At 49.4% G+C, this 88,210-nt stretch carries 96 protein-coding genes (1 of these 96 running past the window's edge); 77 read left to right on the top strand and 19 right to left on the bottom strand.

Annotated elements, in window-relative coordinates:
- Positions 1 to 320 precede the first annotated feature (320 nt).
- Positions 321 to 707 (top strand): HD-GYP domain-containing protein, encoded by a 387-nt coding sequence (locus tag LX24_RS09545; protein WP_341473570.1) that lies wholly within the window; start codon positions 321 to 323, stop codon positions 705 to 707.
- A gap of 11 nt (positions 708 to 718) precedes the next feature.
- Here LX24_RS09545 and LX24_RS15155 read toward each other — a convergent pair whose 3' ends face one another.
- From LX24_RS15155 to LX24_RS09535, 3 genes are all read right to left on the bottom strand, one after another.
- Positions 719 to 853 (bottom strand): hypothetical protein, encoded by a 135-nt coding sequence (locus tag LX24_RS15155; RefSeq protein ID WP_279233201.1) that lies wholly within the window; start codon positions 851 to 853, stop codon positions 719 to 721.
- A 112-nt stretch (positions 854 to 965) separates the two neighbouring features.
- Positions 966 to 2,879 (bottom strand): anaerobic carbon-monoxide dehydrogenase catalytic subunit, encoded by a 1,914-nt coding sequence (gene cooS, locus LX24_RS09540; protein ID WP_166511925.1) that lies wholly within the window; start codon positions 2,877 to 2,879, stop codon positions 966 to 968.
- A 167-nt stretch (positions 2,880 to 3,046) separates the two neighbouring features.
- Positions 3,047 to 4,462, bottom strand: a complete 1,416-nt coding sequence (locus tag LX24_RS09535) for an aspartate aminotransferase family protein (protein WP_166511924.1) — start codon at positions 4,460 to 4,462, stop codon at positions 3,047 to 3,049.
- Between the two features lie 167 nt (positions 4,463 to 4,629).
- Here LX24_RS09535 and ylxM point away from each other — a divergent pair, with 167 nt between their 5' ends.
- The 6 genes from ylxM (at position 4,630) to trmD (ending at position 8,324) form a co-directional block, all read left to right on the top strand.
- A complete protein-coding gene (gene ylxM / locus LX24_RS09530; protein ID WP_166511923.1) occupies positions 4,630 to 4,977 on the top strand; it encodes a YlxM family DNA-binding protein in 348 nt (115 codons plus the stop codon).
- Between the two features lie 5 nt (positions 4,978 to 4,982).
- Complete coding sequence (gene ffh, locus LX24_RS09525) at positions 4,983 to 6,344, top strand: signal recognition particle protein (protein ID WP_166511922.1); 1,362 nt, start codon at positions 4,983 to 4,985, stop codon at positions 6,342 to 6,344.
- Positions 6,345 to 6,386: 42 nt separating this feature from the next.
- A complete protein-coding gene (rpsP, locus tag LX24_RS09520) occupies positions 6,387 to 6,656 on the top strand; it encodes a 30S ribosomal protein S16 (protein ID WP_166511921.1) in 270 nt (89 codons plus the stop codon).
- 13 nt (positions 6,657 to 6,669) lie between these two features.
- Positions 6,670 to 6,897: a KH domain-containing protein gene (locus LX24_RS09515; RefSeq protein ID WP_166511920.1), complete on the top strand. Its 228-nt coding sequence runs from the start codon at positions 6,670 to 6,672 to the stop codon at positions 6,895 to 6,897.
- 147 nt (positions 6,898 to 7,044) lie between these two features.
- On the top strand, positions 7,045 to 7,578 hold the full coding sequence (rimM, locus tag LX24_RS09510) for a ribosome maturation factor RimM (protein ID WP_243131695.1): 534 nt from the start codon (positions 7,045 to 7,047) through the stop codon (positions 7,576 to 7,578).
- Positions 7,575 to 8,324: a tRNA (guanosine(37)-N1)-methyltransferase TrmD gene (trmD, locus tag LX24_RS09505; RefSeq protein ID WP_166511918.1), complete on the top strand. Its 750-nt coding sequence runs from the start codon at positions 7,575 to 7,577 to the stop codon at positions 8,322 to 8,324. The genes rimM and trmD overlap by 4 nt, the downstream gene beginning before the upstream one ends.
- A gap of 36 nt (positions 8,325 to 8,360) precedes the next feature.
- On the opposite strand, the gene LX24_RS09500 is transcribed toward trmD, so the two are convergent.
- Positions 8,361 to 8,708, bottom strand: coding sequence for a LysM peptidoglycan-binding domain-containing protein (locus LX24_RS09500; protein WP_166511917.1), 348 nt, complete (start codon positions 8,706 to 8,708; stop codon positions 8,361 to 8,363).
- Positions 8,709 to 8,898: 190 nt separating this feature from the next.
- On the opposite strand from LX24_RS09500, the gene spoIIP reads away from it, so the two are divergent.
- The 19 genes from spoIIP (at position 8,899) to LX24_RS09405 (ending at position 25,632) form a co-directional block, all read left to right on the top strand.
- Positions 8,899 to 10,053: a stage II sporulation protein P gene (gene spoIIP / locus LX24_RS09495; RefSeq protein WP_166511916.1), complete on the top strand. Its 1,155-nt coding sequence runs from the start codon at positions 8,899 to 8,901 to the stop codon at positions 10,051 to 10,053.
- 178 nt (positions 10,054 to 10,231) lie between these two features.
- The gene (rplS, locus tag LX24_RS09490; RefSeq protein ID WP_166511915.1) at positions 10,232 to 10,576 is read left to right on the top strand and encodes a 50S ribosomal protein L19; all 345 of its coding nucleotides are present in this window, start codon (positions 10,232 to 10,234) and stop codon (positions 10,574 to 10,576) included.
- Positions 10,577 to 10,650: 74 nt separating this feature from the next.
- Positions 10,651 to 11,202, top strand: a complete 552-nt coding sequence (gene lepB / locus LX24_RS09485; protein WP_166511914.1) for a signal peptidase I — start codon at positions 10,651 to 10,653, stop codon at positions 11,200 to 11,202.
- A 171-nt stretch (positions 11,203 to 11,373) separates the two neighbouring features.
- Positions 11,374 to 12,225: a ribosome biogenesis GTPase YlqF gene (gene ylqF / locus LX24_RS09480; protein ID WP_207706582.1), complete on the top strand. Its 852-nt coding sequence runs from the start codon at positions 11,374 to 11,376 to the stop codon at positions 12,223 to 12,225.
- Between the two features lie 473 nt (positions 12,226 to 12,698).
- On the top strand, positions 12,699 to 13,052 hold the full coding sequence (locus LX24_RS09475) for an NADH-quinone oxidoreductase subunit A (RefSeq protein WP_166511912.1): 354 nt from the start codon (positions 12,699 to 12,701) through the stop codon (positions 13,050 to 13,052).
- Complete coding sequence (locus tag LX24_RS09470) at positions 13,043 to 13,636, top strand: NADH-quinone oxidoreductase subunit B (protein ID WP_166511911.1); 594 nt, start codon at positions 13,043 to 13,045, stop codon at positions 13,634 to 13,636. The genes LX24_RS09475 and LX24_RS09470 overlap by 10 nt, the downstream gene beginning before the upstream one ends.
- A 1-nt stretch (position 13,637) precedes the next feature.
- Positions 13,638 to 14,081, top strand: a complete 444-nt coding sequence (locus LX24_RS09465) for an NADH-quinone oxidoreductase subunit C (RefSeq protein WP_166511910.1) — start codon at positions 13,638 to 13,640, stop codon at positions 14,079 to 14,081.
- A gap of 3 nt (positions 14,082 to 14,084) precedes the next feature.
- On the top strand, positions 14,085 to 15,188 hold the full coding sequence (locus LX24_RS09460; protein ID WP_166511909.1) for an NADH-quinone oxidoreductase subunit D: 1,104 nt from the start codon (positions 14,085 to 14,087) through the stop codon (positions 15,186 to 15,188).
- A gap of 29 nt (positions 15,189 to 15,217) precedes the next feature.
- Positions 15,218 to 16,270, top strand: a complete 1,053-nt coding sequence (gene nuoH / locus LX24_RS09455) for an NADH-quinone oxidoreductase subunit NuoH (RefSeq protein ID WP_207706581.1) — start codon at positions 15,218 to 15,220, stop codon at positions 16,268 to 16,270.
- 4 nt (positions 16,271 to 16,274) lie between these two features.
- Positions 16,275 to 16,799 (top strand): 4Fe-4S binding protein, encoded by a 525-nt coding sequence (locus LX24_RS09450; RefSeq protein ID WP_166511908.1) that lies wholly within the window; start codon positions 16,275 to 16,277, stop codon positions 16,797 to 16,799.
- A gap of 3 nt (positions 16,800 to 16,802) precedes the next feature.
- The gene (locus LX24_RS09445; protein ID WP_166511907.1) at positions 16,803 to 17,333 is read left to right on the top strand and encodes an NADH-quinone oxidoreductase subunit J family protein; all 531 of its coding nucleotides are present in this window, start codon (positions 16,803 to 16,805) and stop codon (positions 17,331 to 17,333) included.
- Positions 17,320 to 17,634, top strand: coding sequence for an NADH-quinone oxidoreductase subunit NuoK (gene nuoK, locus LX24_RS09440; RefSeq protein WP_166511906.1), 315 nt, complete (start codon positions 17,320 to 17,322; stop codon positions 17,632 to 17,634). Before LX24_RS09445 ends, nuoK begins: the two co-directional genes overlap by 14 nt.
- Positions 17,635 to 17,667: 33 nt before the next feature.
- Entirely contained in the window at positions 17,668 to 19,602 is a 1,935-nt protein-coding gene (nuoL, locus tag LX24_RS09435) for an NADH-quinone oxidoreductase subunit L (protein ID WP_166511905.1), read from the top strand.
- Positions 19,602 to 21,122: a complex I subunit 4 family protein gene (locus LX24_RS09430; protein ID WP_166511904.1), complete on the top strand. Its 1,521-nt coding sequence runs from the start codon at positions 19,602 to 19,604 to the stop codon at positions 21,120 to 21,122. The genes nuoL and LX24_RS09430 overlap by 1 nt, the downstream gene beginning before the upstream one ends.
- Entirely contained in the window at positions 21,123 to 22,580 is a 1,458-nt protein-coding gene (locus tag LX24_RS09425; protein ID WP_166511903.1) for an NADH-quinone oxidoreductase subunit N, read from the top strand.
- Between the two features lie 113 nt (positions 22,581 to 22,693).
- Positions 22,694 to 23,575: an AAA family ATPase gene (locus tag LX24_RS09420; protein WP_166511902.1), complete on the top strand. Its 882-nt coding sequence runs from the start codon at positions 22,694 to 22,696 to the stop codon at positions 23,573 to 23,575.
- Between the two features lie 4 nt (positions 23,576 to 23,579).
- A complete protein-coding gene (locus LX24_RS09415; RefSeq protein ID WP_166511901.1) occupies positions 23,580 to 24,776 on the top strand; it encodes a vWA domain-containing protein in 1,197 nt (398 codons plus the stop codon).
- A 39-nt stretch (positions 24,777 to 24,815) separates the two neighbouring features.
- A complete protein-coding gene (locus tag LX24_RS09410; protein ID WP_166511900.1) occupies positions 24,816 to 25,268 on the top strand; it encodes a C-GCAxxG-C-C family protein in 453 nt (150 codons plus the stop codon).
- Between the two features lie 10 nt (positions 25,269 to 25,278).
- Entirely contained in the window at positions 25,279 to 25,632 is a 354-nt protein-coding gene (locus tag LX24_RS09405) for a YraN family protein (protein WP_207706580.1), read from the top strand.
- A gap of 282 nt (positions 25,633 to 25,914) precedes the next feature.
- Here LX24_RS09405 and LX24_RS09400 read toward each other — a convergent pair whose 3' ends face one another.
- The 4 genes from LX24_RS09400 to LX24_RS09385 all read right to left on the bottom strand — a co-directional run bounded on the left by LX24_RS09400 (position 25,915) and on the right by LX24_RS09385 (position 29,788).
- Positions 25,915 to 26,697 carry an acyl-CoA dehydratase activase gene (locus LX24_RS09400; protein ID WP_166511898.1) on the bottom strand — a complete coding sequence of 261 codons (783 nt, stop codon included), beginning with the start codon at positions 26,695 to 26,697 and terminating at the stop codon, positions 25,915 to 25,917.
- 96 nt (positions 26,698 to 26,793) lie between these two features.
- Positions 26,794 to 28,023: a 2-hydroxyacyl-CoA dehydratase subunit D gene (locus tag LX24_RS09395; protein ID WP_166511897.1), complete on the bottom strand. Its 1,230-nt coding sequence runs from the start codon at positions 28,021 to 28,023 to the stop codon at positions 26,794 to 26,796.
- A gap of 43 nt (positions 28,024 to 28,066) precedes the next feature.
- A complete protein-coding gene (locus LX24_RS09390; protein ID WP_166511896.1) occupies positions 28,067 to 29,188 on the bottom strand; it encodes a 2-hydroxyacyl-CoA dehydratase subunit D in 1,122 nt (373 codons plus the stop codon).
- Positions 29,189 to 29,380: 192 nt separating this feature from the next.
- Positions 29,381 to 29,788: a hypothetical protein gene (locus LX24_RS09385; protein ID WP_166511895.1), complete on the bottom strand. Its 408-nt coding sequence runs from the start codon at positions 29,786 to 29,788 to the stop codon at positions 29,381 to 29,383.
- 298 nt (positions 29,789 to 30,086) lie between these two features.
- Here LX24_RS09385 and LX24_RS15150 point away from each other — a divergent pair, with 298 nt between their 5' ends.
- The gene (locus tag LX24_RS15150; RefSeq protein WP_279233200.1) at positions 30,087 to 30,215 is read left to right on the top strand and encodes a hypothetical protein; all 129 of its coding nucleotides are present in this window, start codon (positions 30,087 to 30,089) and stop codon (positions 30,213 to 30,215) included.
- Positions 30,216 to 30,217: 2 nt separating this feature from the next.
- On the opposite strand, the gene LX24_RS09380 is transcribed toward LX24_RS15150, so the two are convergent.
- From LX24_RS09380 to LX24_RS15145, 4 genes are all read right to left on the bottom strand, one after another.
- A complete protein-coding gene (locus tag LX24_RS09380; protein ID WP_166511894.1) occupies positions 30,218 to 31,714 on the bottom strand; it encodes a recombinase family protein in 1,497 nt (498 codons plus the stop codon).
- A gap of 106 nt (positions 31,715 to 31,820) precedes the next feature.
- Positions 31,821 to 32,162 carry a copper amine oxidase N-terminal domain-containing protein gene (locus tag LX24_RS09375; protein WP_423244334.1) on the bottom strand — a complete coding sequence of 114 codons (342 nt, stop codon included), beginning with the start codon at positions 32,160 to 32,162 and terminating at the stop codon, positions 31,821 to 31,823.
- 274 nt (positions 32,163 to 32,436) lie between these two features.
- Positions 32,437 to 32,898, bottom strand: a complete 462-nt coding sequence (locus LX24_RS09370; protein ID WP_166511892.1) for a hypothetical protein — start codon at positions 32,896 to 32,898, stop codon at positions 32,437 to 32,439.
- Positions 32,899 to 33,065: 167 nt separating this feature from the next.
- The gene (locus LX24_RS15145; protein ID WP_166511891.1) at positions 33,066 to 34,058 is read right to left on the bottom strand and encodes a helix-turn-helix domain-containing protein; all 993 of its coding nucleotides are present in this window, start codon (positions 34,056 to 34,058) and stop codon (positions 33,066 to 33,068) included.
- 56 nt (positions 34,059 to 34,114) lie between these two features.
- Here LX24_RS15145 and LX24_RS09360 point away from each other — a divergent pair, with 56 nt between their 5' ends.
- The 36 genes from LX24_RS09360 to LX24_RS09190 all read left to right on the top strand — a co-directional run bounded on the left by LX24_RS09360 (position 34,115) and on the right by LX24_RS09190 (position 60,632).
- Positions 34,115 to 34,375: a helix-turn-helix domain-containing protein gene (locus LX24_RS09360; RefSeq protein WP_166511890.1), complete on the top strand. Its 261-nt coding sequence runs from the start codon at positions 34,115 to 34,117 to the stop codon at positions 34,373 to 34,375.
- A 16-nt stretch (positions 34,376 to 34,391) separates the two neighbouring features.
- Positions 34,392 to 34,598, top strand: a complete 207-nt coding sequence (locus tag LX24_RS09355; protein WP_166511889.1) for a hypothetical protein — start codon at positions 34,392 to 34,394, stop codon at positions 34,596 to 34,598.
- 479 nt (positions 34,599 to 35,077) lie between these two features.
- Complete coding sequence (locus tag LX24_RS09350) at positions 35,078 to 35,296, top strand: hypothetical protein (RefSeq protein WP_166511888.1); 219 nt, start codon at positions 35,078 to 35,080, stop codon at positions 35,294 to 35,296.
- A gap of 100 nt (positions 35,297 to 35,396) precedes the next feature.
- Positions 35,397 to 35,690: a helix-turn-helix domain-containing protein gene (locus tag LX24_RS09345; RefSeq protein WP_166511887.1), complete on the top strand. Its 294-nt coding sequence runs from the start codon at positions 35,397 to 35,399 to the stop codon at positions 35,688 to 35,690.
- 341 nt (positions 35,691 to 36,031) lie between these two features.
- Entirely contained in the window at positions 36,032 to 36,631 is a 600-nt protein-coding gene (locus LX24_RS09340) for a host-nuclease inhibitor Gam family protein (RefSeq protein WP_166511886.1), read from the top strand.
- Positions 36,632 to 36,635: 4 nt separating this feature from the next.
- Positions 36,636 to 37,670, top strand: coding sequence for a phage recombination protein Bet (gene bet / locus LX24_RS09335; RefSeq protein ID WP_166511885.1), 1,035 nt, complete (start codon positions 36,636 to 36,638; stop codon positions 37,668 to 37,670).
- Positions 37,670 to 37,963, top strand: a complete 294-nt coding sequence (locus LX24_RS09330; protein ID WP_166511884.1) for a hypothetical protein — start codon at positions 37,670 to 37,672, stop codon at positions 37,961 to 37,963. The genes bet and LX24_RS09330 overlap by 1 nt, the downstream gene beginning before the upstream one ends.
- A 45-nt stretch (positions 37,964 to 38,008) precedes the next feature.
- The gene (locus LX24_RS09325; protein ID WP_166511883.1) at positions 38,009 to 38,197 is read left to right on the top strand and encodes a hypothetical protein; all 189 of its coding nucleotides are present in this window, start codon (positions 38,009 to 38,011) and stop codon (positions 38,195 to 38,197) included.
- An 89-nt stretch (positions 38,198 to 38,286) separates the two neighbouring features.
- Positions 38,287 to 39,243 carry a phage replisome organizer N-terminal domain-containing protein gene (locus LX24_RS09320; protein ID WP_166511882.1) on the top strand — a complete coding sequence of 319 codons (957 nt, stop codon included), beginning with the start codon at positions 38,287 to 38,289 and terminating at the stop codon, positions 39,241 to 39,243.
- A complete protein-coding gene (locus LX24_RS09315; protein WP_166511881.1) occupies positions 39,240 to 39,746 on the top strand; it encodes a replicative helicase loader/inhibitor in 507 nt (168 codons plus the stop codon). Before LX24_RS09320 ends, LX24_RS09315 begins: the two co-directional genes overlap by 4 nt.
- Positions 39,747 to 39,760: 14 nt before the next feature.
- On the top strand, positions 39,761 to 40,075 hold the full coding sequence (locus LX24_RS09310) for a hypothetical protein (RefSeq protein ID WP_166511880.1): 315 nt from the start codon (positions 39,761 to 39,763) through the stop codon (positions 40,073 to 40,075).
- A 113-nt stretch (positions 40,076 to 40,188) separates the two neighbouring features.
- Positions 40,189 to 40,332: a hypothetical protein gene (locus LX24_RS14820; RefSeq protein WP_207706579.1), complete on the top strand. Its 144-nt coding sequence runs from the start codon at positions 40,189 to 40,191 to the stop codon at positions 40,330 to 40,332.
- Positions 40,333 to 40,374: 42 nt separating this feature from the next.
- Positions 40,375 to 41,148: a hypothetical protein gene (locus LX24_RS09300; RefSeq protein ID WP_166511878.1), complete on the top strand. Its 774-nt coding sequence runs from the start codon at positions 40,375 to 40,377 to the stop codon at positions 41,146 to 41,148.
- Between the two features lie 3 nt (positions 41,149 to 41,151).
- Positions 41,152 to 41,394 (top strand): hypothetical protein, encoded by a 243-nt coding sequence (locus tag LX24_RS09295; RefSeq protein ID WP_207706578.1) that lies wholly within the window; start codon positions 41,152 to 41,154, stop codon positions 41,392 to 41,394.
- A 3-nt stretch (positions 41,395 to 41,397) separates the two neighbouring features.
- Complete coding sequence (locus tag LX24_RS09290) at positions 41,398 to 43,050, top strand: ParB/RepB/Spo0J family partition protein (RefSeq protein ID WP_166511876.1); 1,653 nt, start codon at positions 41,398 to 41,400, stop codon at positions 43,048 to 43,050.
- An 18-nt stretch (positions 43,051 to 43,068) separates the two neighbouring features.
- Positions 43,069 to 43,290, top strand: coding sequence for a hypothetical protein (locus LX24_RS09285; protein ID WP_166511875.1), 222 nt, complete (start codon positions 43,069 to 43,071; stop codon positions 43,288 to 43,290).
- Positions 43,232 to 43,702, top strand: a complete 471-nt coding sequence (locus tag LX24_RS09280; RefSeq protein WP_166511874.1) for a RusA family crossover junction endodeoxyribonuclease — start codon at positions 43,232 to 43,234, stop codon at positions 43,700 to 43,702. The genes LX24_RS09285 and LX24_RS09280 overlap by 59 nt, the downstream gene beginning before the upstream one ends.
- Positions 43,703 to 43,716: 14 nt before the next feature.
- Entirely contained in the window at positions 43,717 to 43,905 is a 189-nt protein-coding gene (locus LX24_RS09275) for a hypothetical protein (RefSeq protein ID WP_166511873.1), read from the top strand.
- Complete coding sequence (locus tag LX24_RS09270; RefSeq protein WP_166511872.1) at positions 43,902 to 44,075, top strand: AAA family ATPase; 174 nt, start codon at positions 43,902 to 43,904, stop codon at positions 44,073 to 44,075. Before LX24_RS09275 ends, LX24_RS09270 begins: the two co-directional genes overlap by 4 nt.
- Before the next feature lie 55 nt (positions 44,076 to 44,130).
- The gene (locus tag LX24_RS09265) at positions 44,131 to 44,331 is read left to right on the top strand and encodes a DUF2292 domain-containing protein (protein ID WP_207706577.1); all 201 of its coding nucleotides are present in this window, start codon (positions 44,131 to 44,133) and stop codon (positions 44,329 to 44,331) included.
- 141 nt (positions 44,332 to 44,472) lie between these two features.
- Positions 44,473 to 44,943 (top strand): hypothetical protein, encoded by a 471-nt coding sequence (locus LX24_RS09260; protein ID WP_207706576.1) that lies wholly within the window; start codon positions 44,473 to 44,475, stop codon positions 44,941 to 44,943.
- Positions 44,867 to 46,555 (top strand): phage terminase large subunit family protein, encoded by a 1,689-nt coding sequence (locus tag LX24_RS09255; protein ID WP_166511870.1) that lies wholly within the window; start codon positions 44,867 to 44,869, stop codon positions 46,553 to 46,555. The genes LX24_RS09260 and LX24_RS09255 overlap by 77 nt, the downstream gene beginning before the upstream one ends.
- Before the next feature lie 9 nt (positions 46,556 to 46,564).
- Positions 46,565 to 48,472: a portal protein gene (locus LX24_RS09250; protein ID WP_166511869.1), complete on the top strand. Its 1,908-nt coding sequence runs from the start codon at positions 46,565 to 46,567 to the stop codon at positions 48,470 to 48,472.
- Positions 48,447 to 48,569 carry a hypothetical protein gene (locus LX24_RS15140; RefSeq protein WP_279233198.1) on the top strand — a complete coding sequence of 41 codons (123 nt, stop codon included), beginning with the start codon at positions 48,447 to 48,449 and terminating at the stop codon, positions 48,567 to 48,569. Before LX24_RS09250 ends, LX24_RS15140 begins: the two co-directional genes overlap by 26 nt.
- Positions 48,566 to 48,811, top strand: coding sequence for a hypothetical protein (locus LX24_RS09245; protein ID WP_166511868.1), 246 nt, complete (start codon positions 48,566 to 48,568; stop codon positions 48,809 to 48,811). The genes LX24_RS15140 and LX24_RS09245 overlap by 4 nt, the downstream gene beginning before the upstream one ends.
- A gap of 2 nt (positions 48,812 to 48,813) precedes the next feature.
- A complete protein-coding gene (locus LX24_RS09240) occupies positions 48,814 to 49,602 on the top strand; it encodes a hypothetical protein (protein WP_166511867.1) in 789 nt (262 codons plus the stop codon).
- Positions 49,603 to 49,615: 13 nt separating this feature from the next.
- On the top strand, positions 49,616 to 50,737 hold the full coding sequence (locus tag LX24_RS09235) for an SU10 major capsid protein (protein ID WP_166511866.1): 1,122 nt from the start codon (positions 49,616 to 49,618) through the stop codon (positions 50,735 to 50,737).
- Between the two features lie 67 nt (positions 50,738 to 50,804).
- Positions 50,805 to 51,122, top strand: a complete 318-nt coding sequence (locus LX24_RS09230; protein ID WP_166511865.1) for a C2H2-type zinc finger protein — start codon at positions 50,805 to 50,807, stop codon at positions 51,120 to 51,122.
- A complete protein-coding gene (locus LX24_RS09225; RefSeq protein WP_166511864.1) occupies positions 51,115 to 51,528 on the top strand; it encodes a phage holin family protein in 414 nt (137 codons plus the stop codon). Before LX24_RS09230 ends, LX24_RS09225 begins: the two co-directional genes overlap by 8 nt.
- Positions 51,525 to 52,712, top strand: coding sequence for a trypsin-like peptidase domain-containing protein (locus LX24_RS09220; RefSeq protein ID WP_166511863.1), 1,188 nt, complete (start codon positions 51,525 to 51,527; stop codon positions 52,710 to 52,712). Before LX24_RS09225 ends, LX24_RS09220 begins: the two co-directional genes overlap by 4 nt.
- A gap of 1 nt (position 52,713) precedes the next feature.
- Positions 52,714 to 53,229 (top strand): phage adaptor protein, encoded by a 516-nt coding sequence (locus tag LX24_RS09215; protein ID WP_166511862.1) that lies wholly within the window; start codon positions 52,714 to 52,716, stop codon positions 53,227 to 53,229.
- Between the two features lie 6 nt (positions 53,230 to 53,235).
- The gene (locus LX24_RS09210) at positions 53,236 to 54,648 is read left to right on the top strand and encodes a hypothetical protein (protein ID WP_166511861.1); all 1,413 of its coding nucleotides are present in this window, start codon (positions 53,236 to 53,238) and stop codon (positions 54,646 to 54,648) included.
- 12 nt (positions 54,649 to 54,660) lie between these two features.
- Positions 54,661 to 55,086: a hypothetical protein gene (locus LX24_RS09205; RefSeq protein ID WP_166511860.1), complete on the top strand. Its 426-nt coding sequence runs from the start codon at positions 54,661 to 54,663 to the stop codon at positions 55,084 to 55,086.
- Between the two features lie 13 nt (positions 55,087 to 55,099).
- Positions 55,100 to 56,050 (top strand): hypothetical protein, encoded by a 951-nt coding sequence (locus tag LX24_RS09200; protein WP_166511859.1) that lies wholly within the window; start codon positions 55,100 to 55,102, stop codon positions 56,048 to 56,050.
- 14 nt (positions 56,051 to 56,064) lie between these two features.
- The gene (locus tag LX24_RS09195) at positions 56,065 to 60,372 is read left to right on the top strand and encodes a LamG domain-containing protein (RefSeq protein ID WP_166511858.1); all 4,308 of its coding nucleotides are present in this window, start codon (positions 56,065 to 56,067) and stop codon (positions 60,370 to 60,372) included.
- Positions 60,369 to 60,632, top strand: coding sequence for a hypothetical protein (locus LX24_RS09190; RefSeq protein ID WP_166511857.1), 264 nt, complete (start codon positions 60,369 to 60,371; stop codon positions 60,630 to 60,632). Before LX24_RS09195 ends, LX24_RS09190 begins: the two co-directional genes overlap by 4 nt.
- On the opposite strand, the gene LX24_RS09185 is transcribed toward LX24_RS09190, so the two are convergent.
- Positions 60,598 to 61,539 (bottom strand): copper amine oxidase N-terminal domain-containing protein, encoded by a 942-nt coding sequence (locus LX24_RS09185; protein WP_166511856.1) that lies wholly within the window; start codon positions 61,537 to 61,539, stop codon positions 60,598 to 60,600. The two genes, LX24_RS09190 and LX24_RS09185, sit on opposite strands and share 35 nt — an antisense overlap.
- A 51-nt stretch (positions 61,540 to 61,590) precedes the next feature.
- Between LX24_RS09185 and LX24_RS09180 the strand changes: the two genes are divergently transcribed.
- The 5 genes from LX24_RS09180 (at position 61,591) to LX24_RS09160 (ending at position 70,780) form a co-directional block, all read left to right on the top strand.
- The gene (locus LX24_RS09180) at positions 61,591 to 62,820 is read left to right on the top strand and encodes a hypothetical protein (RefSeq protein ID WP_166511855.1); all 1,230 of its coding nucleotides are present in this window, start codon (positions 61,591 to 61,593) and stop codon (positions 62,818 to 62,820) included.
- A gap of 16 nt (positions 62,821 to 62,836) precedes the next feature.
- Positions 62,837 to 63,460 (top strand): hypothetical protein, encoded by a 624-nt coding sequence (locus tag LX24_RS09175; protein ID WP_166511854.1) that lies wholly within the window; start codon positions 62,837 to 62,839, stop codon positions 63,458 to 63,460.
- A 1-nt stretch (position 63,461) separates the two neighbouring features.
- Complete coding sequence (locus LX24_RS15135) at positions 63,462 to 68,762, top strand: LPD38 domain-containing protein (protein WP_166511853.1); 5,301 nt, start codon at positions 63,462 to 63,464, stop codon at positions 68,760 to 68,762.
- 233 nt (positions 68,763 to 68,995) lie between these two features.
- Positions 68,996 to 69,316, top strand: a complete 321-nt coding sequence (locus tag LX24_RS09165; RefSeq protein ID WP_166511852.1) for a hypothetical protein — start codon at positions 68,996 to 68,998, stop codon at positions 69,314 to 69,316.
- 12 nt (positions 69,317 to 69,328) lie between these two features.
- Entirely contained in the window at positions 69,329 to 70,780 is a 1,452-nt protein-coding gene (locus LX24_RS09160; protein ID WP_166511933.1) for a YifB family Mg chelatase-like AAA ATPase, read from the top strand.
- A 236-nt stretch (positions 70,781 to 71,016) separates the two neighbouring features.
- Here LX24_RS09160 and LX24_RS09155 read toward each other — a convergent pair whose 3' ends face one another.
- Together LX24_RS09155 and LX24_RS09150 are read right to left on the bottom strand one after the other, a co-directional pair.
- Positions 71,017 to 71,439 carry a YaaR family protein gene (locus tag LX24_RS09155; protein ID WP_166511851.1) on the bottom strand — a complete coding sequence of 141 codons (423 nt, stop codon included), beginning with the start codon at positions 71,437 to 71,439 and terminating at the stop codon, positions 71,017 to 71,019.
- The gene (locus LX24_RS09150; RefSeq protein ID WP_166511850.1) at positions 71,436 to 71,624 is read right to left on the bottom strand and encodes a hypothetical protein; all 189 of its coding nucleotides are present in this window, start codon (positions 71,622 to 71,624) and stop codon (positions 71,436 to 71,438) included. The genes LX24_RS09155 and LX24_RS09150 overlap by 4 nt, the downstream gene beginning before the upstream one ends.
- A 333-nt stretch (positions 71,625 to 71,957) precedes the next feature.
- On the opposite strand from LX24_RS09150, the gene LX24_RS09145 reads away from it, so the two are divergent.
- On the top strand, positions 71,958 to 73,145 hold the full coding sequence (locus LX24_RS09145; protein ID WP_207706575.1) for a methyl-accepting chemotaxis protein: 1,188 nt from the start codon (positions 71,958 to 71,960) through the stop codon (positions 73,143 to 73,145).
- A gap of 14 nt (positions 73,146 to 73,159) precedes the next feature.
- Here LX24_RS09145 and LX24_RS09140 read toward each other — a convergent pair whose 3' ends face one another.
- Positions 73,160 to 73,798: a TetR/AcrR family transcriptional regulator gene (locus LX24_RS09140; protein ID WP_166511848.1), complete on the bottom strand. Its 639-nt coding sequence runs from the start codon at positions 73,796 to 73,798 to the stop codon at positions 73,160 to 73,162.
- 67 nt (positions 73,799 to 73,865) lie between these two features.
- The gene (locus LX24_RS09135; RefSeq protein WP_166511847.1) at positions 73,866 to 74,168 is read right to left on the bottom strand and encodes a hypothetical protein; all 303 of its coding nucleotides are present in this window, start codon (positions 74,166 to 74,168) and stop codon (positions 73,866 to 73,868) included.
- 258 nt (positions 74,169 to 74,426) lie between these two features.
- On the opposite strand from LX24_RS09135, the gene LX24_RS09130 reads away from it, so the two are divergent.
- From LX24_RS09130 to LX24_RS09115, 4 genes are all read left to right on the top strand, one after another.
- Entirely contained in the window at positions 74,427 to 74,723 is a 297-nt protein-coding gene (locus tag LX24_RS09130) for a zinc-ribbon domain containing protein (RefSeq protein WP_166511846.1), read from the top strand.
- 93 nt (positions 74,724 to 74,816) lie between these two features.
- Positions 74,817 to 75,245, top strand: coding sequence for a PaaI family thioesterase (locus LX24_RS09125; RefSeq protein ID WP_166511845.1), 429 nt, complete (start codon positions 74,817 to 74,819; stop codon positions 75,243 to 75,245).
- Positions 75,246 to 75,321: 76 nt separating this feature from the next.
- A complete protein-coding gene (locus LX24_RS09120; RefSeq protein WP_166511844.1) occupies positions 75,322 to 77,346 on the top strand; it encodes an FAD-dependent oxidoreductase in 2,025 nt (674 codons plus the stop codon).
- 269 nt (positions 77,347 to 77,615) lie between these two features.
- On the top strand, positions 77,616 to 79,115 hold the full coding sequence (locus LX24_RS09115) for a potassium/proton antiporter (RefSeq protein ID WP_166511843.1): 1,500 nt from the start codon (positions 77,616 to 77,618) through the stop codon (positions 79,113 to 79,115).
- Positions 79,116 to 79,163: 48 nt separating this feature from the next.
- Here the strand turns inward: LX24_RS09115 and LX24_RS09110 are convergent, their stop codons facing one another.
- Entirely contained in the window at positions 79,164 to 80,270 is a 1,107-nt protein-coding gene (locus tag LX24_RS09110) for an MFS transporter (RefSeq protein WP_166511842.1), read from the bottom strand.
- Between the two features lie 91 nt (positions 80,271 to 80,361).
- On the bottom strand, positions 80,362 to 80,655 hold the full coding sequence (locus LX24_RS09105) for a hypothetical protein (protein ID WP_166511841.1): 294 nt from the start codon (positions 80,653 to 80,655) through the stop codon (positions 80,362 to 80,364).
- 318 nt (positions 80,656 to 80,973) lie between these two features.
- Between LX24_RS09105 and LX24_RS09100 the strand changes: the two genes are divergently transcribed.
- From LX24_RS09100 to LX24_RS09085, 4 genes are all read left to right on the top strand, one after another.
- Positions 80,974 to 82,179, top strand: coding sequence for an exonuclease SbcCD subunit D (locus LX24_RS09100; protein ID WP_166511840.1), 1,206 nt, complete (start codon positions 80,974 to 80,976; stop codon positions 82,177 to 82,179).
- Positions 82,176 to 85,244, top strand: a complete 3,069-nt coding sequence (locus tag LX24_RS09095) for an AAA family ATPase (RefSeq protein ID WP_166511839.1) — start codon at positions 82,176 to 82,178, stop codon at positions 85,242 to 85,244. Before LX24_RS09100 ends, LX24_RS09095 begins: the two co-directional genes overlap by 4 nt.
- A gap of 220 nt (positions 85,245 to 85,464) precedes the next feature.
- A complete protein-coding gene (gene recJ, locus LX24_RS09090) occupies positions 85,465 to 88,173 on the top strand; it encodes a single-stranded-DNA-specific exonuclease RecJ (protein WP_166511838.1) in 2,709 nt (902 codons plus the stop codon).
- Between the two features lie 3 nt (positions 88,174 to 88,176).
- A protein-coding gene (locus tag LX24_RS09085) for a RelA/SpoT family protein (RefSeq protein WP_207706574.1) crosses the window boundary here: on the top strand, positions 88,177 to 88,210 show its start. Its footprint extends 2,144 nt past the window's final position; the window shows 34 of its 2,178 coding nt (coding positions 1-34); the start codon lies at positions 88,177 to 88,179; its stop codon lies beyond the right edge, outside the window.

Here is an 88,210-nt window from a genome sequence, read left to right as displayed (position 1 = left end):
GTAAAAACCATATTTTTGTGGTGGTACTTTGACAAGACATTCCGGGTTGAGACATGAACCGGGTACAGGGAAGGGAAAGTTTTCCCCTAGACGGTGATATTCTTCGGGTGTTGCTGTTGTATAGAATATTTGTTGCATTTATGATCACTTCCAACAAATATTCTACCTTTGCTGGAATGAGTTTTGAAGGTAATATTTGGCAACAGACTGACGGACTGACTAATATTAATCCCAATGTAATTTAAGAATTTTTTGCAGTTTATTTTAGTATTGACACCGGGTGCAGATTGTTCAATGTGATAAAATAGCGGGGGTTTTGGATAATTGAAAATGAGAATCTACAACCAGATGAATTTGCCGAGATGCAGCGGCACTGTGAAATCGGTTATCGCATAGCAAAATCCGCCCCAGATCTTAATCACGTTGCGGACTGGATTTTAAAGCATCATGAATGGTGGAACGGTCAGGGTTATCCCCTTGGCCTTAAGGGGGAAGACATACCCCTGGAATGCCGCATTTTGTCCATCGCCGATGCCTATGATGCCATGACCAGTCACAGGCCATACCGAAAGGCCATGTCACACGATAAAGCTGTACGAGAGCTCAAAAGATGCGCTGCCACGCAGTTTGATCCTCAACTGGTACAAGCATTCATTAAGGTGGTTGAAAAAAACAGGCTTATGGTGGATATCCGGAACCAACAATAATGAATGGAAGCCTAGGAAAGGGAAAGGGAATAATCACAGGCTAAACGCTTGAGCAATGTGTTTATTCTAAAGGAGTAGGAATATTCAGATTTGTTTTTATTGTGGTAGAAGTAGCCATCTGTTACCGTGGAAGTTCTTAAACGCAAAATACTATAACCTCTATGCAGCGCATTAAGACGGGTACAATAAAGCCGCCTCCTACGGGCGGCTTTATTGTGCATATTTTACGTGGATATATAAAATAAAAATAGTTTTATCTTAAATTCCTAATTGGGACCTCTTTTTCATGATATGGGCTTCAATCCCTTCAGCTGCACTTTCCGGTGTATCCGCCAGGGCCACTTTGCCGCCGGTGAGGCCTTCCAAATCTTCGGTTAACAGTTTCACCAGTTCCGGGCCACCCGTTACCGGCGGGGTGGGAGCTAGGTGTGTATACAGCCCGAAGGCCAGGGCAAAAAGGGCGTCGATGGTGGCTTTTTGCTCCAGGTACTGGGGTGCGGTAACCGCCACCGGCAGGTCGGAGGTATCAACTCCCAGAGCGTTGGCGATTTCCGTCACCAGCATGGACATGCGCCCCGTGTCCGTGCAGGTGCCGAAGCTGAGCACCGGGGGGATGCCCAGTGCTTTGCATATTTCCTGCAGCCCGCTACCCGCCATGGCCACTGCGCCGGTGTTGCACAAACCGGCCACTTCCAGAGCGTGGTTGCCGCATCCGCCGCTGATCACCAGTATATCCCGCTTGATCAACTCTTTAGCCACGTTCACAGTCATGTAGTCATGGAGGCCTGTAGCCGGGGTGGTGCAGTTGACCAGTGCCGTCACACCTTTGATTTTGCCCGCTTTAATTACGTCCAGCAGCGGGTCCAGTTTGCCGCCCAGCGCGTTTAAAACAGCTTCGGTGGAAAAACCGGCAATGGCTTTTTGTACCCGCCCGGGCACTTTAGCGGTAATGTTGCGTTCTTTACGCTTTTTAAAGTTTTCTATACCCCAATCGATAAGCTGCCGGGCTATGTTGGCGGCTTCGGGAGGTTTGTAGTCAAAATTCTTTTCCACTCCCGGTATACGCACCAGGTCGTTCACCGACACCATGGTAATCTGGTATTTCTCGGCATAAGGCGCGATATAAGGGGGAGAACAGTTTTCATCCATGGCGAACACGTCCACAGTTCCGGTGGCCAGCAGCGGTTCAATGGTCATCCAGTTGCCCGTTAGACCGTTAAACACTTCGTCCATGGTAAAGCGTTGCAGCACTTCCTGGCCGCATTCAATGGAGCCTGTTACCTTGATGCCCTTTGCCCCGGCCTGCCGGGCTTTCTCCTGGTTGGCCGGGTCCCTGGCGGCTAAAATACAGGCCACACCAATCCAGGGTTCGTGTCCGTTAAAAACAATGTTAACATAATCAGGATCCATGATTCCCAGATCTACCTGTACCTCATGGGGGGATGGGGTACCGAATAAAATATCCTGCACCATTTCCAACCCGATTTGGGAACCGTAAATAGTAGCAATTCCCAGCCGCATGGCCTTTTTGGCCATGGATACAAAATCACCGTCCACATTGGTCAGGCAACTGGCCGCGGCATCCTTTATTTCATGCATTACCCCGGCCGGGTAAATGGCCAGTTCCCGCCACAGTTTTTTCCGGGGCTCGGGGGCAAAAACCTCCACCATTTTTGGCGGCTCATCGTAACCGCTGCTGAGCTGGTACATTAGAAAGTCAGCCAGGCGAATGGCAGCTTGTTCAGGACCACCGCTTTTGTCTATTCCCAGCTTGTCACACATCCAGTAAAGCTTGTCGGTATCGGTAATCTGGTAAGGTGTTTTACCCTCCGCCGTGGACTTTAAAGTGCGAAAGGCATTGTAGGCGTGATGAGTGTAAGTGGAAGTACCCATCATATTGCGGAGCAGCATGTCCCGCATGGCCATGGCATTGCGGTCGATACCACAGGTGCCGTGGGTGGCCCCCACCTTGTCGGAGATGCGGCACGGTCCGCCGGTACAAAGCTGGCAGCTTACACCTTCCACACAAAACCCGCAGCGAATTTTAGTCTGGGGATCATAGCGGTCAAATACATTGCTAAGACCGTCGTTATGGATTCGTTCATACATTTCCTGCACCGAATCGTGGATGCTGATCCGGCCGTCCATACGGTGCGTTGCTTCCCTTGGCATAGCTTACCTCCAGTTGTAAAATTTTTATTATTTTTTATAACCGGGAGATATTTTATGCACGCCCGCCAAAGAAAAAGGAGCAAGAGAACCGTCCCCTTGCTTTCTTTTATCCTCGAGATAGAAAAAAGGCTCCGGTTGCTAGTCCGGGGCCTTCATACCTAATCCCTTTATTTTTTCCTTATCGTTTTCAGTACTGTTTTGGCGCTGGTGGCCGCGAAGCTGAAAAAGCCTTTGTGGCGTTTTAATACGTCCTCCAAAGCATTCAGTACATAATCAATTTCCTCCTTGCTGACTATCAGAGGCGGTTCCAGCCTGATTACATTGGGGTTGTTTAATGTATAAGCGGTGACGATGCGGTGTTTGTTGAGCAATTCCCCTGCCACCATGCTGCCCAGGTATTCATTGGACAGTTTCGAGGCCATGCCCATGGTGGCCTTGTCGACCAGACCGCCGGGTTGGGCCAGCTCAATGCCGATGAGCAAACCCCGGCCCCGCACCTCTTTTATCAGAGGGTATTTTTTTTGTAGATTTTTGAGGCCTGAAATAAAGTAACGACCCTTTTCTTCGGCTGCTCGGGCCAGGTTTTCTTTAACCAGTATCTCCACAGCAGCTACGCCGGCCGCTGCAGCCCACGTGTTGCCGCCGAATGTGGAGGTGTGCAGGGTGGCCTTTTCCACGCTGCCATATGCCTTGTTCCATATTTCACCGGTGGTGATGAAGGCACCGATGGGCATTATTCCGCCCCCCAGGGATTTGGCTAGGCACATTATATCGGGTTCCACGTTCTCATGCTGGCAGGCAAACATAGCCCCGGTGCGTCCGAAACCGGTTTGGATTTCATCCGCAATGAGCAAAGTGCCGGCTTCCCGGCAGGCCCGGGCCGCCTCGTTGAGATAGCCCGGGGGAGGCACGTTGACGCCGCCTTCTCCCTGGATGGGTTCCACTATGAAGGCGGCGGCCTGATGCTTCTTTAAAGCCTGGCGAAGCGAAACAATATCGCCGAAGGGCACTTCAATGCATTCCTCCAGCAGTGGGGCAAAGGGTTTGCGATATTTTTCCCGCCCCGTTACCGACAGGGCGCCGAAGGATTTGCCATGGAAGGAATTCTGGCAGTAAATGAATGCTTTTCTCCCTGTGGCGGCCCGGGCTAATTTTAGAGCCCCTTCCACTGCTTCGGCTCCGCTGTTGCATAAAAACGATCTTTTCAATTTACCCGGTGTAATTACGGCTAGGTTGTGCAATAGCGCTGCCGCCATAGTGGGCACGCCGGCCTGCATTAAATTTGGCATTTCTTTGACTTGCTCCACCGCTGCAATAACCAGGGGATGATTGTGCCCCAGGTTAAGGGAGCCGTACCCGCCAAGAAAATCAAGATAATCATGGCCTTCGCTGTCCCAGAGCTTGGTGCCCTGGGCCCGGACGAATTGCCGGTCAAAATTCAGCATCCCCAGCATGGTCACTAGGCTGGCATTGCCATAATTTTTATGCAGTGTTCTGATTTCTTCCCTTTGCAGAGATTGGGCACGGGAAACGGAGATGATCAAGTCGGGTGATATTATCGATGCTTCTTTATTTATATTCATAATAGTCCCTCCCAGATTGTGCATAAAATTGTGCACAATATCAATGTATCATGCTGGCAAGGGAGGTGTCAATTTAACATTTAGCACACATTGCTTGACACCACTGCTTAATTTAAGTAAAATTAGCTGTAAAGTATTTTTGCTTTATATAGAAAGGTTATTTATTCATGGATAAGGTTATCATGATGACTTTGTTGTACGATTTTTACGGCCCGCTATTAACGGAAAGGCAGCAAAGGTTTATTGAGCTATATTACGGAAATGATTATTCGCTGGGGGAAATTGCCGAAAACTATGGCGTAAGCCGGCAGGCGGTGCATGATACCCTTAAAAGGGCGGAGCATATCCTTACCAATTATGAGAATAAGCTGGGACTGATAGATAAATTTCTAGCACAGCGCAACAAATTAGCTGAAGTGGCCCGTTTGTTGGAAGAGACCCGGAAACCTTCGCCCCAACAGCTGGCCCGGGCTAGAAAGGTATTGCAGGAACTACTGGAGATGGACAGGGGGTAAAAAATATGGTTTTTTCCGGTTTAGCTGAAAAGCTCCAGGAGACCTTCAAAAAGTTAAGGGGCAAGGGCCGGCTCACCGAAGAGGATGTCGACCAGGCGCTGAAAGAAGTGCGGCGGGCGCTTATCGGTGCTGATGTTAACTTCAAGGTGGTCAAGGATTTTATCGCCCGGGTCAGGGAAAGGGCCGTGGGTATTGATGTTCTGCAAAGCCTCACCCCCGCCCAACAGGTAATAAAAATTGTCCATGATGAATTAACTTCGCTCATGGGTGGCTCCCGGAGCAAAATTGAACTGGCTTCGGCACCGCCCACGGTGGTGATGATGGTGGGCCTGCACGGGGCCGGTAAAACCACCACCACGGCCAAGCTGGCCAACCACATGCGCCGCCAGGGTCGCAGGCCTTTACTGGTGGCCTGCGATATCTACCGCCCGGCGGCCATTAAGCAATTGCAGGTGCTGGGCGGGCAATTGGATATACCCGTGTTTAATATGGGTGATGGCGTGGCTCCGCCGGATATTGCCCGGGCGGCGGTGGAAAAGGCTCGCCGGGAGGGTAATGACCTGGTTATCATTGACACTGCCGGCCGGCTGCACATCGATGAAGAGCTGATGGCCGAACTGCAGAACATTGTAGAGGCTGTAAAGCCCAATGAGATATTGCTGGTGGTTGATGCTATGACCGGGCAGGATGCCGTTAACGTTGCTAAAACCTTTAACGAGCGTTTGACTTTAACCGGTGTGGTGCTTACTAAACTGGACGGTGACACCCGGGGGGGGGCGGCACTTTCGGTTAAAGCAGTTACCGGTTGTCCGATTAAATTCGTCGGTGTGGGCGAAAAACTGGACGCCCTGGAAGACTTTCATCCCAACCGGATGGCTGACCGCATTTTAGGTATGGGCGATATGCTTACTTTAATTGAAAAAGCCCAGGCCAACTTTGATCAAGAACAGGTTGAGAAACTTAATAAACGTATCCGCAATATGGAATTTACCCTGGATGACTTTGTTCAGCAGTTAAACCAGGTTAAAAAAATGGGACCCATAGACCAAATCCTGGGCATGATCCCCGGTCTTGGGGGTATGAAAAAACTCAAGGACTTGGAAGTGGATGAAAAGGATCTGGTTCTTGTGGAGGCCATCATAAAATCTATGACTCCCTGGGAAAGACAGCATCCCCAGGAAATAAACGGCAGCCGCCGCAGGCGCATTGCCCGGGGCAGCGGTACCAGCGTCCAGGAGGTTAACCGCCTGCTCAAGCAGTTTGAGCAAACCAGGAAAATGATGCGCCAGTTAATGGAGATGGAAAAAAGCGTGAAAAAGGGTAAAAAGGGATTTTTAGGTTTCGGTAAAAAAGGATCGCCTTTCTAAACGCTAAAGGCATTTTTATACCAGCAAAAGGAGGTGACATTAGTGGCAGTTAAGATCAGGCTCAAGAGAATGGGGGCCAAGAAAAAGCCGTTTTACCGGATAGTGGTGGCCGATTCCCGCTCTCCCCGGGACGGTCGTTTTATAGAGGAAATTGGCTATTACGACCCGCTAAAGAATCCCGCCGTGATTAACATCAACGAAGCCAAGGCGGCGGAGTGGTTGCGCAAGGGAGCACAGCTTACCGATACCACCAAAGCGCTGTTTAACAAGGCTGGCATCAATAAAAATGTTGCCGGTGGCGAAGGCCAGTGAGGAGGTTTAACCGATGAAGGAACTGGTGGAAACATTGGCCAAGGCCCTCGTCGACCATCCTGATATGGTGACCGTGGATATGATTGAGAAAGACAAATCCTGTGTGATTGAATTACGGGTTGCCCGGGATGATATGGGCAAGGTTATCGGTAAACAAGGTCGTATTGCCAGGGCCATTCGGGCCGTTGTAAAAGCAGCAGCCACTAAAGAGCACAAAAAGGTCACCGTAGAGATTATTTAAATTCATAACATAATGACCAAAAGGGGGCATACCGCCCTCTTTCGCATTATAACCGGTTTACCATTACATACCGGCGGGCCTTGGGGCGGTGTTTGCTTTACAGAATTACCAGGCATAATGATGATAACTTGTTTAAGTTTTGAGGTGATGGTTTTGCCGGGTGCAGATGAGCAATATATAACCATAGGTAAAATAGTTAATACCCAGGGGCACCGGGGCGAAGTCAGGGTTTTGCCGTTAACGGATTTCCCCCGGCGCTTTGACGATATGAAAAGGGTTCATGTGAGCCTGCCGGAAAAAACGACACTAATGGATATCGAAAGAACTTATCATCATAAAAAGTTTATTATTATTAAATTTGCCGGTATTGAGGATATGAATGCCGCGGAAACCCTTAAAGGAGCATCCCTGCTGGTTCCCAGAGATGAGTTGATGCCTCTGCCCGAGGATACCTTTTATATCTTTGACATAGTGGGCATGGAGGTGTACACCGTTGATGGTCGCTTGCTGGGGCAAGTGCGGGAAGTGCTGCAAACCGGTGCCAATGATGTGTTTATTGTCGAGGGGACGACCCGGCGCCCGTTACTGGTACCGGCGCTAAAAAAAGTGGTGCGCAGTGTTGATATGGAACAGCGGAAAATGACCGTTTGTTTGCCGGAGGGGTTGGAAGAGTTGTCATGAAAATAGATATGCTGACATTATTTCCGGAGATGTTTTCCGGTCCCTTTGACAGTAGTATTATTAAACGGGCCAGAGACAAAGGACTTTTGGAAATAAACTTTGTTGATATTCGCGATTTTGCCGGTAACAAGCACAATACCGTAGACGATACCCCCTATGGTGGTGGGGCCGGTATGGTGTTGCAGGCACCGCCCATCATGCGGGCACTGGAGCATGTGCGCAGCCAGAGGGGCGGGTTGCTGGCCAGGGTGGTATTGATGTGCCCCACCGGCCTGCCCTTTAACCAAAACTGGGCCCGGGATTTGGCCCGGGAAGAACACCTGGTGATTATCTGCGGCCATTACGAGGGTATTGATGAGCGGGTGCGGGAGTTGGCCGTGACCGACGAGTTATCCATCGGTGATTACGTACTCACCGGTGGTGAACTGCCGGCCATGGTGGTGGTGGATGCGGTTTCCCGGATGATACCCGGTGTGTTGGGCGAGCAGGCATCCGCCGAAGATGATTCCTTTTACCAGGGTTTATTGGAATACCCGCAGTATACAAGGCCTCGCCTTTACGGTGACTTGCCGGTGCCGGAAATTTTAATGAGCGGGCATCACGAAAAAATCAGGCGCTGGCGCCGTCGCCAGGCACTGTTGAAAACTTTGGAGCGCCGCCCTGATCTGTTGCGGGAAGAGGTTTTAAACAGCGAAGACCGGGATATTTTACTTGAAATAATAGAAAAAATACAAAGTGTAATATAGCCCGCCGCGGGGAAATACTTTTACGGCCACCGCGATTTACCCGGGCAGACAGATGGTTTGTCCGGGTAAAAGTTTTAACGGGTCGACATATGGATTAAGCTCCAGCAGTTGGTCCAGGGTGGTTCCGGTGGCCAGGGCGATGGTGTACAGGGTATCCCCCGGTGCCACCTCCCAAAACACCCCCGAGGGACAGATTCTTTCAGGAGGCAGACATATTTTTTGGCCGGTTTGCAGGTTGGCGGGGTCACAGCCGGGATTAAGGCGCTTTAATTCAGCAACCGTAGTGCCCACAAAGGAAGCTATTAAATAAAAAGTATCCCCGGGCTGGACGGTCCAAAAACGACCGGAGGGACATGGTGGCTTTTGGGTTTTAGCTCTGGGCATGATAAATGTCACCGTCCGGTTATAATTAACATGTGAATTGTTGATACCGGTATCGACATGAATCTTCAACACCCCTTGCAGGTCTGGCGTTTCTCTTTTATAGCTTATGAGCGGGCATTGAAAAAAGTACTAATAAATTTATCAGATCAGGCCATTATAAAACTACTATGTTTATATGGAGGCCATGGTCATGATAGTATTGCGTGCAGCATTAGTGTTAGCCGTTATATGTTGGGGTCTTGTAATATCTCCCCTGACGGCGCTGGCTGAGGATCAGGCCGACCATGTGGCCGGGGTATGCTATAAATACATTGACCGGTATGGTAGTTTAATCACCCAAACATCCCGCGTGCCTGCCCGGGGAGATCAAATAATCAATGCCCGGGGTTATCATTACCGGGTGGATAGCGTGCATGGTAGCACAGCCCGGGTCAGCCTTTTGGGTCAAGATAAAACCCTGCTTTCGTATATGGATTATTATGATCAATTTAAAGATGTAGTTGTTGTATCAAGCCAACAGCGGTATAAACGTCCTGTAGGAATTTATCACACCCACTCGGATGAATCTTATTTGCCCACTGACGGGGCTGCTTCAATACCCTTTAACGGGGGTATTTTTCAAGTGGGGGATAATTTCAACAAGGAACTCCAAAAGCACGATGTGAAAGTGCTTTATGACCGGACCCCCCATGATCCCCATGATGCCAATGCCTATTACCGTTCCCGCCGCACAGCTGTAAAATTGTTAGAGGATAACCCGGTGGCGATTTTTGACGTGCACAGGGATGGCATTGATGATCCCGAGTTTTACCGGCATGTTGTGTCCGATCGTGAAGTCACCCAAATTCGTTTGGTGGTGGGCAGGCAGAATCCTAAAATGTCAGCCAATTTGGACTTTGCCAAACGTTTAATGGCCTATGTAAACAAAAAAAATCCCGGATTGATTAAGGAAATATATATGGCCCGGGGCAATTACAATCAGGACTTGATTTCCACTGCACTGTTGATTGAAGCCGGCACCTATACCAATCAAAAACCCGAGGCTGAAAGCGGGGTTGCCCTTCTGGCCAATGCCGTGCCCGAAATGCTTGGCATAACACCGCCGCCACAGTCAGAGGATACTGTCCAATCCCCGGATGCCGGTGGTGAGGGATGGCGAACCGCATTTTTTATTGCTGTCATAGTTGTGCTAGTTGGAATAGCCTTTATATTCATTAATAATCCGTCCAATAAAATCTGGGAGTATGTGGTCAATAAGGCAGGTCAATTATACGGGGATAACCTGGCCGGTAAAATGAAGGAGTACATGGTTAATAAAGTGGGCAGGGTTATCAAGCGCAAGTAATAAATTAGTAATTGAGCTGTAAAATATCCATAAGCCCGGGTCGGGAGCAAAACCGGGTAAGCTTGCGGTTGTTGCACTGCAAGGCGGATTATGGTATAATCTTTCTTGTTCATTACGGTGGTCCGCTATCCCGAAAGGTTGTCGGGGTATGAACATCTGGGGGGAAGGAGGTACAAACATGGATTTGATAAAAGCTGTTGAACAAGGACAATTTAAAAGTGATATTCCTGATTTCAGCCCTGGAGACACAGTTAAAGTGCACGTCAAAGTGGTGGAAGGCAACCGGGAACGCATCCAGGTGTTTGAAGGTGTAGTGATCAGACGCCGCGGCGGCGGGCTTGGTGAGACATTCACCGTGCGCCGTGTATCTTACGGAGTTGGTGTGGAAAGAACTTTTCCTCTGCATTCGCCAAGGATTGATAAAATAGAAGTTACCAAGCGCGGGCGTGTCCGCAGAGCCAGGCTTTACTACCTGCGCAAGCTGCGCGGCAAAGCTGCCCGTATTAAGGAAATTCGTCGCTAGTGATACAGGGACTGCTGATAAAGACAGTCCCTTTTTAAATGATATTATAATTGATTCTTATCGAGGAGATAATGATGCCAAATTCTGATCAGGAGCAACTGGCAGGAAAAAAAGCAAAGGGTAAACCGGCAATAATGGAAATATTTGAATCGGTGGCCATAGCGATATTATTGGCTGTTGTCATAAGAATGTTTCTGTTTCAGCCCTTTTATATTCCTTCTGAGTCCATGGTTCCCAGCCTGCAGGTGGGGGATAGAATTATTGTCAGCAAATTTAGTTATTATTTTAAAGAACCCCAGCGGGGTGACATCGTTGTATTCAAGTTTCCCCTTGACCCCAGCCGGGACTTTGTGAAGCGAACCATTGGTGTCGGCGGCGAAAATCTGGCTATTCGTGATAGTCAATTATATGTCAATGGCCAGCAGGTAGAGGAGGGTTATTTACCCCCGGGGCTGAAATTTGCCGATTACGGGCCGGTGGATGTGCCGCCCGGCAGTTATTTCATGATGGGAGATAACCGCAACAACAGTGACGACAGCAGGGTTTGGGGGCCGCTGCCCGAGCAGAATATCGTCGGCAAAGCAGTGTTGATATACTGGCCTTTAAACCGGATTAAACTGTTATAGTAGTACAAAATCAAACCATAATAATCATTATGTGGTCCATCACAATGGCCTGACGAAAGAGGGTCGGGCCTAACAACAAACTGACCGGAGCAATCTTTTCCATCAAGCACCTGGCACCATGCATAAGTGCCGTGAAAAGGAATAATCTAGGTTATATAAAGGAACGTGAATATGGATATCCAATGGTACCCGGGGCACATGGCCAAAGCCCGCAGGCAGGTTCAGCAAAACTTGCAAATGGTGGATGTGGCCATTGAATTGCTGGATGCCCGTATACCGGCCAGCAGCAGAAACCCCGATATAAATGTAATTTTAAAAGGTAAGCCCAGATTGGTGGTGCTGAACAAGTCGGACCTGGCCGATGCGAGTATTACGGCAGCATGGCTGAATTATTTTGCCCGTGCCGGTTATCCGGCGGTGGCTGTAGATGCTCACCACGGCGCGGGTATAAAAAAAATGATTGCCCTGGCGGAACAGTTGGCCCGCCCGGCAATAAAAAAATACATGGCCAGGGGACGCCTTGCCCGGTTAGCCCGCTGCATGGTGGTGGGGGTGCCCAATGTGGGAAAGTCTATGCTGATCAACAGGCTGGCCGGTAAAAAAGCGGCCCGCACCGGCAATCGCCCCGGGGTAACCAGAGGGGAACAGTGGATTAAACTGGGGGGAAAGTTGGAGTTGCTGGACACACCCGGCATACTCTGGCCCAAATTTGAAGATCCCGAAACCGCGTATAAATTGGCGGTAACCGGGGCTATTAAAGAACAGATATATAATCCGGAGGAAGTATGTGAAAAACTGGTGCAGTGGCTGGTGGGTAAAGCACCCGATACGCTGGCCAAACGTTACAAACTAAGCGCGCTACCGGAAGAAACATGGGAAGTGATTGAAAGAATCGGTGTGCACAGGGGCTTTTACCTGTCCGGAGGTAAAATAGACAGTTATAAAACAGCGACCTTCATAATCAAAGAATTTCGGGAGGGCAAACTGGGCAGGTGTAGCCTTGAAACGCCCGGCAACCAGTAAAAAGACATAAAAAAATTTTATGAAGGCAGGGATTTTAAGCTCAATCGCGAAAAAATAATATAAGCTTAGCCTTTTCTGTCGGAGCAATTAAATTATAAATCGTGACCAACCAAATGGAATGTATACAGTGGACAACGTATACATTGTGTTTTTGCACTGGACATTGCCGCGGGCATTAACAAATCAAACACGCATATATCCCGTGGCTTTGTTTTATGACGAGGTAAATTTCATTTTAGTACCAGGTATCAACTATATGAATTGTTGTTAGCTTGGCAATGGGTATGGTTATTTAAAAAATATTAACTAATGTTCCATAATATTTCCGTCAGGTACGCGACACATTGTTAAAAAATGTAGAAACACGTTGTGTGCCGGGGAACTGCGTAAAAATTATGATAAACTCGTTTGCTCTCCGGTCATGTAATTAATTATTTTTTAAATAAAATTTGCCAAAGAAAGGGGGGAGAAAAATGTCGGACTGGGCGGGAGTATTTATATTTCTTGTAGTCGCAGTTATTTTTGGTGCAGGTGGCATTGTGACCAGTTTTCTTATTCAGCCGAGACGGAATACGCCGTTAAAGCTGGAAGTGTATGAATGCGGTATGCCGACCCAGGGACCCACATGGGTACAGTTTAGAACCAGTTACTTCCTTTATGCTTTACTTTTTGTCATATTTGATGTGGAAACTATTTATCTTTATGCCTGGGCGGTCAAATTCCAAAGCCTGGGGTTGTTTGCGTTCATTGAAATGATCATATTTGTATTTATTTTAGTCGTTGGTCTGTGGTACGCCTGGAAGGAAGGTGCGTTGGAATGGAAGTAAACAAGGGGAAAACACAAATAGAAGCCGTCCAAAAGGACATTTGGGCCCCGGAATATTTCGGTGATAACCCGGATCTCTATAACGTGCATGAGGTAAAAAGATTAGTTCACCTGGCTCCGGTGGAAAAAGTGTTAAACATGGCCCGGGCTCACTCCATTTGGCCGCTTGGCTTTGGCTTGGCCTGCTGCGCCATTGAGGGCCTGATGGCCGCCCAGGGTCCCCGTTATGACTTGTCCCGCTTTGGGTACGAGGTCTTGCGTAACACCGCCCGCCAGGCTGATGTTATGCTGGTGGCCGGTACTGTAACCACCAAAGCAGCGGATTTCGTAGTGCGCCTGTGGGAACAGATGTCTGAACCCAAGTGGTGTATGGCCATTGGCGGTTGTGCCATTTCCGGCGGGCCTTTTGTGGATTCCTATCATGTGGTACCCGGTGTCAATAAACTGGTGCCTGTGGATGTTTATGTGCCCGGTTGTCCGCCCAGGCCGGATGCGGTGCTGGATGCATTCCTTATGTTGAGGGCCAAGATTCTTGACAAACGGGAGTACCTTCAAAGGTCAAAAGGCAAGGTGGTGACGGGTTAAAATGATAGATAATGCTGCACTGGTGGAGGAGCTTAGGCAAAAATTTAATTATATTGAGGTTAATGAACAGTCGACCGTCATCGTTCCCAAAGACAAGCTGCTGGAATTTATGCAGGCACTGAAAGACGATTACGCGCTGGACTTTTTGACCAACCTGACAGCCGTGGATTATATCGATGAAAACAAATTCGAAGTTATATATAATATCAATTCCACTGCAAAGGGCTATACGTTGATGGTTAAGACCTCTGTGGATAGGGACAATCCGGAGCTGCCTTCGGTATTTCCCATCTGGGGCGGGGCAAACTGGCAGGAGCGGGAAGTATACGACTTACTGGGTATCGTATTTACCGGCCATCCCAACCTCAAGCGCATTTTACTGGACTACGATTATGAAGGACACCCGCTGCGCAAGGATTTCCAATGGAAAGGTGGCAGGGAGTAACTCATGTTGAGGACGCAAGAATTTAATATAAACTTTGGCCCGCAACACCCCAGTACCCACGGTGTATTCCGGGTTGTTCTTACTATGGACGGGGAAAGAATCGTCCGAGCCGAGCCAATTTGCGGTTACCTGCACCGTGGTATGGAAAAATTAGCTGAATCGCGGACTTACCCTCAGTTTATCCCCTATACCGATCGCATGGATTACCTTGCGGCTATGCTGCAAAACTGGGGTTATGTGATGGCCGTAGAAAAGCTGATGGGTATTGAGGTGCCGGAAAGGGCCGAGTACCTGCGGGTTATTTCCGGGGAGCTTTCCCGTCTGACCAGTCACGTACTGGCCACAGGTGTATACGCGCTGGATATGGGAGGTTTCACAGGATTTCTCCTTTGCTTCCGCGAGCGGGAGAAAATGATGGATCTTCTGGAGGAACTCACTGGTTCCAGAATGACTCTGAGCTACGCCCGCATTGGTGGTGTGGCTGCCGATGTTCCGGAGGGCTGGCTGGATAAGCTTAAGAAGCTGATGGATGAAATGCCGGGTTATATCGACGAGTATGACGGTCTGATTACCGGCAATGAAATATTCCAGGCCAGGACCAAGGCTGTGGGTGTGCTTAAACCGGAGACAGCCATAAATTACAGCCTCAGCGGCCCGGTCTTAAGGGGCAGCGGGGTGAATTACGATTTGCGCAAAGTTAAGTCATACAGCATTTATGACCGTTTTGATTTTGATGTGCCGCTGGGTGAAAACGGTGACTGTTTTGACCGCTTTTTCTGCCGGGTGCGGGAAATGCGCCAGTCCGTAAGGATTATCCAGCAAGCCATCGAACAAATTAAAGAAATTGACGGTCCCATTATCGCCAAGGTGCCTAAAGTGCTCAAACCTCCCAAGGGTGAAGCTTACGAGGAAATAGAGAGCTCCAAGGGTATCATCGGCTATTATGTGGTCAGCGACGGCAGTAACAAGCCGTATCGTGTTCATGTACGCAGGCCATCCTTTATTAACCTGGGTTATTTGGATGAAATGCTGCGTGGTTACCTGATAGCCGACGTTGTGGCCATACTGGGTAGTATTGACATTGTTTTGGGTGAAGTGGATTGTTAGCAAATACGGGATCATAGGGGAGAAGAGGCATGTTGGAAAATTTATTTGTAGGCATAGCCGGTGGGCTGAGATCTTTCCTCGGTGGCCTGGGCGTACCCCTGGAAATAAATGAGGCCATCGTGATGCTGGTCAAGCTTTTGGCTATCCTCGTATTTATTTTAGTTAATGCTCTGTGGCTGGTTTACATGGAGCGTAAAGTTGCCGCCTATATGCAGGCCCGTATTGGCCCCAACCGGGTCGGCCCCAAGGGACTTTTGCAAACCACGTGCGATATCGGCAAACTAATTAGCAAGGAAATCATTATCAACAAGGAAGCGGATCTAATACCTTTTTTACTTGCTCCCGTGCTGATTTTCGTACCCACATTAATGGTGTTTGCAGTAATACCCTTTGGTCAAAATATGGCGGCCATTGATATGAATATAGGATTGTTATACCTTCTAGCCATTGCCTCGCTGTCCACCATCATTTTTTGGATGGCCAGCTGGGCGTCCAACAATAAATATTCTTTGCTCGGCGGCATGCGTGTGGTGGCTCAGATGGTTAGTTACGAATTACCGATGGTGCTGGCTATCCTGGGTGTGGTCATGATTGTGGGAAGTTTGAAAATGTCCGATATTATTGCGGCCCAAGAACACACCTGGTTTATTTTTACCCAACCCATTGCATTCCTAATTTATTTTATCGCCGCTGTGGCGGAATGTAACCGTACTCCCTTTGACCTGATGGAAGGTGAATCCGAACTGGTCAACGGGTTTAACACTGAATATGGCGGCATGGCCTTTGCTATGTTCTACCTGGCTGAGTACGCCAATATGCTGGTGGTTTGTGCTTTAACCACGATTTTGTTTTTGGGCGGGTGGCATGCACCCTTTGGTTTGACCATCATTCCTTCCTGGGTGTGGTTTTTCCTCAAAGTGTATGTCGTAATGTTCATTATTATGCAGCTTCGCTGGACTTATCCCAGGATACGGGTGGACCAGCTCATGGGCTTTGGCTGGAAAGTATTAGTACCACTTTCTTTGGCCAACATCTTTGTAACCGGTATAGGGATGTACATTTACCGGGCGATAGGGTGGTGATTGCATGTTTGGTAAAGGGTTAGTGAAAGGTTTGCAAATTACCTGGAAAGAGTTTTGGGCCCCCAAGCTGACAGTTCAGTACCCGGAAGTGCAGCATACAATACCGGAGCGCTTTCACGGCAAGTTCGTTTTGGATGTGGATAAATGCATTGCCTGCGGGTTGTGTGCCAATGCCTGTCCAAACAGGGTTATCGACCTGAAAAAACAGAAGGTGGGCAAAAAACAATTTCTAACTGATTATGTAATGAATATTCAGTACTGCATGTACTGTGGTATGTGCGTTGAATCCTGTAATAAAGATGCACTGCATTTTTCCAAGGATTTTAATATGAATCAATATTTTTACAGGGACATCCCTCTTGTTTTGGTGCGGCGAGAAGCACCTGCCGAACCAGTGGAGGAGGAAGCACCGGCAGCAAAGGCTGCGCCCAAACCCAAACCCAAGCCCAAGGCTAAGGCCGAAAAATCCGCTGCACCTGCTGCAGCAGAGGTTGCCGCCGGCAAGGCTCCCGGTAAGGAGGGTCAGTAACCGATGGAAACCAGTATATACAGCGTAATTGCTTTTTACGGGTTAGCGATAACTATTTTGGGTAACGCTACTTTGGTAATATTTGCACGCAATATTGTACACGCGGTTCTGTTTTTGGCCGTTACCTTCGTATCCATGGCCGGATTGTTTCTACTGTTGGATGCCGACTTTATAGCCGCTATACAGGTTCTGGTATATGCCGGGGCTGTCTGTATCATGGTGGTTTTCGGTGTCATGCTGATTCAACGGCCGGACATGAAAAGTACCAACCTGTTCAATAATCAACTATTAGCTGGCGCCGGTCTGACGGCCCTGGTGGTGGCCATGTGTGCTGTATTCGCCGGTCGTACCGCCTGGACCGAACTGGTGACGACACAGGCGGTGCCCGAAAACACCATTCACGCCATCGGTGCATTGCTGCTTAGTAAATATGTAATTCCCTTTGAAGTAGTGGCCATTCTTTTATTGGTGGCCCTGATCGGTGCCCTTGTAATCGCCAGGGATGAGGGGGTGAAGGCCAATGCTGACGATTAGTTTAACCCATTATGTGGTGCTTTCGGCCCTGCTGTTCAGTATCGGTCTGTTTGGTGTTATGACCAAGCGCAATGCTGTGGCCGTGCTCATTTGCATTGAGCTGATGTTAAATGCGGTGAATATTAACCTGTTGGCCTTCAGCAAGTATATTACCCCAACCGATTTTATCGGACAAATATTCGCTGTTTTTGTCATTACCGTGGCCGCCGCCGAAGTGGGTATAGGGCTGGCCATTATCATAGCCATCTACCGCAATAAGCTGTCTGTAAATCTGGACGATTTTGACTGGCTGAAATGGTAGGATTTTAAAAGTGAAGGTAGGTGCTTTTAGATAATGCTTGTTGAATATGCAATGCAGCATGCATGGTTGGTGCCGCTCCTTCCCGCCCTTGCCTTTGTGGTAATAGTATTCCTCACCCGGCCATGGCAAAAGCTCAGTGCCATCGTGACGGTGGCATCGATGGCCTTGTCCTGTGTCATTGCCACTCTGGCGGCGTACGGGATTTTCACCAATCATGAATATGCGGAAAAACCGCTGGTTTATGCCATTCGCTGGTTCTCCCTGGGATTGCCGGGGATGCCTGATTTGCAAATAGACGTGGGGATACAGTTGGATCCTGTATCGGCCATGATGATGGTCATGGTTTCGTTTATTGCAACCTTTATCTATCTGTACTCCATTGGTTATATGGATGGAGAAGATGGTTTTTCGGTATTTTTCTCATACCTGTCGCTGTTCGGTGCTTCCATGCTGCTGCTGGTCATTTCCAGCAACCTGCTGCAAATGTTTATTGCATGGGAACTGGTGGGACTATGTTCATACCTGTTGATTGGATTTTACACGCATAAGATATCGGCCCGGGAGGCGGCCAAGAAAGCATTCGTCACCTGCCGTGTGGCGGATTTCGGCCTCTTGCTGGGCATCCTGGCGCTGCAGATTGTATTTGGCACACTTAACCTCACCGAATTGGCCGAGCGAATTGCCCATTTTGAGGCATACACCACCTATGGCATACTTACACTGATTGCCGTGCTGGTGTTCATCGGGCCCATCGGTAAATCCGGTCAGTTTCCATTGCATGTTTGGTTGCCGGATGCCATGGAAGGCCCCACTCCGGTCAGCGCGCTGATCCACGCCGCCACCATGGTCGTGGCCGGTGTATACCTGGTGGGTCGTACCATGTTCCTGTTCCATGAAGTGGAATCGGCCATGCAGTTGGTGGCAGTCACCGGTGCTTTTACAGCACTTTTTGCCGCCACCATTGCCATTACGCAACGTGAAATTAAGAAAATACTGGCGTATTCCACCGTCAGCCAGCTGGGTTATATGATGCTGGCCCTGGGGGTGGGTAGTCTGACCGCCAGTATGTTCCATATGTGGACCCACGCTTTCTTTAAGGCCCTGATGTTCCTGGGTGCCGGTAGTGTGCTGGTGGCCCTGCACCACAAGGCCGATGTGTGGGAAATGGGTGGACTGGTCAAGAAAATGCCCATCACTGCCTGGACATTTGTCATTGGCGGCCTGGCTATTGCCGGTATTCCACCTTTTTCCGGATTTTGGAGCAAGGACGAAATTTTAGTTTCCACACTGGCCGAAGGACATTATGTACTTTTTGCCATGGCGGCATTTACCGCCTTTTTAACCGCATTTTATATGTGGCGGATGATCTTTCTGGCTTTCTTTGGCAAAGAAAATCCCGCCAATCATCCCAAGGAGTCCCCGTGGACCATGACAGTTCCCCTGATTGTTCTGTCGGCAGGGGCCATAGGGGCCGGCTGGATGGGTACTCCCTGGAACAATATATGGGCAGAATGGATTTATTTTGGACACCCGCATCATGCCGCGGCTAATTATGGAGCCATGTTGCTTTCCGTTGTACTGGCCTGTGCAGGTATTTATCTGGCCTACACATTATATCTGAAAGATACGGAAAAGAAACGGGCCAAAGCCATGGCCAAATGGTTCGGTCCCGTATACCGGATGCTCTATCATAAATACTACATTGACGAGCTATACCTGTGGTTCAACCACGCACTGGTGGACGGTACCGCCAAACTGTTCTACCTGTTTGATATTTACGTGGTGGACAACATCGTTAACGGTATCGGTGCCTTTGCCAGGCTGTCCGGCGATGGTTTGCGCGTATTCCAATCCGGCCGGTTGCAGAACTATGTATTAATTTTCTTCCTTGGCGTGCTGGCTGTGGCTGTGCTAATGGCCTTTACCGGTCCGTCCGCCGCCGGCTTGGTTCTGGGAGGTGTTAAGTAATGGATTTTCCGGTGCTTTTAGCCATTTTGCTGGCGCCGCTGGTTGCATCATTAATCCTGATGTTTATACCAAAGGAAGAAAACATACTGATTAAGAGTGTAGCCGCTGTGGGTATGTTTATATCTCTGGCTCTTAGTATGTATGCTTACTTTGCTTATAACCAGGATCTCGGCGGTCTGCAGTTTGTTTTCGGGCGCGACATACCATGGATTCGAGATTTGGGCGTAACCTTTTTCCTGGCCGTGGACGGCATCAGTTTGCCCATGCTGCTGTTAACCAACTTGATTGGATTTTCGGCGATATTCGCCTCCTGGAATGTCAATAACCGGCCCAAGGAATTTTTCATTCTGCTGCTGCTGTTGATTGCCGGTGTTATGGGTACCTTTATCGCTCACGACCTGTTTATCTTCCTGCTGTTCTATGAAGTAGTGGTTATTCCCATTTATGTCATGGTGGTTATCTGGGGTAGTTCCAAACGGGTTACCAAGGAATACGCCGGTATGAAACTGACCATGTACTTGCTGATCGGAAGCGGGTTCCTGCTGGTGGGTGTAATTGCCCTGTTCGTAAAAACAACGGCCCTGGCCGGGGTTCCGGACATGAGTTTCACCGGGTTGGCCGTGGTGGCCCAACAGCTGGAACGATTTGATCAAATCTGGCTGTTTGCGCTGATGCTGCTTGGTTTTGGTTCACTTATATCCATGTGGCCATTCCACTCCTGGTCACCCGACGGTTATGCCGGGGCTCCCACTGCGGTGAGTATGATCCACGCCGGTGTATTGAAAAAAATCGGCGGTTACGGTTTAATTAAAATTGCGGTTTACATGCTACCTCTGGGTGCTACCTTCTGGGCCCCGTATATGGCCGTGCTGGGTGTTATCGGCGTCGCTTACGCCGCCATGGGCGCCCTGGCCCAGAAAGACCTCAAATATGTCGTTGGTTATTCCAGTGTCAGCCACATGGGCTATGTCATTTTAGCAGTGGCCTGTTTGGATGTCATTGGCTTAAATGGTGCCGTGGCCAACATGTTCGCCCACGGTGTAATGGCCGCGTTATTCTTCTCCATGATCGGCTTTATTTACGAAAAAACCCATACCCGCTGGATTCCGGATATGGGCGGTTTGGCTCGCCAAACACCGCGACTGGCTGTGGGATTTATGCTGGCGGCTATGGCTTCCCTGGGATTGCCGGGCTTGGTTAGCTTTATTCCCGAGTTCACCATCTTTATTGCCAGCTTTAAAGCCTATGGCGGCCTGGCGGTTATCGGTATTGCGGGTATCATTATTACCGCTCTGTATGTACTACGTGCCGGTGCCAACACCCTTTTCGGCCCGCCACGTGCGGAATATGATCACCTGGAAGATATCAGGGGACCGGAAATGGTGCCTTTGGTAGTACTGGGCACCGTACTGGTGGTTGGAGGTTTCCTCCCCTCCCTGTTGTTTGACATGATTAACAGCGGCGTCGTGCCCCTGCATGCTGCGATAAGCGACGCGCTCCAGTTAGGGGGGAAGTTTTAAATGCCAGCTGATAATATGTTTGTTTTCACGTTACCATTTGACCCTTCCGCATTGACGCTGGAAATGCTTACTGCCGTACTGGCACTGGGAGTGCTCATCATGGGCATTGTTGTACCCAGAGGATCCAAGCACGGCCTTGGCTGGGTCAGCTTGCTGGGTATATTGGGTATCATGGCTGTGGCGGTTTCCCTGTGGGGCGATAACCGGGAACTGCTAAGCGGTATGTACCTGCTGGACAATTACGCGCTGTTCTGGAAAATCACATTCCTGACGGCGGCTGCGCTGGTAATACTTGGCTGCATGCGTTATGTGGATGACACGGGTTTCCAGACCGAGTATTACAGTCTTACGGTATTTGCGACGCTGGGTATGATGGTCATGGCCTCAGCGGGTGACTTTATAACTTTTTACCTGGGTCTGGAGTTGATGACCTTATCCTTTGTCATTCTGGTTTGCTTCCGCAAATCAGATAGCAAATCAGTGGAAGCCGGCATTAAATATTTGCTGCTGGCTGGAATGAGCTCGGCAGTGCTTCTGTATGGTTTAAGCCTGATTTACGGCCTTACCGGCAGCATAACCATACTTGAAGTGAGCAGGATCATTGCAATGCAGCCTCTGTCACCTGCCCTGATGCTGGCTGTTGTGATGGTTATCGCCGGCCTCGGGTTCAAAATATCCGCTGTGCCGTTCCATATGTGGTCACCTGACGTTTACGAAGGTGCTCCCACTCCGGTGACGGCATTTCTAGCAGTGGGTTCCAAGGCGGCTTCGCTGGCCATTATTGTGCGGTTGTTCATTGCCGGTTTACCGGGAATTTGGGAACACTGGGCTATGGTGATAGCCATTTTGGCCGCTGTGACCATAATTGTCGGCAACCTGGTGGCCATACCCCAGACCAACATCAAAAGGATGCTGGCTTACTCCAGTATCGCCCAGGCAGGTTATATTATGGTGGGTTTGGTGACCGCAACAGAAGCCGGAATCAAAGGTGTCATGTTCTACGCTTTCCTGTATGTCTTTGCCACTATGGCGGCCTTTACAGTGGTGGCTTATTACTACAACGTGACCGGTAGTGACGAGTTAAAGGATTATGCCGGTTTGGCCCAGCGCTCTCCTTTAATGGCAGCGGTGATGCTGGTGGCACTCCTAAGTATGGCCGGTATTCCTCCGCTGGCTGGTTTTGCAGGCAAATTCTACCTATTCAAAACCATTGTGGACGGTTATCTATGGCTGGTGTTTATCGGTTTGATCATGAGTATGGTGTCAGTGTACTACTACCTGCGGGTGGCACTGGTCATGTATCGCGATGATCCCGTTGACGCAACACCAATCAAGGTATCCAGTCCGGTGGCTGTGACGTTGATTGTGGCTACCATAGCAACGCTGGTTATTGGTGTTTATCCGGGACCGCTTTCCGAAGTGGTTAATAACGCAGCTCATACATTCTTCTTACATTAATATGTTATGTAAATGTGAAAGCCTCTCATTTTAAGATGGGAGGCTTTTTTTGTGCTGTAAGCTCATAATTCGTGGTATAATTAGGTCAAATTTAACCTTGACGAGGTGCATGAATGAAGAACAACATGGTGTATCATGGCTCGGCAAAGTACATTGCCTCTGAAGAGTTAATTAGTGCCGTTAATGTGGCGGCAGCCCTTAACCGGCCACTTTTAATCAAAGGCGAACCGGGTACCGGTAAAACCATGCTGGCCCTTAGTATTGCCGACAATTTAAAAATGCCCTTGCTGATCTGGAACATCAAATCCACCACCAAAGCCCAGGATGGCCTGTATATTTATGATACCGTGCAGCGTTTGTACGATAGCCAGTTTGGCGAAGGGGATGTTGGTAATATCAAGCAGTATATCAGGTTGGGTAAACTTGGCGAAGCGTTCATGTCGCCGGAACGGGTTGTATTGCTGATTGATGAAATTGATAAGGCTGATATAGAATTTCCCAATGATTTACTATGGGAATTGGATCAAATGAGCTTTTACATTCCCGAGACCGGCGAAACAATTACGGCCAAACACCGTCCTATCGTAATTATTACCAGCAATGCTGAAAAGGAACTGCCGGATGCATTCCTGCGCAGGTGTATATTCCATTACATTGCCTTTCCGGATGAAGAGATGATGCGCCAAATTATCAATGTGCATTACCCGGACCTGCCCCAAGAGTTGGTGCGGGCTGCTGTAAATGCTTTTTACGGTATCCGAAACCTGCCCGGGTTGCAAAAAAAGCCTAGCACCAGCGAGCTTTTGGATTGGGTACAGGCCCTGGCGGTTGGTGGCATTGACCCGCGTACTATAGAAAAGGAGATACCCCTGCCCGGGGTGCTGCTTAAAAAAGACAACGATATGGCCTTATGGCGGCGCAGGCACGGCGGTGGTGCCGGTAATAACGCCCGGGTAGCGGGAAATAAACATATAACGGGTTACTGGCGGAGTTGATCTAATGTTTACCGGGCTTTTTTATGGTTTACGCCGGGAAGGAGTTAATGTTTCCCTTACCGAATGGTTGACATTGATGGAGGCGTTGCAGTATGGATTAGCCAATAGCAGTTTGATAAGTTTTTACTATTTGGCCCGCTCAGTATTGGTAAAAAGTGAAACCCAGTACGACGCCTTTGACCGTGCCTTTTTAAAGTGTTTCGAAGGTATTGAAACGCCACCGGAAATAACGGCAGAAGTGCTCAAATGGCTGGAAAATGCGCTGCCACCCCTTAAGGTAAACCCGGCGAATAAAAAACCGGAACTGCAGTGGAACCTAGAAGAGTTGAAAAGAAAACTAGCCGAGCGTTTAATGCAGCAGACGGAGCAGCACCACGGGGGTTCTCATTGGATTGGTACTGGAGGTACTTCACCCTTCGGTCATTCCGGTTACCACCCGGCCGGTGTGCGCATTGGGGGAGAATCTGTTAACCGTTCAGCGGTCAAAGTGGCCGCCCAGCGTGCCTACCGTGATTTCCGCTCGGATGAAACATTGAGCACCCGGCAGTTTGAGCTGGCCCTGCGTAAATTACGCCTGCTCAGTACAGCGGTGGATGGAGAGCGGGATGTGCTCGACCTGGATGCCACTGTGGATGCCACCGGACGCAACGCCGGTCGCTTGGAACTGGTGTGGACCAGGGGGCGCAAAAATAAAATTAGGCTGCTTATTTTGATGGATTCCGGTGGTTCCATGAATCCTTACCAAAGGCTTTGCAGCCGGTTGTTTAACGCTGCCAACAAATCCACACATTTTCGTGATCTGCAGTTTTTTTATTTTCATAACTGTGTATATGAGATTATTTTTAAGGATCCCTTTTGCATGAGACGTAATTCCATTAATACTTTTGACTTTTTGCGCCGGTTTGGCTCGGATTACCGGCTTATCATGGTGGGTGATGCCAGCATGGGTGCCGGGGAATTGCTGATGCCTTACGGGGCGTTGGAATGGGGGGCTGATAACGAGGAACCGGGCATGGTGTGGTTGCAAAGACTGGCCGGCCACTTTGAACACAGTGTATGGCTAAATCCTGTACCCGGACAGTACTGGGATACGGTGGAGGGTAGCTATACCATTGGATTGATTCGCAAGGTATTTCCTATGTATGAATTGACCCTGGATGGCTTAAATGCTGCTATTAAAAAGCTCAGGGTAAAAAAATAATATATAGATCCCAAATTAAAAAAAGGAGTGGTTGACAACATGGAAAAAGATCTGGCCATTGAAATGAGAAACAAAGCCGGAGACAATTTTAAGATCGGGCACAACTGCGCAGAAGCAATTTTTCTTGCCTTCCGGGAATTGGTGGCACCGGATGTTGACCCGGGCCTGGTTAAAATGTTTACCGCATTCGGGGGGGGATTGGGACATGCCGGCTGTATGTGCGGTGCACTGACAGCATCGGCGGCCATGGTTAGTTTAATTAAAGGCCGAGTTGGTACCGATATGGGGGACCGGGACGTTTGCTACCGCCTGTCCAAGGAGTTGCATGATCGCTTTGAACAAAAATTCGGGGCTACTTGCTGCCGGGTGTTAAACCCCCACGAAATAGACAGTCGCGAGCATATGGTTAATTGCCTCAAAATAACCGGTAATACCGCCAAGTTGTTGACTGAATATTTAATGGACAAGGATTTGCTGCCCCGGGGAAAGTAGGTTAGAAGCGGTGACTTTGTGGAGACGCAATCTGGGTATCACCGGCGAAAACATGGCCGCTGAATACCTGCAAAGAAAAGGGTTACAAATTGTTGAACGTAATTTTCGGTGCCGCCTGGGGGAAATTGATATCATTGCCCGGCAGGGGAATTGCCTGGTTTTTGTGGAGGTGCGCACCAGAAGCAGCGGAGCGTGCGGTTTACCCCAGGAAAGTATAACTGCCGCCAAAATTAATAAACTGCGGCGGTTGTCCCAGGTATACCTGTTGAAAAGGTCGATATATAACGTGGATGTGCGTTTTGATGTATTGGCTGTACACTGTGCCGGGGAGACTACTATTAATCATATCGAAAATGCGTTTTAAAGGTTATAGTTTTTTAATTCTTGGAATATTTTAAATTTTAAAGCATTTAATTTGAAACATATTCATTCTTTTGTACCAACTGAATCTCATATCTACAAAGCCACCATGTTGATGGTGCCAGGTGTTGAAAGTCTGAAAGAAATTCTTTCATGACGTTTTGTGCCCGGGAAAGGCATGAATATAAGGTTGAAAGTCTACTGACTTTCAACCTTACAACACCTGCCACTAAAGTACCTCCGGGTGCTTTTTTTGTACGGTGCTGCTAACCGGTATATATCGTGCTCAATCACCTATTATGCCCCGAGCGAATAGAGCGGCTCCCAAAGCCGCGGTAATTTCCGGCTCACCCGGCACTTGCAAGGGGCAGCCCAGTTGTTTGGCCAGGGCATTTACAACACCGGAGTTGCGGGCAACTCCACCGGTGAATACCACTTCCGGTTCCAAGCCGGTACGGGAAGTCATGGTAGCCACCCGTGCGGCCACAGCATCACAAACCCCGGCCACGATATCTGCCTTTGGTGCACCGGCGGACACGTGGGAAATTACTTCAGATTCTGCAAAAACCGTGCAGAATGATGAAATATTACAGTGCTTCCGGGCTACTGCGGCCAGTTCGCCCAAGTCCTCCACCCTTAATTCCAGGGCTTGGGCCATGACCTCCAAGAACCGCCCCGTACCAGCCGCGCATTTGTCATTCATGGCAAAGTCAATCACCTTGCCACCGGGCAGCAGTCTGATTACTTTACTGTCCTGGCCGCCTATGTCAATTACTGTCCTGGCGTCACCGAACAGGTGAGCAATGCCCCGGGCCTGGCAGGTGATTTCGGATACTTCACGATCCGCGGGAAAGGTAACCCGGCCATAGCCGGTAGCCACCGTTGCCGCTATTTCATTTTTGTTCATACCCCTTTCACGCAGTAGTTCAGTCACCAGCCGTTCGGCCACAGTGCGACCGCTGTAACCTGAACGCCCGGTGGCCCTGGCTACCATTTCGCTCCCGGTGTTCACCAGCACCACCTTGGTGGTAAGGGAGCCTATATCTACTCCCAAGAAGTATTGTCCCATTTTAATGGACCTCCATTTTTCTAAAAATATAAACATTACGGTTTATAGTTAAAAAAGCTGTGCCTTTAAGGGGTCACAGGTAGCCGGGCAGGGTTATTATAAGCCGCCCACAGTTTCCAGAAAGGCCTGCACCCGGTTGCGGATTGGTTCTTCCGCATAAACCCTTTGGTCGGTCATATCCGCTTCCACCACCAGCCCCGGAACGCCGGTCTGCTGCATTACCCGGCGGCGGATAACCTCCTGCACCAGCGAATAAGGTTTGCAGGATCTATTGGAGTGCATGACAAAACCGTCGGCTTTGTAATCCTGTATCAATTCAATCATTTGCCGGGCCCGAAATTCCGGGGAGCGGTTTAAAAAAATCTCTGTATATGTGGCCGCCATGCTCTCCAGCGGGTCGCCCGGTGATAATTCCATAACCCATCCACCGCTGTAAGTATCGGTAACGAAGCAAGCGCCTTGCTGGGAAAACATTTTAAAAAACCCGAATATTTGGTACCAAATGGCAATATTGTCCCAAACAAGGCGTATTTTTTCTCCCTCCACCGCACCCTGGCCCTGCTGTACCCTTTGTTTAACCTCATCCTTTAATCTACGGTAATAATCAACCGCCTGCCGGGTTCCCCGCAAGGTTACTATGGGGGCCATATGAATGAACAAGTCCGGTGCGTTCAGCGGCGACGGCGTGGCACGGCATAATTGACGTATTTCCTTCCAAAGCCGGATGGTTTCGCTGCTCCGGGCCAGTTGCCGGTTTAATTCATCTCTATTTAAAGGGCGACCGGTTAGACGTTCCAGCGCGGTTACCATTTCCTTTAGCTGTTCAAGCACATATTGCCGGGCATGAGCGGTCAAGTCACCGGGGAGAAAGGGAGTGTCCAGCACCAGCAGCGGCACGTTGAATATTCGGGCCAGTGCTTCGTACCATTTAAGCACGGTGCCGCAAATGTTAGTGCAGCATACCAGCATATCAGGCGGTTTGGGCAGGCCGCCCATGGGGGCCAGGTCGGGACGCAGAATCGAGCCGATATGGGATCTGGCATAGGAGCAGAGGTCCTGGGAATATCCCGCAGCTTCGGCCACCTGGCAGAGATCGGTGGATACCCGTCTCGTACCACATATTGCCCCGTAGTTTTCCGGGTAAACAGGATGTATATTAAATGCCCGCAATAGCTCCACCGGGGCACCGCTGGTTATCCAGGCCAGCGGTCGCTTTAAAGGTTTACCCCAAAGCCTGTGATAGCGGGATAAGGCATAATATTTAGTCATCATTTTTTCCAGGTGCCGCGTACTGGCCAGTGGTAGATAACGACGCTTTGTAGCCATTTTTATCTCTCCTTATGTCTGGCGTTTATGTGGCGCCAAAAAATTACAGACTTTCCAAAAAAGCTTGCAGCCTGGTGCGCTCTTGCCCCCCGGGAACCGCCCCCTCCAATTCCAGTACCAGCGTGTTTATACCTGCTGAACGCAATCCACTGGTCAGGGGCACGCAATCCCAGGCATGGGGTTCACAGTATTTTCTAATCACCAGTACAGCACCGGTGGCTTGCCTATCCCGGGCCAGTTTTATCAAATAGTTTATTCTCTCTTCCAGTCCACGATGGCGGCATGGGCAGGGGGGCATGTTGGCATAACGCTGCACCAGCGCTTTTAGCGGGTCGGTATAGTCCCATTTATTGCCGGCTTCATAGTGACGAAATCCGGTACAGGTGTCATCGGCCACTACCCGTCCGCCCAATTCCTCAACCATTTGAAACAAGCTGTCATTTTCAAAAACAGCCCCGCTGATCATAACCCGCAGGCGTTTCTGGCCACGGCTGGTTTTTTCCCTAACGGCGGGCAATGCGGCTTCCAAAGCCCGGGCATAATCAGTGCGGGGCATTACCTGCCCGGCACGCATTAATGCCGATACCAGTGGCGAAGGCAGGTCATGGCGCATATGGTCAAGTTCAGCCACCAGTTGGCGGATGCTATGGCATAGCTCCATTGCTGGCCTTAATCTCGTATCACTTATCTGGCAGTCCGCCAGGCTGCTCATTTGGGCGAGCAAGGATTTCAATTCGCCCTCATAATACCGGTGGGCTCCCGGGGCGTTCGGGAGTACCGGTGGAACCATTGACAGGATGGTTCCACTTTGGGTGGTCTGGTTCCATACACCTCCCAGGCACTGCATGGTATCGCAGGTATGCGCAAAACCGACCCCGGCCAGGTCCCGGTAACCACCGGATATGGCTGTGGCCAGACTAATCCTGGCCAGTGAGCAGCAGTAAGCCGGCAATTCCGCCGGGGTACCCCGGGTGCTGGTGGGCAGGATGCGCAAGGGCTCAAAGCCCGCAGCCAGAATAAATTCCTCAGGCCAATAGCTGCAAAAATACCCGAAAAAATGCCGCCCGGGGTAACGCTCCCTGCGCTTTGTGCCGTTAAGGGCGGCTTCTTCCAGAAGCAATTCTAAATAATCAATTGGTGTATACGATCGGCTTTTTTTATGCATATAATTGTAACCTCCACCGGGAATGAACTTGAGAACGATTCCGCTTACTTCAGACCGGTTCATTAAATAGTCGTTTTTGTTAATCTTTAAAAAATATTTAGAAAATTATCCGGGTTTTATACTGAACCATTATTCATTTCAGGCCAATAAATTCCCCTTTAAGTTACGCTATTTAATCCAGAGTAAATTATTTTACGCCAGAGCCATCAATTCTGCATACTGGTCAGTGTTAAATTCACGGTCATATTCAATATCCTTAAAAATATCCGGGAAATTTTGTTGCATGTACAACAACATGGGGATCATCAGCTGTTTTAAAGCGGCCGGGGAGGCCGGCATTGTGGTGGTTTCCAGTAATTCGCGCCACTGCGCCAGCGTGTAGCGGTAGACAATTCTGCACTTGGCGGTCCCCCGGGTAATTTCAGTGGGGAAACGGAAAGGAACTTCTCCTTCAAATATTCGTTGAGTTGTTACCTGCACAGGTACATCAATATTTTTTCCATAGATGGCAATAGCGATAATTTCACTATCGGCGGTTGTTTCAGATCGAGCAATATCCGGAGAGGTTTTCTGTACCAGCAGCAATGGATGACTGTTCACTTGCTATCACCTCAATTTAGTGTTTCACTTTTAAATATTAAATAGATTATATAATGTAAGTCTTTTTTCTTCAATTAAGAAAAACAGTTATTGGCAAGAAATCAGGGAAGGCTGGTATAGTCTTCCTTAATTTCTTGCCAATAACTACAATACATTTATTCTTTTTTTTATAATTTTTCCCTGGTATTATTTACTTTAATTTGGCGATTGAATAGTTTGTAAACCAGGCGTTCTTTTATACAATTAGCAGGGTTTGGTAACCTTTTTGCCGAAAAATGTGGGCGGAGGTATTTATACTATGCTAACCATTGTGAAAAGTCTGGCTTTAAACGGGTTGGAAGCTTATATTGTACGGGTCGAAGTAGATGTTTCCAGGGGTTTACCCGGGTTTGAAATTGTCGGTCCGTATTCCAGACACAGTAGTTAACTTTACCCCCCAAAAATGGGGGGTATTATTCTTTCGATGAACAGCACCCCGTTTTTAGATATTTCAACCCTGGGGAGAAACGAAGCTATAGTTATCTTCTTATCCCTGTTCGGTATGTGTTCCCAATCGTCCAGGGTGGCCCTCAGTTTCTGCAGGACCAATTCCGGGCTTTCAACCTTAATAGTAGCCTTTTCCAATTTTCGCTTGATTGTTTTTATCTCCGCTTTTAGTACATCAATTTCTTTAATAGTATCTTCGTAAAACTCAGAGTACAGAGCTGCTGCCAGCTCCCCCTTTTTATAATCCTCTTTGCACTTTAACAGGAAGGCTTCTTTTTGTTTAATCTGATTGTTTTTACTGTCTATCTTATCCTGGAGACCGCCGGTATCAAATTCAAGCCGCTGCTGCCTATCACGGATAAGCTCCTTGATTATCGCCTTGTCGTATGCCATCTTAGACAGCTCCTGCCTTACAGCATCATGTACAAGCTCCGCCCTTACCCGGTGGACGCATTTATTCTCCTTGTTTTTCCTACCGACACAAACATATATTCCGTATTCGTTATACCGCACATACTGGCCATTGGCTAATACCCTGTCTATAGTAGCCCTTTCGCCGTACATCCGGCTGCCGCAATCGTGGCAGTAGAGCTCAACTAGGTAAGGATTATCCAGCCTGGATAGTTTTTTTCGTACCGTCCTATTGGGATTTACCTCCCGGTGTACCTGGTTCCATAGCTCCAAGGGCACAATAGCCGGGGCCTGGCTGTCATAGTATTGCCCACGCCATTTTGATTTACCTATATAGCGCTGGTTCTTAATTATCTTTTGGATAGTTGAACTATAATATTGCGTTCCCCGCTTAGTGATTAGCCCGCGCTGGTTCAGTACATCAGCTATCTCCTGGTAGGACATATTGTCTGCCCGCATCTCAAATATTTCTCTGACTAGCTCCGCTTCCTCCGGTACGACAAAAACCTTCCCCCGGGATTGCTCATAACCAAGGGTAACAATGTAGTTTGCAGCAAATCCTTGCTTTGCCCGCTGGTCCCTCGCCGACCATAATCGTTCTTTAATTAGTTCGTATTCTTCCCGGGAGAGAAACAGTTCAAACCGGATTTGCCGGAGGTCGGCAGGGTTCTGTGGGTTATAGTCTTTGTGGGGGGTAATTACCCATATGTTGTACCTAATGAGGGCCTTGTAGATGCGACCGGCATCCTCCATGTCGCCCCGGCCCAGGCGGGATATTTCGGTTACACAGATGGCTTGGTATTGGCCGGAGGGTATATCCTCTTTTAACACCTTTTGAAACACTGGCCGGGCCTTTATGGTATCGCCGCTTTTCACTTCGGCACGTTCCGCCCACTTAATACCCCGGCCGGTGAGAAACTCAGATAAGCGGGTACGGTGTAATTGTAGTACATCCTCTCCGGTGCGCTGTTCGCGTTCTATATCGTCTCTACTTTTTCGCAAATACATGATGGCTTCGTTGATTGTCACCTTTTTCACTCCTGTTATGGATAATAAAAGTGAAACAGGGGGACCTTTTTATTGTGAGGATGAAAATATACCGGCCAGAGGGCCGGGTATTTCATGTGAAATAATTTTACTTTATATACACTGTTCTGGAATTGTTGTCCCATTGAACCGTTGAACCAAAAGATTCAGAAACAAACCTTGCGGGAACCATTGTCCTACCGTTCTTTATTTTTGCTGGTGTATCAAGCGATACTGGTTTGTTATTGCAGTAACCAGTTTTGCTGCTGATTTTTAAGGATATAACCAGGCCTTGTTTTTGCGCTGTGATGGTTTCCGTCCCAGCGTCCCATTGAACGCTAGCCCCCAAAGCTTCCATAATCGACCGCAGCGGCACTAAAACCCTGCCATCATCTATTGTGGCTTCTTCAGGGAGCCTTTGACTGTTTACATAGACCTGTACCGGTGGCAGGGACGGTGCGGGTGTGTATGTTGAGCTTGTCCTACTGCTACTACTTGAGCTACTACCGCCATTGTGGTAATGATACTCCCCGTATGAGAGGCCCCACCTCTCGCAGTTTGTCCGTCAATAGTGCCCGCCATTTGCATCAGTGCGTCCTGGGTGGGCGATAGCAAACTGACTAATAGATAAAAGAAACAAAAGGGCCACTGTAGTAACAAATAACTTGCAGCGCTTCATCTATTCACCCCATTTTATAAAGAGTTATAAGCTAAAGCTTTAACGATTATTGAGATACCTTTTCAAGTATTATTACTAATTCAAGCTTTTGCAACACATCAAATGCTTGTTCATCATTTATGGCACCGGTTTGTAATAAATTTGCAATGGTTTGGAAGTACTGCCCATTGGTAGTCAAGATACTATTGGGTGAATATTTTATCGTCTCTATGCTGGATTTAAAATCATTATCAGGTAAATTTCCATTATGATGCATAAGTATTAATGTTTTTAGCTGCTTTATACGTGCATCAAGTGTGGGTGTTCCTGCGGGGTAAGGAATATATAAAGGATTATTTGCTCGGTGTGACTGTATTAAATTGATAATGTCGCTTAATTTGGGCACTTCGTCTCCGTAAGGTACCCGCTGTGCTTGAACCTTATCATAACCAGGATCTGCATATGCGGATGAGCAAGCGCCAAAGATAATCAAGAATGTTATTACTAAAACTAGCGTACATTTTTTCACCTTTTCACCCCCTCTCCTATGTGAATTTAAAATGTTTAACAATAGGTTTATTTCATAGCATACGCTGCCGCAATTTCCTGGACCGACACATCATTATAGCCCTATTTTTTTGTTGGTTCTTGTCGAACCGTATATTTATCACAAAACCCGCCACCTTCCGGTGCGGGTTATTTCTCACCTTTAGCAATCCTATTCAGATACTCCAACTGCGGCACCAAAATCTGTTTTACCGCGGAAGGCTCCATGCCATACTTGGCCAACTCTTCAATCACGTCATTCCACTTCTTCAAGTGATAATCGCGTATCGCTATGTACTCCCTGTAATAACTAAGCGGCGTAGAGCCCATCCTAATTAGGCCAATCATTATGCCGGTAATCCGGTGGTTACCACCCAGGGGGATATCCTCATAGCTGGGGTTTGCTGCCCTGAGCACATCCCGGCCATTTTCCTGTATGTAATATTTAAGGGTTCCTCGCGAATACTCTGGGCCTACATCTTCCAATGCAACGACAATATCGCCCGAGTTTGCCCCGTATGCCTCCCGGCAGATGGCGTAATCTCCGTCATGGATACCGGCCCCAATCATGCTGTCGCCTCTAACTTGCAGGGCGAAGTCAGCTTCAATGTCGGAGGGGATCTCCAGTTCACCGTCCCATTCGTCAATGGCCATGATGGGTATGCCGGCTGGGACTTTGCCAAGGATGGGGATGGTGTTTTTCTTGAACATAGAGGGGTTATCCAGGGCGCGAGCAATAGCAAGTCGCTGGTCCGGGGTTAATAACTGACCACCAGCGAGAACCTCAGTGTCTTCATTGGCAAGGGCGTCAATTATATCTACTTGTTTCTTATTAATTAAATGACCTGCGGCTTCCATTAATTTATCAAGATTACCTAATGCCTTGGCTAACTTTTTTATAGTTTTAGGCTTTGGTACAGACCTGCGTTCATTTTCAAGTCTAGATATATGAGCAGCGCTAACCCCTGACTTTATTGCCAGTTGATTAACTGTAAATCCCTTGCTTTCTCTTAACTCCCTAAGTGTTTCTCCAAAATTGTTATCCATGGCAATCACCGCCTGTATCAATTGTAACGCAGTATTGCCAATTGGCAAGATGATATCAAAAAAATGTATTGCCAAATGGTAAATTGATGTTGACAAAAGGTAATACTTCCTGTTATTCTATTACCAAAAGGTAATAAGGTGGTGAAAATGATATGCCAGTAATTAACCTAGATAATGTTGTAGTATTTATGAAAGAACATGATTACAATGAACAAACACTTTCTGAGGCAATGGGTATTAGCTATAGCTACCTATTTAGGGTTCTTCGGGGCGATAGGCAACCTGGAAGAAAATTTATAGAAGGGTTAATAAAGATAGGAATGTCACCTGGGGATATTTTTTTTCGCAAGGCATTACCTTTTGGTAATACCAATAGCACAAATATAGAACCCACCGGCACCGATGGCGAATGAAAGGAGGTGAGGGAAGATGGGGGAAAAGCAATGCGCCGTTGGTATGAATGAACATTCTGCAATCAAAAACATGCTGTTTAAGCAGATTGAGTTACTGCATGAGCAGATTGCAAAACGTTGTAGTTGGGGTCCAGAGGATATAAATACTACCGCAACCTACATTGATGCAGAAGCAAGGTTAATCGGCGCTTATATGCGATTAACTTTTCCTAACGTCTATTAATTCGCTCAATTTCACGTTGAATTAGGGGGTGCCACAGGTACAGAAAACCAAGCAGCGGAAGGCCCAAAAGCCGGTCACATACAAAGTGCACTACCTGCCCTGCAGCCTGCCGGTTGAGGAGCAACGCCGGAGATTCAAGCAGGGTATACGGGCCTTAAATAATATGATCGACGAGCACGAGATGCTGGTAAGAAAGGGAGTGATAAGCAAATGAGCCGGTGGCGCTGGAATCATGAGCGCTGCCGGCCACTGCAAGCATTATGGCTAGCGCTGGGGGCGCTGTGCTTGACGCCAATATGGCTGTTATTTCTTCGATAGGAGGTTTAACAATGGAGGTTTGTTTAGAGCGTTTTTCCGTACCGGGGCCGTATGAGTTAACACGGCCCGTGCCTCAAGTAACCTGTCCGCGTTGCGGTACTCCATCAACCGGGCTATGCCGTGACTGCCGGTTAGATCACCTGGCATATGAGGTACAGTACATGAGCACGAAGGAGTTCCTGGATCGCCTTGACGATACCATGGATGGCTGCCAGAAGAACTTTTTCGCAGAGGCCAGGAACACCATCGCGCTGGAATACTATGAGACTGAAACGTGGCAGTTGGAAAAGGCGTGTGAATTACTAGAAGCCAAGGGATGCACGTACAACAGCACAAAAGAGGGCGTGATTATTTATTTGCAAGTGGCAGATTTTCTATAAGGAGGGAGTAGACCCGACCAACTGGTACCAGCCGGCCGGGTATGGGGAGGTATGCAGGGAGGTTATGCATCTATTACACCACGGGAGGAGGTGGATGTAAATGTCAGCGCAGGCTAAGAGTATGTCAATTAGTCGGCCAAGTGTGTATATGCTGGCTAGAATTGGTGCTGGTTACCGGAGCAGAGAAGCTGCGGTGGAGGACCTGCCAATGAGCGAAAGTACACTGACGCGTATCGAACTGGGTAAGAAAAAGCCTTCCGCAGAGGAAATTGCCGCAATGGCCGCAGTTTATGGCCGCCGGGATTTACTTTACTTGTATTGTAGGATTTGCCCGATCTGTGAAGAGATAGAAAGGCAAAAAAATAAAACCCCTTGCAGGGGCCAGATAAGCTGATAACTCAGTATACCACGGAAGTGGTGTGCTGGGCAAGGAAGGGGAACTATGTGAATTACAAAAACATAAACAGAGACTTCCGGCCTTATGTGCTAATTGGCGCAATAACCGGAATAATTGAGCATATGAACGACACTGGCATGAGCGCGGAAAAGGCTATTGAGAAAATACGCGCTGAGTTGAAATCCTTTGAGACAGCCGAAACAGCGAAGCAAAATTAACCACACCGGCAGCCCAGCCGGAACATTGGCCGGATGAGATTAAACAAAGGCAGGTGAGAATCACCGCCTTGGATATCAGCTATTCCGGCTGGGGTGTCTTTTTGGAAAAGGAGGGTAAATATGGATAAAGCGTTAGCACGTTTGGATGATTACCTTATACAGATGATTGATACCTTTGAACAGCAAGGTCAAACGGTGGAAACAATCATTATTGGCGGTAAACCCAGGTTCCAGATTGAAACCAAGGAGCATGCCATTTGGGCGCTAAGGAAAATAGCGGCTATCGAACGAGCCAGGAAGGAGGCCCAGGAAGCCGCACAGGCGGAGATTTACCGTATTCAAGACTGGCTGGCAGGGGAGGAAAAACGGGCCGACCAGGCACGGGAATACCTGGACATGTTGTTGGAGGATTATCACCGGCGGGTACTGGCAGAAAGTCCGAAGATGAAAACCATCAAACTCCCCCACGGGGAGCTGCAAATAAGAAAACAGCAGCCGGAGTATGTCAAAAGCGACGATGCCGTGAAGGTGTGGGCGAAGGAAAACAGGCCGGAATTGTTAGTGCCGCAAGAACCAAAGCTCGATTGGGCCACCTTGAAAAAATCACTGCAGGCCACCGGCGATGGCCGGGCTGTTGATGTGGAAACGGGCACCGTGGTGCCGAGCGTGGCCATAACCGAGCGACCGCCGAAATTCACCATTAAGTTGACGGGGGTGTAAGGCAATGACGCAAGCTTTAACACTGGCCGGGCAGGGGGTACAGGCCCCCGCAGTCCCGGCGGGGCAGCTTACCAGAGAACAAATAGAGTTGGTAAAGCGCACAGTGGCCTATGGTGCCAGCGACAGCGAGTTGCAGTTGTTTTTATACACCGCTAAACGGCTGGGCCTGGACCCGCTTTCCCGTCAGATACACTTTGTAAAGCGGCGGCGCAAGAACCCGGACACGGGTCAATATGAGAACACGGCCACCATCCAAGTAGGCATTGACGGCTTTCGTATTATTGCTGACCGTACCGGTAAGCTGGCCGGGATTAAGCGGGGCGTAATAAAGGACAGCAAGGGCAATATAACCCACGGGTGGGCGGAAGTGTACCGCAAAGATTGGTCAGAGCCGGCCCGGGAAGAAGCCCCGTTTAAAGAATATTGCCAACTAACCAGGGATGGTAGGCCCGCTGGCCTGTGGGCTAAAATGCCGGAAACCATGATAAAAAAGTGTGCTGAAGCGGCTGCGTTAAGGATGGCGTTCCCTGCTGACTTGTGCGGAGTATATAGCGATGAGGAGATGGGACAGGCAGATAATGAGCATCAAGTGCCTCCACCACAGACAAAACAAACATCACGCCGGGAGCTGTCACAGCAGCCGGCCAAAATATTCTGCCAGGAGTGCGGGCAAGAGGTACTAGCCACACCCAAGGCCACCGCTGCCCAGGTAGCGGAGTTCGGTAAGAAGCAGTTCGACAAAGTGCTGTGCCAGGAGTGCGCACAGCCTAAAATTGAGGCTCTGCGCAACAAGAGCAACGGTAATCAAAACAGCCAGGCCGAGGACGGCGGCCCAAACTGGCCGGTGTTTTGGGCAGCAGTGAAAGACTGGGGCTATACCAATGAATCTGTCCATGATGAGGCCAGACGATACTTAAACATGCCTGACTTGGTAAGCCTTACGGAAGGCATTAAGATGCAGGATGATCTGGACAGTTTTATGGATTACTTACGGTCGCTAGCTGAGATACCCTTCAGGGAAGCGGAGCTTCCAGCGTAATGAGCAGGCCAGCACCGAAGATTAACCCCAAGGTGGCCGCCCGGATCCGGGCCAGGGAAGCCGAAGCCCTGGCCGCCGGGTGGGCCTTCGGGGATTTGTGGGAAAGCCGGTTTTGGCATCTGGTGAACAGGCGAAACCGGCCCGGCTTGGCTGCGCTGATGCGCCCGGGGGACAAGCTGGGGGCTATAACAAAAGATTATATAGAAATCGTTCACCGGTCCGGGGCGGTAAACAAGTTCTATCACCCAGACCGGGACAAGCCTGGAGAGAAAAGAGTTGTAGCGGGTGCCTAATCCGCATGGTACCCGCTATTTGTATACCTATCGGAGGTGGAATATTTGGGCAGAAAGAACAGACGTTACCTAACTAGCGAGCAAATGGCCAGACATCACCAAGAAATGCGGCAGGCCCAAAAGAAACTGCAAGCGTGGCAGAGGGCCAGGGGACACTTGAAGCCGGTGCTACGGGGGTTTACCGAGCGGCAAACGAAAGACAAGAAAGTAGGGGCCTTACTCCTCTTCAAGTAATCTTTTTAAAAGACTTTTAAATTCATCAACATTCTTGTCGCAAACATGTCGCAAGTAATTGATCAATAATTTCGCAAAGGGGAATTCAAATGCCAAGTGGCCGCGATTGGTTTCGCCTTTATAACAGAATGACACAGGACCCTAAAATACAACATCTCTCAGACTATGAATTTAGGCTAATCATACATATCTGGTGCCTGGCTTCAGAATCAAGCGAACGGGGAGTTGTCTATGTGGCACCAGGGGTTGGGTATGAGCCTGAAATATTAGCACGTGGGGCAGGATGTCGTGAAGGCGATCCTGTCGCTGCGCTTGGTGTTATGGAAAAGTTGCAGCTAATTAAGGTTGATGATAATGGCGTTATCCATATTAACAACTGGGACAAGCTGCAGTATGAATTTAAATCCTGGACACCAGAAGCACGAAGAAAACAAAAGGCCAAAGAACGAAGTCGCAAGAAGCTGGAAAGTCAACAGCCACAAGGTGTTAACGGTGATACAAACAGCAGTAATGCAAACATGTCGCAAGTAAGTCGCAACACAGATACAGATACAGATACAGATACAGATACAGATACAGATACAGATACAGATACAGATACAGATACAGATACAGATAGTAATAAAAACATATGTGTGTTTGACGGCCCGAACCCGGATGAAAATGCCCCGGCTGAGAAACCCGAAAAGGGTGGAGCGCAGCGCAAGGCTGGCAAAGGCAATTATTCACCTGAGTTTGAGGAGTTCTGGTCCTTCTATCCACGCAGGGTTGAAAAGCAGGGTGCATACAAGGCATGGAATACCAGGCTTAAAGAGGGTGTATCGCCTGATTTGCTAATAACTGCGTCCAAAAACTACGCCATTAGTTGCAGAGAAAACGGCACCGAGGACCGGTTTATTAAGCACGCCAAGACGTTCCTGGGACCGAGTAAACCGTATGAGGATTATTTACACGGGCCAATTTTAAACAACCACAGAGCGCCACCGGCAGAACCCAAGGGGTTTAAGGCGCTGCGTGAGTACATCTCCGAGGAGGGTATACATTGACTGAAAAAGAGGCTATCACCTTGGTGGGAATGCTATTTGCCGCATACCCGAAGTTTGAAGCGCCTAAGGCCACAATAAAGCTGTATCAGCAGTTTTTGCAGGACCTTGATTTTAACCTGGCCAGGGCTGCAGTGACTAAGCATATTGCTGTAAGTCAATATTTCCCCACAATTGCCGAATTGCGTGATGCTGCTTTATCACTCACCAACAAAACGCCAAGCGCATCAGATGCCTGGTGTGAAGTTATGGAGCAAATCTCCAAGATTGGATCTTACGGAGCGCCTAAGTTCAGCCACCCGGCGATTAAAAAGGCGGTTAATGCTATCGGGTGGACAAACCTGTGCTGGTCGGAGGAAATAGGAGTTGAGAGAGCCCACTTTTTGAAAATTTATGAAGTCTATCGCAAGCGCGAAGTTGAAAACGCTAAAATACTGCCGTTGTTTAAAAAGTTAGGACTTAAAATGCCAGAAATGCCGGCGTTGCCGGAGGAAACAGTTAGTTAACTGGAGGGTGAAAAATGATTGCATTGCAAAGCGGCTTAGAAGGTCAGATATGGCAAATAATTCTTGATTCATACCGCTATGACGAGGATACGTATTTGTTCTTGAATGACTTTAGGAATCAAGGGGCTGCCCGCTGGGCGTTGCAAAGAGCCCGGAACATAGAAAGTGACTTGGTGTTTATGAAATACCGTCAGGGTATAAATATTCCGAATGGGACAATCAGGGATGCCAATATTGTACGCCGTGTGTTGGAGCTGGCCGCTTATGGTGCTGATAGTGGCAAATACTTAGGGCCAAGTGATGATCGGTTGGTAAGGGGTGTGGTATGAGGGAGATTAAGTTTAGGGGAAAGTCCTCAAAAACAAGACAATGGTTTTATGGCGACATATGCCACCATGACGGAGTGGTATCACATATAAGCCAGCATCCTGCCGATGGTTCAATGGTAATACATGACTTAATCCCTGAAACCATTGGCCGGTACACCGGACTTAGCGATGTAGTGGAGTATGACGAAGAAGGTTTCTGGATACCGAATAGCAAGGTTATCGGCAACATCCACGATAACCCAGAGCTAATGCTCTAACCATCAATACGCAACACCACGCGAATAAAAAGGGGTGGTACGATGGGCCTTGACAACTACACCCGCTGCCAGCTTGGCGAGCCGCACACGGACGAAGACCTGGAGTCTGCCAACGGGCCGGTGGTCACGTACCACCTCAGCCCGGAGGAGATAGCTAAGCGGTACGGGCCACCGCAAAAAATGCAGCGCAAGTCCCGCAAGCCTAAGCTGGACAAGAAAAGCCTAGCTGATATGTTGCGGCGCGAAACCGTGGGGATTGTAGCGAGAAAAAACATGATACCCAAGCGGCAGCTGCTAATTATGTGTGAAAAATACGGCCTTAAACTGGACAAAAAAGGCCGGCTAAAGGAGGATAAAAACGTGGATATTCAAAGCAACGACAATACCCAAACTACTAACGGTGGGTTTAAGACTTACCCCGAGGATGCAGGGCGGAAAAAGACCAGGCTTGAAGTTGCACGGGAGAAGCTCAGCAAAGAAAAATACCTGAAGCTAAAGGGTGAGGACCTAAAAGACAAGGAGATCATGGAACAGTTTGATATTCCCAATGATGTGTTTTACGTGCTGAAAAAAGAGTGGGGATTGACGGGCGATAAGGCCGGAGAAACCACCGTTACCAAGATGACCATTGCTAAAGCAATTAAGCTACGTGAAGAAACGCAAAATGAGGTTTCCTACGCCGAGAAAGTTATAAGCCCTGATATTAAGCAAGTGGCCCCGAAGCTGGCGAAGCTATTATTTGACCACCTGGAAGAACATAGCGCCAAACTGAGCCACATTGACAAGGTATTCGATACCGTGGAAATCGAGGTGTAGGACATGGCCCAGGCTGCGAAAAAGGCGAAGGTGCAAGAATCCATTCTGGCCGTGCTGGGCCGCAAACCCCACAAATCCCGAAAGAAGCCACAGAATCCGTTTGAGCCGGCGCCGCTGACGGCACCGCCCAGGCCAAAGCCGCTGAGCCTGGCAAAGCGCATGGAGAATCCCATTGTGCGGGTGGATGTGCAGACGGGTGAGGTGCTAGTAAGCAGGATAAGGGAGCACTGGGCGAAGGAGGAATAACCGGTGGGAAAGTTGATGTATATACCCGTGGATATGATATACCCGAACCCGCGCAACCCCAGGAAAAACTTTGACCCGGAGGCTATGGCGGAGCTGGTTTCCAGCGTCCGCCAGGTCGGGATTTTGCAGCCGGTGGTGCTGGTCCGGGACGAGGACGAAACCGTAACCCGTTACCGCCTGGTTGCCGGCGAACGCCGGTACCGCGCTGCCCGGGAAGCGGGTATGACGGAACTGCCGGCAGTGGTCAGGGAACTTACCCCGGAGCAGGAACTGGAAGTGATGATCATAGAGAACCTGCAGCGCCGGGATATTGACCCCATCGAAGAAGCCCAGGGGATGAAAGCCCTCCTGGAGGAAGGTGGGTACACCCAGGAGGCCCTGGCCGAAAAGCTGGGGTGTAGCCAGGGACACATTGCGAACCGGTTGCGACTGTTACGGCTACCCGAGGAAGTGAAGGAGAATATTTCACGTAAAATAATTTCCGCCGGCCATGCCCATGCCCTGCTGAAACTGGAGAAGGCGCCGGCGATGATGAAAAAGGCGGCCGAAGTGATGGCTGAAGAAAAGGTGTCGGTGGCCAAGGCTCAGGAGGCAATAGCAAAGGTTATTGCCGATCAGGGCAAGCCGCTGTTTAATGATTATGACAGTAAGCCGGAGTTTAAGACCAAGGGCTGTGAGAAGTGCGAATATCGTGTTATGGGTAACCAGTGGGGATACGGGGAGGATAAACCATACTGCATAAAACCTAGCTGCTGGGAAAAAAAACAGCAGGAAGTCAGGCAGGCCCGGGAACAGGCCCTTTTGGACCGGGTGAAAAAGGCAGAAAAGAAAGGCCAGGGCGTGCTTGAACTGGACAAGTTCGACTGGAACCAGTATGAAGTATTCATGGATTACAAAACCGAAGGCATGGACTTGTCCGAATGTGAGAGTTGCGAACATAAAAAAGTGGCCAAGCGGTCATTTTGGGATGAACTGACCGAGGCGTGTTTTCAGCCATCATGTTTCAAGAAAAAACAGATGGCCGCAACCCGGGAGAGGAACAAGGAGGCCCGGGAAGCCTTCAAAAAAGAGGCTAACCAGATCGGCATTATGGCCGGGCTAAAAGCGGCGCGGGTGGTTAAAAAGTTTAGTGTTAACCTACCCGCTGCCGTGCTGGATAAACCTGAACTGGTTTACATCGCGGCCATGATCTTAGCATGTGTTAAACCGTGGGAAGATCGGAAAATCACCTTATATCGGTATCTGCAGAATAAATACGGTTGGGAACATGACGTGCTAAAGCGCGGGGATTACGGGCTAACACAGAATGATTGGGACACTTTTCACCAACTGCTTGATACGCTGACAGATGAACAACTGTTGGAACTTATATTTGAATGGCCGGCTGTGGCCCACGGCCTGGACGGTGCCCCGGGGTGGATACTGCAGCGGGAAACGAAACCGAAAGAGGAATCAAAATCTGAGGAACGCTCGGAAATTGAGGAATCCGAATTTGACACGATATCCGCAGCAACGGGCAAGCTTAAACGCTGCGGGGACTGTGCGAACATTGATGAAGAAAATATTTGCGCTTATTACGGCTTTGAAAGACCTTCGCTACCCCAACACTGCCCACATTATCGCTTGCGCTCTGGTTTGGATAAGCAAGCTATTTAGTGAAATGGGGATTGAGCTGTGCTTAAGCCAGGCGATCGGGTCCGCATTCGCTGGGGGCAGAACAGGGGAAAAACCGGTGTGTATCTACATGACTACCGTGGCAGAGCCGTGGTGCAGTATGGGCCGTCATATTACCACATAACTAAATTGCAGTATGCCAATATTGAGAAGGTGGATGAAAATGACAAGGATCGGCGAGGCCCGGGCGCGGGAGTTGGGGTTGCTTCCCGGCCAGGCTAAGAAAAAGAAGACGGTACGTGTATCGCAAGTTCAGTGGGATGCACGTCACATTCCCGGAGGCGTATGGATACAGGTGCCACATGTACCGCCAAGTCTGAACGTATGGAAGAACTGGCACTGGGCGAAGCAGCAGCGGTACAAGCAGGATTTGACCGAGGCAATCCGCGGTCTGGTATTGGCCATGAAGTTGCCCAGGTACCGCCGGGCTACAGTGCAGGTGATAATCTATTTCCCGGTGCGGCGTATCAGGGACCCCGCGGACAATTACAACCAGAAGTTTCTCATGGATGCGCTGGTACGGGGCGGGATTTTGGAGGACGACCGTGGGGATTGGGTACGGGTGATGGTGCCGAAGTTGGACATTGACCGGGACAGGCCGAGGATGGAGGTATTCGTGTGGGGTTTTGATTGAGGGGGGTGGTTAGGTTGGCATGTCAACATAAACGTCCTGGCCGAACGGCGCGACTAGAGCGCCAGCGCCGGGCAAGGGAACGGGCGAAGCGCCGCTTGGCGATAGTAGTGCATTTTCCGCAGCGCTGGGACCCGGAGCGGTACGATGGCATTAGCCCCGGGATGTGCGTGGCCTGGGCGGATGGAAGGGAGGCCACCGGATGAAAATCGGGTTATGCGGTGCGCAGGGTACAGGGAAAACCACCCTGGCCCGGGCACTTGCCCGCGAGCTAGGCTTACCGCTAATTGAAGAGCAGGTCCGGTTGGTGGCCCGAGAAATGGGCATTGAAAATCCCCGGGCGTTAAAGGGGAATCCGGAGCTGGGGGGACAATAACACAATGTCCAGTTTGCAAAACCAGCCATGAAACGACAGCAGCGGGGGTGATAAATTGGCCGGGGAGGTTATAGCCATGAAGAAAACCGGGGGCAGCAAAACTGAATACCAGGCGGTAATGCTGCACCCGGTGGAGAGGCGGTTTGTGGAGTACCTGCGGAAGCTTCGGTATGCCAACCTGGAGGTGAAGGTGCAGGATGGGCTGCCGGTGATGGCTGAGAAGGTGACCGAGAAGGTGAAGTTTACGGATAATTAACCATTGACATAAAACACTTATTCCTGGTATTATTATGCAAATAAATACTTGGCTGACCAGAAAACTGGAGGCCGACATTGTTTCGTTTAGACGCGAGCAGTGTCGGCCTTTTTGCGTTTATGGATGGAGGTGGTGGTGAGATTGGCTAAATACAGAACTCTACAACAAAAAAAGAGGGCTTTTCTTGCCGCCTTTGCGGAAGTTGGAAACATTACACGGGCGGCTGAAATAGCCGGAATCGACAGAAAAAATCATTACGATTGGATGAAAAACGACCCGGATTACCCGGAACTTTTCTATGAGGCAGACCAACAGGCATGTGATCGACTGGAACAGGAGGCCAGACGCAGAGCTGTAGAAGGTGTGCAAAAGCCAGTATTTCAAGGTGGGAAACAAGTTGGGGTGGTGCAAGAATACAGCGACACTCTGCTCATATTTCTCCTTAAAGGGGCAATGCCCGAGAAGTACAAGGAGCGTGTACACCAGGAGCACACCGGCAAGGGAGGCGGGCCGATACAGCACGAGGTGGATTTAAGTGGCTTATCCGATGCAGAACTTGACGCGCTTATCAGTGAGGCAGCGAAAGGAATTACTGGCCAAGGCGCTGATTGAGAAACGGGCCCGGACTGACATTATCTCCTGGATATTACACCGGGGGATTAAAAACGAAAAGGGCCTGCCGATGGAGTTTGGCCAGCACGCATTTTTACTGCAGCCATACCGTGATTGGAGTCCGCGCCTGGTGTGTATAAAAGCTGCTCAAATTGGCTTTTCCACGATGGCCATACTAAAAACAATATGGGCAGCGGGAAAGCAAGCACGTAACTGCATCTACACCCTGCCCACTGACGACGATGTGAGGGCCTTCGCGAAATCCAAGGTGCTGCCGATGATTCGGAACAATCCGGCACTGGAAGGCATGATTAGCTCCGAGGTGGACAGTATTTACCAAAAGCAAGTTGGAGACGCGCATATATTCTGGCAGGGCACCAAGGGCCAGAGCAAGGGCATTATGATTACCTCTGACCTGAACGTGCATGACGAGCTGGACCGCAGCGACCTTGCCACAGTAGAAACCTACGAAAGCCGTGTTGCCCACAGCGATTATAAAGGGCGCTGGATATTCTCTAACCCCAGCCGGCCAAAGGTGGGGGTAGACATCTACTGGCAGCGGTCAGACAAAAAACAATGGCATATCAAGTGCCCGCGCTGTAACGAGTGGCAGCCGCTGGATTATTTCGTGAACGTGTGCAAGGAGCGCCGGAAGTTCATATGTCGCAAGTGCCATGAGGTATTACCGGATGAGGTCAGGCTTACCGGCGAGTGGGTACCGGAGCATCCCGGCCGGGATTGGTCGGGGTACCATATCAGCCAGCTCATGGCACCGTGGATTACTGCCAAGGAGATCATTGAGGCCGAAGAAACCAAGACCCAGGAGTATTTCTACAACTTCGTGCTAGGCCTGCCGGTGATCGGCGGTGCTAACCAGGTGAGCCGGTCGATTATCCTGCAGTGCTGCACAGAGCAGGCACCAGCGGGCCGATGGAAACTACTGGGCGTGGATGTGGGGAAAGTCCTGCACTGTGTGCAAGGCACCGAAAACGGGATTACACGGGTTTTCACACTGCCGGGCTGGGATGACCTACACGCTTATATCCGGTCGCAGGGTATCAACCTTACGGTGGTGGATAACGCGCCGGAAACCGAAGAGGCGGCGAAGTTCTGCCGGCACTTCCGGGGCAGGGCGTTCCGCTGTATTTACGACTACGACAATGAGCGGGAGGAAATGATCGAATGGTCGGATATTATGCAGGCCAAAACAGTGCGCCAGGACAAAGAGGGCGTTGTTTGGGCGCACCGGACCCGGTTGATTGACCACACCATCAGCGTGTTTGATACCGGCGAGATTTACGTTTACATCCACCCGAATGACCCGCAGTTGGTTGGTAAAGGTAAACCGGGTGTGATCGAAAATTGCCTGTGTGACCACTGGGAGACGCTGTACACCGTGGGTGCGGATGGGCAGGATGTGAACATCGTAAAGAAGGACCGCATGGGGAATGTAATTCGTACGTGGGAAAACAGCGGGCCGGACCACTTTGCACATGCCACTGTTTACTATGAGATCGCAAGGCAAAGGAAAATGCCCACCAGGAGAATGACGGAGAATATTAAGCGAGGGCAGCCGCAGGTTGTGGCTGCAAGTAGTATTACTGGATATTAGGAGGCCGCCATGCCGGACATTTATGATTCCCGGGAGACAACTGCAGAACTAATCCAGCGTTTCTACTATGCTGAATCCTGGAGGCAACAATACGATACCCGCGCATTGGAGTGGTATAAGCTATACGTTGGCTGGCGTGATGCGCTGCCGAAGGCATTGCAGGGCCGGTCAAACCTGCACATACCGCGTACCTATGAGGAAATAGACACACTCCGGAGCCGGTTCTTAAAAGCACTGTTCAGTAGCAGGCCATACATTGACTTCCTGCCCAGGCCCAGGGCGGCGGTATCACCGGAACAACTGCAGGAGATGGAGGCCAAAGCAAAGATTGCCGGCGCTATCCTGGATGACCAGCTAGCGGCCATTATCCCGGCGTTCTACGATTTCATTACCTGTTTCCTAGTGTACCCGGCGGCCATTGCCTCCATTGGCTGGCGCTACGAGGTACGCAAAGTTAAGACCAAGCAGCAAAAGCTTATCCCCCCTACGTTCATGGACCAGGTGCGGGCAGCACTGCAGGGTGCGCAGGCCCAGCCGACTATAGTCATGGAGGAAGTGGAGCAAGAGGTTGCGGAGTATGACGACAATGATTTCCAACCGGTGGACTTCTTCGACTTCTGGCCGGACCCCCGGGGGCGGGATATAGATTCCTGCCGGTTCTGCTTTCAACGTGAATGGCTGACGGTGCCGGAACTGCAAGCAAAATTAGCTTTACTCAAGCGGGCAGGTGGCGGCAAAGTATACGAGCCGCAGGACTGGAACGCCCTGGCCGGTGCTGCCGGTGAGCTGCAGGATGGCCGGGAGGATCGGCTTGCTGCTATTGGCCTTGGCAGCGATAGTACGCAAGGGTACTGGCGGGAGCCCAAGAAGGGGTATCTCATGGAGGTGCTGCACTATTGGGAGGATGACCGGCACGCTTTGCTGGTGAACCGCACAGAAACCCTTTATGATGGGCGGAACCCTTACCACCGGCACGGCAAGAAACCGTTTATTGCGACCAGCTTTGACCCGTTGCCGGGCGAGTTTTACGGACTGAGTGCGGTGCAGCTTATTGAACACCTGCAGCACGAGCTTAACACCACGCGGAACCAGCGCATTGACAACGTGAGCCTGGTGCTAAACCGCATGTGGAAGGTGCGCCGGTCAGCGGATATAAACCCGAACGAGCTTATTTCCAGGCCCCATGGCGTTGTATGGGTGGATAGCCCGGATGACGTAACCGAGCTGAGCATGAATGACGTAACCTCTAGCAGCTATAACGAGGAGCGAATCATCAAGGAGGACATGGAGAACGTGATTGGCGTTCCGGCGGTGGTGCGGGGTGCTGAACCACCCGGAAAGCAGACGGCCACGGAAGTGGTTACCAAGAACACCAGTGCCGGATTCAGGTTCGACGTAAAGGTGATGCTGTACGAGGCCCTTTGTCTGAAGCGTATGGCCTACCTCATGGATTGCAACAACCAGCAGTTCATCGACCAGGCCCGGCTGGTGCGGGTGTATGGTGACCAGGGCATGGAGTGGAAGCGGATCGAGCCGTGGGAAATCCTTGGTGAGCATGATTACGCACCGGCGGGCAGCAGCGTTGACCCGATGGCCAATAAGGAAATTCGCCGGCAACAGCTTAACGAGCTACTTATGATTGTATCTCAAAACCAGCTTGTTGCGCAGCATGTTAAGATACCCGAATTGATTAGGCTACTCATTCAGAGCTATGATATCCGGTCGGTAGATAAGCTCCTGCTAACACCCGAGGAGCTTGCTCAGCAGCAGTTAGCGGCAATGGTACCGCCGGGAGTTCCACCGGGCGCACCTCCGGAGCAGCCAGGGGCAGCGCCACCGATGGGGCCGGATCAGTTGGCAGCACTACTGCAAATGATTGGAGGTGGGCAGGGTGGCCCGCAAGGTAACCAAGGGTAAGAAAGCACCCCCGAAAGGCAAACAAAAGGTGCAAGACCAGCAGATGGCCGGGTTTGCGGTAGCCGCGCTAAAGAAAGCGGGGCGTAAGAAGAAATGAGCCAAGATATGCAAATTGGCCAGGCCCTGGAGGATATGGCCCGGTCTGCTGGATGGGGATATGTGGAGCAGTACATCCAAGACCAGATTGGGGCACGCTTGAAGGACCTGGAGCGCAAGGAATTTGTGGATTTAGCCCGGGTGGCTCGGCTGCAAGGAGAGATAGCCGGGTTTAGGGCAATCAATACATACCTGCAAGACCGTCTACGTAGATACCGCGAGGCGCTGCAGAAAGGAGACTAAATATGCCAACTGATGATCAAATGATTAAGGATATTTTTGGTGGGGATACCGGAGATCCCGCCCCCAACAACGATAATGACCCGGAACTGAAGAAGGCCCCGGAGCAAGACCCGGACACGCCGCCGGAAGAACCGGAGCAAGACCCGGAACCGGAAAAACTTTACGCCGGTAAATATAAGACCGTTGAGGAACTGGAAGCTGCCTACAAGGAAGCTGAACGAGGATTCCACAACGACCGCCAAGAGAAGGCGGAGCTAAAGCGCCAGCTTGATGAGCTAAAGGCAATGCTGACACCCAAGCCGAAGGAGCAAGACCCGAAGGAATACCGGGAAAAGCTAATTGAGCGATTGATGGAAGCCCCGGACGAGGTTGTAACCGAGCTGGCTGAACAAATAGCTGATCGGAAACTTCAAGAGCGCCTTGGGCCGGTTATGCCGGTTATACAGCAGCAGATAGTTAATAACCAAGTGCAGCAGTTTATGTCGGCAGTGCCGGATGCAGTTGAGTATGCCAATGACATGGCGGCCATTCTGCAAGCTAAGCCCGACCTCATTAACCAGCCCGGCTGGTTGGAAAAGGCTTATATGCAGGCAAAGATAGCCCGATTGGAGGCAAAAGTAAGTAAAGCCACCGGTGATGATAAAGCTGCCCAGGCAGCGGCAGCTAAGCAGGCGGCGGCCATGCCGAAGGGCGGCAAAGGCGAGCCGCCGAAGCCGGAAACCGAGGAAGAAAAGATGCGTAAAGCGATTTTTGGCGATTTTAACGGAAAGAGGAAAATGTTTGATTTCTAAAGGAGTGGTTTAAATGCCGCCTGTATTGACCTTTGATTTAGATACACAACGGCGGGACCTTGACGTTGCCCGTGATATTGCCCGGTATATGCCGGACGAAACCCCCTGGACTGTTATGTTACTGCAAAGCCGGAAGAAAGGCACCCAAACCGCGCAGTTCTTCTGGTGGGAAGAGGACGTATATGGCTACTGGACCCAGGTGAATAGTGGGGCAGGCTATGATGACACCGCCACTGATATTGTGGTGGACGATGCTTCAATTTTTGCTCCCAAGGATATCCTAAAAATCCCGCGCACCGGTGAGGTTATGTTTGTCAGCGCTGTCAACACTGGCACCAACACTATTACTGTTATGCGCGGGTACGGTGAAACGGCAGCTGCGGCCATTAACGACGATGATTACGTATTGTGCTTGGGTAACGCGATGGAGGAACGGTCCAGCGCGCCGCAAGAAAAAATTCTGCAACCTGTCAAGATGTATAACTACTGCGGTATTACACGTACAACTTTTGGAGGTTCCGGCACGGTGCTGGCGGAGCAACAGGTGACCAACGAGCAGGAGCGGGCGCGGCTGACCAGGGACAAGGGTGTGGATCACCGGTTGTCCCTGGAGCGAATGTTGCTGTTCGGTGAGCGGAAAGAGGACGCTACGAACAAACGGCGCATGAGCCGCGGCATTGAAAAGTTCATTACCACAAACGTTTACGATGCCGGCGGGGAAATGACCGAAGCTGACTTTGACCAGAACGTATGTGAACCCGTGTTTAAGTACGGCACCAAACGTAAAGTGCTGGTAGCCTCTCCCCGTATGGTGTCCATTATCAACGGCTTTGCCAAAGATAAGCTTCAGGTTTCCCAGGGCGCCAAGGAGTACGGTCTGGATCTGCAAGAGTATATCTCGCCGCATGGCCGCTTGGTGATTGCACCTTCGCGCATACTGGAGCAGTATTACGCCTACCACAGCTTTGTCATTGACATGAAATACGTGTCCTTCCGTGCACTGCGGGATACCAAGTTGCGGCGTAATATTCAGGCCCCGGACGTAGACGGCTTCCTGGACGAGTATTTAACCGAGGCCGGGTTGGAGTTCCGGGTGGAAAAAGCCCATATGACGATTAAAAACGCTACTGGCTAAAAGGTGGGGCGGGTAATCGCCCGCCCTATATTTATTTCACGTGAAATATCCTAAAGGAGTGGTTTAGATGGCACAGTTTATTAGCACATACCAGGGGATTAGATACAAGATACCGGAAAGCGACAAGGTAGCAAAGTTTGAGCGGGGTAGGCTGTCTACTAAAGACGAGCAGGTTATTTCATACCTGCGGGAGCATCAGGATTACGGGTGCACGCTGACCGAGGTGGAGAGCCCTTCCGGAGCTATGACTGTAGATGTGCATTTTTGCCCGGTGGAGGGGTGTGACAAGGTGTTCAAAAGTCAACAGGCGCTGGCAGCGCACATGAGGACGCATAAGCAGGACGACAACTACGATAAGGATAACGGAGGCAATGCCGATGGATAGTCTGGCCAGTTACCTGACCGCCGCTAAGCGGGTAATAATTGCGGTCGGTACCGCAATTACCACTTTTCTAGGAGGCTGGGACATGGCATTAAAAGTGCTGGTCATATTCGTTGTATGCGATTATTTGACCGGCCTGGTGGCGGCATGGTACCAGGGAGAGTTAAACAGCAACACTGGATTCAAGGGCATTGCAAAGAAAATCCTTTTATTTGTACCCATTGCTGTTGCTTACTGGTTGGACCAAGTTACCGGGCAGGATATACTTCGCAGCCTGGCCATATGGTTTTACATAGCAAATGAGGGCTTAAGTATACTTGAAAACTTGGGCCGAGCGGGGGTGTCTATCCCGGTACCGTTACACGAAGCACTTGAACAGCTCAAAAATAAAGGCAGTGGTGCGAAATGAGTATAAGACTATTTCAATGGCCAAAGGGTACCAAGTTTAATAAGCGTAAGTCAACTGATTATATAGTCGTGCACCACAGTGCCAGCGGTGATGTCCCGGCCGCGGAAATACACCGCTGGCATTTGGCTAAAGGATGGCTTGGTATTGGCTATCATTACATTATCCGTGCTGACGGTACAGCTGAGGAAGGCCGCCCACATTGGGCCGAAGGTGCCCATGTGCTAGGCAAAAACGGCGTTTCGCTGGGCATTTGTCTTACCGGGAGCTTTGAGCATCACAGGCCAACCACAGCACAGGTTGATTCGCTGGTGCGATTAGTTAAGAGTTTGCAGCAGCTTTACCCGGATGCAAATATAGTGGGGCACAAGCATTTAATAGCCACGGCTTGTCCGGGCCGCCTGTTTCCCTGGGATGTATTGCAAAAACGTTTACAGGAGAGTGAAGGAATGAGTTTTAAGGATTTAGATAAATGCTGGTACCCTGACCTTGCCAAAAAAGCTGTTGAACTCGGCTTGGTGGCCGGTATTCAGCGTGAAGATGGCTTATATCTGGCCCCCAAGGAACCGCTGACCCGTGAGCAGGGCTGGATTATGGACCTGCGGCAACATGCTATGTTAGACAATGTGTGGAAGATACCGGATATGGTGAAAAAGTATTTGCCTTCGGTGGTGCGAATTTGGGCTAAGGGCGGGCAATATCAAACAGTTGGCAGTGGTAGTTTTGTGTCACCATCTATAATTTTAACCAACGCTCATGTGGTGGGCAACAATGCCACCGTTTCCGTGGATACTCATGATAACCACTCGGATACTGGCAAGATGCAGGGCAAGGTAATCAAGAGGGACGAATACATTGACCTCGCCTTGGTGCAAATTGACCGCCAGTATACGCCCTTAAAACTGGCTGACGGGGCGATACACGGTGAGTTTTGCCTTGTACTGGGCAATCCCGGCGGTGAATGGCAAAGCGTTACTGCTGGGATTGTGAGCCATAATGACCGTGGCGATTATATTGAAACAGATGCGCGGATTAATCCGGGCAATAGCGGTGGGGCTATGCTGAATGCCAAGGGTGAGCTTATTGGTGTACCGTCACACAAAATAGCACTTGACCATTCGTGGGATAACCAAAACTATGCCATTCGGATAAGTAGGGTTAAGGAGTTTATTAAAGGGGTGGTTTAGAATGACTGCCCAGGAGATTATCACATATACGGCCGAACGGCTGCTAAAAAAAGCAATGGATACAGCGGACGGTCTTGGCTGGTTAAACGATGCCTTGGAGGATATGGGCGTTGATGCTGGGCTGTTTAAAGAACAGGCTATCGTTTCTGTAGCAGGAGTATGGAACGATTTGCCCGCCGATTGCCTGAAAGTATATGAGGTACGGGACAGTACCGGATGCGATTATTACGGTTGGGAGGCGGACAGGAAGCGGATCCGGTTGGCAGATGATGGAACGTTTACTTTGCGCTATTACCGCCCGCCTATTGCCCTTGCTGATGGGGAGCAGGTGCCGGAGTGCCCGGAGGTATTCCACCGGGCACTGGCTTATTATATAGCTTACCGGTTCGAGGCCCGGGACTTCCCCGGGGAAAATGCTACCCTGGCTTGGCTTTCAGAGTACCAGACTAGGCTGGAACGGGTCAGGACACAGTTGCAGAAAAATGCCAAGCTTGTTAATGTGCGTGTTTGGAGGTAGTTGAAATTGGCAGTGCAGGAATGGGAGATCATGGACTTTTCCGCAGGGCTTATTGACCGGGTTGATGATAACCTGTTGCCGGATAATGCAGCTAAGGACTGCCAGAATTTCATAAGCAGGAAAGTGGGCAGCATGAAACCACGCCCCGGCCAGGCCCGGCTTAACACTGCCGCACTGCCAGGGCCTGTGCAGGGTTTACATGCTTATTACTACGGTGATTTTTTCGGCGAAAACCGCAAATTGGTGGTGGCTGCCGGTGGAGTGGTAGCCTATTGGGATCCGGACACGCAGTCTTTTGTAAACCTTAAAACGGGCCTTGATGTCGGCGCTTTGACTTGTTTTGAAACCTGTGCAAACTACATGGTAGCATTTAACGGTGTGAATGCACCTTGGAAATATGACGGCGCTGATGTTTCTACACTTGCCGGCGCGCCCGAGGACGGCCAGTTTTGCGTACTACACAAGGAGAAACTGTTTACTGTGCCAACATCTGAGCCGTCAACTTTGAGGTGGTCAAATAGCTTTGCCCCTGAAACATGGGAGGCAGTGAATTATTGGGACATACGCAAAGGTGATGGCGATAAAATTACCTGCTTGCGCAGCCACTTGGGGGAATTGGTGATTTTTAAACGCCGGTCACTGAGCGTGCTGAGGGGAACGAGCTTGGATGATTTCCGCCTGGATGAAGTAGACGCCCGGGTGGGTTGCACCGGTCCCTTTGCGGCGGCTGCTGACGGTCCCTATTTATATTTTGTCAGCGATGAAGGAATATGCGTTTTTAACGGGGCGCGGGTGGTTAATTTGTCTCGGGAGTTTATTCCGAATTTATGGAGCACAATCAACACGGAACAGTTACATAAAGCTGCAGTAACGGTATGGGATGGGTTAGTTTGGTTTGCCCTTCCAGAGGGGTCTAGCCTACATAACAACTTAGTCATAGCTTATATTCCACCCGCTGACGGGGCGGCGGGCGGCAAGTTCTGGCCCTGGCGTGGTATAAAAGCTTCTTGTTTTCAGGCGTATAACAATGGCGAGCGCCTATTGTTATACAGTGGTGATGCTGTATCAGGTAATGTAAACCAGCAGGATGTGGGAACGGATGACTTTGGTAACCCTATTGAGGCGTACTGGGTTGGTAAGACGTTCGCTATCGGTGAAGCGGATAAGAAGAATCGCTTTTTGCGGGCGTTTATACAGGACAGCCCCGGCGCCAATGATGTTGACTTGCAGGTGACCATTGATTATGGCCAGTTTGCTTCCCTGGTGCCAGATGGTGGGGATGAACTGGTGCGGAGGTATAACTTTTATAGCACGTATAACGGACGGTACCTGCAGCCTAAGCTAATGTATTCAGGTCTAGGCGGCTGTGAAGTGCGGGGCCTAAAGGTGCTCTACAAACCGTTTGGCAGGGCTTCGTAGGAGGTGTTATAGATGGCACGTGAGCAGGATGTTTTTCAGTTACCGGTGAGGTTTTTTGACCACACCCGGCCCGAGGATTTCGCTTTGGCAGTGCAGCGTTGTTTTATTGAAGTGGAACGGATGTTAAGCCAGTTACAGCTTTACGCCAAGCAAGCCACCGGCGGGGCGGTAAAGGATCTGCCTTCCCGTGCCAATGTGTGGGACAGGTCAGGTAGTATTAACGAGGATGGCACTTTTGATACAAGTAAGCTGAGTGATAAATTGGTTGGCCTCCAGCACGAATTGCAGTTGGCTGAACAGGCGGTTACCGAAGCAAAAATTGCTGTCGGGGCCATTAAAACCCCTCACATTGCTGATGGGGCAATTACCAATATGAAGTTGGCGGCTGAGGCCGTCTTAGATCAAAAAGCAAACTGGTCTACTCATAGACTGTATTAGGGGGTTATGGATAATGAACATAATGTTACCACAAAGCACTCAGGCTTTGATTATGCGTGAACGCGAAAAAATGTTAAACGGTGCAGTAAAGCTGGTTAGCCGGATGGTTGAGGAAGTGTCTAATTCCATGCTAGATACTTCTGATACAGGCCAACAGGAATGTATTGATGTTAAACCCGAAATTTCTGAAGATAACAGTATCGACAAGGCTGTGGAAAAAGCTTTGGATTCCAGGTTAAAAGCCTTACTACATGACGTTGATTACAGAATTAATCTGTTGTATGAAGTGCTTGACCGTGCCGAGGGTAAGCCGGTAAACAGGGTGGGTTCAAGGGATTTGAATTTAGCAACTCACATACTGGACGGCTATTCTTTTACAGCTAACTCACCAAGTGCTGGAAGTGTTTCTTGGGCTGGGTGTCATATTGTTTACAAAGGTCAAGACCACACCATTCAAGATGGTAATACAGATAAGAAGTACATTTATTGGGATAATGACACTCCTACACAATTTAAAACCAGTGATACACAACCGGAATTAGATGCGGACGATGTATTAGTTTGTATAAATGAGGGTGGCCATCCGAACGTATTATTGGCACCCGGAAAATTGATTTCTGGGTCAGCATTGATGAATGGTACTGTGGGTAGTGCACAGTTGTCCAGCGGGGCGGTTATAGCAGGTAAGATTGCCTCAGGGGCTATAAATGCGGCTTCGCTGTTTGGCTCCGGCGTTGTAAATTCAACAGCTTTGGCTAGTAATTCCGTAACGGACGCCAAGATAGCTGATGGGGCTGTTAAGGCTGGTAAGATTGCGGCTGGTGCTATAAATAACAGTTCTATTTTCGGAACCGGCGTTGTTGAAGCAGGAGCCATAAAGGATGGTGCTATAACCGGCTCTAAAATAGGGGCAGGTGCTATTGGAGAAAGCAACCTAAACATTGCACAACATATGCTTTATTAGTGTGGTGAAAAAAAATGCCCGTGACAGCAAGTTTTACCAGAGACTCAGATGCTTATCTTTCAGACGGTACACTGGTTCGCCCCAACGTTCCCCGGTTTGAGAATGGCAAGTTTGGTCAGGCCATAATGGTGGAGGAAGGGACGACGAATAGGTTAACAACGGTAGATTTTGAAAGTTGGGTTAATTATACTGATGGCGAATCTATCGGTGAGATGTATTTTCGACAGGATGAATTAAGAGGTAAAGTATTAAGATTAAAGAAAACAGACACAGGCACGGGACGATACGGGAAAAAAGGTTTTCTCTCTGGAATGACTGGTTCTGTTTATAACCACTCGATTTATGTGCGGGCGTTATCTTCAACAGGTAGAATTGCATGTATGTATGTTGATGCCCAACGCAGTGGCGGAGGGCTTATTACTAGTCAAAAGTTTTTTAACCTGTCTGACTTGCCATTAGGTGAATGGGTTCGCATTACAACTACACATGATGGTTCTCCTAATACATTGTCTGGTGGTGGAAGTGTTTTTGTATGGATAGATAACGCACCCGGGGAATGTGAATTTGCACTTCCTCAGGTGGAGCTAAAATCATACGCCACCTCCTTCACGCCAGGCACCCGCGACCCAGAAGTATTGACCATTCCTACGGCAGAGGTGTTAACTGATTCCGGGCCATGGACGGTTGAATTTTTTTGTAAAAAGAGTTTTGAGTTTAATCGAAACCATGTATTATTTTCTGCTTGGCCGAAATTTTATGTCTCAATTGGGGCTAATAGCCGTGCTTTGTTGTCGTGGTTTGATGGCACCCAACGGACCGCATACTCATCATCAAGTATACCTGACGTAACTGGATGGCACTATTGGGCGCTTTCTTGGGACGGTACTGTGGCTAAGGTTTATGTTGATGCCGTCAAATTGATTGAAGTGACTACAAACCTACCATCATCATTGCCTTCAATAGCACAAATTGGTAGGTTTGATAGTAATAGTGTTTATTCAAGCTTGATCGACGACCTCCGTATCTCTAACCGTGCTCTAACTGACGAAGAAATCGCCGATGCCTATGTCAGTAATCAACCACTACCTAAAGATGGTTATACCACTTGCAAACTGTCATTTGATTTGACCCTTAGGGATAAAGAAGGTAAGTATGTTGTTTATGATAACACTCCACAGTCGGGATATATCCAGTGGGAGAATTTATCCATTGGATACCAGGGCATGATGTATGACATTGCTGATGGATACACAAACGGTACTTACGTTTGGTGGGATTTTGATAAACCGTATGAATTGCAGTCTTCTAATACATTACCTGAACTTACCGAGGATGACGTTTTAGTTTTACTCAATAAAAATGGCACCCACATGACTGTTCCAACAGCTTCTGTGGTTGATGGAGGGTTGATTGTCCCTGAATCCATCATGGCCGATGCTATTGCCGCTAATGCCATCACGGGCAATAAGATTTTAGCTGGTTCGATAAGTTCTGATAAAATAGCGGCGGGGGCAGTAGGGGCGGAGGCTATAGCGGCCAATGCTATAGCCGCCCAGCATATTATGGCTGGGGCAATCACATCTGACCACATTAGTGCTAATGGTATAATTGGAAACAAGATTATCGGCGGTGAGATACTTGCCGGTCTCGTCAATATTGTAGGCAAGGATGAATCCGGCAATTCTGTGGTACAGATAGGTCACTACGAAGGACTTGGCCCCCAAACTGCCACCTTCACTCGCAACAGTGTTGCCTACAAGCAGGACGGCACGCAGGTTGCGGCTGACCAACCCCGTTACGAGTATACCGCTTTACCCTATCCGGTATGGCAGGACACCTTCGACACCAACCAGCTTTCGCAATATACCAGCGGCGGGGATAGTCCGGCGACGTGGGCGGTATCAGGCGGGGTGCTGACGGGGACGGGTGGTAGTCAGGCAACGCTGATAAAGAATGACCTACTGTTGCAGGACTGTGAGATTGTATTGACCAGCGACCAGGCGCAGGATGGCGGGATTATTGCACGGTATCAGGATAACAACAATTATTACCTGTTGGCCTTGTATGATGATTCAGGGGTTGCCCCAACGCAAAATATTAGGCTTTATAAGCGTGTTGGCGGAACGTATACATCGTTGGCTTATGCTGACGTAACTTGGCCCCGTGGCACGTCCAAACAAATCAAGTTCACCCTGCACGGCTCCCGCCTCGAAGCCTACTTTGACGGCGTGAAGGTTATCAGCGTCACCGACACCACCTTCACGGGCGGCGGCGTTGGGTTGCGACATCACGGTTCTACTGGTTCAGATCGTTATCTTGACTTTTCTGTTTACTATGTCCAGCAGGGCGTGATGGTGGAGGAAAGCACCTCCAACCTTGTCAAAACCAATGCTGGGGCCACAGCAGACTTCTCAGATGCAACCGGGTGGAGCCTGAATCCCAATACTTCTGTATCTGGTGGTAAGTTAAGGTTGCAAAGCCCAGATGGTTCATCCGTGGCTATAGCGCAGTGCGTAATGACCAATGTGCCAGCTAACACAGCAGTGTCATTCTCCGTGAGGGCTAGGTACACAGACGAGTCTGATCCGGGTGCAAATGGATCTTTGTATGTGGACTTCTCAGGGACTGGTTATGACAGCAATGACCAACAGTTGACTATACCAAGTACCCAGATATGCACAACATTCGCCACGTTTAAACGTGACGGTATGAATACGGGTACTCCTCCGAGCTCATTCAACTTCAGGATATTCTCGTTCTCAAAGAGACCGATTGAAGTTGATTTCGTGCAGGTTGAGCTTCTCCCTATGGCCACTTCCTTTGTGAATGGCATTAGGTACGGAGAGAAGCTTAATGTGCCCACGGAGAACGTATTCAATCCTGGTGCATGGGCCATGGACATGATATATACTCCAACGTGTAGTTGGGGTATGGCTAACACACCACACCTATGGAGGATAGATCTCGGGTATCCTGACCTAGCCAACAACTATGCGCTATATGTCATGACAGATGGTAGGTTGCAGGCAAGGTTGCGCAGTGAGAATGTCACATACTTTATCACGGATTCCGAGGTTCTGGTACCAGGTAAGACGTATCACATAACTATTACTGGGGATGGGTCGACGTTCTATCTGATGAAGAACGGTCAACTGATCGGCACCAGTAGCTATGTGCCACCAGCAGGAACCATGCCAACTGAGATGTGTATAGGCTACTTCACCGGTGGACATGGGCAGGCAGATGGTATCATCCATGATGTTAGGTTCTCAAATATCCTGCGCACCCTGGCCGAGCACCAGGCGGAGTATAACAGCGGCCTCCCCCTCTCGGTGGACGACGCAACCACCTACCTCATGTCCTGCGACGGCCACTTACAACCAAGTATTCGCAAGTTTGGTATTGCCAGTAAGAGCGGAGAAATAGAAGGTAGTATAATAAGAGGATCACAAATATTTGGTACCAGATTCCAGTCTGGTGATGAAGCGTCTTCCAGTTATGTACAAATAGGTAGTGGTAATTCTCCTATTGAAGTAATCAGAAACAATAAACCGGCGTTAAACATATGGACATCACAGAATATCGGTATAACCGGAGGTACAGGCGGTATTGTAGAGTTTTATGATGCAAACGATGGTAGTCGAAAAGGATACATTGCGGCGTACAAAGATACAGGCCCATATGGTTTGGGTGATGGATTAGTTATAAGTGCTGAGGATAATAATACAAATCATAAAGATTTGATACTTATTGGGGACCGTATAACTTTAGGTGTTAAAAACTTTGGAATGTTTACTAGAGTGTATGATTACCTAGAGGTAGATGGTGACGCAGATATTGAAAATCTTTATGTAACAGGTGAAAAAAATGCTGTTCAATTCACAGATAATTATGGAAGAAGGATACTGTCTGCCAGGGAATCTCCAGATATCAGGTTTGAAATTGAAGATATAGCGCAACTTGAAAACGGCGAGTGCAAAGTAGAAATTGACCCGATATTCTTGGAATGTGTGGTGCCTCATAGTGATGATTATAGGTGGTTAGTTCATGCCACCCCTTATATGTCCTCCATGCCTGGACTTTATGTAGCTGAAATAGGAGACACATATCTTGTTTTCCGTGACCTAGCGGGAAGCAATGGACAATTTTTTTGGAGACTATCAGCTCTCCGTAGAGGGTTTGAAAATAATTGGTTGGAGCCGTACAGCGATTATAATTTAGACTTATTGGAGTCTAACTGGGAAGATGAATACATGCAACTAATAGAGATTGAAATTGATGAAACGGTGTTAACTTCCGGTTGGGAGGATGAATTACTATGATGGGTAAACGGATTGAGTTTAATGCCGAAAAAGGTGTATTTATAAGAAAAGAAGAAATACAAGTTACCGATACCAACAGAGTAAATGAGATAAAACAATCTCTTAAAATAGAGCTGGCAAGCATAGTAAGGCAGGTAAAATCTTTAAAGCGCAGGGCAGAAGAAATTAAGGCAATGCTTGATGCTCTGGATGAAAAAGCAGAGCCAGTAATTGACCCTGCTCCTGTTATTCCTGATCCGGTAGCAAAGGAATCTTTATAATGGTTTGCTGACCTTCGGTGTTCCATTCGACTTCCGCACCAAAAGGTTCAGCTATCCACCGGGCCGGTAAAAATACCCGACCGTTCTCGATGAACGGGGCGGTGTCCATTTCAACGGGATTGTTGTTAACCAGTAAGGTAGTTGATCCGACTGTTAATGTTTCGGTGATTTCGCCGATTTCTATACTGGCTGTTTTGGCGACATTATCCCAGGCGACATCATCTTCAGTCGCACCCAGGGCGTATGAGAGGTAACGTATCGGAACGAAAGTTCTTTCATCCTGCACGATTGGTTCCACATCCATAGTTTTAGTTTCAACTGTGCCGGAATCGCTAGTGACAGTGTATGTGGTACTATCTAATGCAAAAGTGGTCACCACAAACGAAACAACAGGTTCTTTGGTCATTTCTTCCGGGGAATACTTACTTGTCCATGAACTCGATCTTTTATCAAGATGGACAGGTGGGTTACCTAGACAATCGGGTAATCCGGTGATAATAGCCAACATGGCATTATCTTTATATTTCCCGTAGGTATAAGTGTGTACTGTGTCGTCTGGCCCTACTGCTGTGACGGCTATATCCGTTTCCGGTCTATATTGATTGGTTAACTCAAAAACAAAAGGTGTTATTTTTTGGCTTGCCGATGTGGGACTTTGCGGGGTAACGGTAAATTTGTTAATGGTTAATTCTTCGTTAGCGCCTTTATATGTGTAAGTTGTCACCGAGCCGCTAGAAACGTAAACCAGGTCAATAATGCTGTGGGTAATTAAGTCGGTGCTCTTTTTACCACCTTTTGTGACTTCATCCAGTGCATCTTTTGGTATAACAGCAACTGCCGGACTAACACACATGAACACCATTACCAAAACCAACGCCAACGCAAGTTTTCTTTGCCATATTTTCATAGACATCCCTCCTTTATGAACAAATTTTACCACAGGTGGTGTTTAAATACCATGGCTCATAGTTATTCTGTGGACAGCAAGGGCAATATTTACAAGAACGGTCAGTTTGTCCCGGCCAGCAACTATAAGTATCTTGAACAAGACCCTTACGGTCAGCAGGCATTGTCAGCGGCTAAAAAGTTAAAATCGGGCACTGCATCAGGAACGGGATGGAGCACATCCAAGGGCTGGGTAGGGGGTAGCACACCTTCATCGCAACCAAGCTACCCTAAGCCAAGTAATTCAACGCCCAAATACAACACTTCCCCGGCACCGGTATATAACAAGCCCACAAGCATGGATGATGTGTTGGGCCAACTAACAGGCCCGCTAAAAGAGTACCTGATGCCCTATGAGCAGATGTACCGGGACGCTTTGTCCCAATTCCCGAAGTACGAACCACCGTCTGAGCAGGAGCTGGCCCAGCAGGCCAGCCAGTGGGCGAATTTGCAGATTAATCCGCTGTTGCAAGCTATCGACCGGTCACTTGAACAGGCCAGGACTGCGGCGTCTAGTCAACGCCAGGAGATTGAAGCGAATTATGCCGGCTTTGAGGACACGGTGAACCGGATGTTGCAGGAAGCGGCGTCCCGGGCACTGGAAAGTGCTATCGCCCGTGGCGGGGGCCGGTCGGGGGCCGTGGAATGGCTTACCAATAAACAGCAGGCTCCGATCATGGAGCAGGCCACCACTGAGCAAGCCAAGAAAACGGCGGCGTTAAATGCTATTGCCCAGGCACTGGCGCTTACTGAACAACAGGCCGGGGAGAAAAGAGAACAGCTTGCCGAAAGGTTGGGCACTTTAGAGGCTAACCGGTTGGCTGAACTACGGAACCTTGCCCAGGCCCAGGCTGTCGGCAACTGGCAGCAGGTTATGGACGCAACCAGAAACCTTATGCAAATGGCTACCCAGGCACAGCAGTTTGGCCAGCAGTATAGTCTTAATCTATTGCCTTATTTTGGGTTAACCGAGGCGCAGAGGCAGGCACAGCCACTGGATTGGACTCAGGTTATGGGACAGGTCCCGGAAGCTACTTTACCTCAGACGAGTTCTGCTGCAGCAGCGGTGCCAATTCGTAGTTACGCTGCACAGCGAGGGGCCAGTATTGACTGGGATCCGGCAACCAAGGAAGTTATTATCAACGGGAAAAGGTATTCATCCAGTCAGTTGCAGAATATGGGTGGGTATAACCAGAACGGGGCCTGGTATATCCCCGAAAGTGCGCTTGCTGGTTTGTTTTAAATAGGAGGTGGCTACTGTGGCCAATATTAACGAGTTGATAGGCTTACTGACAAATGCAAGGCAACCTCAAAATGAGCTGGTAAATTCGGCTGTAAACGCAAAGCAGCGCACTAACCCTCCGGTGTATGTGGTGCCAGACAACCAGCGAGTGTCTTACGGCGATGAGGTGCCCAATAAAACGTGGCAGCAGAACTTAGGCAGCGTTCTAAATGCAATACGGTCGCACCGGGCGAAGAACCCGGTTTATATACCGTTTCCAGCCGGTACTCCCACTTTAGCGAAACAGGAACTTGAACAGCAGAAAGCTTACCAGGACGCACAGTTGGGTTTGGATACTCAAAGAGTGGCTATTGATGCGTTTAAGGCTTACGAATCAAGCGGTAAAGATACTGCCAACTACACCAAAAACGATTATGAGGCCGACCTGTACGGATTACGTGAATACTATGCCAGCCCCAAAGATTATAAAGCCAGCTTGGAGAGAAACGCCACAGACATTATAAGGCTATTGGGTAAGAGCACCTACGACAGGCTACTGGAAGAAGCCAAAAATGCTGAATACAGCGAAGAACCCTGGGTAAGGAAGTATCAGGTGGAAGGCGATCCCATACGTGGATACTTTGATATGATAGGTGGTTAATATGGCATCCCTTGATTTGCTCATCTATGAAAAAGCGAATAAATACGGTCTGCCGCCAAAGCTTTTACGTGAGCTGGTAAAGAAAGAATCCAACTTTAACCCAAAGGCCAAAAGCCCCGCCGGTGCAATGGGTTTAACCCAGCTCATGCCCGGTACGGCTAAAAGCCTCGGCGTCACCGACCCGTGGGACCCGGAGCAGAACCTTGAGGGCGGGGCCAAATACCTACGCCAACAGTTGGACAAGTTTGGCCGCGTTGACCTTGCTTTGGCCGCCTATAATGCCGGGCCTGGAAACGTGGAGAAATACGGCGGCATACCACCGTTTGCCGAGACCAGGAACTATGTGTCCTCAATTATAAATAGCCTGGGCGACTTATCGACTATTAAGCCGGTATCAAGAGGCACCCAGCGACCAAAGACAAGTTACCTGCAGCAGTTCCAGGAGCAGTACGCAAAGCCATATACGCCACCAAAGGCAGCACCTACACCTACAGCTACCAAGTCTAAATACGTTTCGACTGTGGATAACGTTAATCCGGAATTTGCGGCCAAACACCCAACCTTCACCAAAATAGCGGAAACCGTAACCGCGCCTATCCGCGCTCTTAGTGACCTGTCCTGGTTTGAACGAGCCGGGCAGACCGGCAGCGAGATTATGACCTTACAAGATAGACCGGATATAGTAAGCACCGGCAGTACAGCCGGTGATATTACTGCCGACCTTTGGGGTTCATTAATGGGCTTTGCCGCCAATCCCGCCGGTACTGTAAACGTAGGTGCCAATCTGTTTAACCTCGGTACAAAGGCGACCGAAAAGGTGCTGCCCAAGGCCGTAAAATCCAGGCCAATACTAAATACGGCAGCAGGGCTTGCTGGTGGTGCTGTGGGCTATGAAGGTGCGGCCGCTTTAGTTAACAACCGTCCCATGTCACTGCAGGATATGGGTGTAGCGGCAGCCGTAAATGCTCTGCTGGGTGCGGCCACACATGGCGTTGCAAGGATGCCGAAGCTGGCCAGGGCGGCCAGGGCGGCCAATCAAGCTGAGCAGCTTAATACTATCCGTAATCTTGACTTGCGTAATCCTGTAAGGGTTACCGAGGCTGACAGATTAAATACTCCTGCATTACCTGGTCCGCAAGAAAGAGTTGCTTTACCTGGCATACAAGAAAGGCTCGTGCTTCCTGCTGGTAGCGATCTGCGGCTACCTGAATGGGGCAGCGACACTGGCGGGGTAATACGGCAGCGTGGCTTTACCGAACCGGCACAGCTCCCCATGACACAAGCAGAGGCGGCAGCAAGGCAACAGGTGGATAATGTGGTTAATGTGCCACTGCTCACAGGTAAGGTTGATACAAGCATCTGGCAGAAAGGTGTGCCCGAAAGAAAATTACTTACAGGTAAGACAGCAGATACTCCATTAGATACCCGTACCTTCGACGAAGTAGGCAGGCGTTCCATCAAGGCAGCATCATACGAACATCCTGAACTTGCGCCATTTATACGGCAGGAAGCTAACCGGCTTATGGGCGAGGTTATGGACACCATTAAGGGCGAGCGTACCTATACCGAATATAATGGTGAAGCATTCTTCAGTGGTACTAAACGTTTAACAAGTGAATCAATTGAACGGATAAAAGATGAGACAGGTGCAAGTTATGTTGAAATAGGGCAAGCGCTTGGCAAGTTGGTGCACGATAAAGGACTTGAAAATAACGCGCTAAGCAAAAAGATTGAACTAATTATTGATGATAACTTGACGCGGGGCACAAAAACCATTGACGGCATGGATTTGCCGCCTGTACAGGAATATATTGTGGCCAAACAAAAAGCATATTATAGTAAGCCAGCAGCCAAGCCGCAGCAAAGTAAGTCATACAAGCCGGTGGTTGAATTAAACGCGGCGCGGGGCATCCTGCATACAACCAAAAACCTGGACCGGGCGGCTAAGATACTGGATACCTACCCGGAACTAAAGCCGCAATTTAAAAGCTTGGTTAAGCGTATTGAGAAAGCACAACGGGGAAAGGCCAATGCGCCGCGGGTAGCGGAGCAACCGCAGCCGGCGGAAGCGATTAACCCACGCAAGGCTGAACTAGCAGCCGCACGGGTTATCCTTAGAAGGACCAATAACCCGGAGAGAGCAGCCAAGGTTATTGATGCCTTTCCTGATTTCCCGGGACTTAGAGCTGAGTATGAGCAGATGCAAAGGAAAGCTACCGCAAAGGCTGCCAAAGTAGAGAAAGCCAAGGCAAAGGTTAATAAAGTAAAGACCACTAAGGAACCTAAAGCTGGCGAGACAAAAACAAAGGCTGCGCCTAAAGGTGCTAAGGTAGCGGCTAAAGGTGCTACCGATGCAGCGAAGGTCAAGGCTAGGAAAAAACAAAAGCGTGCCAGTGCCACGCCCGTTGATGATGGGGTGCAGGCTATGGCAAGCCCAGCCGCACCACCGCCTGGCGGGGGTAAAACAGACAAAACGGTTAAACGCAGGGATATAATCAAATTCCTTGACGAAAAACTTAACGTACCAATTCGTACCGGTAGATTCAAACAAAAGGCGCTGGGTATATTTAAAATTAAGCCGGAGGTAATCAGGAGCCGTATTGCTAATGACATACCCGCCATATCCCACGAAGTTGGGCACTTTCTTGACAAGCAACTTAAATTAGCGGATTCGGCCTTTGATAGCGAGTTAATGGCATTGGGCAAGCAAACCTCTCTGCCAAACTATACCCCGGAACAGGTAAGAGCAGAGGGCGTAGCTGAATTTGTGAGGCTATTCCTTACAGATGAAGCCGCTGCAAAGAAAGCCGCGCCTAAATTCTTTGCCAGCTTTGAGCAAAAGATTAAAGCTAATAAGGATATTGACGATGCCCTAAGGACAGCGCAAAGGGATATTTACACCTGGTACAACCAGCCGGCAAAAGCAAGGATACTCGGTAGTATGTCTATAGGCGAAAAAAGCAGCCGCAAAATGAGCCTGGATAGCCTATACACAATGACGTTCGATGAAGTGCACCCGCTAAAAGGCTTTGTAAGGCAGGTGGGTGTTAAAGACCTGCCGATTGAAAAAGACCCCTATAAATTAGCCTGGCTTGCCCGTGGTTGGGCGGGTAAAGCGGAAACACTGCTAAAACATGGCCCAATGGATAAAGACGGCAAAAAAGTGGGTAAGTCTTTAGACGAAATACTAAAAACCGTTGAGAACGAATTAGATGATTTCCGGGCCTATATCGTGGCCAAGCACTCCTTGGAGGTCAAAGCACAGGGCAAGGAAACCGGCATTGCAGATAAGGATGCATTGGAAGTTATCAATAATTCCCCGGCAAAATATCAGGATACCCTTAATGATTTGGTTAAGTACCAGGATAACCTGCTTGAAATGCTGGCTGATGCAGGGGTTATGAAGAAAGGCTCCATCAAAGCTATGCGGGAAGCGTATCCAAACTATATACCATTTTACCGGGAATTTAGCGACGACCCCGCTGTAGTTACCGAGTGGTTATCCAGGGGCGGGTATGCTAATTTAAATAACCCGATTAAAAAGATGAAAGGTTCCGCCAGGGATATACTTGACCCGCTGGAATCCATTATTAAAAACACCTATCTATTCACCAATATAGCGGAGAAAAACAAGGTAGGCCGGGCCATTGTAGAACTTGCCGAGCAAGGGGATGGCCTGGGCCGCTTCGTGGAAAAGGTTGACGGCAACCGTTTCAGCAAAGAAAACGTGCTCAAGGTATTCCGCAATGGCGAGCCAGAGCACTATCAACTTGACCCTGATTTATACCGGGCCACATTAGCATTAGACAAGGAATCTACCAATACAGTGGTGCAAATACTTAGTTACCCGGCTTCATGGTTGCGGGCCGGTGCTGTTTTGTCACCTGACTTTATGGTCAGAAACCCTATTCGTGACGGGTTTTCGGCGTTTATAAACTCAAAATATGGTTTTATTCCTGGCTGGGATACAGTTAAGGGAGTATTCCATGCGGTTAAAAAAGATGACTTATACTGGCAGTGGATGAACTCCGGAGGCGCACAATCTACACTGGTGAGTATTGATCGGGATTACCTACAAAAGAACATCCGTGAGATGTTTAAAAACTCCAGGTCAACCAAGGATAAAATAATAACCGTGGTGAATCCAAAGACATACCTGGAAATGTTAAGATCACTTTCCGAGTTTACCGAGCTGGGTACCAGGCTTGGCGAGTTTAGCAAAGGCGTAAAGAGTGGAGCTAATCCATTGGAAGCGGCAATCGCCTCCAGGGATGTATCTATTGACTTTGGGCGTCACGGGGCACATACAAAACAAGTAAACAGAATTATTGCCTTTTTTAATGCCGCGCTTCAGGGTGCGGATAAAATAAGACGGCAGTTTATAGAAAAGCCACTACAAACGAGCGTTAGGACTGCTTTGTCCATTACCGCGCCAAGTGTGTTGCTGTATCTACACAACCGCAATGACCCACGCTATCAGGAGTTACCGCAGTGGCAAAAGGATATGTTCTGGATTATCCCAACAAAGGAGCATCTATGGCGGATACCCAAACCCTTCGAGATGGGTATTTTATTTGGTACCGTACCGGAACGTATTTTACAGTGGATAGATAGCAAGGACCCTAAGGCGTTTGATGAATTAGGCAAAACGGTCCTGGAAGGTATGCTGCCCGGCTACCTGCCTACGGCGCTTCTACCAATTATCGAAGCACAATCTAACTATTCATTCTTTATGAAACGCCCCATCGTGCCGCAGCGCGAACAAAAGATAGAGCCCAGTGAGCAATTTACTGTATATACAACGGAAACAGCCAAGAAATTGGGCGAATTGCTAAATATGTCACCGCGCAAGATTGAAAATACAATCCGCGGCTATACCGGTGGTTTGGGTATGTATACAATTAAGCTTGGCGAGGGTTTGGCTGAGGTGTTTGGTGTGCTTGATCGTACCTCCAGGCCGGCGTTAACCATGGAAGAAATACCAGGACTGAAAGCACTAATGACGACCGCCTATAATAATACCCAAAGCGAAAATGATTTTTATGAAAGATTGGACGAGTTGGAAAGGCAATACCAGACAATAAAGAACTTAAAGCAAAAGCCACCGAAAGGCTTTAGTATGAGCGAGTTAAAGCGCCTTAGAAAAGTTTCCGACAGATTGAGCGATTTAAGAAAACGTGAGCGGGATATTTTAAACAGTAAAACAATGTCCCCGCAGCGCAAACGGGCCGAGCTAACCAAATTAAATAAACTGGCAACCAATACGGCCAGAGTTGCTTTGGGTAAGGAAAGGTTAAAATAAAGAGGGGGCACTAAACCCCCCTTTTGTATTGCTTTCTACTAGTTAACCATTCATGCAGTTTAATACAAGGCCACACAACTATACCTAGAATACAAGCCGCACCGAATAAGTAAGCAATAAACTCCGGAATAATCATAAGTAATGCCATTGAAGCAAGCCCCAGTAAGATCATTACAGGATAGTAGACAATATTTAAGCGGGAATACTTCTGTCAATGGGGAGATGACCACCTATTGGCTGATGCTCTGGTGGTATTGAAAAACACTGTGAAAAAACGCTTGCACCCTGTGTTTATCGAGGTGGATCGGGGTGCAAGCAATAATAAATTTGACAAGGTGGCAAAGTACACAGTATATTATCAATCAAAAGCCTGGGTAAATAAGTGGTGGGCGCAACCTTCACCAGATGGCGTTTATCAATTCCCCCGGGTGTTGGTAGTAACTGATCGACAAGAACAGATAAATAAGATTCTAAAAGAAGAAAACATGGCGAAGATCAGGTTCACAGTGGTCACCCTGGAGGATATTCAGCGAGATGTTTATTTGTATATTTAACGGTGTTCGCATCTGGAATGCGGGCCAACGTTTGAAATCGTGGGTTTACCGGATGCTGCGGTGCGGGAGGCCAAAGATAGAGTCCGGGCGGCTATTAAAAACGCCGGATTTGTTTTCCCGGCCAAGCGTATCACAGTGAATCTTGCCCCGGCGGATCTAAAAAAGGAGGGCCCGGTTTATGACCTGGCCATATCTCTGGGCATATTGGCCTCTACGGAGCAAATCGACTATGGATTGGTTGACGGATATGTCTTTTTAGGTGAGTTGTCCCTGGACGGTTCTATCCGGGGCATAAACGGGGTACTACCCCGGGTTTCGCTACTTCCTTATGATGGCTGTGGGCAAGTGGTCGTGCCCGCCGAAAATGCCGACGAGGCCGCATTAATTCAGGGAATCAACGTATACCCCGCTACCAATCTAATTTCTTTAATCCGCCACCTGCAAGGGAAGAAACCCATAGAACCGCATGCTGTTGATACGCATAAATTTTGGAATGGTCGCCGTGTCATAGCGGATATGTCAGAGGTGCGTGGACAACTGGCCGTGAAGCGTGCCCTGGAAGTGGCTGCGGCCGGCGGGCATAACATTTTGATGCTGGGATCACCGGGCTCGGGAAAAACCATGCTGGCCCGCCGGTTGCCTGGTATACTGCCGGAATTGTCGCTGGCAGAGGCTTTGGAAGTAACTAATCTGTACAGCCTGGCGGGATTGCTGCAGCCCGGCAAGCCGCTGGTAACGGAACGCCCTTTTCGTTCTCCACATCACAATATATCCACTTCGGCGCTGGTGGGGGGAGGCAAATACCCCAGGCCGGGTGAAATTAGCCTGGCCCACCTGGGGGTACTTTTTCTTGACGAGGTTGCCGAATTTAAAAAGGACGCCCTGGAATCGTTGCGCCAGCCTTTGGAAGATGGTGTAGTTACCATTTCCCGGGTTCATGCCTCGGTTACTTATCCCGCCAGAATAATGCTGGTGGCCTCTATGAATCCCTGCCCGTGTGGATTTTTGGGCGACGCCGAAAGGGAATGTAACTGTACCCCCGGACAGGTGCAAAGATACTTACACCGGTTATCGGGACCGTTGCTGGATCGAATAGACCTGCATATCGATGTACCTCGTCTATCATATGACGATTTGGTGCAAAGCCCGCCGGGGGAGGCATCGGAAACCATACGCAGGAGGGTGCAAAGGGCCAGAGAAATTCAATATAGCCGTTTCGGCCCGGACGCAGTTAATGCCGTTATGAGCCCGGCGCAATTGAAGAAGTATTGCCGGATGGATAAGGAAGGGGCCGGGTTGCTCCGTACAGCCTTTGAACGGTTGAGTCTGAGCGCCAGATCATATAACAAAATTATCAAAGTAGCCCGAACCCTGGCGGATCTGTCTGCAAGTGAAGACATACGTGCGGAACACATTGCCGAGGCAATACAATACCGTAGTATGGAAAGAAAGTACTGGCAGTGAATGGGGGGAATACCGTATCTTTCAAATACGGAAGGCGCCCACATATCGCGGGCGCCTTCCGTACCGGCCTTGATGACGGGTGTGAAAGCTTGAAAAAAATTCTTTCATAGCGTTTTGTGCCCCAAAAAGGATATTGACTTTCAAACTTTTAACACCTGGCACCGTCAGTGATGTCAATTCAACATGTTTTCGAACAGACTTTTTAAATATGTTGCTTTCGAGTGTTGCACAAGTCTTTAGGTATGCAGGTCAATTAGTAAACCGGTTATTTCATCTATTCGACTTGCTATGGCGATGTTTTGTTTTTGCTGGATTAATATTTCCTGGGTTAATTCCTCCAGCTTTTTATTTATAATTTCCACCCTGGAAAGCAAACCCTGGTACCCGTGGGAATGGGTTACAGAATAGCAATAGCTCAATACATATTTTAAATAATCGGCAATATACTGCTTATAAACCCTTACGTCAACAATGCTGCGGGTATTCTTTAATCTTTCACCGGATTCCTTGATTTTTTTAATCATTTTACTTATTTCCAACTGCTGTTGGTTTTTTTTAGCCATGTCCAGGGAGTCCTGAAATTCTTTGCCTTTGTTTACCTTTACCGCACTGGCTTTAAACCCCTTATTTATGTTTTTGTCAATAGCGGATATCTTCAATGGTCATCCCCTTTAAAAGTTCTTTTTTTTAGAAAACCACCAATAGCGATCAAGATTATTGATAGAATAGCTATTACGGGTAATAACGGGCTGTCACTGGCAACTGTGCTAAAAGCCAGCGCCGCGCCTCCTAAAAAAAATAAAAAAACTCCCAGGCACAAAAAAATATCTGCGTATTTATCCACCGTCTTATCACTCCTGTCAGTATCTTTGTACCCGCGCGTCTTTTGTATGATTGCCGGTAAATCTGTTATGGTTTGGCCGGGCAATACCGGCTTTTACCTTCAGTGCATTAATTATTCTATATTATAGCATAACAAATGTATATAATCATTTTGCACATATGCCTTTAGTTAATTTTAAAAATTGTTGCTGTAAATGGTAAATTATCAAGTTTATTTTGACGATTAACAGGAAGGAGGGAAAACTTTGGCGAATTATATCTTCACATATAAAAATTAGCAACAACTAACTTTTTGTTGTTAGTTTTTATGGTGGAAATCTATAGGAGGGGTCCCATGGCTTTCTTTAAACAAACAAAAAATAGACATGAAAATAAAATCGAGGGTGATAATGCGGATTTTATTGCTTCTCTGGCCTATTTTTCCCTTGCCCATACTGAGCTGTATTCGTTTTTATCTATTATAAAAATCAAGGAGTTGGCCCAAAGAACACACGATATCACATCAATTAGCCAGAACATGGCTGCTATGTCCGATGAAATTGCGGCTTCAGTACAGCAAATTAACGCTTCCATGCAGGCTGTTGCCAGCGGAGCTGAAGAAAGTGTGAACAAGATGGAGACATTATTTGAACAAGGTAAATATACGGAATCTGTTTTAATGGATATGATACATAATACCGAAGAGCTTAGCGGCCAGGTGAAAAATATTGATGATATAACCCAGGGTGTGTCCGATATAGCCGACCAAACCAATCTGTTAGCGTTAAATGCAGCTATTGAAGCGGCCCGGGCGGGGGATGCGGGAAAGGGTTTCAATGTGGTGGCCGAGGAGGTTCGTAAATTAGCAGCGAAGACAAAGCAAGCCGTGGGTAATGTGAAACAAATTTCAGATAATATGAATACCAAGTCGGTCTTGACTGTTCAAAACGTTAATGATGTTAAAGATATCTTTGAGCGTTATATTGATAGTTCTGGTGTAGTGAATAAGTTAATCCAGGAAAGTAGTGCCCACGTAGGGGAATGCGCCACAATGGTGGAGAATATAACAAACGCCACGGAAGAGAACACGGCCACAGCTGAGAAACTATCCGATATGGCCGAAGAATTATCTTTAACGACGGACTATGTGATTAATGTGTTAACCAGGGAATCCAATTATTTAGGGCAGATAATCGGTCCCAGCCTTAAAATTTCAGACAGCGGTACCACTGCCAACATCCTGGCCAACAAACTTGTTGACCATGCCAATTTCTTAAAAAAAATAATATCAGAAGCAGGAAACGGTACCAGGGTAACCAATTATCACGAATGCGCCTTTGGCAAATGGTATGATGAGAACAGGGAGCGTTACGGTCACATAGAGGCGTTTAAGGAAATTGATGAACCGCATCGTAAGGTGCATGAATACGGGCAAAAACTGGTCGATGACTGCACGTCCCAAAATATAGAGAGTTTGATGCACGCTTCTACGGGTATATTAAAAGCCTTTATCAAGCTGCGCGATGCGTTGAAGTATAAATAAATATTTAATCTTTCTCAGCACTTGACCAGCTTCAGGCAGAGGTCAATAATGTAATTCCTGTAATTGGCATCCGCCTTAGCTAACTTTACGACGTCCAAGCCCAGTTCTTGAAAGAATTCCATTCTCACGAACAGGCCAAAACATATATTGTTTAGGGAAACAAAGGTTTCCACCCTTTTGGCGGTGGGGTTAAATACTCCCTTGTCCACTCCTTCACAGAGTACTTTGTATAATTCTACAGTGAATGGGTCCTTGCTTATCAGTGGTTTGGATTTCAGTTGGAGTAAAAAGGAGTTGCCATTACTGATTTCCCAACGATAAAGCCTGAGATAATCAGGGTTGTGAGCCAGAAATAATATCCAATTGGATAATAAGGTGCGAACCTGCAGTTCGGGATCATTTTTTATAGAAAAGTAATATGGATTAAAAATAAACTTGTGCTGGTCCTTTGTAAACTTTTCCAATACTGTAAGGTAAAGTTCTTTCTTTGATTTAAAGTAAATAAATATATGACTGCTTTCTATGCCGGCTTCCTTTGCTATAATTGATGTCGATGCACCCTTAAATCCATATGCGGCAAATACCTTCATAGCAGCGTGGATGATCCTGGAACGCATAATGGTTCCCTTTCTGCTTAGTTTCTTTGCCTTCATTGCTTTACTCCTTTGTGGGGTAGTCCTGTAAGTTTTAAAGCGGGTCGAACCTGCTGAACATAGTCCATTATGGATGCATTTTGGAAGGTTTTTTACCGCACTCACCACAACTGGTACAGGCCATATCGTTTCTCAGGTTGCATTTTTCGCGTTGAGCCCTGGCGCGCAGGTAGCCCATACCATCACACTTGCCGCCGGCGCCAATGTGTTTGTCGCTCCCCCTGGGGTAACCGGCTAGCTGGCCTTCCAGTTGAGTGATTTTTTTTCTTAACCAGTGGCACTCCTGTTGAAGTTTGGCGACTGTATCTACAAGCATTTTAAGCTGCTCCTGCATAACTTCCAGCTGTTTTAGCTCGTTGTCATTGCTCATTTTTATTACACCTCATATAAATAAATTTAAATAAACTATTATCCACAAAGCGAAAATTCCCTTTAAAAATATTTATTGCTTTGGAATATTTATTTGTGGGACGGGAAATATGTTGCATTTTTACGGGGTGCAAGATATAATGCTTCTAGCTCGATAAATGCTTGGAATTACGGTGTAACTTTCTCTATTGTTGTTTGACTGGGGAAGAATCAAACTGTTAATCCCCGGCACGGGCAATCAATTAGAGGAGGTTCTCCGGTGTTTGAAGACAAAACTTTAAATTGTAAAGACTGTGGTGCTGATTTTATCTTTACTGCTTCCGAGCAACAATTTTACGCTGAAAAGGGCTTTGCCAATGAACCCGGCCGCTGCCCCGAGTGCCGCGCCGCTCGTAAAGCCGCCAACAGGGGGGGCAACAATTTTGGCCGTGAAAGACGCCAAATGTTTGACGCGGTTTGTTCGGCCTGCGGCAGAGAAACCCAGGTGCCTTTTCAACCCCGTGGCGATAAACCCGTGTACTGCCGGGATTGTTACAGGTCCCGTAACAACTGGTAATAAATAAAGGCCTCTATAGAAAGAGCCGGAGTATTGCTGTTCCGGCTTTTTTTGTGCTTTTTTACATTTTTTTGAGGGATGGTGTGTTGTAATATGAAAGACAGGTTGAGCATTTATAAGGAAAGCATGGAAAGTTTGCCACTGCACCGGTTCCTGGGTTTAAAAGTTGAAGAACTGGGTGAGGGGGATTCCCGGGTTAGTATACCAATCAATAGCAATACGCTGAATGTGGCCGGTAAACTGCATGGGGGGGTAACTTATACCGTTTCCGATGTGGCGGCTTTTTTAGCCTTGAGTTCATTATTGGAGCCCGGTGAATTTGCTGTAACCATTGATTATCAATGCAGCATCTACCGGGGTACCGGCTCCGGGCCTGTCACTTTCCATGCCCGGGTTGCCAGGCGTGCCCACCGGTTGGCCTTTATGAACGTAGAGGTTTTGGGTCCTGGTGGGGAATTGCTGGCCGAGGCCAGGGTTACCAAAGCCATTACCCGCCGTCAAGCCCCTGAAATTTATAGATAACGAATTTTAAAAACGTGATTAAATATTCCTCCAACTATAAATACTACCATCAAACATGTGAGAGGAGGAATATAAATTGAGATTTCCCAATTTATTTAGGGAAGGCCAAATCGGCCAGATGCGCATTCGTAACCGTACGGTAATGCCTGCCATGGGTACCAACCTGGCCAATGAAAACGGTGCTGTTACCCCGGCCATGATCCATTATTACCGGGAGCGGGCCAAGGGGGGCGTCGGGTTAATCATTACCGAAATAAACTGTGTGGATGCACCCCAGGGCAATGCCATTGCCAACGAGTTGTGTATATCCGACGACTCGTATATAGCCGGGCATAACGAGCTGGTGGAGGCGGTTAAGGAGCACGGTGCCAAGATAATCACCCAGTTGCATCATGCCGGGCGCCAGACCACCCCTGAATCCACTTTTGGTTTACAGCCGGTGGCACCTTCCGCCATACCGGACCCGCACTTGCAGGTACTGCCCAGGGAACTGACCGTTGAGGAAATACAGGACCTCGTGGAAATGTTCATCAGGGCGGCCGCCCGCGCGCGTAATGCGGGTTACGACGGTGTGGAACTGCATGGCGCCCATGGCTACCTGATCGGCCAGTTTATGTCTCCCTTCAGTAACCGTCGCTCCGACCTTTACGGTGGTGATTTGAACGGCCGGATGCGCTTTCCGCTGGAGATTGTACGGGGTATTAAGAATGAGCTGGGCAGTAACTTTCCCGTGGTATTTCGCATGAGCGCCGATGAATTCGTGGAAGGCGGTGTCCACCTTGACGAGGCCAAACAAATAGCCCGCATGCTGCAGGATGCCGGGGTGGATGCCCTGGATATCTCCTCCGGTGTTTATGCCTCTATGAACACCATATTGGAGCCCATGAGTTATGCCGAGGGCTGGCGGGTTTATTTGGCGGAAAATATCAAAAGGGAAGTACACATACCTGTAATTACCGTGGGAGTCATTCGCACTCCCGAGGTGGCCGAGGGTATTATTGCCGATGGGCGGGCTGATTTTGTGGCCCTGGGGCGCACCCTCATTGCCGACCCCGAATGGCCCTTTAAAGCACTGGAAGGACGAACCGAAGATATCAGAAAGTGTATTACCTGTAATATTTGGTGCATTGGCGAGCGGGTATTTAAAAACCTTCACCTGCGCTGCACGGTAAACCCGGTGGCTGGCCGGGAGTTGGAGTATCCACAGATTACTTCCACCCTTTCCCCCATGCATTTTGCCATAGCGGGTGGGGGACCCGCCGGTATGGAGGCGGCCCGGGTACTGGCCACTGCGGGACACCGGGTGTCGCTGTTTGAAAGACAGCCTGAACTGGGCGGTCAAATATTATTGGCCTGTGTACCACCGGGCAAAGATAAAATAAGATGGTCCATCGACTACCTGAAAACCCAAATCCACAAGCTGGGTGTGGAAGTGCATTTAAACACCGAGGTCAACGCAGATATGCTTTCCGGCATGAATGTGGATGCCACCATCGTGGCCACGGGGGCCGCTCCTTTGATACCGGATATACCGGGCGTTCATAACCCCACTGTTACCACGGCCTGGGAATTGCTGGCCGGAAGATATGAAGTTGGTAACCGGGTGGTTGTGGTAGGCGGCGGCAGTGTAGGCTGTGAAACCGCGCTCTATTTGAAACACCGCGGGATTGATGTAACCGTGGTGGAAATGATTGATGAACTGGCTGTGGATACCGAGCCCATCTCCCGGCATGCACTTTTGGATGAACTGCGTAAATCCGGCGTGCATACCATCACCGGTTTTAATGTGCGGGAAATCAAGCCCGACGGTGTGGTGGCGGTGGACCGTGATTGGCGGGAACACTGGCTTCCCTGTACCCACGTGGTATTGTCGGTGGGGGCACAGCCGCTAAACCACCTGGCAGAGGAACTAAGGCAGCGTGGCATGCGGGTGTTTGTTGTCGGTGACGCCAAGCAGCCGCGCAAACTGAATCACGCCATCAGCGACGGCTTCTTAACTGCACACCGGATCACCCAGGCCGAATCCCTTGCCCGTCCGTACCGTCCTTTCCCCGTACAGCAACCTTACCGGGAGCAGCAGCAGGAGCATTTTCTACAGTAAATTATTACAGTAAGTTATTATATGAAAAACAACGCCTTGCAAAGCTCGGGCAAGGTGTTGTTTTTTACTGATACCGGGGATAACTTGATTAAGATTTGAAACCGCTGTGTGCAGAAGAGTTGGTGCCGGGTATTGAAGCGGACTCTATAACAGTTACGACTGCCGGGTATATCTTGTCCGTATATATTGTTATATAAGTATATGATAAAATAGAAATAATAGGCCTTTTATGATACAATTATAATACACGGGATGAAAGGGAGTGAGCAATGAATAGTACAGATCAAATAATATTTTTATTTGCTATTTTACTAATTGCCGGTATTATTACCACCAGATTTTCTGCACGATTGGGTGTCCCCTCGCTTATCCTGTATATCGCCGTGGGCATGTTCCTGAACAATTTTATTTATTTTGATAATGCCTCCCTGGCTCAATTGGGTGCCATGATGGCACTGGTTGTGATTTTGTTTGAGGGCGGTATGCAGACACGATGGGAAGATGTGCGCCCGGTTCTTATTCCCTCCATTTCTTTAGCCACCGTTGGTGTTTTGTTAACTTCATTGTCCATTGGAGTTCTGGCCAAGTTAATCCTGGATATTACCTGGTTGGAAGGACTATTGTTCGGTGCTATTGTGGGATCAACTGATGCCGCGGCGGTCTTTGCGGTACTTGGAGATAAAAATATCAAACCCAGGTTGAAGACAACCCTGGAGGCCGAGTCCGGTTCCAACGACCCCATGGCGGTGTTTTTAACCATTTCATTTATCCAGTTGATCCAAATGCCCGATATGAACTTTTTGGGGGTTTTTTTAAGTTTCTTCTGGCAAATGGGCTTTGGGTTAGCTATGGGGATTTTAATGGGCAAACTGGCGGTGTGGAGTATCAATAAAATTAACTTTGATACCTCCGGCTTATACCCTGTTTTAGCTTTGGGGTTTGCTGTATTCACCTATGGTTCAACGGCACTACTTAAAGGAAGTGGTATCGTTGCTGTATACGTGGCCGGTTTAGTAGTGGGAAATGCGGATTTAACCTTTCGTCAACCGATTGTGCGTTTTCATGAAGGATTTGCCTGGATGTCCCAAATTCTCCTGTTCACTTTGCTGGGGCTGCTGGTATTTCCCAATGAACTTTTCCAGGTAACCTGGCAGGGGATTGTTATTTCGGCACTGCTAATCTTTGTGGCCAGGCCTATTGCGGTGTTTATCAGTACGACTAAAATGGGCTTTTCTTTAAGGGATAAAACATTAATATCCTGGTCGGGGTTAAGGGGGGCCGTCCCCGTTGTGCTGGCAACATACCCCCTGGTTGCCGGCTTGGAAAACAGCAGTTTAATTTTCAATGTAGTGTTTTTCGTGGTTCTCACCTCCGCCCTTATCCAGGGCTCAACCATTTCCTATTTAGCCAATTTATTAGGGCTGACAGCAGGCGAAAAGGTAACCCCCACCCATACTCTCGAGCTTGTTTCCATGGGTAAAACCAATACGGAAATAATGGAAATCATCATCAAGGAAGAATCCAACGCTTTGAACCGGGAAGTGCAGGACCTTAATTTGCCCAAAGACGTTTTGATTGCCGCCATAATACGCAACGATAAGGTCATTACACCATATGGAGGCACGAAAATACTCTTAGGTGATATATTGTATGTCATGGTGCACAAAACTAAGCGTGAGAGTGTAAAAAAAGTTTTTCTGCCCCAAAAAGATCCTAAAAATCGTTCCAAAGATCGCCGGAGCGTTGCTGCCAATTTAAATAAGGCATAATAAAATGATATATGGTCCAGGCGGCTTAACATTATTTAATTATACTGCTTAAGCTGCCTGTTGTTTTTGGACTCGGGGAATAGCCGTGGCAAGCCCGGCCATGCCCAGCGCAGCGGCAAATATCATCACCCCGTTATAGCCCCACCCGTGGGCTATCATACCACCCAGAAAAGGCCCGGCGGCATTGCAAAGATTGAGGGTGGCCTGGAAAATACCGCTGGCGGTACCTTTATCCTCTCCGGTTTTCAGTACCAGCAGCAATGCACCCACATAGAGGCAGGACCAGGTTACCCCCAGCATTATCTGGATCATCACCAACTGCCAGAGCTGGTTGGCCAGAACATAGGCTAAAAATACGCCAATGGACAAAACCTGGCCGAAGGTAAAAATCGAGTTGGGGTTGAAACGTTCCAAATGGCGCATGACGATAAATTGTACGGCAAAGTTAATTCCCCACAGTATTCCCACCCAAAACTGCTCCAGGCCCAGGGAGATAAAATAAAGGGGCAGGATAATCCAAACCGCCGCGGCACCCAGATGCCGCAAAAAAACAGCCAGGTAAACCGGCCAGCCCTCCTTAAAAACATTTTTCAAACTGGGCAACTGCGCCTTGGAGGAATTTCGCTTCCCTGTGGTTTCCCCGGGAAACCGCAGGGAGATAAAAAAAGCGATTGCGCAGCACAGGGAACTTACCGCAAAAAGATAGGCAATATTGCTTAAATAAGCTGCCAGCAACGCCCCTGCTATCCAGCCAAGGGATCCGTAGGAACTGAAACGCCCCATATTGGCCCCTGCTTCGAAGGCGTAGGCCACCAGGGCAGCGGTGGTTATACCCAGAGCCAAGCCCACCCCGGCCCGTACCAGGCCCAGGGTGAAAATATGACCCGCCAGCAGCTGGGCGGCGAAGGTCAGGGCGCAAAGCAACAGCCCGCTGCGGATAAAGCCCAATCTGCCCAACCGGTCGGATTGACGCCCGAAATAAAGGGAGGATAACAGGTATGCGCTGCCGTAGCAGGCCCCGATTATCCCCACTTCAAAATCCGAAGCGCCCATTTGCGCGCTTAACAGGGGGATATAGATAAGCGATCCCTGGATGGCGAAATTCATTAAAAAACTTACCGTGCTGACCAGCTGTATAGAGTTGATTGGTCCCATGTTAGTTTACCTCAATTTATAAATTAACCTTCTTATTATAAAGCACACCGGCGTTATTTAAAAGAAGGTGCGGGTTAATTAGTCGGGGAATTTAAACTTTGAGTTTAAATTCCCCGCAGCTTTGTGCCTCGGGATTACTGTGTTTTAAACACTCCCCCAGTCCTTCAAGCCCTACATATTTAATGATATCCATAACCGGCAAAACAGGGGGAATACGTTTTTTCAAGCGGCCATAGGCCTTGATATGCACAATACAGCCATGTCGTGTTTCCTCCTTGCCTTTGATGGCGACAAAGAATTTACAATGCCGGCACCGGTGGATGGCCCGGCGGCGCATTTCGGGCAGGTATAACCGGTGTTTTTCCCATAAAACATTGTCTTCCATATTTGCTTCACCTCCCACTGGAAACCCAAACATTTGTTTGTTATTATTGTATTGCTGTTGTTGGGTTAAGTCAATAGGATAAAAGTGGTATAACACTGCCCGGGTTTAGGAGTTTATGGTCATTCTTTATGTATTAAGGGGCGGATTGTATTTTTTGATGAAAAAGGTAAAGGCAATAAAGCGACGAAATATTAATAAAAGGTCAAACAAAGTGACCGGGGTCCTGCGGGTAATGATACATTGACACCGGGGAGTGGGCCAGGGCCACATCCGGTTTTGATTTTTAAACGATTGTATGATAAAACGGGGTGATGTAACATGCGTTTCATACATACCGCCGACTGGCATTTAGGCCGTATTTTTCACGGTGTGCATTTGACGGATGACCAGGCTTATGTTTTGGAACAATTTATCGGGCTCGTTCACGATGCCAGGCCGGATGCGGTTTTAATTGCCGGGGATATCTATGACCGCTCCGTACCTCCCCATGAAGCGGTGCAACTGTTGGATGAGGTACTTTACCGGATAGTTATGGACTGCCGGGTACCTGTTTTAATAATTGCCGGTAACCACGACAGTGCCAGGCGATTGGGCTTTGGCCACCGGCTGCTGGCCCGCCAGGGTCTCCACATAACCAGTCAACCCGATAACGACCTGGCCCCGGTGGTCATTGAAGACTGCCACGGCCCGGTTTATTTTTGTCCCGTACCCTACGTTGACCCGCCCGTGGTGCGGGATTGCCTGGGGGTACAGGATGCCCGGGGGCATGACAGCGCCATGGCCGTGCTGGTTGATTACTGGCAGGCCCGGGTGCCCGGGGGCGCCCGCAAGGTGGCCCTGGCCCACGCCTTTGTAGCGGGTGGGGAGGGAAGCGAATCGGAGCGGCCCCTTTCCATTGGCGGGGCGGATAAAGTGCAGGTCGCCCACTTTCGGGCCTTTAACTATACAGCCCTGGGACACTTGCACAAAGCCCAGCCCGCCGGGGAAGAGCAAATCCGCTACGCCGGTTCCTTGATGAAATATTCCTTCTCCGAAGCGGAGCATAAAAAATCCGTGACCCTGGTGGAAATGGATGCCCGGGGAGTAGTTACCCGGGAGGAAATTGCTCTATGCCCCCGCCGGGATGTGCGCCGCCTGGACGGTTTTTTAAGGGACCTGCTGGTGGGGCCGCCCCCGGGGGTGAGCCGGGAGGATTATATTATGGTGACCCTGCGGGATTCGGGGGCGATATTGGACGCCATGGGCAAGCTACGGGAAGTTTACCCCAATGTACTGCATATTGAGCGTCCCCATTTGAACTGCGGCGGTGATTTGCGCGGCCCGGGGGGCGACCACCGCCGTTTGGGGGAGTTGGATTTATTTGCATCCTTTTTCCAACAGGTGGCCGGTGAGGAGTTGACCTCGGAGCAGCAAAGGGTAATTGCCGGTATAGTGGAACAAATTTATCGCCAGGATTACCGGCCTGAACAGGGGGGCGGGGCGGCCCGTCTTACGGAACAGCGGGAAACGGGGGTGCTGGCATGAAGCCGCTGCGGCTCATTATGTGCGCCTTTGGCCCTTATGCCGGTGTGCAAGAAATTGATTTCACTGAACTGGGTGACCGGTCCTTTTTTCTGATTCACGGGCCCACCGGCGCGGGCAAAACCACCATTCTTGACGCCATGTGCTTTGCCCTGTACGGTGACACCAGCGGTGCCCAGCGGGAAGGCAAGCAAATGCGCAGTGATCATGCCAATCCCGATACGGTGACCGAGGTAACCTTTGATTTTGCCATCGGGTCCGGTGTTTACCGTGTCCGGCGCCGCCCGGAGCAGGAACGGCCCAAAAAACACGGCCCGGGAACCACCACCATGCGGCCCGATGCCACCCTGTGGAAAAGAACCGGGCTGGATACCGCCGGGGGAGCGGAAGGGTCGGTGCTGGCCAGCGGGTGGGTAAAGGTGCGGGCAGCGGTGGAAAATTTGCTGGGCTTTAAAAGCAGCCAGTTCCGCCAGGTGGTGCTGTTGCCTCAGGGGGAATTTCGCAAACTGTTGGTGGCGGATTCCAAAGAACGCCAGGTTATTATGGAAACCCTTTTTCATATTGAGTTATATCGTTTGATTGAAGAACGCCTTAAAGAGTCAGCCACCAAGCTGAAAAAAAAGGTGGAAGGGGTACAGGAACAGCGGAAATGGGTACTGCAGCAAGCCGCTGCGGAGGGACCGGATGAACTGTACCGGCGCTGGCAGGACCACAGACTGGAATTGAAAGCGGCGGTGGAAAAGGTGGCTGCTTGCAGGGCAGAGGTTGAAAGGGCCCGGGAACAGCTGGTCGCCGGGCAAAAGGCCCGGGAGTTGCTTGATGAGCAAAAACGGGCTCTGGCTGAGGTGGCTGAGCTGGAGCAAAAAATCCCGCGCGTGAAGGCCGCCCGGGAGGAACTGGCCAATGCCCGCCAGGCGGCTGGTTTGCTGGATGCCGAAAGCACTTTGCAGGCCCGCCGCAGGGAATCCGCTGCTGCGGAGAAAAACCTGGCCTCCCGGCGGGCGGAACTGCAAAGGGCACGACAGGCCAGAGAAAAGGCGATGCAAAATTGGGCCGTGGAAAAGAGCAGGGAGCACCAGCGAGAGGCCGCTGTGCGGGAGGTTAACCGCCTGGATGACTTGACCGGCAAGGTTGATTCCCTGGCCAGGGCCCGGGAAGATGTGGCGACGGCACAACGGCGGGCCAAAGCATTGCAAGATAAATATAACAAAGCCAGGGCTTCTTTGACTGCTTTACAGGCGACCATGGAAGAAAAGACCAAACTGCGCGATGACGCTGCCAACCAGGCTGCCCTGAGCCATGGTTTGGAGGTGGCCTGCCGGGAAGCGGAACAAATCAGCGCTAAAAGAAAAAACCTGGAATTGTTGCGCCGGCAGTTGGAGCCGCTGCGTAAAAGAATGGATCAGGTCCTGCGGAAATGCCGGCAGGCGGATAATGATTACGCCCGGGCCAAAGAGGAGTTGTCCGCATTACAGGAGACGTGGTATAAAGGACAGGCCTCCATACTGGCGAGTGGGTTAATTGCCGGTCGGCCCTGTCCCGTGTGTGGCTCTGCGGTACATCCCGCACCGGCCAAAAGCGCCGGGCAGGTACCCTCTGAAGAAGATATTAAAGCCCGGCAGCAGCAATTAAACAAGTTGGAGGATTACCGCGACAAGGTAAAAACTGAAACAAACCGCTATGTTGCAGAAATAGCCACTATGGAAAGTAAAATAAAAGATCTGGAAACCGAGTTGGGCGAGCGGGCCTGCATCGATCCGGCCGCCCTTGAGGCTGCCGTAGAGCAAGCTAAACAAATGTGGAGCCGGTCATTGAAGGCCAGGGAAGCCGCGGACTCTCTGTCCCGGGCTCTGGAGATGCTAAAAAACGAAGAAAAAAATGTCCATAAACAGCTGGAGGCTCTGGAAGGGGAAGTGCGAGAGGCAGTTGCCACTTTGAAGTCCGCCCGGGCGGTGGTGCAGGAAAGGGAATCCACCATTCCGGAGGAATTGCGTGACCTGCAGGCATTGCATAAAGCCCGCCGGGCGGCGCTGGGCAGGCGCGATGAACTGGTGGCCGCGCTGGAACAGGCCAGGCAAGCGGCAGAGATAGCCGGCCAGGGTCTGGTCAAGGCCGAGACGGCGGTAACCGAAGCCCAAAGTGCCTGGCAGGCGGCCAGGGACCGGGCTGCGGAGGCCGAGGAGATTTTCGCCGTGCGGCTGAAAGCAGCCGGTTTTTCCGAAATTACCGGGTACGACCGGGCCAAAAGAACCCCGGAGCAAATGCAAAGGCTGGAAAAAACCATTAACGATTTTGCCGCCGCCCTGAAAGCCGCCCGGGACCGCCGGGACAGGGCTGTGGAGCGGGCTGCGGGTTTGGCCGAACCCGATCTGGAAAAGATAGCCGGCATACTGGCGGCGGCGGAAAAAAAACGGGATGAGGCGCTGCAGCAAGTTACCCGGCTGCGTTCGCTGGTTAAGCAAGAATATGATTGGATCAAGACAGTTTCAGCCCTGGATAATGAAATAAAAGAACTGGAGCAAAGGTACGCGTTATGGGGGCGCCTGGCCGAAGTGGCCAACGGTAAAAACAAGTACGGGCTGACCTTCCAGCGTTTTGTGCTGGGGGCGCTGCTGGATGATGTCACCGTGGCCGCCACCGGGCGCCTAAAGGTAATGAGCCGGGGGCGTTATCATCTGCAGCGCACCCTGGATCGATCCCGCAGCAATGCCGCCGGTGGTCTGGATCTGGAGGTTTTTGATACCTATACCGGCGTGGCCCGGGGGGTGGCCACCCTGTCCGGCGGAGAAACCTTTCTGGCCTCGCTTTCTTTGGCCCTGGGGTTGGCCGATGTGGTCCAGTCCTATGCGGGAGGCATGCACCTGGATACCATTTTGGTGGATGAAGGATTCGGCACCCTGGATCCCGAATCCCTGGATTTGGCCATGCGGGCGTTAATGGACCTGCAACAGGGCGGACGCCTGGTGGGTATTATCTCCCACGTACCCGAGCTTAAAGAAATCATCGACGCCCGCCTGGAAATTAAAACCACCAAAAAAGGCAGTACGGCCAGCTTTAAGCTATCTTAAAAAGGCTGATGGAAAAGTCCGTGCGATATCCAGTTATAATATTGCGTGTTGGCCGGCTTTTGCGGTGCACCAAAGCCTACCTTTCGGACAAACTCTTGAAGAGAGACCTAAAGCGATTAAAACCCAACCAAATTATTAGTTAAACCTGCCGGGCATTTGTTGCCATGGATTTGGCTCTTGATTATAATGAATGGTAGCTGATTTTCAAGACGGAGGAAAAATGCAAAAGAGCAAAAAATGGGTAATTAAAGCAGCTGAACCGGTATTACAGTTAATACTGTCCAAAGGGCTGGGCGTTTCTTCACTGATGGCCCAGCTTTTAATTAACCGGGGAATATATACCGTTAAAGCAGCCCGGGCATTCCTCAATGCCTCAATAAAAGAGCTTCACCCGCCGGAATTAATGGGTGACCTGCCCCGGGCGGTGCAGCTTATTTGCCGGGCACTGGCCCGGGGAGATAAAATTTTAGTTTACGGCGATTATGATGTGGACGGGGTCACCGGAACCGCCTTGCTGGTGCACGTGCTGCGCCGCCTGGGGGGAAATGTGGAGTACTATATACCCCACCGGCTTGATGATGGATATGGTTTACACACCCCGGTATTGCAAAGAGCCCGGGAATCAGGTATAGGTCTTGTACTCACCGTTGATTGCGGTATCAGCGCCGTTGCCGAGATAGATGAAGCCAACCTCGGCGGCGGTCCTGTTGTTATTATCACCGACCACCACGAGCCGCCCCCGGAGTTGCCCCGGGCAGCGGCGGTGGTTAACCCCAAACGTAAAGATTGTCATTACCCTTTTAGTGACCTGGCCGGGGTGGGGGTGGCCTTTAAACTGGTACAGGCGCTGCTGGCAGCACGAGAACATCCCTTTGGCTGGGAAGAATACCTGGACCTGGTTTGTTTGGGCACCATTGCCGATATAGTGCCCCTGCAAGGGGAAAACCGTATTCTGGTCAAACACGGGCTATCATATTTAGCAAATTCCCCTAGGCCCGGCCTGCGGGCACTTTGTCAGGTATCCGGTGTGAAGGAAGACGCACTGTCAACCTGGGAAGTGGGGTTTATCCTGGCCCCACGTATCAATGCGGCGGGACGTCTGGATGATGCCGGTCTGGCTGTGGAATTGTTATTGTGTGATGATCATGAAAAAGCCCGGGAGATGGCCTTGTTATTGAATCAAGCCAACCAGGAACGGCAAAGGCTTGAGGCAGATACTCTATCCGAGGCCCTGGGCATGTTGGAAAACGATCCGCAGCTGGCTGACCAGGATGTACTGGTGCTTGCATCCGCCAACTGGCATCCGGGCGTCATCGGTATTGTGGCCTCCCGCCTGGTGGATCGATTTTACAAGCCAGTTCTGCTGGTGGCCTGCGACAATGGGTTGGGCAGGGGCTCGGCCCGGAGCACCGGAGGCTTTAACCTATATAGCGCGCTGGAGTATTGCTCCGGTTGTCTGGCCGGATACGGCGGCCATGCCTTGGCGGCCGGATTCTCCCTGCCGGTGGAACAAATAGATGAACTCCGGGAAAAAATCAATGACTATGCTGTAGTTCACCCTGGTATAACGGATACTGAACCGGTCATGGAACTGGATGCACTGGTTTCTCTACAAGATATTACTTTCCAACTGATTAACGAAATAGAAAAATTAGCCCCCTACGGGCATGGAAATCCGGGGCCGCTGTTTGCTTTGAAGCAGGCCAGGTTGGTTAACTGTCGCGGCGTGGGTAAAAATAACGCCCACCTTAAAATGCTGCTTAGTGATCGCAATGTTTCCATGGATGGCATTGGATTCAACCTGGGCCGGTTCGCCGGTGAATTGGCGACCGGAAAGGAAATCAGCGTGGCCTTTACACCTACAGTAAATACCTGGCAGGGTCGTCGTAATTTACAGGTCAAAGTGCATGACGTACATCCGGAGCCGCTGGCGGAGGAAAAGGGACAGTGGCGGGAAGATAATTTGCGCTTTGCCGGTGATCTGGTTTTAGTCCCCGAAACAATTACCTGTTTGCTGCAAGAATTTTTAAGCCAAAGGGGTTACTCGCTACCCCCGGAAATGAACACTTTGCGTGCAGGTGTTATGGAATCCGGAACTAATTTCCCGGCTGATTTCGCAGCGCCCGCTCCGGGTGGCCCCGTGTTACCACCGGCGCAGAACCGGGTACCAGCGGGGGCCCTCAGGGAAAAACGGTTGGCCCGGCTGAACCCATCCCCGGGTTGTACACTGCTGGTGGCTAACTGTGCTTGCCACGCATTGCAGGTATACCGTTATATAGAGAACCATAACAGCCAGTTTTCCGGTTTGATAACCTGTCTTCACGGTTTCATGTCCCGGGACTACATAAATGATCAGTTGAACAAAATAAACCGGCAAATGATTAAGCTGGCGGTAGTTACGCCGGTCTGCCTGGGGGAGAAGGGGGCGCTAAAAGGCCCTTTCGACAGGGTTTTGTTGGTGCGTCCGCCGGCCACGGTGTTGGATTGGCAGCAGCTTAAAGAACTGGCCGGGACCAGATCCGCACCTGGCTTGGAGCTTCTTTACGGTGCCGAGGACTGGGATGAAAACCGCAGGCACCTGGAGGAATTGGCGCCGGAAAGGGATGTGCTGGCCCATTATTACGCGCTGCTGCGCTCCCTGGCTTCCGGCAGCCCGGGCGCGGTCAGTAAAACCGCGGTACTGGAAAAAATGGCCCGGGCGGGTTACTCTATGTATTCGTGTATATCGCTGGTGGTGGCCGCAGCGATATTTGCCGATCTGGGGTTATTGCAATTTGACTGGCAAGAGGATATGCTAAAGTATAAATTATTGCCTTTTAAAGGTAAAAAACTGGATTTATCAGCATCACCTACTTTTAACTGGGCTCATAACATAAAGTCAAACGGGCTTAACTGGATAGATCTTAATGTTAAAGCAAGTGGGGCGTAAATTATGTCTCTGGAAGATGTCATTCAAAAGGTAATTT

The sequence above is a fragment of the Desulfallas thermosapovorans DSM 6562 genome, assembly GCF_008124625.1.
Taxonomy (GTDB): domain Bacteria; phylum Bacillota; class Desulfotomaculia; order Desulfotomaculales; family Desulfallaceae; genus Sporotomaculum; species Sporotomaculum thermosapovorans.
This window is presented reverse-complemented; position numbering and strand designations above follow the sequence as displayed.

What these genes read in the sequence shown, in the direction of transcription:
- LX24_RS09185 (WP_166511856.1), bottom strand. Translation starts at nt 61,539, where the DNA reads ATGAAAATATGGCAAAGAAAACTTGCGTTGGCGTTGGTTTTGGTAATG.
- LX24_RS09180 (WP_166511855.1), top strand. Translation starts at nt 61,591, where the DNA reads ATGGCTCATAGTTATTCTGTGGACAGCAAGGGCAATATTTACAAGAAC.
- LX24_RS09270 (WP_166511872.1), top strand. Translation starts at nt 43,902, where the DNA reads ATGAAAATCGGGTTATGCGGTGCGCAGGGTACAGGGAAAACCACCCTG.
- rimM (WP_243131695.1), top strand. Translation starts at nt 7,045, where the DNA reads ATGGTTTTGCCGGGTGCAGATGAGCAATATATAACCATAGGTAAAATA.
- LX24_RS09425 (WP_166511903.1), top strand. Translation starts at nt 21,123, where the DNA reads ATGCCAGCTGATAATATGTTTGTTTTCACGTTACCATTTGACCCTTCC.
- LX24_RS09135 (WP_166511847.1), bottom strand. Translation starts at nt 74,168, where the DNA reads ATGAGCAATGACAACGAGCTAAAACAGCTGGAAGTTATGCAGGAGCAG.
- ylxM (WP_166511923.1), top strand. Translation starts at nt 4,630, where the DNA reads ATGGATAAGGTTATCATGATGACTTTGTTGTACGATTTTTACGGCCCG.
- LX24_RS09105 (WP_166511841.1), bottom strand. Translation starts at nt 80,655, where the DNA reads ATGGAAGACAATGTTTTATGGGAAAAACACCGGTTATACCTGCCCGAA.
- rplS (WP_166511915.1), top strand. Translation starts at nt 10,232, where the DNA reads ATGGATTTGATAAAAGCTGTTGAACAAGGACAATTTAAAAGTGATATT.
- trmD (WP_166511918.1), top strand. Translation starts at nt 7,575, where the DNA reads ATGAAAATAGATATGCTGACATTATTTCCGGAGATGTTTTCCGGTCCC.
- LX24_RS09475 (WP_166511912.1), top strand. Translation starts at nt 12,699, where the DNA reads ATGTCGGACTGGGCGGGAGTATTTATATTTCTTGTAGTCGCAGTTATT.
- LX24_RS09330 (WP_166511884.1), top strand. Translation starts at nt 37,670, where the DNA reads ATGAGCAGGCCAGCACCGAAGATTAACCCCAAGGTGGCCGCCCGGATC.
- LX24_RS09445 (WP_166511907.1), top strand. Translation starts at nt 16,803, where the DNA reads ATGGAAACCAGTATATACAGCGTAATTGCTTTTTACGGGTTAGCGATA.
- LX24_RS09535 (WP_166511924.1), bottom strand. Translation starts at nt 4,462, where the DNA reads ATGAATATAAATAAAGAAGCATCGATAATATCACCCGACTTGATCATC.
- LX24_RS15150 (WP_279233200.1), top strand. Translation starts at nt 30,087, where the DNA reads ATGCTAACCATTGTGAAAAGTCTGGCTTTAAACGGGTTGGAAGCTTAT.
- LX24_RS09345 (WP_166511887.1), top strand. Translation starts at nt 35,397, where the DNA reads ATGTCAGCGCAGGCTAAGAGTATGTCAATTAGTCGGCCAAGTGTGTAT.
- LX24_RS09235 (WP_166511866.1), top strand. Translation starts at nt 49,616, where the DNA reads ATGCCGCCTGTATTGACCTTTGATTTAGATACACAACGGCGGGACCTT.
- LX24_RS09280 (WP_166511874.1), top strand. Translation starts at nt 43,232, where the DNA reads ATGACAAGGATCGGCGAGGCCCGGGCGCGGGAGTTGGGGTTGCTTCCC.
- LX24_RS09410 (WP_166511900.1), top strand. Translation starts at nt 24,816, where the DNA reads ATGGAAAAAGATCTGGCCATTGAAATGAGAAACAAAGCCGGAGACAAT.
- LX24_RS14820 (WP_207706579.1), top strand. Translation starts at nt 40,189, where the DNA reads ATGGTAATACATGACTTAATCCCTGAAACCATTGGCCGGTACACCGGA.
- spoIIP (WP_166511916.1), top strand. Translation starts at nt 8,899, where the DNA reads ATGATAGTATTGCGTGCAGCATTAGTGTTAGCCGTTATATGTTGGGGT.
- LX24_RS09145 (WP_207706575.1), top strand. Translation starts at nt 71,958, where the DNA reads ATGGCTTTCTTTAAACAAACAAAAAATAGACATGAAAATAAAATCGAG.
- LX24_RS09215 (WP_166511862.1), top strand. Translation starts at nt 52,714, where the DNA reads ATGACTGCCCAGGAGATTATCACATATACGGCCGAACGGCTGCTAAAA.
- LX24_RS09465 (WP_166511910.1), top strand. Translation starts at nt 13,638, where the DNA reads ATGATAGATAATGCTGCACTGGTGGAGGAGCTTAGGCAAAAATTTAAT.
- LX24_RS09245 (WP_166511868.1), top strand. Translation starts at nt 48,566, where the DNA reads ATGAGCCAAGATATGCAAATTGGCCAGGCCCTGGAGGATATGGCCCGG.
- LX24_RS09450 (WP_166511908.1), top strand. Translation starts at nt 16,275, where the DNA reads ATGTTTGGTAAAGGGTTAGTGAAAGGTTTGCAAATTACCTGGAAAGAG.
- LX24_RS09205 (WP_166511860.1), top strand. Translation starts at nt 54,661, where the DNA reads ATGGCACGTGAGCAGGATGTTTTTCAGTTACCGGTGAGGTTTTTTGAC.
- recJ (WP_166511838.1), top strand. Translation starts at nt 85,465, where the DNA reads ATGCAAAAGAGCAAAAAATGGGTAATTAAAGCAGCTGAACCGGTATTA.
- nuoL (WP_166511905.1), top strand. Translation starts at nt 17,668, where the DNA reads ATGCTTGTTGAATATGCAATGCAGCATGCATGGTTGGTGCCGCTCCTT.
- lepB (WP_166511914.1), top strand. Translation starts at nt 10,651, where the DNA reads ATGCCAAATTCTGATCAGGAGCAACTGGCAGGAAAAAAAGCAAAGGGT.
- LX24_RS09310 (WP_166511880.1), top strand. Translation starts at nt 39,761, where the DNA reads ATGATTGCATTGCAAAGCGGCTTAGAAGGTCAGATATGGCAAATAATT.
- LX24_RS09320 (WP_166511882.1), top strand. Translation starts at nt 38,287, where the DNA reads ATGCCAAGTGGCCGCGATTGGTTTCGCCTTTATAACAGAATGACACAG.
- bet (WP_166511885.1), top strand. Translation starts at nt 36,636, where the DNA reads ATGACGCAAGCTTTAACACTGGCCGGGCAGGGGGTACAGGCCCCCGCA.
- nuoH (WP_207706581.1), top strand. Translation starts at nt 15,218, where the DNA reads ATGTTGGAAAATTTATTTGTAGGCATAGCCGGTGGGCTGAGATCTTTC.
- LX24_RS09115 (WP_166511843.1), top strand. Translation starts at nt 77,616, where the DNA reads ATGAATAGTACAGATCAAATAATATTTTTATTTGCTATTTTACTAATT.
- cooS (WP_166511925.1), bottom strand. Translation starts at nt 2,879, where the DNA reads ATGCCAAGGGAAGCAACGCACCGTATGGACGGCCGGATCAGCATCCAC.
- ffh (WP_166511922.1), top strand. Translation starts at nt 4,983, where the DNA reads ATGGTTTTTTCCGGTTTAGCTGAAAAGCTCCAGGAGACCTTCAAAAAG.
- LX24_RS09340 (WP_166511886.1), top strand. Translation starts at nt 36,032, where the DNA reads ATGGATAAAGCGTTAGCACGTTTGGATGATTACCTTATACAGATGATT.
- LX24_RS09500 (WP_166511917.1), bottom strand. Translation starts at nt 8,708, where the DNA reads ATGCCCAGAGCTAAAACCCAAAAGCCACCATGTCCCTCCGGTCGTTTT.
- LX24_RS09200 (WP_166511859.1), top strand. Translation starts at nt 55,100, where the DNA reads ATGAACATAATGTTACCACAAAGCACTCAGGCTTTGATTATGCGTGAA.
- LX24_RS09360 (WP_166511890.1), top strand. Translation starts at nt 34,115, where the DNA reads ATGCCAGTAATTAACCTAGATAATGTTGTAGTATTTATGAAAGAACAT.
- LX24_RS09355 (WP_166511889.1), top strand. Translation starts at nt 34,392, where the DNA reads ATGGGGGAAAAGCAATGCGCCGTTGGTATGAATGAACATTCTGCAATC.
- LX24_RS15135 (WP_166511853.1), top strand. Translation starts at nt 63,462, where the DNA reads ATGGCATCCCTTGATTTGCTCATCTATGAAAAAGCGAATAAATACGGT.
- LX24_RS09195 (WP_166511858.1), top strand. Translation starts at nt 56,065, where the DNA reads ATGCCCGTGACAGCAAGTTTTACCAGAGACTCAGATGCTTATCTTTCA.
- LX24_RS09395 (WP_166511897.1), bottom strand. Translation starts at nt 28,023, where the DNA reads ATGGCTACAAAGCGTCGTTATCTACCACTGGCCAGTACGCGGCACCTG.
- LX24_RS09110 (WP_166511842.1), bottom strand. Translation starts at nt 80,270, where the DNA reads ATGGGACCAATCAACTCTATACAGCTGGTCAGCACGGTAAGTTTTTTA.
- LX24_RS09415 (WP_166511901.1), top strand. Translation starts at nt 23,580, where the DNA reads ATGTTTACCGGGCTTTTTTATGGTTTACGCCGGGAAGGAGTTAATGTT.
- LX24_RS09400 (WP_166511898.1), bottom strand. Translation starts at nt 26,697, where the DNA reads ATGGGACAATACTTCTTGGGAGTAGATATAGGCTCCCTTACCACCAAG.
- LX24_RS09300 (WP_166511878.1), top strand. Translation starts at nt 40,375, where the DNA reads ATGGGCCTTGACAACTACACCCGCTGCCAGCTTGGCGAGCCGCACACG.
- LX24_RS09515 (WP_166511920.1), top strand. Translation starts at nt 6,670, where the DNA reads ATGAAGGAACTGGTGGAAACATTGGCCAAGGCCCTCGTCGACCATCCT.
- LX24_RS09470 (WP_166511911.1), top strand. Translation starts at nt 13,043, where the DNA reads ATGGAAGTAAACAAGGGGAAAACACAAATAGAAGCCGTCCAAAAGGAC.
- LX24_RS09240 (WP_166511867.1), top strand. Translation starts at nt 48,814, where the DNA reads ATGCCAACTGATGATCAAATGATTAAGGATATTTTTGGTGGGGATACC.
- LX24_RS09190 (WP_166511857.1), top strand. Translation starts at nt 60,369, where the DNA reads ATGATGGGTAAACGGATTGAGTTTAATGCCGAAAAAGGTGTATTTATA.
- LX24_RS09460 (WP_166511909.1), top strand. Translation starts at nt 14,085, where the DNA reads ATGTTGAGGACGCAAGAATTTAATATAAACTTTGGCCCGCAACACCCC.
- LX24_RS09100 (WP_166511840.1), top strand. Translation starts at nt 80,974, where the DNA reads ATGCGTTTCATACATACCGCCGACTGGCATTTAGGCCGTATTTTTCAC.
- LX24_RS09350 (WP_166511888.1), top strand. Translation starts at nt 35,078, where the DNA reads ATGAGCACGAAGGAGTTCCTGGATCGCCTTGACGATACCATGGATGGC.
- LX24_RS09220 (WP_166511863.1), top strand. Translation starts at nt 51,525, where the DNA reads ATGAGTATAAGACTATTTCAATGGCCAAAGGGTACCAAGTTTAATAAG.
- LX24_RS09390 (WP_166511896.1), bottom strand. Translation starts at nt 29,188, where the DNA reads ATGCATAAAAAAAGCCGATCGTATACACCAATTGATTATTTAGAATTG.
- LX24_RS09140 (WP_166511848.1), bottom strand. Translation starts at nt 73,798, where the DNA reads ATGAAGGCAAAGAAACTAAGCAGAAAGGGAACCATTATGCGTTCCAGG.
- LX24_RS09250 (WP_166511869.1), top strand. Translation starts at nt 46,565, where the DNA reads ATGCCGGACATTTATGATTCCCGGGAGACAACTGCAGAACTAATCCAG.
- LX24_RS09095 (WP_166511839.1), top strand. Translation starts at nt 82,176, where the DNA reads ATGAAGCCGCTGCGGCTCATTATGTGCGCCTTTGGCCCTTATGCCGGT.
- LX24_RS09295 (WP_207706578.1), top strand. Translation starts at nt 41,152, where the DNA reads ATGGCCCAGGCTGCGAAAAAGGCGAAGGTGCAAGAATCCATTCTGGCC.
- LX24_RS09430 (WP_166511904.1), top strand. Translation starts at nt 19,602, where the DNA reads ATGGATTTTCCGGTGCTTTTAGCCATTTTGCTGGCGCCGCTGGTTGCA.
- LX24_RS09225 (WP_166511864.1), top strand. Translation starts at nt 51,115, where the DNA reads ATGGATAGTCTGGCCAGTTACCTGACCGCCGCTAAGCGGGTAATAATT.
- LX24_RS09420 (WP_166511902.1), top strand. Translation starts at nt 22,694, where the DNA reads ATGAAGAACAACATGGTGTATCATGGCTCGGCAAAGTACATTGCCTCT.
- ylqF (WP_207706582.1), top strand. Translation starts at nt 11,374, where the DNA reads ATGGATATCCAATGGTACCCGGGGCACATGGCCAAAGCCCGCAGGCAG.
- nuoK (WP_166511906.1), top strand. Translation starts at nt 17,320, where the DNA reads ATGCTGACGATTAGTTTAACCCATTATGTGGTGCTTTCGGCCCTGCTG.
- LX24_RS09125 (WP_166511845.1), top strand. Translation starts at nt 74,817, where the DNA reads ATGAAAGACAGGTTGAGCATTTATAAGGAAAGCATGGAAAGTTTGCCA.
- LX24_RS09230 (WP_166511865.1), top strand. Translation starts at nt 50,805, where the DNA reads ATGGCACAGTTTATTAGCACATACCAGGGGATTAGATACAAGATACCG.